Raw genomic sequence first — 115,343 nt, forward strand, 5'->3', positions numbered from 1 at the left:
CCTTGGGCGGGTGGCCGCCGGTCCACAGCAGGGCCAGCACCAGCGAGGTGAACTCGTGGCCCAGGGGCAGGCCGGCAAAGCGCAAGGCGGTGTCGGCGCCTTCACGGCGCAGGGTGAACGAAGGCTTGCGGGCATCCTTGCCGTCGGTCTTCAGGGTGATCTTGTCGGCGCGCAGACCCTGGATGGTCTGCAGCAGATCGAGCATGTCACGCGAGCTCTCGGAGTCACTCAGGGATGCCACGATCTCGAAGGGTTGTTGCACGCGCTCCAGGTAAGCGCCAAGTTGAGCCTTGAGGGTATCGTCCAGCATGGTGGGCATCCTTTTAGTAATGAGACAAAAGTGACTTCGAGAACCGGCCTCCTCTGGGTATCAGCGCGATGAGGCGGCCAGGGTCATCCACCGGCAGGCCTTGTGGGCCTGCTCGGTAGACAGTTTCAACAGTGTGGTGAGGGGCTGCCTCAACACAGGTCAAACCAGGGTTGGATTTAGATCTTGCCGACCAGATCCAGGGAAGGGGTCAGGGCAGCAGCGCCTTCCTTCCACTTGGCGGGGCAGACTTGACCAGGGTTGGCGGCGGTGAACTGGGCAGCCTTCAGCTTGCGCAGGGTTTCCGACACGTCACGAGCGATCTCGTTGGAGTGGATTTCAGCCGTCTTGATGACGCCTTCGGGGTTGATGATGAAGGTGCCACGCAGTGCCAGGCCTTCTTCTTCGATGTGCACATCGAAAGCGCGGGTCAGCTTGTGGGTGGGGTCACCGATCAGGGGGAACTTGGCCTTGCCCACAGCGGCGGAGGTTTCGTGCCACACCTTGTGCGAGAAGTGGGTGTCGGTGGTCACGATGTAGACCTCGGCACCAGCCTTTTCGAATTCGGCGTAGCTGTTCGCAGCGTCTTCGATTTCGGTGGGGCAGTTGAAGGTGAAGGCTGCTGGCATGAAGATCAGCACGGACCACTTGCCCTTCAGGCTTTCTTCCGTCACGGTGATGAACTCACCCTTGCCGCCGCGGTTGACGAAGGCTTCGGTCTTGAATGGCTGTACTTGCGTGTTGATCAGAGACATTTTTCGTTCCTGTTTGGTTAGGTTGTGAAGACAACGGAATGAATCTTAGGCCAGGCAGAGCAATTTGGCGAATTGATTGATCGTATCCATGCAATTACCTTACGCTATTGACCCTCATCGTCGCACATAAGAATGTGAGTGCTCACTTTCACTATAGGCATTGAAAAAGGCGCATGCCTTTCAGCATGCGCCTTGAGTGATCGATTCGAGTCAACTTACTGAATGTAGAACTTGGTGCCGTTGATCGGGGTGTTCGACAAAGGGTTGACCGAGAAGGTGCCCGTCGCTGGCGTCACGGTCTTGCCTGTCGCGACCGGGGTCACTGTGACCGAGGTCACACTGGCTGGCACCGTGCAGACATACAGCCCGGTGGTACCGGTGGTGCATTGCACCGAGGTGTTGGTGGCCGTCACCGTCACACCGCCAGCGGTGTAGGCAGCGCCTGCACTGTTCACCAGCCAGCCAGCCACAACGGTCGAACCGTTGATGCCCAGCGACGTGGTGGTGGACTTGCCCAGCGCCGCCGCAATCGACTTGGTTTGCAACATGCTGGCCACGGTGTTCTCGGTGGTCGAACCACACAGGGCACCGGCACTGGTGCAGGTCAGCACAGGCGAAGAGAACTTCGCCACACGAGGCCGGACATACGACATGACCGTGCCATACGAGCCCGTCACACCCTTGCCGTAACTGTACGAGAAGACGCCCGGTACGGTGGTGTTGGCCGTGTCATGCACATTCCCCAGGGTGTGCCCCAGTTCGTGCGCGAAACTCAGCGACTCGCAGTAGTAGCCACCGTTTTGGCCGTCATTCAAGACCGCGTACATCTGCGATGCAGCAGCAATCTTGTAAGTCGACAGTCCCCTGGCGCCAGCGCCTGGAATGTAGGCCAAACCGCAGGTATTGGTCGAGCCCGTCACGCTGTTATAAGGCGTAAAGAGCACCGTGATCGCTGCACCGGAAGCGGCCTTGGCGGTTTGCACGGCAGCGAAGACGCCCGAACCGCTGCGCAACGCAGGCAGGTTGGTCTGAGGCGTGGTGTCAGCCTGATTCACCAGACTCCACCCCACCACCTTGAACTGGATGCCGGTGCCGCTGTTGGCGTAGGCCGCATTGGCCACCGCCACCAGGTTGGACAGGCGTGTCCGCGCCACCGTTTCGGTGCCCCATTGGTTCACGAACGTGTTGGTGTAGGCCATCTGCAGCGGAATGACGGTGTCCACAGTGCCAGCCGCCAGCGGGGTGGGTACGGAAGTGGTCGTTGTGGTGGTGGTCGTCGTGGTCGTGGCCGTTGCAGCCCCTGTCACGGCGGTGGTGCGTGCTGCCCCCACCACGGCGTCGTCGATCATCTGGTCTTCACCGTTGACGTGTTTCCAGCCGGCAGCCTTGGGGTCCACCAGTTGCGTGCGGCCATTGCGCGTGACGATCTGGTATTCGCCCTGTGCGGTCAGCACCGTCCCGAACACAGCGTCCTTGCTGACGGTGATCAGGCTGGGGTAGGTATTGCCGTCCTGACGGCTGACGCCCGAGACTTGATAGAAGCCCTGCTCATCGGCCTTGGACTTGGTCACCACCACCACTTCGGTCTTGCCATTGGGCAAGGGGAGGGAGATTTCGCTGCCTTCAGGCAGTTGGGCAATCGAGGCAAAGTTGCCGCTGATCTGATAGGCCCCCTTGTCGACCGCAGCCCCCAGCGTGTACGCCTGCCCCGCCACCGAAGCCAGGCTGGCTTCCATGGTTTGACGTGTCAGACCACCCTGATTGCTTTGGCTGAATGCCACTTGACGACCCGCCATCCGGACACCACCCACAAATCCGGCTGCCGTCTGCTTGATGAACACCCGATCGAGCGGGCGGCCATCCACACGGGCATGCCAGTAGGTGTACCCGTCAGCGCCGCGCATGGTGGTTTCCAGCACGATGGTCTGACGACCGAACACCGGGAAGGTGACGGGCATCTTCTCACCGGCCTTCATGGCCATCAGGCGAGCTGAGTCGAGTTGCAGACCGGCATCAGAAGCGGAAACCGCGGGGGCTGCAGTCATGCCGGAGGACTGGGCAGCAGGGTTGATCGCGGCTTGCGCGGAAGTCATCAGCAACACGGAGATGGCTGCTGAGATGCCAGACATACATACGACGGAGCGGGTCATTTTGGGGTCCTCAATCAGGAACAGTGGTGCCTGGTTTTCGGACCGTCCCCAGCTGATTCGGAGTGAATAGTGGGCAACTGAAGCAGACCTGACAAACGCTTACAAAACGCCCGTTTTGAAACAAGTGAAGGGCTGAAAAGTGCGACTTTTGTCAGGCAATTTCCTACACGCGATGTAGCCGCTTCCCGACCTTTCTTACATCTGTTTGCCTATCAAGAAAATTGGCAGGTATTTGCACAATGACTCCATCGACAACGCAAGCGACATCCCGATTAGGAGCACAACATGCAAAACGAACAGATCCTCGCTGAAATCCGCGAAATCAACCTGTCCTACCTGATGCTGGCCCAAAGCCTGATTCGCAGTGACCGTGACCAGGCCCTGTTCCGCCTGGGTCTGTCGGAAGAAGCTGCCGACCGTCTGGCCGCCCTGTCGCCCGCTCAGGTGCTCAAGATTGCATCGAGCAACACCCTGATCTGCCGCATGCGTGTGGACGACGACCTGGTCTGGACCCTGCTGACCAACCACGGCAAGGGCACCGCCGGCAACGACGCCGCCAGCCGCCTGCACGCCTCGATCCTGATGGCCGGCCGCCACCAGGAAGCCGCGTAAGCCGCCCGCACCGCACACCAAACAGACCACCGGAGAGACCATCATGCGCACCAAGAGCCTGTTGACCGAAGCCAAGCAAATCGACCGCGCCATCACCCTCATCAACCTGGGTGCCCGCCTGCAAGTGCTGGAATCGGAAACCGACATGTCTTACGAGCGCCTGCTGCGCCTCTACAAGGAAGTCTCCGGCAAGTCCCCCTCCAAGGGCCAACTGCCCTTCTCGACCGACTGGTTCATGACCTGGCAGCCCAACATCCATGCCAGCCTGTTCATGAACATCCATGAATACCTGAACAAGGCCGCCGAGATGGACGAGATCGACATCGTCATCAAGGCCTACCAGCTTTACCTGGAACAAACCCAGACCCAAGGTCTGGAGCCCCTGCTGTCGGTGACCCGCGCCTGGCGCCTGGTCAAGTTTGTCGACACCGGCATGCTGGCCATGACCAAGTGCAACAAGTGCGGCGGCCACTTCATCACCCACCCGCACGAAATCGCCCGTCATTTCACCTGCGGCCTGTGCAATCCACCCGCCCGCGCTGGCAAGGGCAAGGCCTCCGGCGCCATTCAGATGCACTGATCTTCCTGTTTTCGCTTGCTTGTCTCCTCTCAGGCCCTTCGGGGCCTGTTTTTTTTACAAAAAGATCACGCGCCATCCTGGTGCGACCGCTACGACCGGTCTGCCCGGCACCACAATCCATAGGCACGTTCCGAATTTCCCTGCCCATACCCGTTGAAGATTGGGTTACCTCACATGCCACGCGCGGACCGCCCCGCAGACAGCCGACAGCGCTCACACAGCGGGCTCACCTTGCTGGAATTGCTGATCAGCGTGGCCCTGATCGCGCTCCTGCTCGCCTTGGCGATCCCTGGATATACGCAGTACCGCAACCGCGTCCGCACCGCGCAAGCGGCCAGTGACATTGGCAGCCTGACAAACAGCATCGACCAGTACTACGCCGACCACCATCAGTTACCCGGCACCCTGAGTGACCTGCCATCTGCGCCGACCGCTGACCCCTGGGGCCAGGCTTACGTCTATTACAACGTGTCGGACAACGGCAAAGGCGGTGCCCGCAAAGACAAGGCGCTCAATCCGATCAACAGCGACTACGACCTCTACAGCAAGGGGCCGGACGGCGTGAGCAAGCCCCAGATCAGCCAAAAGGACAGCCTGGACGACATCATCCGGGCAAGCAATGGCCGCTTCATCGGCGTGGCAGCAGATTTCTAGGCACGCATGACATCCCGTGACGGTCGCCTCACCCGACAGCTTTTCACGCTGTTTCTGGCCGTTGCCCTGGTGCCCTTGCTGGTGTCAGGTCTGCTGTCCACCACCGCCATCTCGCAACTGGCCGAGCGACTGCAGCGCGAGCACCTGAACCACACCACCAAGCAGGTCAGCCACCAGGTACTGGATCGCCTGCTGCTGGCCCGCGCAGAACTGGAGGCCGTGCGCCAGACTGGCCGTCCGCCCGCCCAACTACCCCGTGCCTTTGCGCGGCTCAGCTCGACACACCCATCTCTGGCACAGACCTGGCAAGAGGCCGAGCAGGCGCCTGCGCCACGAACGGGCCCCGGCACCAGTCCGATCGCGCACGTGCGGCTGGTTCATGCGCGTCCCGACGGCAACAGTCAGGTCTTGATGGCACTGGGCAATCCCGAGCAGCCCGATCTCATCGGAGAAGTGGATGCTCACTTCCTCTGGGAACCCGTTGCGCTGGAAGAAGACAACGGGCGCTGGCATGTCGAGGATCATGCGCATCATCCCTTGCGAGACAACCCAGGTCCCGTCAACGCCGTCACGTCCGAAAGCCGCCTGTTTCTGGATGCCGAACTCGGCGCAGGGGAATGGACATTCCGCCAGAGCACGGCACTCGCCCCCGCCAACTGGCAAGGCATGTCGCTCCCGGTCTGGCTGACCCTGATTGGCGCCTTGACCCTGCTGGGCATCGCCTTCATCAGCCATGTCCAGATTCGACGCACCCTGGCACCGCTGGCGCAACTGACGGCAGACACCCGGCGCTTGGCTGATGGCGGCCACACCTCGGTCGTACAAGTCAACGATCACAATGAAATCGGTGATCTGGCCGATGCCTTCAATGACATGGCCGCGCGCATCCGAGAGCAATTCCGTGCCCTCAATGGCCTGGCTGCGGTCGACCGAGGCATCCTGGCCGGCAAATCCCCGCATGAGCTTGCACAAGAGGTGCTGACCCACCTCTCGCACTACTACCCAGGCGTCCGCATGATGACGAGCTGGGTGGAAGGGGGCAACACCCTCCTGCACATGCTGGGCCGTGCCAGCTCGAACGACCTGCATTGGCAAGCCCGACAGGTCGCGCTCACACCCGAGCAATGGCGTCGCTACGTCCAAAGTCCGATGCGCGATGAAGACGGCCAAGGCCTGGTCCCGCCTCACCCCTGGCTGGCGTTCGCGCAAGAGCAGCTCTGGCCACACTGCCGGAGTTTTCCTGTGCAGGACGGCGACAAAATCATCGGCCGGATCACCGTGTGCACCGGCGATATCCAGACCACCCCAAACTGGCAACACCTGGAAGGACTGCGCGACCGCCTGTCCGTCGCCTTTGCGACCCGCCGGCGCGAACAAGAGTTGGCATACCGAGCGGTACACGATGGCTTGACGGGTCTGGCCAACCGATATGGCCTGCATGACCATCTGGATCACCAACTGAACCAGCTCGGCAATGGCCATCTGGCCGTGCTCTTCGTCGATCTGGATCACTTCAAGGATGTCAACGACAGTCTGGGCCACGAGGCGGGCGACGAGCTGCTTTGTCTGGCCAGCGAACGGCTGCAAAGCTGCCTGGAGCCTGGCGCCTTGCTCGCCCGGCGCGGGGGGGACGAGTTCGTGCTGGTGCAGCCCGGGGCCGACGAAGCCCACGCCATCCAGCTTGCCGCTCAGGCCGTGACCCTGCTGGCCGCCCCGTTCAACGTCCGGGGACGCTCACTGGTGCTCGGCGGCAGTGTGGGCGTGGCGGTGGCCCCTCAGCACGGTCGCAGCCGGGCAGAACTTCTGCGTTGCGCCGACGTGGCGATGTACCAGGCCAAAGCGCATGGGCGGGGCTGCCACGCGCTGTATGCACAAGACCTTGACGCGCAGTCCCAGGCACGCGTGCGCCTGCAAGCCGAGCTGCGCCAGGCCCTGATCCACCACGAATTGCGCGCCCACTACCAACCACGCGTGAGCAGCCAAGACGGGCAGGTTTACTCGGCGGAAGCACTGGTCCGCTGGCAGCACCCCACGCGTGGCCTGCTGTTACCCGGTCACTTCATCCCGCTGGCAGAAGAAAGCCATCTGATCGAAGACATCGGTTTGTGGATGCTTGATGCCGCATGCCAACAAATGGCCGACTGGCGCGCACAGGGTGTGCCCATGGCCCGGGTTTCTGTCAACGTGTCACCTCGTCAATTGGCAACAGGACAACTGGTCGAACAAGTCCAGGCAGCCCTGCAACGTCATCAGCTGCCAGCCACGTCGCTGGAGCTGGAAGTCACCGAGAGCTTGCTGGTGGGTGACGCCCGTCAGGCCTGCCAACAACTGGCCGCATTGCGCAGCCTGGGCGTGATGATTGCCCTTGACGACTTCGGGACCGGCTATTCTTCACTGGCGATTCTGCGGCAACTGCCGGTCGACATCATGAAGGTTGACCGTGCCTTCGTGAAAGACCTCGACCAGGATGAAGGCGCCCTGGCCGTCACCCAGGCCATCGTCGGGATGGCGCAATCGCTGGGCCTGAACATCGTCGCCGAAGGCATGGAAACAGCAGAGCAGGCTCGGATCCTGATCAAGCTCGGATGCCATGAACTGCAGGGCTTCTACTTCAGTCGTCCGGTCACCAGCGAGACCTTGACCCAAGCGATGCAACACCCTTACACCCTGCCCTGATCGATCACAGCCGGTTCTGCACCCAGCGCTCGATGAGTTGAATGTTGGGGCCGCCTGCCTCCAGGAACGACACCCCCACTTTGAACACGCATTCCGAGGCCACCAAAAAAGCGACCTTGGCTTGCAACACCACCCCTTGGGTCTTGGTGCGGTCGTCCGGATCCGGGACGGCCAGTGCGAGGGTCAAGCGTGTCCCAATGGCAAAGGCATGATCCAGGCGAAGGCAGGCCCCCTGAACCGACACATTCAGGACCCGACCTTCCAGAAAGCTATCGCCCTCGATCAGCACACGGGCGCGCCAAGCCACATTGATGCGCGGCACCAACCGCACATCCTGCTCCATGCCCCACCCTGATGGCGACGACTGCGCCGCACCACTTCCGTACAACTTTTATCCTCAAACGACTCAAAGGCCAGCGTCCTCACACGTGGCCCAGGCACCTTCAAAACCAGATCGATTTCTGTGTAGGGGTCCTGAATGACTCAGATCGGCAGCATCGGGCCATCCTGGCCGGCCACCGCCACGGCGCCACAGCCGCGGGTCTCGTACAGGTCCACACGGTCCACTTGCGGCAGCGTCTTGCGCGCTTCCTTCAGGATCCAGTGCGCCAGCGAGGCCGCATCGCAATCGGCCAGCCCCGGCAACTCGTGCAAGGGGTGGTGATCCAGTGCCTTGAAGATGGGGTTGAAGCGGTCCTTCACATCCCCGAAGTCCACCGTCCAGCCCATCACGGTGTCCAGCGGTGCCGACAGGTGCAGGCGCAAGGTGTAGGTGTGGCCATGGATGTGGCTCAGCGGATCATCGGACGGGGCCTCGCGCAAGAAGAGGGCGCTGTCGAGCGTCAGCTCCTTCCAGATGCGGTAATCGGTGCCATTGAAATTGGCCCCACAGGAACCGGTTTCGTACACCGTCACCCATGACAGTTCGGGCAACACCCCCTTGAGGCGCTGCCACAGCCAGCCCGCCAGCACTTCGCTGGTGGGGTTCTCCAGGCCCTCGATGGCGTTGAGGAACTTGTGGTGCAACTGATAGTGAAAGGGCGCCCAGATGGCATCCAGGTGGTCGTAATCGATGCTGATGTCGCGGCCCCCGGCGTCCTGGTTGGCATGCAGGATCACCTCGAAGCCATGGCCATGCAGGCGGCCACATTTGTGCCCCATGGGCACATTGGGCAGCTTGTGGGCCGACTCGAAGCGGTAACGGCGCCACACATGCGCCTGATCGTGTCGATCCAGGTCCACCCCCTGGTCGGCCGTGCTCTGGATGCCGATCTGCTCCAGCCCGGGCACCTGCAACTGGTCGCGCAACCAGCGCGCCAGGTTTTCATCGGTGGGCAAGGGCAGGACATCGTTGAGCAAACGGTAGTCCAATTGCGCCGTGCACGCCTGCAATTGCGCGGTCAGCGTCTTGACCTCGGCACCGGGATACGGACCCCAGTTGGCGGGCAGGTCGGCCCGGATGCGGGCCATGAAACTGTGGCCGTGCAGACGACGCGCGCGGTGCGCATCGGGCAGCACGCCGACCTGACGGGCGGCCTCAAAGCCGCTGGAAGCAGTGTGCAGGGTGGAAAGGCTCATAGGGCGATATTGGATCACTGATTGCGGCGCATCAGGCGTTCACGTCCACCACCACACGGCCGCGCACCTGCCCCGCCAGCACCTGCGCCCCCGCATCGAGCGCCTGCGACAGCCCGATCGTGTGCGTGATGGCCGCCAGCTTGGTCGGATCCAGATCTTTGGCCAGACGCTGCCAGGCCAGCAGGCGCTCGGCACGCGGGCACATCACGCTGTCGATGCCGGCCAGCGTCACGCCACGCAGGATGAACGGCGCCACCGTGGACGGAAAGTCCATCCCGCCCGCCAGACCGCAGGCGGCCACGGTGCCGCGGTACTTCGTCTGGGCGCACACATTGGCCAGCGTGTGGCTGCCCACCGTGTCCACCGCACCTGCCCACCGCTCCTTGCCCAAGGGCTTGCCGGGGGCCGACAACTCGGCCCGGTCCAGCACAGTGCTGGCCCCCAGCCCCTTCAGGTAATCCGACTCTTGAGGACGGCCGGTCACGGCAGCCACGGTGTAGCCCAGCTTGGCCAGCAAGGCCACGGCCACGCTGCCTACGCCACCGGCCGCACCGGTCACCACCACCTCGCCCTGGTCGGGGCGCACGCCATGGCGCTCCAGCGCCATCACGCACAGCATGGCGGTGTAGCCCGCCGTGCCGATGGCCATCGCCTGCTCAGGGGTAAAGGCCTCCGGCAACGGCACCAGCCACTCGCCTTTCAGGCGGGCACGCTGCGCCAGCCCGCCCCAGTGGGTCTCGCCCACACCCCAGCCATTGAGCACCACCTGGTCGCCCACGCGCCAATCTGGGTCAGACGAGTCCTCAACGGTGCCCACCAGGTCCACCCCGGGCACCATCGGGAACTTGCGCACCACCGGGGACTTGCCGGTGATCGCCAGCCCGTCCTTGTAGTTCAGGGTCGAATACGCCACACGAACGGTCACATTACCTTCGGGCAAGGCGCTGTCATCCAGGTTCTGGAGACCCGCGCGATAGCCTTGGTCGTCTTTCTCAATGAGGATGGCGCGAAAAGTCATGTCCGAATTTCCTTGCATGCAATCGGTGGCACAGATCCTGCGATTCTGGGGCATTCCAGAAATTCGCGCCGATTCCTTGCGATCAAGCAATACCCCCAATCCCCAACACCCCTAGATTTTCAGACTGCCTCGTCTTCACCGACAATGCACGGCTTTCCGAACGTTTCGCCATTTCATAAGATGACAAATCACACCGCGCTCCCCCCTCAAGAAGCCTCTGTTGACGTTCTGCTCGAGAAGTACGCTGAGCCCGGTGAAACCTCCGTCGATGACGTCCGTCGCCGTGTGGCGCGCGGTCTGTCCAAGATGGAAAAGACCCCCGCCGAACAACAGAAGTGGGAAGACGTGTTCTACCAGGCCCAGACCGATCTGGGCGTGGTGATGGGCGGCCGCATCAATGCTGCCGCAGGCCTTGAAGGCACCGCAGCCACCCTGATCAACTGCTTCGTGCAGCCGGTTGGCGACGCCATGATCGGCACCGACGAGGCCATCGGCATCATGGATGCCGCCTCGCAAGCCGCCGAAACCATGCGCCGCGGTGGTGGCGTGGGCTACAACTTCAGCCGCATCCGCCCCAAGGGTGGCTGGGTCAAGAAGACCAACTCCCGCGCTTCCGGCCCTGTGAGCTTCATGAAGGTGTTCGATCAGGTCTGCCAGACCGTCGAATCCGCCGGTGCCCGCCGTGGTGCCCAGATGGGTGTGCTCAATGTGTCGCACCCTGACATCGAAGACTTCATCGTGGCCAAGCGCACGCCCGGCACGCTCAACAACTTCAACGTCTCCGTGGGCGTGGTCAAGGGCTTCATGGACGCCCTGGCCGCTGACGGCGACTGGGAACTGGTCCACGAAGCCCAGCCCCACCCCGAAGTGCCCAACACCTACCAGCGTGACGATGGCATGTGGGTCTACAAGGTGGTGAAGGCCCGCTACCTGTGGGACATCATCATGAAGTCGACCTACGACTTCGCCGAACCCGGTGTGTTGTTCCTCGACCGCATCAACGAAGAAAACAACCTCGGCTATTGCGAAATCATCGAGGCCACCAACCCCTGCGGTGAGCAAGCGCTGCCCGCCTACGGTTGCTGCGACCTGGGTTCGATCAACCTGGTCAGCCACGTTCGCAACGCCTTCGAGCCCAACGCCCGCTTTGACTTTGCCTCGTTCGAGCAAGGCATTGCCGTCGCCGTGCGCATGCTCGACAACGTGCTCGACGCCACCGTATGGCCGCTGAAAGAGCAGGGCACCGAATCGGCCGCCAAGCGCCGCATTGGTCTGGGCTTCCTGGGCCTGGGCGATGCCCTGGTCATGCTGGGTCTTCGCTATGACAGCCCCGAAGGCCGCGAAATGGCCTCGAAGATTTCGGCCACCCTGCGCGATGCGTCTTACACCGCGTCGATCGAGCTGGCCAAAGAGCGTGGTCCCTTCCCGCTGTTCGATGCCGACAAGTACCTGAACACCGGCGCGTTCGCCAAGCGCCTGCCCGAGAAGCTGCGCAAGGAAATACGCAAGCACGGCCTGCGCAACTCGCACCTGCTGTCGATCGCCCCCACCGGCACCATCACCCTGGCCTTCGCCGACAACGCGACCAACGGCATCGAGCCCGCTTTCTCGTGGACCTACAACCGCAAGAAGCGCATGCCCGACGGCGGCCACCGCATCTATGCCGTGGAAGACCACGCCTACCGCGTCTACCTGAGCCGTGGCGGTGACCCCAAGAACCTGCCCGAAGCCTTCGTGTCGGCGCAGGACATGAGCGCCATCGCCCACGTGGAAATGGTGGCGGCCGTGGCCCCGTTCATCGACGCGGCCATCTCCAAGACCATCAACGTCCCGGCCGACTACCCGTTCGAGGACTTTGCCGACCTGTACCTGCAGGCGCACCGCATGGGCCTGAAGGGCATCACCACCTACCGCCCCAACGCCACCCTGGGTGCCGTGCTGTCGGTGGACACGCCCGCTCCGGCCCCTGCCGCAGCGCCCGCAGCCGGTACCGGCCGCAACGACGACGATCCGCTGCGCAAGCAATTCGATTCGCGCCCCATGGGCGACCTCGAAGGCATCACCTCCAAGGTCGAGTACATGACCTTTGAAGGCAAGCAGTCGATCTACGTGACCGTGAACTTCCTGCGCGTGCAAGGCACCATCGATGGCAAGGAAGTCACCATCGAGCGTCCGATCGAGTTCTTCATCCCTGGCGGTCAGACCTCTGACGGCCAACAGTGGATCACGTCGAGCATGCGTCTGCTGTCCATGGTCGGTCAGTCCGGTGGCTCGGTCGCCAAGGCCGTGGGTTCGATGCGCAAGGTGGTGTGGGACAAGGGCCCCGTCCGCTTCGGCGTCGTCGAGCGAGCCGACGGCACCGTGGCACCGCGCTTCCACGACTCCGACGTGGCGGCCATCGGCTTCGCGCTGCAGCAGATCCTGGCCAAGCGTGGCTTCCTGGACGGCGAAGGCAACCAGGTTCCGGCCCTGCAACTGGCCGCCCGCCTGGCTCGCCGTGACGCCGAACTCGGCGGCGCTCACCCTGTGAGCAACGGCGACGAGGCCCCCGCAGCCCCTGCCCCCACCAACGGCAGCAACCCGGTGCCCAACTCGGGCAAGAAGTGCCCTGAGTGTGGCGCCCACGAAATGCACAAAGTAGACGGCTGCATGAAGTGCGCCAACTGCGGTGCCATCGGTAGCTGCGGTTAATCCGTGAAGCCGTGTAAAGCGCACGGCACACGGTGATGCAAAGAGCCGGGAAGGACGTAACATTTGTTTCTTCCCCGCTCTGCGCCAGAGCTTCGCGCTCACCCACGATGACATCCGCCGCATCCCGGAAGCCCCATTGGGCTGTCCAGATGAATCACCTGAACCGATCCGTCTCATGGATCGCGGCGTTCATCGTCATCGGCATCCATTTCCACGAAAAGGGCTACGGCCCCGTGTACTGGATCTGTCTGGCCCTTCACTTCTTGGTCTACCCGCATCTGGTCTACTGGCGCGCACGCCGGGCGGAGCACCAGCTCAAGGCCGAAATCCAGAACCTGCTGTGTGACAACGTGCTCTTTGGCATGTGGGCCATGGCGCTGGGTTTCCCGCTGTGGATCTGCCACACCCTGATCTCGGCCGGCGCACTGAACCTGGCCATTTACCGGGGCGCCAAAGGTGTGTTGCAGGCCTTGCTGGCCGTGTTGGGCGGCGCCGCATTCATCTATGTCATCGGCGCGGCAGGCCCCTTGTCGCTGGACACCTCACCGCTGGTCAGCACCCTGTGCATGTCAGCCATGCTGTTCTACTTGCTGCTGTTTGCACGCAGCATGTATGGGCGCACCGTGCTGTTGAGCGAAACCCGCGTCAAGTTGCGGCGCAGCGAACAAGCACTGCAACGCCAGTTGGAAGCCGTGCAAGCCCTGCAACTGCAGCTGACGGATCAGGCCAATCACGACGCGCTCACCGGGCTCTACAACCGACGCTATCTGGACGACACCCTGCCACGCGAACTGGATCGCTGCGCGCGCGCAGGCAGCCCCATCAGCGTGTTGCTGATCGACCTGGATCACTTCAAATCCATCAACGACACCCATGGCCACGCGGTGGGCGACGAAGTGCTCAAACGTGCTGCCGCCATCCTGCAGCAGCAACTGCGGGCCAGCGACATCTGCTGTCGCTACGGTGGCGAAGAGTTCCTCATGGTTCTGCCCGGCATGGACCTGGACGCCGCACTGACTCGCGCAGAACACTGCCGCCAACTGATGGCCCACCACGCCTGGGATCAAGAGCTGCCTTCGGTGATCCGCGTGACCCTGTCCGTCGGCGTCGCCTGCGCGATGGATGGCGACACCACCCAGGATGCGCTCATCCACCGGGCCGACATGGCGCTTTACCAGGCCAAAGCGGGCGGACGCAATCGCGTGGTGCTGGACACCTCAGGCGCTGACTGAGTGCCAGGCCTGCGCCACCCGCGCATGGGGCGGATGCCGGTCCAGCCACTTCACCAGCGCCACGCAGCCCACAGCCGACAGCACCGCGCCCAGGCCAAACGCCCAGACGTAACCCAGGTGGTCTCCCACCAGCCCGCCGGCCAGCGTGCCAAGGCTCCCCACGGCCACCACCACACTGGCCAGGATGGTGTAGTCCGTGCCGGCATGGTCCGGGTCCGACGCATCCATCATCAAGGCGAACAAGGCCACCGTGGCCATGGTGCCCACCACGCCCTCGATCACCGTGGCTGCCCACAACCAGGGCAGGCCGTCGCCGCCCAGGGCCACGACGATGTACAGGCCAAAAAACAGCGATTGCGCCAGCCCCGTCCACAGCAAGGCGTCACGCCGAGGCACCCGCATCATCCACCAGCCGGACACCGCGGCACCCGCCAGGCAGGCCATCGACCCGACGCCACCTTTCATCAGAGCCAGCGAGGCCTTGTCCACGCCCTGATCTCTCAGGAAGGGGATGACCACGCCACTGACCATCTGGTCCCCAAAACGAAAGCAAAAGATCAGGGCCGCGCAACTGAGCATGCCCGGCGTCATCGCACGATGCAGCCAGCCCCAGGCCAGATGCAGACGCGAGGCACCGGCCGTCGGCGCGACGGGCGCTGGCGAAACAGGGGGGCGCCCGGGCTCTGCCATGCGCCACACCGGCAGCGTGGTGAGTACCAACAACCCCGCCATCACCGTGAACACCACGGGCCAGCTGGTTTGCGCATACAGCCACAGCAGCCCGCCACCGCCCACCACCATGCCCAAGCGGTACGCCCCCACCTGAATGGCATTGGCCAGACCGCGCTCACGCGCCGCCAGCCAGCGCACAGCCAGGCCATCTGTCACGATGTCTTGCGTGGCAGCCAAGGCATTGAACAGCAGCACCGCCGCCAGCAGGGCCACGCTGCCGGGCGCCAGATCGGCCCATGCCAAAGCCAGCGCCAGCCCGATCGACACGCCCTGCAAGCCCAGCAACCAGGTCCGGCGTGCGCCGCGCTGGTCCACCACTGGTGCCCACAAAAACTTCAGCGCCCACGGCAAGGCCAGAAAGTGCAACAGGCTCAAGGCCGTGAGCGACCACCCGGACTCCCGCAACACCGCCGGCAAGACCAGGGTGAAAAAGCCATACGGCAAGCCTTGTGCGGCATACAGGCTGGTCAACAAGGCGAAGCGGTGACGCGGCATGGGCAATCCGAAAATGGCAAACCCGCATGTTGACAGATGTGCGACACCACGCGCATCCGGCTGGAAAGCGCCACTATTGCGCAGTCTGATCACACCCTGACATTGCACATGCCGCAAACAAGGTGGCAAGCTACGCCTTAACGCGCCCCCTGCGGTGCGTCAGCAGGAGGCTCCCATGCGGTGCTCATCGGCGTTCATCCAGACCAGCGCGGCCATCGTGCTGGCCAGTGTGTGCAGCTTGACGCAAGCTGCGATGGTGTCGAACCCAAGCACTCCGCCGCCTCAAACCGCCCGTGTGCAGGCCTTTGCACTGGGACAGCCGCTTTGCGATGCGGCCGCCGTGCCCCATGCGGCACAACTCATCTTCCAGCAGGACGACACCGATGCTGCTCAGGCCCTGGCCCAGCGGTGCAACCGTGAAGGTCAACTCGAAGGGCAAGCGCTCAAGCGCATGGTGGCTGTGCGCATTCAGGCCTTGCTGGCCATGCAATGGCGCGATCTGGAAGCCCTGCAAGAGATGGGGCGCGCCTTGATCGATCAACGGGTGGTGCCAGAGTATGTGGCCGATGGTCACATGAGTCTGGCTTTCGTCTGTCTGGCCAACGGGGATGCCCTGTGCGCACGCCCCCACCTTGAACAGGCCCGCCAGATCTTTTCCAGTCTGGACGTGCCTCACGCGCTGGATCAACTGGTGACCCTGGAGCAAGCGCTGCTGCCGCTGGAAGCGGGTGAATCGCCTCCTTGATCCCCGTGCACTCAGAGCTGGGTCAGTTGCCCGCGCGTATCGAGCAGCAGGCGATGAATCGCCTCGGCCGTGATCGGTCGCGAGAAGAGATAGCCCTGGAACTCATCACAGCCCTGGAAGCGCAAGAAGTCGAACTGGGCGGGATTCTCCACCCCCTCGGCCACCACCGTCTTGCGCAAACTTTTGCCCAGAGACACCACGGCGCGCGCAATCATCGCGGCATCTTCCCGGGTCTCGATGTCCACCACCAAAGAGCGGTCGATCTTGATCGTGTCCAAGGGATAGTGACGCAGGTAGGACAGCGCGGAATAGCCCGTGCCAAAGTCATCCATCGCCAATGACACGCCCAGCTCTTTGAACGCCTTGAGGATGTACTGCGCGCGCTGCTGGTCGTGCAGGAAGATGCTCTCGGTGATCTCCAGCTCCACCTGCTCGGGCAAGACACCTTCGGTGTCGATCCAGCTGTGCACCCGGTCCACGATCTGACGATCCATGAACAGCTTGGGCGACAGGTTGACGGCCACCGGCAGCACGCGCCCACGCACACGAGGCCACGTGGCGGCGGCGGCAAAGGCTTGCCGTGCAATCACCTCGGTGAGTTGCATGATCAGCCCGCTTTCCTCCGCCACCGGAATGAAGCGGTCGGGCGAGATGGCGCCCATCTCCGGATGCTGCCAGCGCGCCAGCGCTTCGACCCCGACGATGCGGCGCAAGTGGTCCACCTTGGGCTGGAAGTTGACGCTGAATTCGCCTTGCTCCAGCCCCAGTCGCATGGCGGCTTCCAAGTGCATGCGCTCGCTGGCCACCGCATTGAACTCGGGGGTGAAAAACTTGTAGTTGTTCTTGCCATGCCCCTTGGCGGCATACATGGCCACGTCGGCGTGCTTGAGCAGGGTCTCGGCATCGCGCCCGTCTTGCGGGTACAGCGCCACGCCCATGCTGGCGCCCACCTGCAGTTCGCGTCCGCCCAGCATGATGGGCTGCCCGATGAGGTCCACCATGCGCTCCAACAGCGAAATCACCGTGTCTGGCGTCTGGTGTTCGTTGAGCACCAGCACGAACTCATCGCCCCCCTGGCGCGCCACCGTGTCGGCGCTGCGCAAATGGGTGCTCAGGCGGCGCCCCATTTCGACCAGCAACTCATCGCCCGCAGCGTGGCCCAGGGTGTCGTTGATGAACTTGAAGTTGTCCAGATCGATGAACACCACGGCCATCATCTGCTCGTGGCGGTCCGCGTGGAAGATGGCCTGACTGAGGCGATCGTTGAGCAGGTTGCGGTTGGGCAAGCCCGTCAACTGATCGTGATTGGCCTGACGCTCCAGCTCTTCCTGGTAGCGCTTGCGCTCGGTGATGTCGTGCACCGTGCCTTCGTAGCAAATGATGCGCCCTTGCGCATCGCGCACGGCCCGGGCGTTTTCTGAAATCCAGATGCGCGAACCATCACGGCGGTACACCTCAGACTCGAAGTCTTCGACCTTGCCCTGCGTTTCCATCAACTCGACGAACAGCGTGCGCTGCGCGGGGTCCACATACAGGCCATGCCCGATGTCGGACAGGTTGCTGATCAGGGCTTCCGGGCTTTCAAAACCATACATTCGAGCCAGCGCCAGGTTGGCAGCCAGATAGCCTTCTTCCTTGGACGACTGGAAGATGCCTTCCGAAGCGTGCTCAAAAATGTGGCGATAGCGCTGCTCGGCCTGTGCCAGCGCCATGATGGTGGCGCGGCGCTCGGTCACGTCCTCCACGAAGCCTTCGATCACCGGCCGCCCACGCTCGTCAGCCACCACGATGCCGCGCTCGGCCACCCAACGCACCTGTCCGGTGCGTGTCACGATGCGGTACTGCACGTCAAAGCGCCGCCCCACCGCAAAGTGGGCCGTGATGCGGGTGCGGACCGGTCCCCGGTCATCCGGGTGCGTCATGCGCTCCCAGGTGATCGAGCCCCCGGGCAACAACTCTTCAGGGTAGTAACCCGTCAGGTCATGACAGCCCTGACTCACAAAAATCATCGACCACTCGCTGTCGTTGAGGCAGCGGTAGGCCATGCCCTGCAGGTTGTGCACCAGGTTGTCCAGAATGCGGGCCTGATCTACCTGCGAGGCCGAGGTATTCAGGCCGGCGCCACGGGCTGCCAGCAATTCACTCATATCCATCGAACCAGTCACATACAACAAGCAGGGCGCCAGTAGCTTTCGCTAACAGGCGCCCTGCTTGCATCATTTTGGTGCACTCACCCGCAGGCAAGCGCGCTATGGTGGGATGGGAAGCAAATGCAATGCCAGCGCTCGACTCACTTCGCCAAAGGCAAGGTGTATGCCGTCAAGGCTTGCGGGAACTTCAGCAGCCAGATCCGTGTGTGACGATCAATTTCATTGCCACGGGCGACGCGCACGCCGGTCACGCCAGTTGGGCAATCGGTGCTGCTCCCGGCATTGGTGATGACGCCGCTGGCACTGACTTCACACTTGGTCGGGTCACCGGCCACTTCCTTGCCATCGGCATCGGTCAGGATGGTGCGCAAGCCAAAGTCGTTGTCATTGATGATGGCCAGCGTGTTGGCATCCACCAAGGCCAGACCTTCGGCCTTCTCGGCCTTCCAGCCTGCGGCATTGAGGTCCAGCAACAAGGTCTTCTTCAGCTTGACCACATTGGCCCAGGTGGTGCCCACGGTGGTTGTCCCGTCGATGCTGTTTTGCTCCAGCTCGTAGCCCAGCGAAGCAATGTTGGTCGCATCTGCGGGGATCTCCACCAGCATCAGGAAGTTGCGCACGGCGCCGGTGCTGTCCGCCCCTTGCTCGATGACGATGAACTTGCCATTGCTCAGCGCCAGGACATCACCCAACTTGGCGCTGCCCGTGCGATTGCGGTCCCAGGTCTGGCCCGCCACCGCATAGTTGAGCGGGTAGGCGTAGAGCTTGGAGGTTTCAGCACTGGGGTCGAACTCGATCCAGCGGGTGAACTGGGCGTAGTCCTTCACGTTGACCTTGTCCGTCTTGCTGCCATCGCCGTTGAGGTCATTGGCATCGGTGGCCTTGACGCTCTTGCCCTTGACCATGGGGTCGATCGGACTTTGCAGGAAGCCATGCAACTTGCCATCGGCCGCCAGGGTCAGGCCCTCCATGCCACGGTTGGCGCGTCGGTACTTGAGCACGTCAGGCAGATCGGCTGCGCCCGTGCCGGGCTGGTAGCGCTTGTCGATCACACCCGTGGTGGCGTTGATCTTGACGATGAAGGGGCCGTACTCGTCGGACGACCAGAACAAATTGCGGGTCTTGTCAAACACCAGGCTCTCGGTGTCGAGGCCATTGGGGTCCAGTGCGCCCTTGGTGGCGTCATACGCCAGGGTGTCGCTCAGCGGCGTTTCCAGGCTGCTGCCGACGCTGGTGAACGGCAGCGGACGACCGCTGATGCGCGTGTTGGCATCCGACTTCAAAGGCATCAGCGACGTGAGCACCGCGCCCTTGGCATTGATGCGGATGACACCGATCGACGGCGTGAAGCTGGGCGCGGGGAACATCTTGGTCAAGCCCACCACGCTGTTGACCGGATCGGGTGCATTGGGGCTGTCGCCATTGGGGCCGCGGTCGGTGATGCCCCAGAACTCCAGGCTACCATCTGCCGCCACGCCCTTGAAAGCCAGGCCCGACCCCACTGCCGGGAAGAAGCCATTGGGGAAGTCCTTTTTGGCCGCCGCGTTGCTGCCTTCATACGGCACATAAAACGAGGGATCAGCCTGCAACTGGTACTTGGTGATGGCCACCGTGCCGCCGGTGCTGTCGGTGCCGCTGGCCGTGCTGCCCTTGCCCAGCAAGCTGGCCAGGGTGGACTCATAGTGCTCCACCGCACCAGCGCGGCGATCTTCATTGATCTCGCGCGCCTTGTAAGACTGGTCGTACGCATCCTTCACATCCGGCAGCAAGGCCGTGAAGGTGGTGGCAAAAGTGGCGGTGTCGGCCGCAAAGTCAATGCTCTTGCCTTGCAACGCCGCCACGACATCGGCCTTGATGCGGATGCCGTTGGTGGGATCGTCGTCGTCGTCCAGGGTCTGCAAGAAAACCAGACGGTTTTGCACATCGGCTGCAGCCAACGTGTTGGTGCCCGCCAGATCCGACACGCTGATGAGGCCATTGCAGCGAACCTTGCCCAGGTTGACGCCACCCACGGTGAATGTGATGGTGTCCCCGGCTTTGCACTGCAAGGAACCGTCGGCGCCGGTTGTGCCGCTCAGGCCTGAGGGGCTGGCCGCGTACTTGACGCCCTCGACCGCACTGTCAAGCAAACGGGCATTGGTCACAGGGGTGTCGCTGTCGCCACCACCGCAGGCAGCCAGCACCAAGGGCAAGGTGCCCAACATCCAGAAGCGCTTGTCACTCATCTCGGTACATCCTTGGAACGCCCAACTTGGGCAAACCGCAGCACCTTAGAAACGGATCGTGACAAGGTTGTGAAGACGCGTGAAGCGCTACCGCGCCAGACGCCGCTCAGGTCCGCTGCTTCACCATCTGGATGGCATCAAACGGACACGCCTGCACGCATTGCACACACACCGTGCAGCCCTGCGGGGTATGCAGCACCGACTGCTTCGGCCCCCAGGCGTGAGGCCCCTCGACCGCCAGCCACAGCACCTTGGGCTCACACACCGCCACGCAACGTCCACAGCCCGTACAGCGGGCCGGGTCGATGACGGGAAGGGCTGGTGGCCAAGGCATGCCCGTCACCCCGATGTCAGGCGCCCTCGGCCTTGGTGGCGTTGCCCCGCGCCTGCTCGACAGGGTACTTGCGGGCGTTGATGACCATCTTGCGCTGGGCCGCGGCCACCAGGTCCACGTCCAGCGCGTTGCCCAGTTGCACGAGGTACAGCAGCACGTCGGCCATTTCCATGGCGACGGCTTCCTTCGTGTCAGCGGGCAAGTGGCGGCTTTGGTCTTCGGTCAGCCACTGAAAGGGCTCGAGCAACTCCCCGGCTTCGACCACCAGTGCCGAGGCCAGGTTTTTGGGTGAATGAAAGGGCCCCCATTCACGCGCATCGGCAAACTGCTGCAGCGCCTGGGCCAATTGGTCAAGAGAGTCACTCATAGGCGCATCCTAGCGCCTCATTTGATAAGGTGTCGCCCTTCTCAGCAAAGGCCTCTCTCCATGACCCAAGCCCACACCGACACCCCGCGGCGCAATTCGCCCGGCCAGGTGTTGTTTGCCAGCCTGATTGGCACCACCGTCGAGTTCTTCGACTTCTACATCTACGCCACCGCCGCCGTGCTGGTGTTCCCCAAGGCGTTCTTCCCCTCGTCGGACCCCACGGCTGCCATGCTGCAGTCGCTCATCACCTTTGCGCTGGCCTTCTTTGCCCGCCCGGTGGGGTCGGCCGTGTTTGGCCACTTTGGTGACCGCATTGGCCGCAAGGCCACGCTGGTGGGCGCACTGCTGACCATGGGTCTGTCGACCGTGGCCATCGGCCTGCTGCCCACGTACGAAACGCTGGGCACCACCGCGGCACTGCTGCTGGCCCTGTGCCGCTTTGGTCAGGGCTTTGGCCTGGGCGGTGAATGGGGCGGGGCCGTGTTGCTCGCCACCGAAAACGCGCCCCCCGGCAAGCGCGCCTGGTACGGCATGTTCCCGCAGTTGGGTGCCCCCATCGGCTTTTTCATGTCGGGCGGCATCTTCCTGCTGTTGGGCAAGACGCTGAGCGAGGCCGAGTTCTTCAGCTGGGGCTGGCGCGTGCCCTTCCTGGCCAGCGCCGTGCTGGTGTTTGTGGGCCTGTATGTGCGCCTGAACATCACGGAAACACCCGTCTTCCAGAAGACGCTGGAAGAAGACAAGCGGGTCAAGGTGCCCGTGCTGACCGTGTTCCGCGACCACACCCGTGCGCTGATTCTGGGCACGCTGGGCGCCATGGCCACCTTCGTGCTGTTCTACCTGATGACCGTGTTCGCACTGGGTTGGGGGACCACGGCGCTGAAGTTCGTGCGGACCGACTTCCTGTACATCCAGCTGTTTGCGGTGCTGTTCTTCGGGCTGGGCATTCCGCTGTCGGCGGTGCTGGCGGACCGTCATGGCCGTCGCATCACCCTGATCCTGGTCTCGGCGGCCATTGCGCTGGCCGGTTTCCTGATGGCGCCCATGTTCGGCTCGGGCAGCACGGTGCTGGTCACGGCTTACCTGTCGCTGGGCATGTTCCTGATGGGCATGACCTACGGCCCGCTGGGCACGCTGCTGTCGGAAATGTTCCCGACCGCCGTGCGCTACACCGGCTCGTCCATGACCTTCAACTTTGCCGGGATTCTGGGTGCCTCGCTGGCCCCCTATCTGGCCACCACCCTGGCCACCAAGTTTGGCCTGGCCTCGGTCGGCTGGTACCTGACCCTGGCGGCCAGCATCACGCTGGTGGCACTGGTGCTGTCACGCCCGGTGCATGACAGTGCGTTTGAGCACTGAACACGCAGTGCATGATGAGAGCCCGGGAGGGCTCTCATCTGTATGAACCTCGCTTACTGCGCGCCATGCACTGGTCTTTCAGAATTGCACAAGGCAGGGAAAGTAGTTCGCCACCCGGGTGATGCTGTACAAAAACACAGCAACTAGTTTTTTAGAGGCAAAATCTACAGGGCGTGCCTGAGCCCCCTCACAACTGGTGAGTTTCACCAGTTGATTGGTCTTTCCTCTAAAATGGCTTTATGAAATCCACAACAAAACTCAGCGGAAGACCGCCCGCCCACTTCTCTGGGCACGAGACTTTTCCCTTGCGTCAAATGTGGCTCAAGAAGGTCTACAACAGCGGGCAAGACGGACTGATCCCCAAAAAGACTTTTACTGATGAAACTGCTATCGCCGAGTTTGGCGTCGGTAAAAACATGGTCTCATCGATCCGGCATTGGGCCTTGGCTTGTGGCGTTATCCGAGAGACCGATGAGGGATTCCGCATAGGCAGCCTAGCCACGGAAATCTTGGACGATGGCGGGCTTGATCCGTACGCAGAGAGCCCATCAACTGCATGGCTTGCCCATTGGCAGCTTGCAGGCCACTGCTTCAGGTCAACCACGTGGTATTGGCTGTTCAACCACGTCACCGCTCCGACCTTCACGCGTCAAGAGCTTGAAGATCCCTTGGTGCAATACGCGCGAACACTCGATCCCAAGCACAGACTTTCGCAAGCAACGATTTCACGCGATCTCGAGACATGCCTGAGAAGCTACGCCCCTCGCGCTGCCGGCGGATCACCGGAAGATTTTGCTGAGCCACTGCTCGGCGAATTGGGCCTGCTACAGGAAGTTCACAAGGGGCAATACGCGTTTCGTCGTGGACCAAAGACATCCTTACACGACGGTGTCTTTACATACGCACTCGTCGATTTTTGGAACCAAACCGCTGCAGGGCAAAGTTCATTGGCATTCGAGACGATCGCCTATGCGGAAGGTTCGCCGGGCCGAGTATTCAAGCTCGACGAAGAGTCCATCGCCCAACGCCTCATTGGCTTATCGGACTTCACTAAGCGCAAGCTTGAATGGACCGACTCTGCCGGTCTGAGACAGGTCCATCGAAAAGAGCTATCGAAAGAAGACCTCAAGAACATGATCAGGCGCGCGTATGACTGACAAGAAGCAACCGGCACTGTCGGACATCGTTCACATTTCCCGTCAATATCAACGCTCTATACGCGTCGATGCTGACATCGGCCGTGCAGACGCTCTGGCTGGCTACATCTGCCACGCCACCGCAACTGCCGTCGTTGATGGCATGAGCAAGCAGCTGGCGGAGACAAACCAACGTTGCTTCACCTGGACCGGGCCTTTTGGAGGCGGCAAGAGCTCGCTAGCTGTCGCTCTAGCAAGTGCACTGCACCCGGACAAGAAGCTCCGAGCAAAGGCACGCGAGGCGCTGCACCTTGACGCAAAGCCCGCTTTCGACAAAGCGTTCCCTGTTCGAAACGGCTGGCTGATCGTGCCTGCTGTAGGCAGGCGAGGCAGTGTCGTCACTGATTTACATGCCTCACTTAGGCGAGCGCAAGACCGTAACGTCGATGGCCGCAGCAAGCCTAACGCCCAATCCCTGATCGCCGAGTTATTGGATGAGGCCAATGGCCGCCCTCACGATGGTGTCCTCATCGTCATCGACGAAATGGGCAAGTTCCTGGAAGCCTCAGCTTTGGGTTCCGGGGATGATGTGTACTTCTTCCAAGAGTTGGCAGAGGCTGCTGCCCGATCAAAAGGTCGCTTGGTGGTTGTAGGGGTATTGCACCAATCATTTTCGCAATACGCCGCGAGACTGGGCATTGACACAAGAGACGACTGGGCGAAGGTTCAAGGTCGCTATGTCGACATGCCATTCGTCGCAGCGAGCGATGAGGTCGTCGAGCTCATTGGCCGAGCCATTGAGGCAAGGGAACGTCCTCACTGGATGAAAGACGCATCTGCCTGTGTAGCAGACGCCATCCGCGCTCGCCGCCCTGCGGTCGGCAAAACTTTTGCTGAGGCCCTGGAGCGCTGCTGGCCCCTTCATCCGGCCATGGCTGCCTTGTTGGGCCCGATTTCCAAGCGACAGTTCGGTCAGAACGAGCGCAGCACGTTTGGTTTTCTCTCATCCGTTGAGCCCCACGGCTTCCGCTCTTATCTCAACTCAACGCTGAAATCCGAGGCTAGTTGGTATCGCCCAAGTGACTATTGGGACTACCTGAGATCCAACCTGGAACCAGCCATTCTGGCGTCGCCTGATGGTCACCGATGGTCTCAGGCAGTCGAAGCGGTCGAGCGTGCAGAGGCGAAAACGGGCGATGCGCTTCTCATTGCGCTGATCAAAAACATTGCGATCATCGACTTGTTCCGCAATGGATCGGGGCTTGCAGCTGATGCCAAAGTCATTGGGACACTCTTCTACGACAGAAGCGAAGAAGAACTCAGCGCAGCCCTACAAAAGCTCAGCTCGCTCAAAATTGCCATTTTCAAGAGCTATACAGGAGCTTGGTCAGTATTTGAAGGCAGCGACTTCGACATCGATTCAGCCATTTCACAAGCCTTGGCATCTTCCCCAGGCATCGATTTTTCTCATCTAGCGCAGCTAATGGGTCTACATCCCGTCGTGGCGAAGCGCCATTACCACGACACCGGCACATTGCGCTGGATGGAAATGTCTCTATGCGGGATCGAGCAAGCTGAGAAGATGGCCTCGAACTTTTCCCCAAAGAAGGGAGAATTCGGCGCTTTCATCCTGGCTCTACCTAGCCAAGGTATGAGCGCCAGGATAGCCCGCCTGCGAGCACAGGAATGCTCGAAACTTCGCCCGTGGCCCGTCATGGTGGGGATCCCCGACAACCATGCACGCATAACTGATCTCGCGGCAGAGCTTGTGGCATTGGAGCAAGTCAAGGACCGGCACGAACTCGCTGGAGATGCCGTTGCGCGTCGCGAGGTCTATGCACGCTTGGCAGCCACCCGCGCCAGTCTAGAAGATCAGTTGCATGCGGCAGTTTCGCTTGCAAAGTGGCATGACGGCAGTGATCAGGTCGTAAATCGCGGCGCGAAGTTGTCACGGGTGGCATCCAGCCTCGCTGACGATTTATTCAGCCACGCTCCACACGTTTGGAGTGAGCTGATCAACAGAGACAGCGTTTCCAGCAATAGCGTGAAGGCACGGCGGGATCTGCTGCATGCCATGATCAATGCAGAGACACACGAAGCCCTTGGCTTCGAAGGTTTCCCTGCGGAGCGCGGACTCTACGAAACCCTGCTTCGAAGGACCGGCTTACACCGTCAAGATGTATCGGGTGCGTGGCGTCTCATGCCCCCCGGCGATAACGATGACGCACACTTTTCGTCACTATGGGCAGCCACTCGCGATCTGTTCGCTGATGCAAGCATACGTGTAGGAGCTCATGAGATTTATGCTTTGTGGAGTGCCTCGCCTTTCGGTGTAAAGCAGGGCATCCAGCCGGTCATCCTCACCGCTTTTTTGCTGGCCCACAAAGCCAATATCGCTGTCTACAAAGACGGGATGTTTGTTCCCCGATTGACCGACTTCGATATTGATGAATGTCTGCAAGACCCTAAGCGCTTTGCTCTACGGTGGGTTGCGATTGACGAGGATAAGACCCATATTCTCGAAGGCATCTCAAAGCTTTTGGCCGAGGTGGGTGAAAGTGCTGGCGCAGCCGATCCGCTGGAAGCTGCTCGCGGCTTGGTGTCCATGGTTTTCAATCTGCCCGAGTGGACGCGTCGAAGTGCGCGCCTAAGTAAGATCGCCAAGGACATGCGTGACATGCTCCTGAAAGCCAGCGACCCACATAAGGTTCTGTTCGTCGACTTGCCTGCACTACTTGGTGCAGATGATGGCAAAGCTTATGTGCAGGCCCTGCGCGCGCCCTTGCACGAGTTGGTTGGCGCCTACGGCACGATGCTGACGGAGGTCGAAGCAAAGATGTTGGCGGCGCTAGATGCTAGCCGGGAAGAGCTTCGAACCTTGCGTGATCGCGCTCGCGCGGTATCCGGCATCTCGGGTGACCTGCAAATGGACGGCTTCGCAACGCGTCTAGCCAACTTCGATGGCTCACGTGCATCACTAGAGGGAATACTGAGTATGGCGGCCGAGAGGCCCCCGCGCGACTGGGTCGACCGACACATTGACGTGGCCATCTTGGAACTGGCTAAGTTTGCGCGGCGCTTCCGGGAAGCGGAGGCCTTCGTCACCGTGCAGGGACGTCAGGCACACAGTGAAGCCATAGCTGTCGTGATCGGGTCTGGCGCAGAGACCAAAACAATCTCTCGTTCATTTGCCATCTCAGATCGTCAACGTATAACCGTTGAGGCCAAAGCGCAAGAGATTGCATCTTTACTTGAAGGCCAGGGATTAGACACCGACGTACTGCTGGCAATCCTTGCCAAAGCGGGGATGAAGCTGGCGTCCATCGACAAGGAGACTGCCAATGGCTGAGCGACACGTTCTAGGAATCTCGGGTGGCAAAGACAGCGCCGCGCTCGCGGTTTACATGCGTGAGCACCACCCCGAGCTCGACATTGAGTACTTCTACACAGACACTGGTGAAGAGCTACCCGAGGTGTACGAGTTTCTCGGCAAGCTTGAAGGTAAGTTGGGCAAGCCCATCTTGCGCCTGAACCCTGATCGTGACTTCCAGTTCTGGCTGCGCCAGTACAACCACTTTCTGCCCAACCCCAACACGCGTTGGTGCACTCGACAGTTGAAGCTCGCCCCCTTTGAAAAGTGGGTTCGCCCGATGCTTGCCGCAGGTGACAAGGTCACATCTTATGTGGCCATTCGTGCAGACGAAGACTATCGCGAAGGTTATGCGGCCAAAGCTGACAACTTGTTCGTGAAGCTGCCATTCCGTGAGGCAGGCATCGACAAGGTTGGCGTGATCGACATCTTGGAAAATTCTGGCGTTGGCTATCCCAAGTACTACGAGTGGCGCTCACGCAGCGGCTGTACCTTCTGCTTTTTCCAACAGAAGATCGAGTGGGTTCGACTGCGAGAGCGTCACCCAGAGGCTTATGCCGCAGCTAAGGCCTTGGAGAAGGATGCCTTGGAGCACGGCTCACCCTTCACGTGGTCAAAAGGGGAATCGCTTGCGGAAATGGAGCAGCCGCAACGCGTTGCCGCAATCGAAGCCGAATACGAGATTCGTCGCGCTCGCACGCGTAAGGCTATCCCGATCAACCCGCTGCGACCGGTAAAGGCATGCTCCGAAGACATCGATGACATCTACGGGGCAGATGAAGGCAACGGTTCTTGCGCCGTTTGCCACAAGTAGAAGTCAAGTCAGCTACTGGGCTTAACAGCAAGCAAATTGATCCATGCAATGGATTCACGGCCTTTGAGTGAATCAGCAGTGATCCATTGATCGATCAAGTTCAGTCCACTAGCGACGACTAGCTCCCTTAGCTCCTGGTTCGAATAGCGCGCATAGAACCGCCCGTCCTCTTCGACAGAGGAACCATGCCCCTCTTGCATAGAGAGAAACAGTACGCCATTGCTGCGTAACGCGTTCCGCAGGCGAGTCAGCGTCGCAGGCATCTCCACCTTCGGCAAATGAAGCAGTGACGCACAGGCCCAGATCCCATCGAATGCATCGACAAAGCTCAATTCCTGAGCTTTGCTAACAAGCACCTCACAGCCAGACGTTTCGGCAGAAATCTTAGCCAAACGAGCCGATGGATCCACACCGATACAGTCAAAACCGCGTGTCTTAAACGCGCGCAGATCTCGCCCACCGCCACAACCAAGGTCTAGGACACGCGCCCCTGGTTGCAAGCGGGCCGCAAACTGACTGTAGAGTTGACTTAAATCCGCTTGTGCGGTCTCAAGAGCGTAGGAGACAGCATTTTCGTTATAGAACGACAACGTTCCTTCTTCTGTGTATTGCTGAGGCCGCGCCACTGGAGTACTTGCTTGTTGATTGACTGGAATCCATTGTCAACCAACTGCTGAAGGCGAACAGGAAAGACCGCCTGCTCCTCCACGGCATTGAGATGGATAGCGTCCCCCTTCTTCACCCTCTCGTGCAATCTCTTAAGGACCAGATAGTGAGCGAGGTACTCACCCATCACGTCAATCAGTTCTTCATCCTCCTGGCGTGCCAGACCAGCCCTTTCCCGGATCAGCTCAGCTAATCTTGCGCCAACGTCAACCACGTCGTCAAAGTACGGCTCGACTCCGTATGACTTGCCATAGACCTCTGTTAGATGCTGAACGGTTCGAAATCGCGTCCAATGTTCTGCAATTCGAATCTGAAACTCTTTGTCGTCAAAGTCTTGGCCAGCTATCAACTGGAACCGCGTGCCGTCTGCCGCAACTAGGGCCTTGTTCATCTGGCGATAAATCGCGTTCGATTGCCCCAGCAGGGCTCGAACGGGTCCATATAGCTCAGATAGCTGCTTAAGCTGCCACTCGATATAGCTGTTGGCAACCTTTGCCTCAGTATCAGCTCTATGAATCTTGCGCTGATGACGCATCAGGAAAGATTGAGCGAACAAGCTAAGCGTTGCTGTCAACAGTGCCGTCAAAACAACTGTATACAGCGAATACAGAGACGTCCTACGTGCAACCTGATCGGCACGTTCAGCAGACTTGGCGATCGCACCTTCCACGGACTGAAGCCTACTTGCTGCGTTAGCCAACTCCCATTGGAGCCGGTCATCGTTGCGGGTATCAGGGCTAGACGCACCGGCCACTGAGGGCACGACTGCTGCAGGTGAGTGCTTCGCCCCCCCTTCGGCACGGCACGGGGAAGTTACGGCCATGACCGTGATCATGGTGCACGTCGCCACCCTCCATCGAGCGCCAATCATGCGTTGTCCCTCCGAATGGAATCCACAGCAGCTTCAATGTCTTGATCAGACAGGAATGGAGCTTGCGCGAATACGAGCCCTTGCTCACCGTTAAGCTTGGCGGCCAGATGCCCACGGCCCAACAGAAGCTCAGCGCCAGGACGATCGAGCGCGATCTTTGAGGTCGCTTCGCTGGACACCTTCAAGATAAGGCGATTTCCCAGATTTTCGCGAAGCTGCATTGGCATCACGTCCTTGTCGGGGCGCTGCGCAGCGAAAATCAGATGGATGCCGGCTGCGCGGGCCTTCACGCCCAAGCGCTGCACCGCTGCACCCACCGCCGCCTTATAAGCGTCGTCCAGCATCCAGTCCGCGAACTCATCGTGGACCAAGAAGACCATGGGCAAACGCTCTTCAGCGGGCACTTTGGCGTTGTAAGTCGGCAAGTCGCGCGTTCTGGCCTTGGCAAAGGCGCGATATCGGTCTTCCATTTCTTGAACCAACGCCTCAAGCACCTCGCTGGCCTTTTCCTTTGTCGTGACGATTTCGTCACGCATGTGCGGCAAGTCAGCCAACGGGGCGTAATCGACCCCCATCTTCGGGTCGATCAAAATGATCTGAGCCAACTCCTTGGGATTCGTCGCTGCGATGTCCAAGAGCAAAGCTTGAATCAGCACCGACTTGCCACTGCCGGTTGCTCCTGCCACCAGGGAATGCGGCTCATGAGAGGAGAGCCCCCCAAACTCCGCGCCAAGGTTCAGATACAGCAACGCCCCGTTGATTTCTTGCAAGCCCAAGAGGAAGGACGTGTTGATGCCCGCGACATTGCGATTGAGATCACGACGCGCCCAAAGCTCCCAGAGCGACACAGCTTGGCGCTTTGTGCCAGCAATGGTGACCACGATCTCACCCGGCTTCGGTTGAACCGTCACGAGGTTGATCGCATGGGTGGTTAGCAGTTGGGTTCGCTTGTTCTCAATGTCTTCGACGCGCAACCGATCGGAGCCCGCCAACCGAACCAAGCAACCATTAGGCGTCAAACGGGTGCCCAAAATAGCTGCCTGTAGCCCGTAGCTATTGAGCGCCGTTTTCAGCTTCTTGGTGACATCCTGCGCCCATTCTTCGCGCTCGACATCGGACTGCGCGACGCCCGCGCATTTGGAGGCAACCAGTGCAGCGAGTGCGCTACCCTGATGAGAGACTGGAGTGTCACTCGACATCAAAGGAGACGTAGCAGCAACAACGTCACTTGGCCCGTTTGCCGAAGCTGCCGACTCCTCGGCCGGTTTGCTCGTCTCCTGGGCCTCTGCCAAAACCTCGATAGGCGTAAGCGCATCTTGCCGCGGTGTGGTGACATCTACGCTGGAGAGCTGCCCCATCGCAGAGAGCCAAGGGACGCGAGGCGCGGGCGCCTTATAGGTATGGTCAGCCCAAGGCTGATGCGCCCCCAGACCGGCGCGAGCTTCGCGACCACCTGCACCCTTCGCATATGACTCAACAAGTTTGCGTAGATCAGGGCGATCGAAGACTTCCTGCCAAGCCTTCACGCCAGCGGATTCCTCCAAGAGCTCTTGATCCGAAGCCGATGCAGATCCGGCATCTGACGTGTGAACATACACATGCGAGTAGCCTCGCAGCGAAATCTCAACGTCACCTTCACGAAGCTTCGCGCGAGCACGCTCCATCAATCCAGTCATCCCTGGAGGGATGTCTGCATCGATGAGCATGTCCGCCAATCGGGCCAACCAGACATCGCGATCCAAACGCCCAGGATCCCCAAAGAGCGCCTCCCGGAACATGCCGAGCGTGGCCAACAACTGATCTTTCGAGTCTCTGCGCGCTTTAGCTAAACCATCTGTCGCGACATACTTCGATTCGACAATGGAAATGACAACGCGTATTGACTCGTCACGCTCTTCGACATTGAGCGCGAGAACATCGGCGATTCGACTCTCTGGCTGAGACAGCCAACTCGCGTAGTCATCAAGCAGGAAGTAGGCGGTCAAGACCTGCCCACTAGCCGCCGAAGCCTTGAACTCCTCAGCCAAAAGATAGCGACTGAGCACCAAGCCGATCATCTCACCAGCAGACACACCGCGTTTAGCTGCACGGAGCACGATATCGCCCGAAACCGAAAGTGCATCCCGCTTGATCTGATCGACGACCCCTGTCAGTTCGGCGTCATCGAGTTGAATGTTCAGTTCATCCAAGCGGCGTCGCACCAGCACACTCAACAGTCGCAGCTCTGAGGTCGAGCTGACAATCATGTTTCGTCCATTGGTAGAGCCTCGGCGATAACGCACGACAGTGATGTCGTTGTGCTGGAGCTGGCGCTTGTCGAGCAACTCGTCGTAGGTCGCCACCCATTCAGCGAGGTTGTGCGCGTCAGTGATCATCTCAGCCAAAGCGGGGCTTTGCAACGAGATGCGTCGAGCAGGCAAATAGCGCTCGTCAGGCAAGGCATCGGTCTGTCGGCAAACAGCTGCTACGGCAGACACATAAGCCCAGCCCGAGGCAGTTTGCCAAGGGCAGGTCAAGAAGGTGGTGGACTTCAGCTCGTTCTCGCCAGAGACACTGCGGTAAGACCAACGCGAAGGAGCATGCTCAAGGTTCGGTCGATCATTCGTCCAGGGCACCGGCAACCATTCTGATTGCGCAGCACGCGACACCACATCATGCAGGAACGCCACATCGAAGGCTTTGAAACCTTGCGCACTTTCACTGGGCGTGGCCGAGATCGGCGTCACTGCGATGCGCAGCTTCGAGATGAAGTTGTCACTGGTCTCACTCACCACGGGCAAGTCAGGATCGTCCCCAGCCTTGTTAACCAGCTCCCCATAAACACTACGAAGCTTCGCAGCATCTGCATGCCTCACCGAAACACTGCATTGAAGATTGCCCGCCTCCTGGATAGACGACAGCTCCCGCACAGTCGCAAGAGGCAACTCTGCTGCATCTGCGTTATATAGAACCACGCTGAGATTAGAGGCCTCATGCGGCTGCAAGCCCACATAGCGCTCCAACAGATCCCTCGCCTGCTTAGCCGCGGCGGCGGGGTCAACGTCCGTCATGGCATCGTCGACGCACCGAGTGGGCGCCTCCAACAGGCTGTACCCGTTGACCGAGCTACTCACGGACACCAACGTCGGTACGCCAGCTCGATTGAGTAGTGCGATCTCCGGATAAAACGGGTGAGCAATCTCGTCTGATAGCTCCCGCATAAAGATCTCACGATCACCGTAGAGCACACTGTTACTCGACAGTAGATGCGTCGCAAAACTAGCTACACGTCTTGACTTCACAGCCAGAGCCTTCATCCGCTCTGGATGCCAGGGCGGAATGATCACGGCCGGATTGTCCCCTGCGACACGCACCGTACCGACAGAGAGAACCTCTGCGACCAAGCGCGATCGGCATACATCCCCGCGGGCTTGAGCCAACAAAGTATTCATCAATGCTGCAAAGGAGTCGGCTTGCCGCATCACGGCTTCGCCATGCAAGCCTACAGCGACGAAGTCCTCCATCGCTTTGGCATAGTCCGCTTCGAACTTCTCCCAGGACGCTTTAATCTCATCCCGTTGAACCGAGGTCAAACGCCCTTCGTCTGCCAAATCCTTGATGCGTGACTTGATGTCATGGCGAAGGCTTCTAAGTTTGTTGGCCGCGGGGACAAGTGATCCTGCATCAGTAGAGTACGTGGCTTCTAGCGTCCCCGTGTCCAGCAAAGACACGTTCTGCACACCACCTTTCTTACTGACCAAGCGCCGAGGCACTTCAGTGCATCCCACAGCGCCCTTTTCAAGTAAGCGGCGCATATCCGCAACCATCGATAAGCCAATGGCAGTGGGCTTATAGCTCCACAAAAGCTGGGTTTTGGCGAGTACGGCCTCCCGCTCCTTGTGAACCTGGATCAATGCAACATCGAACTTAATCTGAAGTGCAACGCGAGACAGCGAGGAGTTCGGTTTGACCTTGTTTTTTTTGTCATCCCGAAGTTCCTTCTCTTTTGCGAAAAAGGCTTCGTACTCGAACAATGGATCTGGCAAAGCTGCATTGCCCAGGCGCTCAACACGCCAGTCAACCTTAGGGCCCATGAGCTCCTTCAAGCCGCGATACATCGCCGAGAAGTAGCTTCCCGCGTCATAGTTGAATCGCTCTCGCCACTCCTTTCGACCCTTTGTGACGGTGAATCGCAAGAAGCGCTCACCGTGAATATCCCGAACCCCTGCATGAAGACTGTTCACGACACGGGCAAAGCCATCGAAGAAGTCATTACATTCAATCGGCTTGCCATAAAGCGCCTTCTCCCAACGGGCGCAAAGCTTGGCGTCTTGCTCCAGCAAGCGCCGATATTTGGCAAAGAACGCTTCGTCTTCTTCTGTGAAGTCAGAACGCTTCTCGCGAGACTTCAAGTCTTCGAGATGCTTACGATCATCTACATCGAGCGCGTTTTCTGGTTCGCAGTCGTGATCGAAGAAGCGCACAGTTGCATCGGTTAAGCCGAGCTGTTTTTCCTTTGGCTTGTCAAACGCCAAGTAGACGCCATCGGCCTCCCACTCAAATTGGGCCAGCGCAGCAGCAGCATCGGGATCGCCGACTGGTGCGGCCACGAATGCATCGAGTGCAAGACGCGCCACCTCTGCAATCTCTGCTGAGTTTGCATTAATGCGCTCAACCAGTTCGTCTGGATCAAGCGGCTGGCCGTTTTGTCGTAACTTCTTCAGCAATGGAGCGCGCTGAGCAAAAAGCTTGGCAAATGCGTTTTGCCACGGCTTACGCAATGTGCTGAAACTCTTCGCATTAGAAAAGACGGTGGTGTCACGGGGCAGCCCGGCGCACGGCAAAGCAAAACCGATGGCATCACGAACTGGCAGCCCCCGCGTCGACATCGCGAGAATGAATTCTGAACAGAAATCTCCAAGCTGTACCAAGGAAAGTTCTGACGAAGCGAGCAGACCGCCCATGGCTGCCAAAAGCACCGCACGATCATCTGGCACGGGAGAGAGTCCCCCAGCATGCAAAGTGGCCTCGACCCAAGGCTCTGGGTCTGCGCGCATTTCCTTGGCTCCGATGGCCATGACATGCCCCAGCGTATCAGCCAAGTTGTGCTCATTGCCGTTAGCGGTGAGGATGGCCGCTTTAGCGGTCGTCGCGTTATTTCGGACGTAGCCAGCGTTATGTGGGATCAGAATTGCAGCAGGTAACCCTTGTCCATCAACCAGCGCCTCAGGGATCATGAGATCTACTTGCGCCAGCAAATCTGGATTCGCAAGAATAGATCGAGCGACCGCAGCGATTTGATTGGACGAGAGTTTGTCGAGTCGGAACAGTGCTGCGGTATCCCCCGGTTGGCCAGAGCTAGATACGCGCTTGGCGAGAATGTCCGCGCCGACACGCCCGATGATGCGATCGGTCAGCATGCAGCGTCTCCCTTAAACGCAAACGGATTTTCAACAAAGGAACATGAATCTGAAAGTCGGCGAACTAAGCCCAATGCAGCGAGCCGTGCCTCCAAGTTGGCGCGGTTCTCACTAAGCTCTTCTTGGTCGACCAACTTGGCATTGATCAGACGGGCACCTTCTGCATCTCCCAAGATCAAGCCATAGCGCCTATTAGCCTCAGCCAGAAATTCATCGAATTGCATGCGATCGTCAACGATCGCCACCACGACCGATTTCAAAAGACGATCATTGGGTGCATAACGTGTTCGTCGTGACAGCCGGCGCGAACTCAGGCCAATTGCCCGAGACCAGGATGCGTGAATCTTGCCGACATGCTGCTCGTGACGAGCAAGAGCAAGCCTCACCAACTCATCCACCAGTACATCAGGGCCTTGCCCTGAGTAATCTTCATCGTCATCTGCATCACCCGGCGGCCACTGGAAATGCGTCCGCATCAGGGTCAACTGCGCAGCATCAGGAAAATCGCTTTCAGAAGCCTTTGACCACGCCTCATGGGAGCGAATCGACTCGACATGCGCTCTCACCGCTTTTGATGGCAACCCTTGATTGAATTGGTAGCTATCACCGGAGAGTGCACGCACTTTCGTGCGCTCCTTGGAAACAATCTCACAAACGATTTCTACCGGTTCATCGTCACCTGCAACTTTCTTCGCTCTCTCGAGAAAGTAAAGCAGCATATTGAGTCCGGTGATCGCAATCAAATGCTCTAGAGCGTCGTAAATCGGCATATCCTTCGCCAAGACAGACAGCCAGTCTTCACAGATTTGATCAAACCGGGGATTACTGATCTCCGGTAGATAGCCAGATTGACGCGCATCTTCCGCACGTTGCGGTGCACCTTGCATGGCTCGGGCAAGCCGATTCATTGGCGCATCCCTGTCAAACAGGCGCCTAGCTAATAGGTCCCCTAACTCCGCGCCACGTTTAGCACGTGTAAGCATCATGTAGAGCAACTCCCCCGTGCGTGCGAAGAAACGCCGGTCGTTGCTCATCTTTCCTTTCGCGTCGATCTGCAGATCTTCATACAGCGCGTCAGGACCGAATGGGAAAACAAATTTTGAGCTCCACCGCTTGTTGCTGCGCGCCTCAAAGGAGGACGAACGAAGCAACTCAACCGCCTTAGCGAAATCGTTAAAGCTGGCGAAGGATCGCCGCAAATACGCCAAATCAGCAGCACCGTCGCCATTGCCAGTTGCACCTTGCTCAAACCGCACAAACCACTGACGCCACTTTTCTTCGTCAGGTAGCTTGCTCTCTGCAATCGACTCAACATAGGGGTTGTTGAACAAAAGACCACGCAGCCGAATTTGCCTCTGTGGCAGCAACCGGAAGGCCCCGCCGAGATTGTCGTGCGGCCGTAGTGGTCGGTCCAAGTTTGAACCCAACGCCCCCAAGAACTCAAGAACAGTCAAATGCGGCAACTGCTCGTCGTACAGACGGTGCCCCCAAATGTTTTCATCAACGCAGAAATCAACCGACTTGATCTCAGGACGCTTGAAAATTTCGCTCATTCTTGAATCCTCACCGTCACGGGACGAGTGAAGCCGCCTCCACTTGGCTCGATGTCAATGAAACTCAAGGTCAGCGACGCATCCTCTCCTGGCTCATCGTCATCACTGTCGCCAAAGCCTGCCCGCCGTACGTTCTCAGCCTTACGCAAGAGCTTGGCTTTGAACGCCAAAAGGTCCTCAAGACATTCGTTTGAAAAGCTGACTGGCAACGCGCCCTCTGCGACACGCGCGAGAAACTCGTAGCGAGTAGGTGTCAACTCAAAGGTCACAGAATTTCCTGGAACCGGCGAAAGCGACAAATCAAGTTGTGGCCGCCCCGTTTGTTCGTGAATCTTAAAAGTCATACCTACGCCACCTTGCCGACGCGCAGGAATATCCCGATCGCACAAAACACTCACCCGGCTTTGAGTAAAGCCTCCAGAGCTCGCGACGAAAATGCGATCGACGTTCTCCAAAAGGAGTCCCGTTAACACTCGATTGAGTCCTCGCACGACTCGTCCACGGGCTACTTCGCTGACCTGCCTTTTCGCTTTCAACGCATCGAGGAGCTCCAAATATTCACCACCAAAGCGGAACGCTGTCATTTCCCATCTTGGATATCCGGGATCAGGCTCAGGCAATGTGAAGTAGAGGCGCCGTCGCTGGGACTCGAGCATCGTCAGGAATTCGGTTGCGCCCCCCTCCAAGCGAGCGCCTTCATATCCCTCTAGATACGCATCTTGGGCGGCACAAAAATCTGGCGTGCCACCGTAAGTGGAATCCACTGCCACAAGACGCTCAAAATCAGTCCGCAATCGACCATCATCCTTGCCATAGACCAAGAGGCCGTCTGCGGCGTTAGTAGTCTCCTCGCCAACGCCAAAACTAGCCATAGCTCGGAAGACAGGACGATCGTAGGCCCGACGTTTAGGCAAATTCGCACCAAATGCATTTGCGTAAAGACTCGCCTTGCTGATCTGCCCAGACTCCTGAATCTTGGGCACATCAGCGCACGTCATCAAATTTTCTTTAGCGAGCTTCGCATCGGCATACCCAAGGATCATGTTGGTGCAAAGCGCCAAGAGATCTCGAATAGGTAGATGAAGCCCGTTGAGTCGTGCGATCTCAACCAAATCCCCCAAGCGGCGTGCCACTTGACCATCATCCGCATCTCCCAGCAACCGCCGGCGGTTCTCATCAATGGGGCAGACTTTGTCAGCCTGCCTCAAGTTGCACTGCTCACAGTTTGACCATTCGGGATGACTCGAAACCGTACGAGCAATCTCTTCAAGTGTCTTGCGGCCAGTTGTCCTGCTAAGGTCAAAAACCGCCAGTCGGCTAGGTGCAGCAGCTGCCTGCAGGAATGTGTCCTGCAATGGCTTGCGCAAAGGATGGTCTCGCCCCTGCCGCTTGCCAAGATCACGCAGCCGGTCAAGCACTTGACCATGGTTGGCGGCAAGAATCACGATCTCAGAATCATCGCCACCAAGAACAGACTGCTCTAACCTCTGTAGCGGCAAATCACTTTCTTCGCCGTTGAACTCGGAAAGATCCTTGATGAAAACGGCTAAGCGCCCATCACTCAAGCGATGCTCTTTGATATTTCCTTTTGCCGACCAAGCTTTTGGATCTCCGCCAATGCTTTGCCACAACGCACGGCAATGGTATGTCTTGCCATCCCCTGCAGTTCCAGCAATCAATATCGACCCCGCAGCGCCAGAGGACAGGTGCCGGACCATGTCGTCTAGCAGCGGGGTGGAAAGTTGAATCGGCTGAACTTTGGCTCGCCCCAACGCACTCGCGACGTACTCATCGAACATCGTCAAATTGTTAGAGGTTGGCCCGTAGCTACGGAGAAACCTAACCCAATGGCTGCCAGGCATAGACATGTCGGCAGACTTCGTCTGTTCTTGCGCTGTCACGCTCCCGCTCCCGTTTGAACCCGTTTTTACTTATGCAATCGGCGTCCACCATGCTCTTGCTTCGGCGTTAGTTCCACGGAAAGCGCTGTTCCAGCACCCTCACTGTGAGCAAGCCTGACAAAGGCATGCGCGCACTAAGCTGCGCAACCTGAGAACTAAGATGTAGACCGACGCTTACAAGCGTAACGGAATTCAACACAGAGATAGGGGCATTACCCGTAGGCGGGTGAAAACACTGGCTTGGCAAACCAACATTTGCGGACAGATGTAATCAAAAACCCACATCACTCGAACCTCACGGCGTCAAGCAAGTGATTGAGGGCGCATCACGCCAACACATTCACCTTCGTCCCCACGGATCCCTCCGTGGCCAGTGGCAGCGGACCGGTCAAGCCTTGCAACATCGCGGCGGCGCTCGACTTTTGAATGTCCAACGCTTTTTTCAGCACGGTCATCTGCACGTTTTGCGTGGTTTGAACCTGCCGCATGGCAGAGACGGCATCTGCGGCACCCGCAGGGGACACACCGGACAGTTCCATCATCAGCCTCCAAGTGCTTGGGATGAATGGATTATCGGACGCAGGCCGGACGCTGTCATCCACATGCCCCCATGGCGTACGTGCCCAATTCACGCATTGCGCCGGCCTTGACCATCCCGGTGCACACCCGATGCCGTCGCGCACAGCCCGAGTGCAGCGCTGCCCGTTGCCGGCGCAAGAACGCTGGTTTGAGTCCGCCAAAGCCTTGGCACGGTTGATGCATCACTCGTTTCGGTATTACCAATTTCTCCAACCGTAATAACCGAGGATGGGCGTGATCATGTCGTACAAGGCAGTGGCAAAGCGTGTGGTGGTAGGGGTCAAGGCGGTGGCAGTGGCTGCTGCGCTGGCTGCGGGGTCGTCCAACAGTTGGGCGGGCCAACCCCTGAAGATTGGTTACAGCGACTGGCCGGGCTGGGTGGCCTGGCAGGTCGCCATCGAAAAGGGCTGGTTCAAGCAGGCGGGTGTCGATGTCAAGTTCGAGTGGTTTGACTACTCGGCCTCGATGGAAGCCTTTGCTGCCGGCAAGATCGACGCGGTGACCATGACCAATGGCGATGCGCTGGTCACAGGCGCCTCGGGTGGCCGCAACGTGATGATCATGCTGACCGACTACTCCAACGGCAACGACATGATCATCGGCAAGCCCGGCATCAAGTCGCTCAAGGACCTGAAGGGCAAAAAGGTAGCGGTGGAAAGCGGCCTGGTCGAACACCTGTTGCTGCTCAATGGCTTGAAGAAGGCCGGACTGAAAGAGTCGGACGTCACCCTGGTCAATGCCAAGACCAACGAGATGCCGCAGGTGCTGGCTTCGGGCGATGTGGCGGCCGTGGGCGCGTGGCAGCCCATTGCAGGTCAGGCCATCAAAGGCTCGCCGGGCGCCAAGCCTTTGTACACCTCGGCCGATGAGCCGGGCCTGATCTATGACGTGCTGGCCGTGAGCCCCGGCAGCCTGACCAGCCGCAAGGCCGAGTGGCAAAAGGTGGTGGGCGTGTGGGACAAGGTGGTCAGCTACATCGAAGATCCCAAGACCCAGCCCGATGCGCTGAAGATCATGTCGGCTCGCGTGGGCATTGCGCCCGAGGCGTATGCCAAGTTCCTCAAGGGCACGAAGCTGCTGTCGCTGAAAGCGGGCAAAGAGGTGATGGTCAAGGCAGAAGGCTTCAAGTCGCTGCATGGCTCCAGCAAGATCGCGGATGCGTTCAATGTGGCCAACGACGTTTACAAGAAGCCTCAGCCCATCGACAGCTACATCGATGCGTCCCTGACCAACGCTGCCGCCAAGTAAGGAGCAGCCCATGAGTGCCACCGGCTGGTTCGCTGTGCGTGCGCCGCTGTCTCCGCGGCGCAAGCTGATCCTCGGCGTCGTGTCGTTTGTGCTGCCACTGCTGTTGTGGTGCGGCGTGAGCTATCTGCCTTTCGTCTGGCACCCGCAGGTGCTGGTGACGCAGGCAGGCGATGTCGAGTACTTTGAACCAGGCATGCGGATGGACCGCGCAGTGTTTGACGAGGAAGTGGTGGCCATGAAGGAAGCGGGACAGATCCCGCCCGCCGGTGAGCCTGCCAACCCCGTTTACCTGCCGGCCCCGCATGAGGTGGCACGCGCGTTTTACACGGCGTTCACGACCGAGCCTGAACAGAAGGATGCCCCGTGGCTGCATGAAAGCCTGTGGCATTCGATGAAGATCATCTTCTGGGGTTTTCTGGCGTCGTCGCTGATCGGGGTGCCGCTGGGCATTTTGTGCGGCACCTACAGCGCCATTGCCCGCGTGAACGAGCCCTTCATCGAGTTCTTTCGCTATCTGCCCGCGCCGGCTTTTGGTGCGCTGGCCGTGGCCATTCTGGGCATTCACGATGGGCCCAAGATCGCCATCATCTTCATTGGCACCTTTTTCCAGCAGGTGCTGGTGATCTCGAACACCACCCGCAAGCTGGACTTCGGTTTGCTGGAAGCGGCGCTGACCTTGGGCACCAAGCGGCTGCGCCTGATCACCCGGGTGGTCATCCCCGGCATCTTGCCAGACTTGTATCGCGATCAGCGTGTGCTGCTGGGCTGGGCCTGGACCTACCTGATCGTGGCCGAGCTGATCGGCACCAGTTCGGGCATCACCTTCTTCATCACACAGCAAGCGCGTTATCAGCACTTCGACAACGTGTATGCGGCCATCGCCATGATCGGTGTCATCGGCTTGGGCATTGACCTCTTGCTGGCCTGGTTGGGTCGCCACCTCTTTCCCTGGGATCGCTCTCAGGGCAAGCATTGAGCACAAGGAAAGCCCATCATGAGTGTGTCGTACCTCGATCAGACCGATGCCGTGCGCGAGCGCTTCGAGCGGCTCAAGCAGCGTGAGGTCATCCTGGAAGTCAAGGGCGTGGGCAAGACCTACGACTCGCACCAGGGCCCCGTCACCGCGCTGAAAGACATTCACTTCAAGACGCACCGCCGCGAGCTGGTGTGCGTCATTGGCCCCTCGGGCTGCGGCAAATCCACGCTGATCCGCATCCTGGCGGGGCTGGAAGCCCACACCACCGGCGAGGTGCTGATTGATGGCCAGCCCGTCAATGGGCCCGGGCGAGATCGGGGCATGGTGTTTCAGGGCTACACCCTGTTCCCGTGGCTGACGGTGAAGAAGAACGTGATGTTCGGCCTGGAGATGAACGACACCGGCAAGAACGAGGCCGAGTCGCAAGCGCGGCAATGGCTGGAGCTGGTGGGACTGACCAAGTTTGCCGATGCCTACCCCCATCAGTTGTCGGGCGGGATGAAGCAGCGTGTGGCGATTGCGCGCGCGCTGGCCAACCAGCCCCGTATCCTGTTGATGGACGAGCCGTTTGGTGCGCTGGACGCGCAGACCCGCGCCAAGATGCAGGCGCACCTGCTGGAGATCTGGCGCAACATCGACATCACCATCCTGTTCATCACCCACGATCTGGACGAGGCCGTGTACCTGGCCGACCGCATCCTGGTGTTGAAGGCGCATCCGGGTGAAGTGCAGGAATTGATCGAGGTGCCGGTGCCACGGCCCCGCAGCCCGGAGCAGTTCAACAGCCCCGAGTTCCGCGCCACGAAGGCGCACATCGAAGCGCTGATTCATCCGCCGCACGAGACCTCGGACGAAGACCCCGAACCCGATGTGGTGCCACAGGTCATCCGCATGACCGACGTCAGCGACAACGTGGAATGAAGGCAGTGGGGACACCATGTTCTGGTCTCATCTCACCTGGGCCGAATTGCCCGAACATCTCAAGGCGGTCGCGCAATCGGCCATCCTGCCGGTAGGCGCCACCGAGCAGCACGGCCCGCACATGGGCTGCGGCATGGACACCGAGATCGCCGACAAGCTGTGCCGTGCCGTGTCACAGCGCACGGGCGTGCCCATGCTGCCGCCGCTGCCTTACGGCTGCTCGCTGGGACACAGCCGCCGCTGGCCGGGCACCATCGCGGTTCAGCCCATCACGCTGATCGAGCTGGTCAAGCAGATTGGCGACGGGGCGTATCACAGCGGGGTGCGCCGCCTGTTCATCGTCAACACGCATGTGACCAATGCCGCACCCTTGCGCTGTGCGCTGGAGATGCTGCGCGCCGAGCACGATGACCTGATGGTGGCCGTGATCAATTCGCCAGACATCAGTGCGCGCGTGCGTCAGTTTCACTTTGCCGATGCCACCGACTGGCATGCCAACGACGCAGAAACCTCGCTGATGCTGGCGGTGTCGCCGGAGATGGTGCGGCCTGATTTGCTCGCTGCCGCCGATGACCCCGACCGCACCGAGGGCCAAGTGTTCGCCCACCCGGTCAACCGCACCAGCGCCAATGGCGTCACGGGCTACCCCAGTCGCGCCACGCGCGAGAAAGGCCAGGAAGCCTTTGGCTGGATGGTGGAAGACCTGTCGGCCCTGATCACGACAGGGCAGGCACAGACCCCGCCCTTGCCGCACTCGTACTTCGAGTCCTGCTTCGATTTTCCGCCTCGGCCACAAGCCTGAGGCCCCCTTCGTTGTCCGCTCTCATACCCGGAGTCCGTCCATGTCGTCCCCTGTGCATTCCCCTGAAGAGATTTCCGCGATTCAGCAGTCCCTCAAGGCCAAAGGCGTGAAGTACTGCATTGGCGCCTACGTTGACATCCACGGCGTGCAAAAGGCCAAGGTGGTGCCCATTGATCACCTGCCGCACATGGCGGCCGGATCCGAGCGCTACACCGGCTATGCGCTCGATGGCCTGGGCCAGGCGCCCAATGATGACGAGCTGACCTCGGTGCCCGACCTGCGCCACATCGTGCAGCTGCCGTGGGAACCCAAGGTGGCCTGGATGCCCGCCGACAACCACTTTCAAGGCAAGCCCTACCCCTTGAGCACCCGCGTGGCGCTGCAGAACGTGCTGGCGCAAGCGGCCGAGATGGGCTTTGGCATGAACCTGGGCATCGAGTGCGAGATCTACCTGCTCAAGAAGGAAGCCGATGGCAGCCTGAGCGTGCCCAACCCGAATGACAAGCTGGTCAAGCCTTGCTACGACGTGCAGGGCTTTCTGGACAGCTTCAGCTGGCTGGACAAGGTGGCCACCTGCATCAACGACCTGGGCTGGGATCTGTACTCGTTCGACCACGAAGATGCCAATGGCCAGTTCGAGTTCGACTTCAACTACAGCGATGCCCTGACCACGTGTGACCGCCTGACCTTCTTCCGCATGATGGCCAAGCACTATGCCGAGGAAGAGGGTCTGATTGCCACGATGATGCCCAAGCCCTTTGCCAACAAGACGGGCAATGGGGCGCACTTCAACATGTCGCTCTACGACCTGAAAACGGGCAAGAACCTGTTTGCCTGTGACCCGAAGGACGACCCGCGCGGCATTGGCCTGACCCCGCTGGGTTATCAGTTTGTGGGCGGCATCCTCAAGCATGGCCGGGCGCTGTGCGCGGCCTTTGCCCCCACGGTCAACAGCTACAAGCGCCTGGTGCGCCGCGGCGCGATGAGCTACTTCTCGTGGGCGCCGGTGTTCAACTCGTATGGGTCCAACAACCGGACCAACTCGGTGCGCATCCCGGCCGGTGGCGGCCGCTGCGAATCCCGCAATGCCGATGGTGCGGTGAACCCGTATCTGGCGGCCACCCTGGCGCTGGCCGCCGGGCTGGAAGGCATCCGCGAGGGCATCGACCCGGGCGCGCCCAATGAAGACAACCTCTACGCGATGAGCGAAGCCGAGCGTCGGGACCGGGGCATCGAGTTCCTGCCCCAGACGCTGCAGGAAGCCGTGCAGGCCTTCGCCGCCGACCCCTTGGTCGAGCAGGTGCTGGGCAAGGGCCTGCGCGATGAGTTCATCACCTACAAAACCCAGGAATGGGAGGCTTACCACCTGTCTGTCAGCCAGTGGGAAGTCGACCGTTACAGCCACATGTTCTGATCGCATCCATGGCCCAAACCTCACCCGACAACCGATCCGGGTCGGTGACCCGCATCAGCATCTCCATGCCGGAGGAGCTGCTGCAGGAACTCGACCACATGGTCACCGGACAAGGCTATGAAAGCCGCTCGCAGGCCATTGGCGCCATGATCAATGCCCAACTGCTGGAACACAAACGGCAGTTGGGCAACGATGTGATGGTGGGCACGATCACGCTGCTGTATGACCGCTCGGTGCGCGGTCTGCAAAAGCAGCTGGCCGATCTGCAGTGCGCGCACATCGACGAAGTCATCAGCTCGCTGCACGTGCACCTGATGGGGCAGCAGATGATGGAGGTGATCCTGGTGCAGGGACCGGCCACCACGCTTCAGGGCATTGCCAATGCCATGAGCACGCTGCGCGGCGTCATCACCGGACGCCTGCAGTTGATGGCCGCCACGATGCCGCCCTTGCATCCGGGCGGCCCCTTCTGACTACCTGCGTCACACGGCCTGGCTGGCCAGCCACGCACGCCAGCCGCCGTGGGCCGTGATGTCGGTGGCGCCCACGGTGCCCAGTTCCTCGCACACGAAGCCGGGGACCACGCGACCGTCTTGCAGCACCACCTTGCCAATGCCCAGTGGCGACGGGATGCCGGCCACGAAGCTGCCGAATTCGGAAGCGGGCAGCTCCCACACCTCCAGTGCAATGGCCGCGCCGCCTTCGGCCACCCGCACCATGCCGGGCCGGGCCACCGGTCCGCCGGGCAGGGCGTACAAACGATAGTGGGGGGCCGACGCGGTGGTGGCCACCAGACGGGCCCCACGCGAGGTGAGCTGGGGATTCAAGGGCAAGCCACTGAGGTGGGCCCCGCACACGGCCACTTCCACCGTGCCGGTGAGGGCGGGCGCCGCCGCATGCAGGCCCGAGGACGGCGCCACCGCCGACCACGACAGGCCGGTGGCACCCAGCGTGTAGCCAGCGTTTTCTTCGGCCATGTGCTGATGCACCCGGTCAGCCAGTCTCAACACACACAGGTCGCGATGTGCCGGGGCCGCCAGCGTCACCCCCCAGGGCAAGCCGGCCGCATCGCCTGCTTGCTGGAAGCCAGCTGGCACCGCGACCGCGCAATAGTCCAGCAGGTTCATGAAGTTGGTGTAGTAGCCAAGGTTGGCGTTCAGACGGATCGGGTCGGCCTGCATGTCGGCGATGCGGTAAATCGTGCCCGCCGTGGGCGTGAGCAGGCAGTCGATCTGCGACCACACGGCATCACACGTGCGTTTGAGCATCTTCAGCCGGTACTGAGCGGCGAAGGCTTGTGCGGCCGTGCGGGTGCGCCCGCCTTCGATGATGGTGCGCACGGGCGGGAAAACCGCTTCGGGTTGCTGCGTGATGAAGTCCTCGATGGCCACATAGCGTTCGGCCACCCACGGGCCTTCGTACAGCAGGCGTGCGGTTTCAAGGAAGGGGGTGAGGTCCACCTCGACCGGGGTGCCGCCCAAGGCCACCAGGCGCTGTACCGAGACCTGGAACAGGCGCGCGGCCTCGTCGTTGCCGAAGAATTGCAGGTCTTGCGCACGCGGCACGCCAAACCGGAAGGGGCCGTTTGAAAAGTCCACCCCGGCGGGCGCCACGGCACGGCTGTACGGGTCCTCGGCATCGAACACCGCGGCCGATTGCAGCACGGCATGGGCATCGGCAGCGGTCAAGGCAAACACGGTGACCGTGTCCAGCGAGCGGCAGGCTGGCACCACGCCCGAGGTCGACAACAGGCCACACGTGGGCTTGAGGCCGATGAGGTTGTTGAACGAAGCCGGCACGCGGCCCGACCCGGCGGTGTCGGTGCCCAGCGCAAAGCTGACCCAGCCTTTGGCCACCGACACCGACGAGCCTGAGCTGGAGCCCCCCGACACAAACTTGGGATCGAAGGCGTTGGCACAGGCGCCATAAGGTGAGCGCGTGCCATTGAGGCCGGTGGCGAACTGATCGAGGTTGGTCTTGCCAATGGGCACGGCGCCTGCCGCAATCAGCTGCGCCACCACGAAGGCACTGTGCTCGGGGGTGTAGGCGTACTCCGGGCAGGCCGCCGTGGTGGGCACCCCCGCCAGATCGATGTTGTCCTTGATGGCAAACGGCACGCCATACAGCGGCAGGCTGCTCGGGTCCAGCCCTTCCAGGCGGGCCACATAGGGCTCGATGTCGGCCGGGGTGAGGCGGTAGATGAAGGCATGGTGCGCATCGGTGGCCACGCGGCGCATGGCCTCGTCCACCACGTCACGCACGCCAATGCCCTGGCGGTAAGCCGCTTGCAGGCTGCTGAGGTCAAAACTGAGTGTTTGAATCGTCATGAGAATGCACTCCGGCAAAGCCAAATGTCGGGGGGATGCCAACGGGTCAGGCAGACTGGTCAATGAGGATGAGCACATCCTGTCCCGCCGCCACCGGGGCGCCTTCGCGACACAGCAGCTTGTGGACGATGGCATCGTGGGGGGCCGTGATGCTGAACTCCATCTTCATGGACTCGACCACGATGAGGGTGTCGCCCGCCTTGACGGTTTGCCCTTCGCTGACCGCCACGTGCCAGACGTTGCCCGGGACGCTGGTGGCCACCGCACGGCCGCCTTCAGGCAGATCCAGCTCGCTGTCGGGGCCGGCGGCGGCGACGTCGGCATCGCTGGCGTAGTCCGCCTGTCCGTTCGCAGCCCAGCGCTCGCGCTCGGCCTCAAAAGCCGCTTGCTGACGGGCCTTGAAAGCGCCGATGCTGTCGGCCTCTTGCGCCAGAAAGCGGCGGTAATCACCCAGGTTGAAGGTGGATGACTCGATGCGCAGGGGATAGCCACCGTGCGGGAACTCGGCCCGGATGCGCAGCAGCTCGTCGGCCCCAACGGGGTAGAAGCGAATCTGGTCAAAGAAACGCAGCAGCCATGGCTGGCTGAAGGTGTCGCGCACGGCGCTGTCTTCCCCGTGGTGCCAGCGGTTCCACATCTGCAGGGTGCGGCCCACGAACTGGTAGCCCCCGGGGCCTTCCATGCCGTACACGCACATGTAGGCGCCGCCAATGCCCACGGCGTTTTCGGGCGTCCAGGTGCGAGCGGGGTTGTACTTGGTGGTCACCAGTCGGTGGCGGGGGTCGACCGGCGTCGCCACCGGCGCACCCAGGTAGACATCGCCCAGGCCCAGCACGAGGTAGCTGGCATCAAACACCACCTTGTAGACGTCATCGATGCTGTCGAGCCCGTTGATGCGTCGAATGAACTCGATGTTGCTGGGGCACCAGGGCGCGTCCGGACGCACCGACTGCATGTATTTGTCGATGGCCAGTCGGGTTTGCGCGTCGTCCCACGACAAGGGCAGGTGGACGATGCGGGTCGGCACCGTGATGTCGTTCAGTGGGGGCAGCTTGTCTTCGGTGTCCAGCAAGACACGCAGCAGTTCGTCACGCGGCAGGCGGGCCGGGTCGAAGTGGATCTGCAGCGAGCGGATGCCAGGTGTCATGTCGACGATGCCGGGCAGGCCTTGCCCCGCGTTCAGTGCCTTGATGGCTTCCATCAGCGCGTGCACGCGGAAGCGCAGTTCCAGATCCAGCACCAGATCGCCAAACTCCATCAGGATGTAGCGATCACCGGCCTGACGCACCACCACGTGGGGCTTTTCACCATCGACCGGCACATCGGCCAGGATGGGCGACAGACCCGCCTCGCGGGCATCCACCGGGGCCTCGGGCAGTGGGGCTTGCAGCGTGCGGATGCAGTGCTCGAGGGCCGCCTCACGTTGTGCGGCCTGCGCCGCCGTGATGCGGTGAAAACGCACGGTGTCACCCGGGCGCAGTTGCCCCAGCTTCCACAGCTCGGCGTTCACCACCACAGCGGGGCAGACGAAGCCGCCCAGGCTGGGACCATCCGGCCCCAGGATCACCGGCATGTCGCCCGTGAAGTCGATGGCGCCGATGGCGTAAGCGTTGTCGTGGATGTTGGACGGATGCAGGCCGGCTTCACCGCCATCGGTCCGCGCCCATTGAGGTCGCGGCCCCACCAGACGCACGCCGGTCCGGCTGGAGTTGTAGTGGATCTCCCAGTCTGTGTCGAAGAAGACGGCAATGTCCTCGTCCTGAAAGAAGTCCGGGGCGCCATGGGGGCCATAGAGCACACCGATGTCCCAATGGCGACCCACGGTGGGCACGGCCTCCGCAGACACGGCCCGGCCTGGGGTCCCCGCACCGGGCTGGGCCAGATGCAGCACGTCCCCCACACGCAGGTTGCGCCCACCATGGCCACCAAACTGACCCAAGGTGAATGTGGCCCGGCTGCCCAGGTAGAGCGGGGTGTCCAACCCGCCCCCGACGGCCAGGTAAATGCGGCAGCCTACTTCGGCTCGCCCGATGGCCAGGGTGCTGCCCGCCGGGATCGCGTGGCTTTGCCACAAGGCCAGCGGCTGGCCATCCAGCATCACGCTGACCGGCGCACCGGTCACGGCAATCACTGCGGCGGTGTTGAACTTGAGCGTGGGCCCTTGCAAGGTGCATTCCAGCGTGGCGGCGTCGGCCGCATTGCCCACCAACTGGTTGGCCACGCGGTGCGCATAAGCATCCATCGGGCCAGATGGGGGCACGCCCACATCCCAATAGCCCTGGCGACCCGGCCAGTCCTGCACGGCCGTCTGCACGCCCGCCGCCATCACTTCGATGGTGTCGGGCTGGTAGCTCAGTTCACTCAGGAAGCGGGTGACCTGGCGGCCTTCGCGAAACACCGGATGCCGCACCACATGACGCAAGTAGCCCAGATTGGTTTCGATGCCGGCCACACGCGTGTCGGCCAGGGCCGCATCCAGCTTGCGCAAGGCGGCATCACGGTTCTCGGCGGTGACGATGATCTTGGCCAGCATGGGGTCGTACCAGGCGGGGACATCGGTGCCGCGCTCGACCCAGCTGTCCACCCGGGCCTCGGCGGGAAAGTGCACGTCGGTCAGCAAGCCCGCGCTGGGCTGGAAGGCGCGGGCCGGATCTTCGGCATAGAGGCGAACCTGAATGGAGGCGCCTTGGGGTGTCGTCACCAGTGAGGACAACGGAGGCAGGCCCCCCGAGGCCAGTTGCACCATCCACGCCACCAGATCGACGCCAAACACCTGCTCGGTGACACCGTGCTCGACCTGCAAGCGGGTGTTCACCTCCAGGAAATAGAAGTCGCCCGTGTCGGCGTCGTAGACGAACTCGACCGTGCCGGCCGAGCGATAGGACACGGCCTGAGCCAGGCGAACCGCGGTCTCGTGCAAAGACTGCCGCTGGCCCTCGGTCAAGCCGGGTGCGGGGGTTTCTTCGATGACCTTCTGGTTGCGGCGCTGGACCGAGCAATCGCGCTCGCCCAGGGCCAGCACCTGCCCTTGGCCATCGCCGAACACCTGCACCTCGATGTGGCGGGCGCGTTCGACAAACTTCTCCATGAACAGGCCGGCGTCTTTGAAGTTGGCCGAGGCCAGTCGCTGGACCGAAGCGAAGGCCTCGGCCACGTCATCCGCACTGCGCAGCAGGCGCATGCCAATGCCCCCGCCACCGGCCGTGCTCTTGAGCATGACGGGGTAGCCGATGCGCGCGGCTTCCTGCAGGGCATGGTCCACATCGTTCAGCAAGCCCGAGCCGGGCAACAAGGGCACCGCATTGGCCTGGGCCAGTTCGCGCGCCGTGTGCTTGAGACCGAAAGCCCGCATTTGCGCAGCAGTGGGGCCGATGAAGGCGATACCAGCGGCCTCACACGCCTCGGCAAAGCCCGGGTTCTCGGAGAGAAAGCCGTAGCCGGGGTGCACGGCTTGCGCCCCGCTTTCGCGTGCGATGCGCAGGATCTCGTCGGCGCGCAGGTAGCTGTCTGCGGCCGGGGCCGGTCCGACGCAATAGGCCTCGTCGGCCTCGCGCACATGACGGGCACTCGCGTCGGCCTCGGAGTAGACCGCCACGCTCTGGATGCCCAGCTTTTTCAGCGTGCGGATGATGCGGCAGGCAATGGCGCCCCGGTTGGCGATGAGTACCTTGGTGAACATGCTGTCCTGGTGCGGGCCGTCCCGCAATGAGGTGTCGCGCGGCGGGTCGTCCTGCCGGCCATGTGCCCTCAAGGGCTCAGACGGGATCCCACACCAGCAGCTGGATGGGCGTGGGGTTGTAGGCGTTGCACGGGTTGTTGAGCTGGGGGCAGTTCGAAATCAGCACCCACACATCCATCTCGGCCCGCATCTCGACGTACTTGCCGGGGCCGGAGACCCCATCGTCAAACTTCAGGCCCCCGTCGGCCGTGACGGGCACGTTCATGAAGAAGTTGATGTTGGGCACCAGATCGGCCTTGCCCAGCCCGATGTCGGCATGCTGCAAGGCGATCAGGTAGTTGTCGCGGCAGCTGTGCATGAACTTCTTTTGCAGGGCGTAGCGCACGGTGTTGCTCTCGGCCGCGCACGCGCCACCGAGCGTGTCGTGACGCCCGCAGGTGTCGGCCACGATGGTGAGCATGGCGCGCCCCTCGCTGCTGTAGAGCACCGACCCGGTGGTCAGGTAGATGCCGCCCTGGCGCAGCATGGTGTCGGTGGCACTGTAGTGCTCGGCCAAGTCGTCGCTGCTGTAGAAGATGACGTCGGCGGCCTGATTGCCCTCAAGGTCCACGATGCGCAGGGTCTGGCCTTGCCGAACCTGAAACAGAATGGGCTCGCCGGCCGGGTGGCGCTGATTGAGCACGGCCTGAGCCGGGTCCAGGGCGCTTTCTTGAATGCGGATGGCTGTCGCGGTCATGGCGCCTCCTTCACAGGTAGAACTGATCGGTGTTGTGGTGCGCCCGGGCGTTTTCACCACGGAACAGACGGCAGTGGTCATCGGCCGGCGCCGGGCCGCTGCGCCAGGCCACGACCCCGACCTTGCCGGGGACATAGCGCGTGGCCGGATCCAGGGGATGCGGGGCCGCGGACACCGCCACGATCAGATCCATGTCGCAACGCAATTCCACGCTGTCACCGGGCTGAACATGGTCGGGCGCAAAGTGGAACCGGCCTTCGTCATCGACCGAGACCTTGCTGAACAGATTGACCGGTGCGATCAAATCGCGACGGCTCAGGCCATGCTTGCCGATTTCGATGAGCAGGCCATCCTTGCCCGATCGGTACATGGCATTGCGGTATTGCTCAAAGCGGTGCTCGCCGTATTGCGAGGCCATGCGCTCGTTGTCGAGCAAGGCACCCAGCGGGTCATGCCACCCTACGCTGTCATGCGTGAAGCTGGCCATGGCGCGGCCCATGTCGCTCATGAGCACATGGCCTCGTGTGTAGTGCGCCGTATGCTGGGCCTTGAGCGAGTCGGGCATGTTGTAGCGCTCCAGCGGACTGTGGGCGGCATACAGCACCACGCTGACATTGGCACCGGCGTCCAGCGCGACAAAGCGCAAGCGGGTGCCACGGCGCACGCGCCAAGACCAATGACCACCACCCGGCATGCGTTCAGACCACAGGATGGCATCAGCGGGCACACCCGCCAGGGCGTTCACAGGGAACTGCTGCCAGTGCGCCAGCGCATCCACCGGCGCAGAAGCGGGGGGGTTGGCGGCAGCCGTTGTGAGGGAATCGGCAACGTCAGAGGACACAGTCAGGCTCCTTGGAGGTGGACAAAGTGCGAGAGACACCTGTGCGGATGCACAAGATCTCCCGGGCTTTTGTCCCTCCGTGGAGCTGCGTCGCCGCAGCCGACCGCTCTCGGACCAGACCATCAGGCTGGCGACCACGCCTGACACGGAACCCTAGCGGTCATTCAGCGATGCACCACCAACGGGCACAAGGCTGCTCTCACCTTCAATCATGCAAAAACGGTGCCAACACTACTCCACCTCCTCGTCCCAGCTCACCACTTCCAGGGCCGCCGCCACGTGGATGCGCTGCTCGGCCAGCGGTCGGGGCAACAGCTCTTCGGCCTTGGCCAGACGCCGCAGCAGCGTGTTGCGGTGTGTGTGGAGCAGATCGGCCGCCTCCGTCACATTGCACCCGCAGCGCAGATAGGTGAGCAGGGCGCGCCGCAAGGGGGCCGGCGCCGTGGCCAGATCGCCCAAGGTGTCGCCCACGAACCGACGGGTGGCATCGGCGTCGTGCATCATCAGCGACACCAGTCGCACCATGTCAAAGCTCACCACCCGCTCGGACGTGTGCAAGCGCCCCAACAGACGTTGTGTCGTCAAGGCCTGTAAGTGACTTCGCCGAAATCCGTCCACGCCCTGACCGCGCGCCCCGATCGCCACACGCACCCCCGGCAAGGGACGAATCGCCTGGCGCAGTTGCGCGAGATCGGGCTCGTGGTCTGCCGTCATCCACACCCACAAGGTCCCGGCATTGGCCAGCACGGTGAGCCGATCACGACTCGCCCCGCACCGCGCCAAGGCCTCGGCCGCCGCTTCGAGCGTTTGCAGCTCGGTCCCGGCCTCCTCGCTCCACAGCACCGCAGCATGGTGGGTCTGTCCCAGCACATAGGCCAGCCGCTGACTGGCCTGCTGGGCATCCACCGCACGGCCTTCCAGGATGCGGGTCACCAGCTCGCGGCGATCCACGTGTGTGCCACGCATCAGCGCCTCGCGCTCGGCCTGCATGAAGGCCGCAATCTGCATCATCGTGCCGTCAATGAAGCCCGCGATCGACCGCGCCGACACCACCAGCAACTCTTGCAACTCCGTGGGGTCAGCGGTCAGTGAGAACGCAATGTTCATCCACAGCTGCCAGGCCGTGTTCTGCACCGAGCGAGAGCTGTTGAACGCCAGATCCGTAGCCCCTCGCCGCACCAGCTCCCGCGCGTTGTCGAGCATGTCGGGAGACACATGGGGAGCCACCGGCACCCCAGGCTGATCGATGTTGGACACCGCCCAGTGCATGAGACTGGCGCGCGTGGCACGGCGCGTGGCCGCCATCAGCACCGGGTCTTCGTCAATCGGGCGACGACCTTCCGCCGCCAGGCTCGCCTGCTCGATTTCCTCCAGCCAATCCGGCGGCGCATTGAGGGCGATCTCGGCACCCTTGCTCAACAAGGCCCGCACACGGGGCGAAGGGGTCTCCCACTGCGCAGCGGTGGCCGCAAACGGATTGATGGCATTCATGGCAAACGACCGGCTCCCCGGGAAAGTCCCAGGGCACGCCATCGTGCGGGCGCCCCAGGAGAGTGGTGCATATCGCCTCACTCAGTCAACAGATCGGTGCACTTTATACCTTGCCGCACTTGATGTCGCTCAACATCATCCGGTTTTCATTAGCCCAGGCTTTGTTGTCGAAGGAGTCGCCCTTGTCCGTCCATCCCTTTCCCAGCGTGGAACACGTCGATGTGCTGATCATCGGTGCCGGTCTGTCCGGCATCGGACTGGCGTATTACCTCCAGCGCGACCAGCCGGGCAAGACCTTCGCGCTCCTCGAATCCCGCGCCACCTCCGGGGGCACCTGGGACCTGTTTCGCTACCCCGGCATCCGCTCCGACTCGGATCTGCACACCTTTGGCTACGAGTTCAAGCCTTGGGTGAACGAGAAGTCGATCGCCGATGGCCACGACATCCTGGCCTACCTGCGCGAGACCGCCACCGAAAACGGCATCGACCGCAAGATCCGCTATCAGCACAAGGTCGTCCGTGCCGCGTGGTCCACGCCCGAGGCCCGCTGGACCGTCGACATCGAACGCACTGACACCGGCGACCGCCACACCATGACCTGCAAGTGGCTGTTCTCGTGCGCGGGCTACTACCGCTACGACCAGGGTTTCACGCCCCGCTTTGACGGCATCGAGCGCTTTCAGGGCCAGGTCATCCACCCGCAACACTGGCCAGAGAACCTGGACTACCGCGGCAAGCGCGTGGTGGTCATCGGCTCGGGCGCCACGGCGGTCACCCTCATCCCGTCCATGGCCAAAGACGCCGGCCACGTGACCATGCTGCAGCGCACGCCCACCTATGTGATGAGCTTGCCCTCCAAGGACCCCATTGCCTTGCTGCTGCGCAAGGTGTTCTCGGACGAGCGGGCCTACGCCCTGACGCGCCGCAAGAACATCGCCCTGCAGCGCGGCATCTGGCGCTTCTGTCAGAAGTACCCCCGTGCAGCGCGGCGCATCATCCGCTTCGCCAACGCCCGGGCGCTGCCCGCCGGCTATCCGGTGGACACCCACTTCAATCCGCCCTACAGCCCGTGGGAGCAGCGCCTGTGCGCCGTGCCCGATGGCGATCTGTTCAAGACCATCAAGCAAGGCAAGGCCTCGGTGGTCACCGACCACATCGACACCTTCACCGCCCAGGGCATCCAGTTGAAGTCGGGGCAGCACCTGCAAGCCGACATCATCGTCACGGCCACCGGACTGAATCTGCAGTTGTTCGGTGGCATCGAGCTGACGGTGGACGGCCAGCCAGTGGACCTGTCCACCAAGGTGGCCTTCAAGGGAATGATGCTCAGCGACCTGCCCAACTTCGGTTTCATCGTGGGCTACACCAACTCGTCATGGACGCTCAAGGTCGGCCTGCTGAGTGAACACTTCTGTCGCGTGCTGGCCTACATGGACCGCCACGGCCATGCCATCTGCCGCCCCCGCCTGCCTCAGCCCGACATGCCCACGCGGCCCTTGCTCGACTTTGGCGCAGGCTACGTGCAACGCGCCATGAAGTGGCTGCCCCGACAGGGCACCACCGGCCCCTGGGTCATGGCCATGGACGTCCAGCACGATGCCGAGGTCCTGCGCCAAGGCCCGGTCGAAGATCCCTGCCTGCGCTTTGAACGCGCCGCGACGTCGTCCACGCAGACCCCCGCCATGAAGGCGGCCGCCAACGCCTGATCCCCGCGCCCACATCACAAGAGGAGACTGCCATCATGTCCCACCCCTCCGAGCACAACCCGCACATCGTGCCCCGTGAAAAGCTGGACTTCGGACTGGACCAGGCCATCCCGAAGTACTGGCTGGGCGGCGATGCATTCAAGACCCGTCTGTTCGACGCGATGTCGACCATCTTCCCAGAAGGCGAGCGCTTCTTCATCTCGTGCGTGCGGGACTTCCGCGACCAGGTCACCGACCCGCACCTGAAACGTGAGATCAAGGACTTCATCCGTCAGGAAGGCCAGCACGGCATCATCCACAACCAGTTCAACGACCACCTGCGCCAGCAAGGCATCAATGTTGACCGACTGGAACGCGCCACCCGCGACTGGCTGTTCGACTTCCTGCGCAAGCACCTGCCACGCAAGCACACACTGGCCATCACTGCCGCCTCCGAGCACCTGACGGCCATCATGGCCGAGGCCATGTTCGAGCGCCGCGATGTCATGGGCGCCGCCGACCCACGCATGTTCGCCATGTATGCCTGGCACGCCATGGAAGAGATGGAGCACAAGGCCGTCGCCTATGACGTGATGCAGAAAGTGGCCGGTGTGGGCTACCTGCGCCGCGTCATCACCCTGCTGGAGGTCACCTTCTTCTTCAACCTGCGCATGCTCAGCTACACCAACTACATGCTCCGAAAGGACCGCTTCAGCCGCTGGGAACGCGCCAAGCTGTTCGCCAAGGGCATGTGGTGGCTGTACGGCTACCAAGGTCTGTTCAGCAGCTGCTGGCGCGCCTACCTGCGTTACTACAAGCCCGGCTACCACCCGTGGCAAGAGCCTCCCGTGGCGAGCTACGGCGTCTGGCTCGACACCTTCAATCGCACCGGCGATCCGGTCGAGGCAGGCCGCGTGGTGTACAAATCGGCACTCGTTTAACTGATCAAATTACAAAATACGGGGCAACCCCGCATCAGCGGGGGGCGCGTTCTGTCAAAACTGACGGTTTATCACCCCCGCCCGCACAAAGTGTGCACTTTGTCTCAGTAGATACCAGCAACCCAAACGGGTGTTTGAATTTCAGACTGGTTGGCACAACAACGTGAAGGAGCCAACCATGTCCCTGAGATCTCTCGTGCTGGCCGCCGCCAAAACCCTCGGTGCCAGCCTGTTGTTCAGCGCTGCCGCCGCTCAGGCTGCCTACTTCCAGTGGGAAACCATCGAGCTGCCGGCCTCGTCCGGCGCCACCTGCGGCAACGGCACGCCCTACCGCTTCTTCGTGAATCGGACGCCCTTCACCAGCAAAACCGTGGTGATGTTCGAAGGGGGCGGCGCCTGCTGGGATCAAGGGGCCTGCAAAGGCGGCACGCTGCTGGATGCCGTCAACCCGGATGGCATCCCTGCCAACTACATGACGGACTTCAACCGTCAGGCACACTGGGGTCTGGTTACCCCGTTCACGACCCGCATCAACCCCTTCCAGGCGGCTCAGACACAAAGCTGGAACATCGTCTACCTGACCTACTGCACCGGTGACGTCCACACCGGCAACAAGTCGGTCATCTATGACAACGTCGATCCGACCAAGCCCATGGTGTATTCGCACAAGGGCATGGTCAACGCTCAGGCCGTGGCCAAGTGGATGGCCACCAACCTGCCACGCCCTGCGCACCTGCTGCTGACCGGCTTCTCGGCCGGAGGCGTCGGCTCGACCGCGCTGTATCCGTCTTTCCGTGAAGCCATCAACCCCAAGAAGATGGCGCTGCTGGCCGATGCCGGCCCGCTGTTTGACGTGCCGCGCAACGCCACCCCCGAGCAAGCGCCCTCCGTGCTGCTGCACAACAAGATCCGCGACGTCTGGGGCCTGGACGGTGCCAATGGCCTGGTCACACAGCTGATCAGCAAGTACCCCGGTGCAGGCTCGATCGACAACCTGGGCTCCATCACCAGTGGCCTGGGCAAGCTGTACCCCAATGACCGGATTGGCTACGCCGTGGCACAGGAAGATGCCATCTTCTCGGCCTTCTCGTACCAGAAGTTCTTCCCCGAGATTGCCAATGCCAGCAGCGACGATCAGCGTCTGTCCCTGCTCAATGCCAAGTGGCGCCAGGAAATCACCGGCTGGCTCAACATGATGGCGCCCTACAGCAACGTGGGCTACTACGTGCCCAACTGGCGTGAGCTGAACCACGCCCACTGTCTGACCATCGTGACCTTTGGTGGCACCAGCATTGCCGAGAAGAACCTCAACTCGGTGGGCACCTTCCTCGACAACCTGCTCGATGGCAGCGGCCCGGTCATGCGCGCATTTGAAAACAACCGCTCGCACGCCCGCGTGCTGCTCAGCGACATGCTGGCGGACCTGCTGGCCAAGATCCTGCCGATCTGATCCAGCAACCTGACACGCAAGCCCTCTGCCTGCCGCACGCACAGAGGGCTTGCGTCATGCAAAAGCGCACATTTCTGATCTGCCCCCCACCGCCCATGACATGCCAACTCATAGAATGAAGACGCACTGATCGATTGACGGACCGCGGACAAGACGTCTACAGCGTCGGATCGACAAAGTCGCCGCATCGCTCATGGACATCGTCTTTCTTTTCTATGGACTGGCCTTCTTGTTGCTGGGTGTGGTGCTCGTCATCTGGCCCCGACAAGACAGTCGTTTTGCCCTGGCCCGACTCCTGCCCTGGCTGACCGCCTTTGCGTTTGCCCACGGCATCCTTGAGTGGACCGATCTGTGGCGGGTGGTGCGTGGCGATCCGGCGTGGCTCACCCTGGCGCGTCCCTATCTGCTGCTGGGTTCTTACGTCGCGCTGTACGAGTTCGGGCGTCGCCTGCTGAAAGAAGCCCTGCCCAGCCCGTCCGCGGTGGTGCGCGGCGCCCTGTCCCCCTGGATGCACCTGCTGCTCTTGTCCGCCGTGGTCGTCGGACCCGCATGGGGCAGCGTGCACGCGCGTGATCTGGCCATCTGGTCACGCTATGTCTATGGCAGCACCGCCTCGCTCATCACGGGCGTGGGCTTTCTGACCTACTGCCACCATCGCATCCAGCCCTCACTGGAATCCGAGGACTTCCGCATCATCTGGCGAGGCTGTGTGTCCGCTGGCCTCGCCTTTGTGGCCTACGCCCTGTTGGGTGGATGGATCGTCCCTGCCGCCGACTGGGGCTTGCCCGCTCACGTCAATCAAGACACCTTCCAGGCCGCCACAGGGGTGCCCGTGCAGTGGTTCCGCGCTGGCTGCGCCGTGATCATTGCCGTGGCGGTGACTTTCATCTTGCGCGTGTTCCATGTTGAGCGCGCAGAGCACCTGAACAACGCGCTGGACAAGACCGAAGCCGCCCGGGCTCGCCTGGAGCAACTGGGTCGGCACAACCGCCTGCTGCTGGAATCGGTGGCCGAAGGCATTTTTGGGGTGGACCAACACGGGCTGGTGACCTTCATCAATCCTGCTGCCTTGTCCATGTTCCGTTGCGATGCGGCCGATCTGCTGGGCCAGCCCATGCACGGACTGACCCACTATGCGCATGCCGACGGCAGCCCCTTCCCCGTAGAGGGCTGCCCCACCCACCTCACGCTGCACGACGGTCAGCCCCGCCATGTGCCCGACGACTGCTTCTGGCGCCGGGATGGCACCGCCTTCCCCGTGTCCTACTACACCGCACGCGTGCAAGAGGGCGGAGACGTGGTCGGTGCCGTGGTGGTGTTCGAAGACATTTCCGCGCGCAAGCTGGCCGAAGCCGAACTGGCCCAGCATCGCGAGCATCTCGAAAAGCTGGTGACCCAGCGCACCGCCGAGCTCCAGGCTGCCGAGGCCTACAGCCGCTTGTTGCTCGACGCCTCGGCCAGCGGCCTGTACGGCATCGACACCGATGGGTGCCTCACCTTCATCAACGATGCAGCCTGCCAGATGCTGGGTTACACCAAAACCCAACTGATCGGCCGCCCCGTGCATGCCACGCTGCACCACACGCACGCCGATGGCACCCACTTCCCGGCCGAGTCCTGTCCCATGCTGCTGGCCCTGCACCGCGGCGCGGCAGTGAGCAATGACGACGACACCTTCTGGTGTGCCGATGGCAGCCCCTTGCCTGTCGCGTCGGCCACACGCCCCATGGTGCGAGATGGCGAGATCGTCGGCGCGGTGGTCAGCTTTGTCGACACCCGTCAGCGCAAGCTGGCCGACGAGGCGCGCAGCCGCGCCCTAGCCGAGGCCGAGCGCCTGGTCCGCGTCAAGAGCGAGTTCCTCGCCAACATGTCGCACGAGATCCGCACCCCGCTCAACGCCATCCTGGGCATGGCCTATCTGGTGCGACGCTCGGGTGTCACACCGGAACAAGCCGAACGCCTGAGCAAGATCGACATCGCGGGTCAACACCTGCTCGAAATCATCAATGCCATCCTCGATCTGGCCAAGATCGAGGCGGGCAAGTTCGAACTGGCAGACACCGATGTGAATGTGGCCAGCATCGTGGCCAATGTGGCCTCCATACTGGTGGACCGGGCTCAGGCCAAGCACGTCGATCTGGTCGTGGAAACACGCCCCATGCCGCACCCGCTGCGCGGGGACCCCGGCCGACTGCAACAGGCCTTACTCAACTTCGCCACCAACGCGGTCAAGTTCACGCATCAGGGCCGGGTCACCCTGCGCGCGCACGTGCAAAGCGAAACAGCCACCGACGTACTGGTTCACCTGGAAGTCGAGGACACCGGCATCGGCATCGCCCCCGAGGTACTGCCCAACCTGTTCTCGGCCTTCGTGCAGGCCGACGGCACCAGCACCCGGCAGTACGGCGGCACAGGCCTGGGTCTGGCCATCTCCAAGAGCTTTGCTGAAATGATGGGGGGCGACGTCGGCGTGCGCAGCACGGTCGGCCAGGGCAGCAACTTCTGGATGAACGTGCGACTGAAAAAGGGCGCCGCACGCGTGCACCCTGGTCTCGCCGGGCAGTCCAGCACATCCCCTGAACGGATGCTGGCCACCCAGCACCGCGATCGCCCCATCCTGCTGGTGGAAGACGAGCCCATCAACCGGGAGATGACCCTGGACTTGCTGGCCGACACGGGCCTGCGCATCGACGTGGCCGAAAACGGTCAAAAGGCCGTCGAGCGGGCCAGCCAGACACGCTATGACGCCATCCTGATGGACGTTCAGATGCCGGTGCTGGACGGCTACGAGGCCACGCGCCAGATCCGGGCACTCCCCGGCGGCCACGCGGTGCCCATCATCGCCATGACGGCCAACGCCTTCGTGGAAGACAAGACCCATTGTCTGGATGCGGGCATGGACGACTTCATCGCCAAGCCCGTGGATCCCGACATGCTTTACCGCACCTTGCTCAACTGGCTGTCACGCTGATCACGGCGCCATCGACGGACGCTCGGCCAAGCGTGCGCGCCAGCGCATCAGGTTCGGGTGGGCCTCGGTCAGTTTGACCTTGACCACCCGGGCGAAGTCCACGGCCACCACAGCGGTGACATCGGCCACCGTCAGGCGGTCCGTGGCGATGTAGTCTCGCCCCGCCAGGCGGGCATCCAGATCATCGAAGAAAGTCTGCACACGTTGCAGACCCCGCTCCGCCAGCGCCGGAATCTGCGGGTAGTTCACCGGACCGGGCAGGGCACGGTTGGCCATCGCGGGGTTGCCATTACGAAACGCTTCGGCCACCGCCAGCAAGCCCTCGAACTCCATCTTCCAAGACCAATAGGCCACTTCGGCCTTTTCCAGCGGGGTCACGCCCATCAGCGGCGGCTCGGGAAACTGTGCGTCCAGGTAGGCGGCAATCGAGGCGTTGTCGGTCAGCACCACGCCCTCGTCCGTGCGCAAGGCCGGCACGGTGCATTGCGGGTTGATGGCCCGAAACGCGTCGCTCATCTGCTCGCCCGTGCGCAGGTCCACCTGCACCGTCTCATAAGGCACGCCCTTTTCGGCCAGCAGGATGCGGGCGCGGCGGGGGCTGGGCGCGGTCGCGCAGTCATACAGCGTGATGGTCATGCGAGCTTGTCCTGTGTGCGGGTGTCAAAGTCGGAAGCGTCATGCCGCTCGAGCAACTGGCTGGCCGGATCGCCCCAAGCCCGATTGACCTTGCGTCCCCGCTTGACCGCCGGGCGCTGGGCAATCTCGTCTGCCCAGCGGATGACGTGGGTGTAGTCCTGCACCTGCAGAAACTCGCCGGCCTCGTACAACTGGCCTTTGGCCAGGGCCCCGTACCAAGGCCAGATGGCCATGTCGGCAATCGTGTAGTCGTCGCCCACCATGTAGCGGCGCTCGGCCAGATGGCGGTTGAGCACGTCCATCTGACGCTTCACCTCCATGGCATAGCGGTCGATGGCGTACTCGATCTTGACGGGTGCATAGGCATAGAAGTGCCCGAAGCCCCCGCCCAGAAAAGGCGCACTGCCCATCTGCCAGAACAACCACGACAGGCACTCGGCCCGCTGGGCCGGCGCCGTGGGCAAGAACGCCCCGAACTTTTCGGCCAGGTAGGTGAGGATGGCGCCCGACTCGAACACCCGGATGGGCTCGGGTCCGCTGCGGTCCATCAGCGCCGGAATCTTGGAGTTGGGATTGACCTCGACAAAGCCCGAACCGAACTGGGCGCCTTCGTTGATCGGAATGATCCAGGCGTCGTACTCGGCCCCGCTGTGGCCCAAGGCCAGCAACTCTTCCAGCATCACCGTCACTTTCACGCCATTGGGCGTGCCCAGCGAGTACAGCTGCAAAGGGTGCCGCCCCACCGGCAAGGCCTTCTCGTGCGTCGGCCCGGCCACCGGGCGATTGATGTTGGCAAACTTGCCGCCGCTGCCTGGCGTCCAGGTCCAGACGGCGGGTGGGGTGTAGTCTTGCGGGTCGCTCATGTGTGCTCCTTCAAGGCGGCGCATGCTGCGCCCATTTTTTTCGTACTCAGTATCAGACATTCGCATGTTTCAAGCCCTGCTCGACGCCATTGCCCACATGACGCTGTCCACCGATGCGCAGCGGGTGTTCCATGGTCGGGGCGGCCGCCATCCGGGTTGCGAGCAATGGACCCTCGACCTGTACCCCCCGGTCTGCCTGCTCACGAGCTACCAGGCGGTGAGCCCCGACGAACTGGCGCCCATCGAAGCCGCGCTGCAGGCACGCTGGGCACAGTTGTGCCCCGGTGAGCCGCTGAACCTGGTCTTCCAGCACCGCGACGAGGTGCGCGCCCACACCGAACTGCGCCAGGGCACCGTCCCCGAACCGCACACCATGACCGAGCACGGCAGCCGGTTCAACGTTCACCTGCTGCGTGGCTTCAATCACGGGCTGTTTCTCGACATGGCCGAGGGCCGCCGCTGGGTGCGTGAACACGTGGCGGCCCACCGCACGACCGCGTCGTCGTTCAAGGTGCTCAACCTGTTTGCCTACACCTGTGCCTTTTCGGTGGCCGCCCTGCAAGGTGGCGCCAGCCAGGTCATCAATGTCGACATGGCCAGCGGGCCCCTGTCGATCGGGCGTCAGAACCACCAACTCAACGGCGTGCAAGACGGGGCCACCTTTCTGGCACACGACATCTTCAACTCCTGGGGCAAGATCAACCGCCTCGGCCCGTATGACCTCGTCATCATGGACCCACCGGCCTATCAAAAAGGCAGCTTCATCGCCGAGAAGGACTATGCCCGGCTGATGCGCCGCCTGCCGGACCTGCTCGCCCCAGGCGGCCACGCCCTGCTGTGCCTGAACTCACCCAAGCTGGGCCCCGACTTTCTGATGGACCAGATGGCCATCGAAGCGCCCAACCTGCGCTACGTGACCCGCCTGCGCAACCCCGAGGCCTTTGCCGATGCCACCCCGGATCGGGCCCTGAAGGTGCTGGTCTATCAGGCCGTCACGGCGCCACCTTGCGCTTGAGCGCCCGCGCAATCGGCTGCGGCAAGCTGGCCAGCGAGCTCAGCACATGCGGCAGCAATTTGAGCTTGAGCCCGGCAAAGGCATTGGGCACCACGGCTTCGATGAGGTGCGGACCGGGGGTGCGCAAGGCGTACTCCAGGGCCGCCACAAACTCTTCGGTGGTGGTGGCGCGCACCGAATGCACCCCCATGCTGTTGCCCATCTGAACGAAGTCCAGCCCCGGACTGCCCAAGTCCAGTTGTGAACGCGCCTTGTCCCCCTTGCCTGCGGCCCCCACGCGCTGCAGTTCCACATTCAGAATGGCGTAGGACTTGTTGTTGAAGATGATGTTGGTCACATTCAACTTTTCACGCGCCATGGTCCACAGCGCCTGAATCGTGTACATCGCCGAGCCATCCCCGCTCAAGGCCACCACAGGTCGATCCGGGCAGGCAATGGCCGCGCCCACCGCCGTCGGCAAGCCCTGACCAATGGCCCCACCTGTCAGGGTCAACACATCATGGCGAGGCGCCCCCCGCGTGAAGCTCGGCAGCATCACACCCGAGGTTTGCGCTTCATCCACGATGATGGCGTGCTCGGGCAACAGGGCCCCCACCGCCTTGCACACCTTTTCAGCCGTCAGCTTGCCGCGCGGACGATCCGGGCGCACCGCCTCTTGCAAGGCCGGCGACAAGGACGCTGCGCCCAGGTGCTGTACCAGCTTGCGCAAGCTGCCTTCGGCATCGTCCTGGAAGCCCGCCAGGGTGTGAACCTGGCAGCCGTCAGGCACCAGGTAGCTCTTCTTGCCGGGGTAGGCGAAAAAGGACACCGGCGCCTTGGCATCGACCAGAATCAGGTGATCCAGCCCCGCCAACTGCACCGAGGCCAGCTCGGCCAGATAGGCAATGCGCTCCACATGCGGCAAGCCTGCTCCCCGCTCGATGCGGGTCGGAAACACCTCGGCATACAGCTTGGTCCCGGTCTTGGCCGCGATGCGGCCTGCGGCCATCAGCGCAGGCTCACGCAATGAGCGTCCACCCAGCAAGATGGCGGTCTTTCCTCCACTTTGCAAGGCGCGCGCAATGGCGGCCACCGTGTCGTCACTCGCCTTGGGTGGCGAGGGCAAGACCGGCAACTTGGCCGGCATCCCACCTTCGCCCCATGACACATCGGCCGGCAGGATCAAGGTCGCCACCTGGCCCTCGGGCCCCATGGCCGCCACCACGGCATCGACGGCATCGCGGCACAGCGTGTCGGTGCTCTGCGACGTTTTCACCCACTTCGACACATTGCGCGCCACGGTTTCGATGTCGGACTGCAGTTGCGCGTCGTACTGAACATGGTAGGTCGCATGGTCGCCCACGATGTTGACGATGGGCACCTTGCCCTTGCGTGCGTTGTGCAGGTTGGCCAGGCCATTGCCCAACCCGCAGCCCAGGTGCAGCAGGGTCGCCGCCGGCTTGTCGGCCATGCGGGCATAGCCATCGGCCGCCCCGGTGGCGACGCCTTCAAACAAAGTCAGCACCGCACGCATGCTGGGCTCGTTGTCCAGCGCGGCCACAAAGTGCATCTCCGAGGTGCCGGGGTTGCTGAAACACACACGGATCCCGGCATCCACCAGGGTCTTCATCAAAGCTTGTGCACCGTTCATGGTGAGTTCCTCGTTTCCAAGTGAGAAGGCTGGATGTCGGCCACAGACCGCACCCCCGCCAAAGTCATGGCCAGCAGCAGCTCGCGCTGCCAGCGTGTCAACAGGTCCTGCACGCCGGCTTCCCCGGCGGCGGCCAGCGCCCAGATCCAGGGACGCCCAATCAGTACGCCCTTGGCGCCCAGCGCCAGCGCACGAAACACATCCACGCCGCTGCGAATGCCGCCATCGACCAGCACCTCGGTCTGTGCGCCCACCGCCTGCACGATGGCGGGCAGCTTGGCCGCGGTCGACATCACGCCATCCAGCTGGCGGCCGCCATGGTTGGACACGATCAGCCCTTGCACGCCTGCGCGAACGGCAGCCTGCGCATCGGCCACATCCAGAATGCCTTTGAGCAGCAAGGTGCCCGGCCACCGATCTCGCAGCCAGGCGATGTCATCCCACGTCACGCGGGGATCAAACTGGCTGTCTACCCACGCCTTGAAGGCGTCCATGTCGCGTGCACCGGGTACCTGATCGGTCAGGTTGCCGAAGCTCAGGGGCTGGCCCCGCATCGCCACATCCCATAACCAGTGCGGATGTGACAGCACGCCGTGGGCCTTGATGAGGGCGGCCTTCATCCCTCCGGCGGACAAACCGTTGCGCGTATCGCGGTGACGCATGCCCGTCAAAGGCAGGTCCACGGTGAACACCAGCGTGCGGCAGCCCGCCTCCCAAGCGCGCTGCAACAGGGTCTGGACGATGCCCCGGTCTCGGATCATGTAGAGCTGAAACCACACGGGCTGGCTCGTGGCAGTGACCACTTCGTGCAAGGGACAGATGCCCACGGTGGACAAGGTGAAGGGCACGCCGACAGACTGCGCCGCACGGGCAGCCTGCACTTCGCCGCGCCGCGCCATCATCCCGGCCAGGCCCACGGGAGCCAACGCCACAGGCAGTCGGCACGCTTGCCCCGCCAAGGTCGATGAGGTGTCCACACCGTCCACATTGACCAGCACACGTTGACGCAAGGGCACTTGGGCCCAGTCGGCCACATTGGCCTGGAGGGTCTGTTCGTCGGTGGCACCGCCATCGATGTAATCGAACAGGAAGCCCGGCAAGCGCCGCTGGGCCAGCACGCGGTAGTCACCGGCTGTGGCGGGATACGACAAGGTGCGCATCATCACGCGCTCACCGCGTCGACCCGATGTCGCGGGCGGCGGCACGGGCGGTCAGGATGCAGCCAGGCAGGAAGGTCCCCTCCAGCGAACGCTTGCCGCTGGCCCCGCCGCCCCCGAAGCCGGCCGCTTCGCCCACGCAATACAGCCCCGACACCGGCTGCCCCGCACGGTCGAGCACGCGGCTTTGCAGGTCGGTCTGCAAACCACCCAGGCTCTTGCGCGTGATCAGCTGCATGTGGATGGCGATGTAGGGGCCTGCCCCCTTCATCTGCAAAGGCGCAGGATCACAGGTCCGCAACTTGTCCGGCCCCCATTGACGCGCATGCAGGATGCGACGGATCTGATCGTCGTTGTGAAGCTTGCTGCCGTTGGCAAAGTTGGCGTCAAAGGCATCGGCTGTGGCTTGCAGCACCGTCGGGTGCACATCCTGGGTGCCGTACAGAGACTGTGTCAGGGCATTCATCTGGCGCGCCAGCCCTTCCAGCGTGTCATCCACCAGGAAGTGCTTGCTCTCACGCTGCATCTGCCGCACCAGGCGATCATGGCTGGTCAACATCTCGTAAACAAAGCGCACGAACTGCTTGTCACGCACACGTGGGTTGTGCTCCGCCCCCGAGATGGCGAACTCCTTGGACGCAATCCGCCAGTTCATCAATTGCCAGGTGTAAGGCTTGTCCTGCGCGGCCACACGCTGGCACAACTCATGGGTGTCAAAGCCCGTGACCAAGGGCTCAGGCCCGATTCGACGACCGGCATGATCCAACCACAGCGCGGACTTGCACGGAATCAGCGACAGGCCATGCCCGTCAAAGTGCGGATGTGGATGAGGGATGCCTGCGGCATAGTTCCACATCTCGCCAGCATGGGTGATCTGCCCGCCCAACTCGTCTTCCACCAGGTGGTGCAGGGCGCCATCGGCAAAGGGGTGCGCGCCATTGAGCATGGCCGATGGGCGAGGGCGATGGACAGGCCAGTTCGCCACGGTTTCAGCGTGCGAGCCATTGATGCCCCCCATGGCCAGCACCACCACGGGTGCATCGATGCGGACTTCGGCCCCTGTCGCCTCGTTGCGGGCCACGGCGCCCGACAAGGCCCCCGCCGTGCGGGTCAACTCCGTCACACGGTGCCCGCTCAAGACTTGCAATCGCCCGCCCCGATCAGCGCCCTTCATGGCCGCGATCATGCAGCGCGTCAGCTCGCGTGAGGTCCCCCAGACGATGTGATAGCGCGGCACGCTGTTGCCGTTGCCGAACCGCCCGCGCTCCACCCAGTTCACCGCCGGCATGAACTTGAGTCCGTGGGACACCAGCCAGTCGTACACCTCGGTGCGCGAGTGCTGCACGTAATACTCGGCCCAGCGGCGTGGCCACGTGTCGTCGGCCGCCAACTCGCCAAAACGCAGCCAGTCCTGCAGGGCACGCTCAGGCGTGTCTGGAATCTTCATGCGGGCCTGCAAGGGCGTCCCCACCAGGGCCATGCCCCCGAAGGCCCACAGCGCCAGCCCGCCCAGACGCTCGGGGGTGTCTCGGTCCACCACCGTCACATGCTGCCCGGCACGCAGGCACTCCAGGGCCGTGACGATGCCCGCCAAGCCCCCGCCCACCACCAGCACATCTGTCCGCAAACTCGAAGCCATGAGACGCCTTCCTCACTCAGCAAAGTGGCTGCCACGTTATCGATTTATCATCCCCAACCATTGACCAACAAGGACAACGCAATTGACTTTGCAGGCCACCGTTTCAATGAGTTGGGTGCAGACCGTCTTGGGCGAGGCTCGCCGACAAGGTCTGGATGACGCCACGGTACTGGCAGCAGCCGGCATCCGACAAGAGGAGTTAACGAGGGAACGATGGCCGATTGACCACATCACGCGGCTGTGGCGGGCGGCCGCCCGCTTGTCCCATGACCCTGGCTTTGGCCTGAAAGCCGGCTCCTTGGTCGGTCCGGCCAGTTTCAACGTTGTCAGCTTCATCCTGCAGTCGGCGGCATCACTGCGACAGGCGCTCACGGTCATCCAGAAGTACCAGTCCCTCGTGTCCGACGGCGGTCGCTTCCAGCTGCTCGCCGGGGCCGATGCCAGCTGGCTGGTCTATCACCCGCGACAAGGCAATCTGGCCTTCAGCCCCCATCAACTCGAGGCCGTGCTGGCCGCCGTGGTGAGCGCCACGCAGTGGATCACCCATCAGCCCATCCGCCCCAGCCTCGTCCGCTTCAGCCATGAGCGCATTGGCCCCCTGGCGGGCTACCGGCAGGTGTTTGCCTGCCCCATTGAATTCAGCCAGGCCTACAGCGGCCTGCTCATTCCCAACCGGGTTCTGGACCACCCATTGCCGCAGGCCAACGCTCAATTGGCCCAGGTGCACGAGCAATACGCGGCCGCGCAGCTCCACAGCCTGTCCCAGGGGCAAACCTTCGACCAGGCCGTCTACCAATGGATCAGCACGCACATGGGGCCACCGCCGCCCACACGCGTCGACGTGGCGCAGGCCTTCGGCCTCACCGAACGCACGCTGGCGCGACGCCTGCAAGCCTGCCAGACCAGCTACGTTGACCTCCTCGATCAAGTGCGACGCGACTGGGCGCTGCAACAGCTCAGCGGCACCGACCGCCCCATGCTCGACGTTGCGCACAGCCTGGGCTTTGCCGAACTCAGTCCGTTTTACCGAGCCTTCCAGCGCTGGACTGGCATGACACCCGGGCAGTGGCGTCAACAGGGGTGACACACGCACCACTGCAGTGCAAAGCCGAATCACCAGAGGTGGCACAGAAGCTGCGAGAGAGGAAGCCACAAGTTTTCCTTCCTCTCTGTTTTTGTCACTTCCTGGAGTTATTCATGAATATCAAGGCTGTCGTACTGGCTGTGCTGTCCCTGGGCTCGATCGGCGTGGCATGCGCCGAAGAAGCCAAGTCCGACTGGACGTTTACCGGTAACGCGGGTTTGTTCTCTGACTACCGCTTCCGTGGCTTCACCCAAACCAACTATCGCCCAGCTTTCCAAGGCGGCTTCGATCTGGCCCACTCGTCCGGCCTGTACGCTGGCAACTGGAACTCCAACGTCGAGCAAGCGCTCTACCGTGGCGCCAGTCTGGAAATGGACTTCTACGGTGGCTATAAGTACGCCGTTGGCGATGTGAACCTGGACGTAGGCGGTATCTACTACGCCTATCCTTCAGGCAACACCGCCAGCTACGGCTCTGACAAGCAAAACCACCAAACCGAGTTGTACTTCGGCGCGTCCTATGGCGCTTTTGCGGCCAAGTTCTCCTACGGTTTGTCCAACTTCTTCGGCGCCGGCGATGGCACCAGTGTCAAGACTGACGGTAACTACTACGTTGATCTGGGCTACACCCAGGATCTGGGCAACGGCCTGAGTGTCAACGCGCACTATGGCTATCAGTACGTGAAGAATGGCACCGACCTGGGCTTCGTGTCGAACAGCGTGTCTGACTACCGCGTTGGCGTGACCCAAGACGTGAAGGGCTGGCTGGTGGGTGCATCCCTGATCGGCACCAGCAAAAAGGACTTTGCCCTGACCGGTAGCGGTAAAGACGCCGGCAAAACCTCCGTCGTGCTGTCTGTGACGAAGGGCTTCTAAGCCCGGCACGACATCGGCCTCTGGCACACAGGGGGTTGATCAAGCAAAAAGCCACCTGGCCATGCCGGGTGGCTTTTTTGTTTGCGAGCGAGCCAGCATACAAGGCTTTCAAGGCGCGTGCATGACTGTTGTGCACAAACCCCGCGGCCAGAGTGTTTCGTGAAATCCCCACGCCCAAACTGGCCCAATTTCTGCATGATGGTGACATGAGCCTGTGCTGCAGGTGCTCTACCGGAGGATGACGTATGAACTGGTTCGGCAACCTCTCTTCAGACTGCGAACAGCTGGTCGCCCCTGTCCAGCTGGTCGAAGGCCACTGGCGGCATCCTTTGCACGCTTATGGTGTGCCCGTGTTGCTGCGCGTCGTGATGGACGTGGCAGAGCCCCGCGTCGTGGCGGCGCAAGTCATCGAACATGGCACCCCGCTGGATGTCGACAGCAGCGTGCTGGAATCTCTGGCGCAGTCGCTGTTTTCACAAGACGTGCATCACCAGCCCAAGGCTTGGGGCTTCGTGTCCTGCACCATGCTGCCCGACTGGGCCAAGCCCACCTTCTCGGAAAGCCAGATCGAAGAATTGCAGCGCATTGAGGGCTACCTCATCGAGGCCTCCGACGACAACATCGACTCGGTTCTGCAACTGCGCGACGAGTTCCTCAAGGGCATCGGCGTGACGGACAAGCACATGTACCGTGCCGTGCGTCAGACACCGCAGTTCGGTCACAAGCACGGTCGCAGCCGGGTGAGCTGAGCGCCGTGCGCTGGTGCTCGAAGGCCTCGCCCAGGCAGGGCTGAGCGTGCCGGTGCTGCCCGATGGCGCCTTCTACGTCTACATCGACGTCAGCACCACCGGCATGGACGCCATGCGCTTTTGCCAACGCGCGCTGCAAGAGGCTCATGTGGCACTGCCCCCCGGGCACGACTTTGGCCCCCACGCCGGCGCCACGCATGTTCGTTTGTCGTATGCCGCTTCACGTGACGACCTGAAAGAGGGCATGACAAGGCTCTCACGTTTCATGCAAAGCCTGACATAGCGTCACTTTTGCACGTTCATGGTGCGCGACACTGGTGACACCACGCGTTGTGAGGGCGTGTCCGAAAACTTAAGATGCCTTGATGGATTCCGATTTCCTTCAAGATCAGGCACTTGCTGCTGCCGCGACCCCGGCCACAGAGCTGGCACAACTGCGTGCACAAGTGGCCCGCTACCGGGCTGCCTTCACGCTGTCAGCACCTGGCCAGGCCCTGATCGATCTCCATGGCCATTTCATGGAGGTCAACGACAGTCTGTGCCGCACCCTCGGCTACCCCGCCCACACCTTGCTCACCCTGCGTGCGCTAGACATCACGCACCCTGACGACATCACCGGAGACACCTGCGCCACCGCCGACCTGCTGTCCGGCAAGCGCCAGCAATACCGTCGCGAGAAACGCTACAAGCGTCCGGATGGCACCACCGTCTGGGCGCAGGTGACCACTGCCCTGGCCCGCGACGAACTGGGCAACCCGCTGTATTTCGTCGCCACCGTCGAAGACATCACCGAGCGCAAGGCCGCTGAACACGCGCTGCGCGAACGCGAGGCCCTGCTCAGCAGCATGGGCAAGTTCGTACCCGGCCTCATCCACAAAATCGGGTTCGATGTCCATGGCCGCGCCCGTTTCCAGTACATCAGCGACCGCGCCATCGAAATGTTCGAGCTGCCACACGAGCTGATGGAGCGCGATTACTACGCCCACCACAGCCGCGTGCACCCCGACGATCTGGCCTACGCCCAGCGACTGGCTCAAGCCCCCAAGCCTGGTGCCAAGCTGCGTCCGGTGGACTTTGAGTACCGGGTGATCCTGCCCAGCAAAGGCCTACGTGTCTACGGCGGACACGCCATCCCGGTGACCGAGGAAGACGGCAGCGTGGTCTGGTACGGCCACACCGCCGACCTCACCGACAAGAAGGCTTTGCTCGAAGCCCGCATGGCCGCCCAAGTGGCCGAAGATGCCAACCGAGCCAAGAACGAATTTCTCTCACGCGTCAGCCACGAGTTGCGGACGCCCCTCAATGCCGTCATCGGCTTTGCCCAGTTGCTGCGCTTGAGCTCGGCCGGTCACCTCAATGCCGACCAGCTTCAAAACGTCAAGCTCATCGAAAACGCGGGCTCACACCTGCTGGGCATCATCAGTGACGTGCTTGACCTGTCTCGCATCGAGGCTGGCAACCTGCCACTGTCCACCGACACGTGTCGTCCGTCCACCCTGCTGTCCGAGGCCTGTCATCTGGTGGGCCCTCTGGCCAGCAAGAGCGGCATCGCCATTTGCCCGGCACAAATCAGCAGCGATGCGGCCATTCGCATCGACCCGATGCGCTTGCGTCAGGTGCTGGTCAATTTGCTGAGCAACGCCATCAAGTACAACCGCCCCAAGGGCCATGTCATCCCGCGCATCTGGCGCGATGGCGATCAGGTGGCCATCGCCATCGAAGACACCGGCCCCGGCTTGACGGCCGAGCAACAGGCCCACCTGTTCGAGCCCTTCAACCGACTGGGTGCGGAGCGCTCGGGCGTGGAAGGCACCGGCATTGGTCTGGTCATCGTGCGCAAGTTGATGGAGGCCATGAATGGCCGCCTCGAAGTCCGCAGCCCACCCGGCCGTGGGGCCACCTTCATTGCCTGGGCGCCCGCTGCAGCGATGGCTGAACAGACCGCCGCGGCCACGGCATCCCCAGCGATCCGCTCACAGGACAGCGAACCACATGGCGAAGCTGAACTGACCGTGCTCTATGCAGAAGACAACGAGGTCAACATCGAACTCGTCCGACAGGTATTGCGCCTGCGGCCCAAGGCCAAGCTGCACATTGCCTCGAACGGCGCCGATGCGCTCGCGATGGCTCGGGCCATCCGACCCGACTTGTTCCTGCTCGACATGCACCTGGGTGACATGACCGGCTTCGAACTGGCAGCCCTGCTGCAACAGGATCCCCAGTTGAGCCACATCCCTCGCGTGGCGTTTTCAGCGGATGCCATGCCGGACCAGATCCACAAGGCGCGGGAAAGCGGCTTCGTCGGTTACCTGACCAAGCCCCTGAATGTCGATGCGCTGCTCGCTTGCATCGACACCCACACCGAACGGGTGCAGCAAAGCGGCATCAAAGCCTGAAGAACGCCATTTCCTCGTTCAGGCGCAAGGCGTTGTCGTTCAAAGAGGCCGCTGCGGCAGCCGTCTGCTCGACCAGGGTGGCGTTTTGCTGCGTCATGGCATCCAGTTGCGAGACCGCCTGACCCACCGCGCTCACACGGCTGGCCTGCGTGCGTGTGCCATCGCCAATCTCGGTGATCAATTGCCGGACCTGGGTCGCATGCGCCACGATCTGACGGATGGTGGCGCCCGCCTGGCCCACCACCGTGGCGCCATCCTCCACATGGTCCACGCTGTTGCCAATCAGGCCCTTGATCTCGCGCGCGGCCTCGGCCGAGCGCTGCGCCAGGGCGCGAACTTCGCTGGCCACCACGGCAAAGCCCCGGCCTTGCTCCCCCGCACGGGCGGCTTCCACCGCCGCATTGAGCGCGAGGATGTTGGTCTGGAACGCAATGCTGTCAATGGTGCCAATGATCTCGCCGATGCGCGCCGATGAACTGCGGATCTGCGCCATGGTGCTGACCACTTGCTCGACTTCGGCACCGCCTCGCTCGGCCACTTGTGCATTGAGCACCACGATGTCCGAAGCGCCCGATGCTCTCTGGGCCGACTGCTGCACCGTCTCCCCAATGTGCGTCATGGCCGCCGAGGTCCGTTGCAGCTGGGCGGCCGTCTCATCGGTGCGACGAGACAGGTCCATCGATGCCATGGCCACTTCCTGGCTGGCCGTCTGGATTTCATCGGCGCTGTCACGCACCTGGTGGACGATGCGACGCAAAGCACCCAAGGTGGCAGCCAGGGTGTTCATCAACTCGGCCACCTCGTCTCGCCCCCACGGACGCGGATCCAGCGTGAGGTTGCCCTGCGAAATCTCGGTGAGCTGACGCGCCACCTCAGCAATGCCGCCTTGGGTCACGCGGTAGAAGGCCACCAGCATGTAGATGGCCAGCGTGATGCCCGCCAACGCAATGCCCACTTGTGTCCACAAGGTGTGCTGCAACTGGCTCACCCGTGCCGCCAGCCGCTTGTCCAGCGCCGACAGGATGCGATCAATGCTTTGGTAGTGCAGGGCGATCGCCTCGTTGCCTGCGGCCACAAAGGCTTTGGCATCACCCGACGGCACGGGTGCCAGCACCTGCTGGAGCACCCTCGCCAGAAAACGCTGACTGGCTTCCTGGGTCCCGCCGACGTTCACTTCCTGCGCAATGCTGGGATCGGCCTCGATGGCACGCTTGAGCGCCTGTTCAGCCCCTTCTTGATGGGCCATGGCAAAAGCGTAAGCACGCGACACCAGATCATGCTGGGTCATGCTCTTCTCGCCCGATGCAATGAGCTTGTTGCCCAGGCCTCGCATCTTGCCCATCTGTTCAATCAATCGAGGTTGCTTGAACAGCGCGGAGTCCATCAGATAGTAAGTGTCGACGTCCGGATCCAGCGTGAGGTTTGAGTGGTCCGTCACGTCCTGCAGCAGAGCCAGCACGGCATCGATGAAGGCCGTGTGCGCAGCAAAGGTCTGGTTGGCATCGCCCTTGACCGGCTGTGCCAGCAATTCCGCATGCAACCGCTGAACCTCTTGCAAGGCCTTGAGGGTAGCCGGCAAGTCCCGAATCAAGGCTTGCTGCACACTCGACACCGACTGGAGCGCCGTCTGAACACGCGTCTGCGCCTCTGCCAGATCCGCTGCCTGTGCCGTGGCCGCACGACGCCGGTTCTGCGCCGCATCCAGCACGACCATCAGGGTACGGCCATAAACCACCCCCAGGCGCTCCTTGGCCGAGAACGCGATGTTCTGCGTGGCCGACAGCCACAGCGACGCCATCAACACCACGATGGGCAGCATGAAAGCCAGCGACACCCACATGGACTTGGCCGGGAACCCCATGCGCCGAAACGCCCGAATGCCCGGCGCCATCACGCCATGGTGTTGAAAGAAGGAGGGGAGGTGTTCTCCCCTGTTTTTGTGCGAACCTGTCCAAGCCATCTGCGATCCCGTTACTGCTTGAGCGCAGCCAGATTGCGCTCAGGACCCACAGCGCACCTTAGGGGTGCCTGTTACTTCTTTGTCGCAACGGTTCGCAAGATTCAAGCCACAAGGGCCTGTCCGTGCGTGACGGGGTTCAGCCGACCTTCCCGAACTGAGCCAACACATGGCGACTCATGCCACGGGCCAACCAAACAAGGTCGTCGCAGCATAGGCAATACTCAAGGCAGCCGCCACCAGGGCCAGGCCCAGACCAGAAGCAATCGTCGAGATCAGCGGCACACTTTGGGTCATCCGGAACATCCTTTCAAAGAGGGGCACTCAGGATGAGTCGATGGACGAGGCACGAGTTCCACCCGACCGCCAGATTGCTGAAATTCAGGTCATCCCAACAACTTCGCCAACCCATAAATCGCACACCCCGCCGACAGCGCGGCCGTCACGGTGCGCAAGCCCTTGTGGGTAGACAACATGCCCAGCGTACTGCTGGCCAAAATCACAATGAACAGGTAGGTCAACTTCATGACCCGCATCTTAGTGCGCCCAGATTGACGACGCCCACACCGCCGGTCGGCTTCGCTTCAAAATGGCACATCGCACCGTGTTGGAGAAGCCATGTCACGCGCCCAAATCCGCAAGGTCATCAGCGGGTTGATCATCCTCTTGTCCCTGTCCGCATGCGGAGGGGGCGGGGGAGGCGATGCGCCAGCCACCCCCACGGTCAACACGGCCCACGGCTCCAACAGCAGCACCGACATCAGCGGCTTCACCGTGCAGGATGTCAGCGAGTGCGCGGCCACCAACGCGGCTTCACCCAACGTCGTCCCCATTTGCGTCGACAACGGGCCGGACCCCTCACAAGTCAACGTCGTCAACGAGCCTTACGTCACGGTCACCTTGTGTGTGCCGGGCAGCACCACCCAATGCGTGACCGTCGACCATGTGCTGGTCGACACCGGCTCGACGGGTTTGCGGGTCGCCGTCGAAGCGCTCGGCAACCAAAGCTTGCCCCTGCCCGCCGTCAAGACCAGTGCAGGCAGCAAACCCGTCGCCGAGTGCTATCAATACGTATCGGGATGGACGTGGGGGTCACTCAACAAGGCCGATGTCTATGTGGGAGGCCTGGTGGCCCGCAGCGTCCCCATCCACATGCTGGGCTACTCTTCTGCCAACCCCTCACTGGGCGGGGCAGGTGGCGGGGCCTTCCCGCACGTTCCCGCATCCTGCTCTGGTAGCAACGCCAACGGCAACATGAACAGCGTCAGCGAGATGGGCGCCAATGCCATCCTGGGCTTGTCCACCTTCGATCGTGATTGCGATGGCTGTGACACCGTTGCGGCCAACAACCAGTATTTCAGCTGCACGAGCCTTGGGACTTGCACGTCCGTGGCCGTGCCGCTTACGGACCAACCCGGTCATCTGGGTTTGTATTTCAGCAGCGACTATGCAAACGGCGTGAGCATCACCATGCCGACGGTCACAGGGGTCACCGCCTCCAAGCTGCAAGGCACCTTGACCTTTGGCGTCCCGAGCCTGCCCGAAGCAGCCACCCAACTGGTTCTGAACCCATACGGGCAGTTCACCATCAGCTACAACGGCCAGACCTACAGTTCTGGTTTCATTGACAGCGGCTCCAACGCCCTGTTCTTCGACTCCACAGCCGGCATTGGCAACTGCTCGTACAACACTGGTTTTTATTGCCCCACGTCGGCCGTCACGATCACCGCCAAGAATACCGATGGCAGTGGCCACAGCAACACCTTCAGCATGCCGCTCAACAACATCGATGCGCTGATGGGCCAGCTTGGCTCCACCGCCGTCATCGTCGGACTGGCTGGGCCCGTCACAGGCAGCACCACCGCTGTGGACCCCACCTTCGACCTCGGCTTCCCCTTCTTCATCGGGCGCACCGTGTATGTGGTGCGCCAGGGCACAGCCATGGGATCGGCTTATGGGGTGGTGGCGTACACGCCTTAAACAACCCACTCGTACCCAAACAAAAAAGCAGGGCAATGCCCTGCTTTTTTATCGAAAAACGTAGGGCGACACAGTTTACGCGACAGACGCTGCCCCTAAATCAACGACTTAGCTGCGCCCGCGACACAATCCCCTCGGGGATCGCGACAAAGTTCTCGCGACTGACCTACAACGCGCCAAAGTTAGCGCGACAAGTTCTTAGCTGGACACAGGTCGGCCACAGGGCCAAGCAGCGCTGCAGTCAGAATGGGCCGATTGAGGCGAAGAGTGGCCTCGAGTGAAACTCTGGCGACCACTATGCGTTAAGACTGCGGCGCTTGTCGGCCAGCCTGCGCATCTTCCCTAACCGTCGACACCAAATTGGCAGCGAGCCCTTCGACCTTGCGGCGCTGCTCGACTTCCTTTAGTCGGGCACTAAGTCGCTCTACCGCTGCGTAGAGTGACTCGACGTCTACAGAGAACTCATCTGGGCTCGGTAATGGCGGCGGAGCCTCGTCCCCGCCGTCATGGGTGAAGAACGAACAGCGAGTCATGCCTTGGTACACCGCAGAGACGTCCTCGTCATTGACGACTACAGCTTTTAGCTTGAGGGTATCCACGGAGCGGCGGAATCGCTTCACAGCACCATTGAACAGGAGATCCTCGACAAGCAGTTCCCACGTGTCTCTCATCCGCCGGTAGGCCTGCCGCACCATGTCGTTGTATCCGTCATGGTCCTGTTCTTTTTCTAAGGTCTTACGGGCTCGGCTGACTACACCGCGCAAGTCGTTGACACGTGCCGGGAGCTTCTGCCCCTCGAATGGCAGGTGCTCCCTGCTGTGCCCCTTACTGGCACCAGCCGCGAAGACATGGCGCTCAGCGTGCTTTGCACCATGGCTCTCAGCGGCAGTCTTCAGCGAGAAGGCGAAGGCCAGGTCATGCGTGAACACAACGACCTGACGGACCTTTGCCTCCAAGGCAAGGCGTTGGGCGATACGTTCCCGTCGTACGTGGTCAAGCGAAGAAACGGGGTCGTCAAAAACAATGCCGGAGCGGGCGCGTTCGATGCTGATTTCAGCTAGGAAAGAAGCCAAGGCAATTGCTCGCTGCTCCCCCTCGCTAAGCACGCCGGAAGGTTTCAGCTTTGCGAACTGGTCGTCTGCCGAGAGACGCAGTTGCTGCATACGAGCTCCTCGCTGGCCAGACATCTCGAGTCCTACGAGCGTTGGGTTTAGACCGAAGCCTTCAAACTCTCGGACGAGGGCTGTCTGCAGTTCTGCCGTGACCACCTTCTCGTAAAGCTCATTCATCTTCTTCGTGACACCCGCAGTATTGCAGGCCTTTGCCATGTCGGCATAGGTCTTCTGGCGCTTGGCTGCAGCGATGGCTTCATGCACCGCCGCTAGGTGCTCCCTCAGCTTCTGTCTCGCTTCAAGGTCATTCAGGCGCTCTGTCTTGGCCTTGCGTTCTTCGGGGGTTAGCGACTTCTCCAGTTTCGCTGCGAGCTCAATCTTTCCCTCTCGATACAACTTGAGCTCCGCGAGAGGGGCGGACGGTAGTAACTCGACTTCTCCCACAGTCCTTCCGGGCGCAGCTGCAACGATGGCTGACTTACGCGCAACCAGGGCCTGAAGATATGTGGTGATGGCCTCCGCAAGGGCAGGGACTTGGTCTTTCAGCTCCTCATGGAGGACTTGGTCCGAAGGAACGGCGTCGATGTCGGCATCCGCAATCGTCTTATAGAGACGACCAGCGGTTGTACGGCGCTCCGAGAAAGACTTCTGGGTGTCGGCTTGCAGGAACGCAATGAAGTTCTTCAGTCGCTTATGCGCTTCCGGTGACAGAGGCTGTTGGCAGAGCACGCATTTCGATCCGTCAGAAGGGCCAGGGAAGGGGTGCTCTGGGTAGGCTTGCTGGGCCGCAAATGCCACGGCGCTTTCTACGAGAACTTGCCAGGGGTCCGTCCCGGTGCCTGTAAGGGCAGCACCGCCTTCTTGTAGTGCTTGCGACGCAAGCCTCATCGCTCCGTCTGCAGCATTGAGTTGCTCAAATGCGAGCGTCAATTTGGCCACTTGCTCGTCACCGAGTGCACTAGCAAGACTGGCAAGCTCCATCTCCAGTCCTTGGACACGGGTTGCGAATCGTCGCAGACTGGTAGCCTGCTTCGCTGGATCGTCTTCCCGCAGGAGCTTGACCAGGCCCTTGTACTCCTCTTGCTCGGCTTCAGTCAGTACCGCAAGTGCATCGGCTCGCATAGGGTCGGTTGAAGGTTTCAGCGCGCTGACGAACTGACCGACAACATGACTGCCTTGAAGGGGGGCCAACTTCGCGAAGTTGAACTGCGCGCCCTGTGCCTCTGCTTCAAGCGCTCGTTGGACTCGTTGCATACCGCCCGCCAACTGTCGAAGAACGTCAAGGCCGTACGGCACAAAGGCGACCTCAGCTTGATCGTCGATGAAGACCCGAGCACATAGGCTATCGAAGACCGCTATACGAGAAAGGGGCGCTGGGGTGGGCTGACCGTTGTCGACCCAGTCGGCGGCCTCTTTCTCATCACCGACCTGCCACTCCAGCCGGGCGCTGGCAGGCCCTGTTGGTCGCTGGCCAGAGAACACGTTCGGATGAATTCCCTCCGTGTTGCGTGCGCGGCAAGCCTTCTTGAGTGCTCGGGCATAGCCAGACTTGCCTGCCCCGTTGTATCCGTAGACGATGGTGAGACCTTCGGCTTCAAAAGTGAGGCCGTCTCCATGGCCAATGGCATTCAGATTCTGGGGCGCGCGCAGTGCAAGTAGGCTGACAGCCGGGGAGTCGACAACTGCCGTGGGGAGCGTTGCCGGGTCAAGCCGCACTGGCGCTCGCCCCTGCGGATCCGGTAGCCCAAAGGCGGCCTTTAAAAGGGCGGCCAGATCGGCGATATCTCCATCGTCCAGGCGACCATTGACAAACGCGCGGCGTACGGCATCCGAAATCCAGTCGGGTTGCCCTTCCGTCCAACCGGCAATTTCGCTAACCACTGACATGGCTTCCCCTGGGCTTTGTACTCTTAGAGATGCAATGTTGCCACGAAGCCTGAGCACCCTACTACGGGTGTCCCATTTCACAAGAGCACACCGTAATGTTCTTGTGAAAGGGCGGGCGTGGTTCGAATCTAAGATGGGCCAACATCAATTGTGGATTCAGCCACGAGCGTCACCTGAGCTTTGTTCTGGGAACTGAAATCGATTTATGACTCAGGTCTAAAAGTTCATTCGACTTGATGTGAATTTACTTCTGCCTGTGCATCGTCCGACCTTGGCAAGTGCATAGGAAAGAGAGCTCCATGCACAAACGCGATGGCTTCATAGAGAGCGGCTAGCATCTGCTCAATCTCAGTCGCCACAATTCGTACTTCGCGCCCATGACGTTCTGCCGCCTTCGCCCGCTCCAAGTACTTGCGATCAACCACACCTAAATTGTGCGTGATCGGATGACGCTTCTCGAAGGCAGTCGCCAGGACGCCCCAGACCCCATACTCAGGTACGGTTACAGCAAAAAGCTCTGCCATCTGGTGCCGAGTTCGGCCAATATTCTGGAACGCATTACCGAGCTTCGTAAGCTGACGTTCGACATCCTCAGCAGCCCCGCCTCTTTCGATCAGGGCTCGGCGCACCAAAGCCCGCATAGCGGCCTCGAAGAGGGATACCCCATCCTCAAGGCAGTTCTCCAAGTCCTTTGCGGCCACGCGCTTGCCCAACATCTCAGTGCGCCGCTGCACATCTCCTAGCATCTGCCGAGTGACCGAAACCTCTGCATTGATATGGCTCATAAAGATGTCTGTCCCACAGTCGGCGCACCATACCGCCAAGCCAAAGACGGTCTGATCGAGCGAGCAATGAGGACAAATCACATCCCGGCGCACATCGTCTTCGAAGGGCCTTCGCACATGGGGTAACGGTGACTCTTTCAGACTCATCTCCATCGAGATGAGTCCACCACCAAATTTCCTCTTGCCATTGGCGCCTAACCCAAGAGCGTCTTTGATAACGCCATTCAGATTCTTTTGAACCTCGCGCATAACAAGGTCCTTCGCATACCGCTGCTGCTCCTGCGTCGTGAAGTTGTTCGGCTCGGCTGAATGGCGGCAGTAGGGACAATAGGCTTGCAAGTGGTTTTCTGTAATACATGTGCCCGGCGTCACCTTGAAATAGCCCGGCGAACATTCGTGATCTGGGCACTCCCGGGCCATCCGGCCATCCGAATCCCGCGGGACCGAAATATTCATTTCATAGCGATCACCGCCCAGATCTTGGACACCAAGTTCGCCGCCGGATTGAAAAAGCTTCCGCATGAATGCCATCCTCACATGAAGTAGACCAGAGTCACTGCTGTACGCCTCAGAAAAAAAGCGACTTCAACACACTGATGACGGTTGAGACATTAGACCAAACCGATGTCTTCTTTTCCAGGGCTTCAAGATCGTTAATTGCCGAAGCATCACCAGGATGCTTCATGCTGACATGATTGATATTGACCGTTGTAACCGAGGGCACTTGCGCCCGGTCTGTACTAGGCCGCTCAACGTCACTTGGCGATTGGTATCTTGCTTTTGATACGAGTAGAACATCCGGAGCCAATCCTGCGTAGGCTTGCATTCCTCCGAGCTCCAACGCACGTCTTAAGCGTTTCAATTCGCCATCAATGCGAATCGCTATTGAGGCATAAATCGTATGATCGATTTTTTTGGCCAGGACGTGAGATCTCCAGTTATATAAGTCAACCGGGTTATCGAAGGGATAGAGCACGTCCAATCCTATGTAGAGAAGCCTATCCCTCGCCTCCTTCCCCAATGCGATGGCGCACGCATGAACCTCCGTTGCCAGCTCACATAGCTCGGGAGGGCCAAAAGCTGCAAATGTATGGGTGTCATCCCGATTAGCTGACGGATAGTTCTCCATCAGTATTTTGAAGTAGCCGTTATGCGCTGCTTGAAGCAAATCCACGACTTCGATTGACATTTTCATTGCACAGCTCCGGCATTGCTTGCCAACTTTGCTCGTAATCAGATATCGCTTACGCCCCAACTAGCGGTAATGATTTCGGGGTGGTTGCGTCCAATGCCAGATGAATCAAATAGGCTGAAATAGCGATCATGCCCAAGCCTCTCAGGAATTTTTCTGACGAACTTTCAGCCTCCCACTTGTGTAGTTTCACAAGCCCACCCACAAGTACGCCAGCAAACAGCAGGCTATGAAAAAACTGTCGATGGTTCGGGGATGTGGCAGGCTCCAACACGTCGGGAAGGCAAGTGAAAGCAGCGCCAGCGAGCCCCCCCACAACTGGGCGGAAACTCTGTTTCCCCGTCTTCTCTTCCTCGTTCGCCATGAATAGGCCAATCGAGACGCCCGCAACCAAGCGATGAGCCCCACCGTTCATTTTCGTGGCTCCTTGCGTACGCCTTTGAAGGGCTCACCGTCCTTCTTCTGGTCAATGAAACGGCCACTATCGCTATCGCGCTTGGTCCAGTTTTCTGTCACCGGGTTGTAAACCTGGGAACGATCACGCACGGCGCCTCGGCGAGCGTTGTCGCCAACTGGTGCATTCTTTGCCATATCAAATTTCTCCCATACGCAATGAGTCAGACATCCAATTGATGAGTCCAAGCTGGAACACCACGCTTTGAAAGATAGTCGACCAGAGAGGGGCTACCAAAGAACTGCAATCGGCCGCCAGACCTGAACGCCAGCGCCGCTTGCTCAACATTCAATGAGTTTCTACGGGCCTGGGCGACAAGCTGTGCGAGTAGCATTGAGTTATCGCTGGCAGAACCTGAATTCGAACGTGCGTCGAAGACAGCAAAACTGATCCATCCACCGCTCTGGGCGCGTTCTCGCAGGTGTGCAAGATTGATCTTCATCATCCACTCCTCGCCCGCAGTTGTCCCGAGCGTGAGTGCATTGTTGCGACCTCAGTGGCTCACAGAGTGAGCCACTACAGTGCGTCTGGAGAATATTTTCTTGCTGCATCGCACAAGGCCTCGAAGACCCTGCTCCGCAACTCAGGAGGCTCCAACACCTCGACCTCGGCCCCATGACGCAGAAGATCCATCACGAGCTCTTGATCGCTTGAATAGGGAACCTCCAGTACATAGCTCCCGTCGGCCAACCAAGAGCTGGCTTGGTCCGGGTGCCACGTTTCCGAAGCGATCCATTGAGCCCGCTTGGGCGTGAACTTCAGCTTGGCCCGCTGCGTAGCCTTCCCCGCAAAAATCCCGTATCCGCTCTGGAAATGTGCTGCCAGCGCGGCTTCGTCAACTTCGACCGCAGGCACATTGAGAATCTCAACATGCTGCATTGCCTCCAATGAAAACGAGCGCAATGCCTCCTGTTTGTGACACCAAGCGTCAAGAAGCCAGTTCTCCCGGTAGTGCACCAACTGAAGTGGCGACACGAGTCGCTCACTTACCTCCTGCCTCTGCCGGTTCCAATATTTGAGACGAATCCGCTTCCGATCAAGCACCGCACTCGCAACCGATTGGAAGTGGTGAACCTCAATCTTGCGGGATCCAAAATGAATCAGCTTGACTCGACGTTCAATTGATGTTGCCGAGTGAGCCCCCTGGCCCAATAACTGCCGAAGGCGGCTTTTTAATGGACTAAGGTGCTCCTCCAATAAGCCAGGCTGCACACCCTGAAGCAGATGAAGCATTGTCAACAAGGCATGGACTTCCGACGAGTCAAACCATAGCCCGGGCAGCTCGAAGGGACCTCCGCCGGGAAGCTGGTCGTCTCGAATGACATAGCCTCGCTTGGTTCGGTCCCACGCAAGTGGGCATCCAAGCCTAGAGCGCAGCAGCTCAAAATCTCTCTTGATCGACGCCCTGGAAACCTCGAAGTCCGCCATCAATTGATCGATGGTTACAAAACCTCGCTTGCGGATCAAGTTGACGATCTTGCGTATGCGTTCAACGTTTTCTTTTGACATCACACCCCCTCCCTGGTTGGTCCCGTCTTTCAACTTTTTGCCCATTCTGAGGCGTTCCGCGCACAAAACAACTTGAACCGCGACGGCGAGCTCTTTGATGGTGGTGGCACCAAAGCCACGCACTATTCTTCAGGCGGATACCGATCTAGGGGCGTTCCACATCCTTGGTGAGGCCCTCTCGAAAATTGCCCGGCTGCAGGCTCGTCCCATCCTCGCCCAACCCAAACAAGCTGCCCTGACGGCAATTCATCGAAAGATCGCCTACTCAACACCCCTCTCGCCAAAAACGGCGCAAAGTCCTTCTCAACCGCACAAATCCGATCAAAGAGTGACGGCTGTTGGCGAATCCAAGCAGCACATCTCTGGATACGACCTCTTAGCGTTTCCGTCACCACCTTGAGGTGATCGGCCAAGTCGTCCATGTCCCACGTGAACCGCTCCAGCAAGATCAAATAGGCTGCCGCCTGCGAATAGCTGTGTTTGATCACGGCCATGCGCCCCTCCTGCTCTTGTGCCAACTCATGTGCAACGGCTGGATCAAACGCCTCCGGCGCGATCAGAAACCGGGAAAGTGCTTCCACTGCAGCCCCAGCATCTTCCTGATCCCAATCCTTGTCCAAGCGAACGGCGTACCGAGTCTGTTTGTCTGCAAAGCGAACCAACTCGTTGAACAGCCACGCCAACACGATTTCCTGATCCTGCGCGTTGCGGAAATCAACATCAAACCCACGCTTGCGACCTATGCGCTCCGCAATGAGCCAAGCCTCACCCATCACATCGTCCACTGTGTGCTCGCCACATGTGCTGGACGCGATGTATCTCAACTTGGCGCGCTTCAATTGAACAAACGCCAAAAATGCATCCGCTGGGTTCGCCATGTTCCACCTCCCGATGGTTGACATGCGCAATAGACGCCACAAACAGGTGGATGTCAAGAAATGGCGCTTGCCTTTAACATCCACTTTCAATATTCAAAATCAGCGGTTCACCATGGGAGTCATCGTGACGGCGCCGACTGTTTTCTTTCAAGGTCCGCGCGAGCATTTCTTCAGACCCCTGAACTGGCAGGACAGAGAGGCCTGCGCCGCCGTCTTGCGCCAGTTGCACGAGCGCGTCCATGGACCGGATGCCGACTATGCCGAAGCGCTGACTCGGGAGTTGGTGCTGGACATCATCCAGCAGGTGATCGCCCAGCCAAGCTATCGGTCTGGCGCATTGCCAGACAGCGTGACCGCATCCGGTCTGGTCCAACCCCAAGCGGAACGCGACTACGCGCTGAACCTGCTGCGTGCACTCAAAGAACACGGCTGGCTGGAAGACTACAAAGACCCGATCAACCTGCAGCCCACGCTCAAGCTGACGCGTGCAGGCAAGGCATTTGCCGAGGTATTCGCCGAGCTGGACAACGCCCGCCACAAAACCCGCCAGCGCAACATGCGCTCCGCACGCAAGGCCTTGCAGGCATTTCTCGAAAGCCGGGACGAAGATGAGTTGCTCGACGCCTACGACTTCGCCAGCCGGGTGGTGCAAGACCTGCAGGATGACATCGAGTACTTCCGTCTGCTGATGCAGACCCTCACGCGCGAAGCCTTGACGCAGAAGCTGGCCTGGGACGAGTTCAATGACTTCCTGGAGCGGCGGTTCGGCAAAGAGATGTCGGTTCGCCTGGTGGCCGACTCTGTGGACCGCCACCGCAGCCAGATCATCGAATTGCTGGACATGGTCCGGGCCTGGCCAGAGGCCCAGCGTGTGGCGATTGACGGTGCCTTGCGCCAGCGTGCGACCTGGCTGGAAGGGGTGCTCGAAGGGCGCAGCGCAACCGTGTGGTTGTGCCGACGCATCGAAGACCTGATCGACGCGGCTTGCCAGGTCAAGCTCCCCATGCTGCGCAGTGAAATGCACAACTATGTGCGGCGCTTCACCAGCTTGCTGCGCCAGGCGCTGTCACTGGACTATGGCGCTGAGTCCCCCATGGGCCGTACGCTCGCTGGCCTCAAATCCAGCCACAGCGCCGACCGCCACGTCTGGCTGGACGCCCTGGCACAGCGCCTGTCCACCGCCGAAATCCGCTTGCCCACCACCGGCCTGCGCTGGACGCAGCGCGATCGACAAGAGGTCGAAGGCAGCGACATCGACTGGCGCATCCTGCCCCACAGCCGGTTGGAAGCCGCCATGCGGCGCGCCGAGGCAGAGGCCTTTGTCATCAGCGAAGACCTGCTGCTCACGCAGCTGCAACAGCTCGCCAAAGCGCGCGGCACGGCTCGCCCCTTGCGGCTGTCAGACCTCACCGTGGCCGATGCGCCCGATGTGCTGACCGCACTGCACGCTGTGGGCGCCGCACGTTCGTCGCAAGGCAAAGCGGCCTGGCGCACCGTAAAGCTGCCCTCGAAGTTCGAGACTGCGGCCTTCACCGCCGATGACTTTGAGCTGCAGCTCCAAGCCACAGGCCAGGCGCAGCCCCCGCAGGCAGAATGACCCATCCATGAGCTTGCCCACTTCTTTTCACACCCTTCTGGAAGCCCGCCTGACCGAACGCACCGCAGGTGCGGTCTCACGCAAGCGCTTCGCCGAAATCTGCAACCGCATGCTCGCCAGCGGCATCATCTGGCGTGAACACTCCAAGCCCGAGCAAGCGCTGTATGACGACGCCTCGATGGTGGAAGAGTTGCTGCGCGAATGGTTCGACGTGCTGGGCTTCTCCCTGGTGCACGATGTCGACGCCAATCTGTTTCGGCTCTACCCGCCGGGCGATGACCAGGAAGACGAAGAGGGCGTCAAGCGCCTCCGCGCCCGGCTGTCGCGTGACGTGGTGGCCGCCGCATTGGGCTTGCGCTTTCTGTACACCGAAGGGCTCACTGGCAAGCGCGAGCTGGTGAACCAGGAGCTGGCCATCAGCCTGGAAGAGTTGTCGCAGACCCTGGTGTCGTTGGTGGGCATGACCTTGCCTTCGTCCATGGCCGAGCGCGGTCAGCTCTTACGTGAACTGCGCAAGCTGCGCCTGATCCGCTTCAAGGACGCGGATGGCCTGGGCCAGATGGACACCCTGGTCAGCGTGCTGAGGCCCATCCTGTCTTTCGTCAGCGACGAAGCCTTGCAAGACGTGCTCCGCATGATGCAAGCGCGCCAGGACGCAGCAGCAGCAGGCACCAACGCCGCAGGGGAAGGCTGACATGCGGATTGCCAAGCTGATCACCCTGAATTGGGGCACGATTGACGCCCGCGATTGGCCGCTGGCCGACGCCACCTTGCTGACCGGCGAGTCGGGCTCGGGCAAATCAACGCTGCTCGATGCCATGCAAGCGGTGCTGACCGCTGCCCGCCAAGGCGTCTTCCATTTCAATGCGGGGCAAAACGAATCCACCCAAAGTCGAAGGGGTGGCAAGGAGCCGCGCACGCTGCACGCCTATGCCTTGGGCCAATGCGGTGGTGATGTGTTCTTGCGCACACGCTGCACCAGCTATGTCGGCCTGGTGTTCGAGCCTTCCACAGGCGAGAACACCGAAGGCTTCACGGCGCTACTGGGCATCGACGCCCACGCCGAGAATGGGCGCGCAGATGGCGGCCGCCCGCAGTTCTTCTTGGTTCGCGCGGCGGTGTCCATCGAGCACCTAGTGGCCACACCGAGCGCTACCAGCGCCACAAGTACAACTGGCATCACGGCCACTCCTCGCCCGCTGAGTCTCAAAGAGCTGTTGCCCCAACTGCAAGTGCGCCTGGGTCTGAACCCCGATCAGCTCAGCCGCCATGAAGGCAAAGACAGCTACCTGCAACACCTTTATGGCCAATTGTTGGGCAAGAAATTCGTGCCTGAAGGCGACGCCACCCGATGTGCCCGAGCCATCGTCAAGGCCATGGCCTACCGCGAAATTGGCAACGTCAACGATCTGGTGCGTGACGAGATCCTTGATGAGAAGGACTTCTCGCAAGAGGTGGGCAAGCTCCGCCAACTGATGCAGGAGATCGCCCGCCTCAAGGCCGACGCCGAGCGCCTCAAGCTCAACATCGACCGCCTGCAGCTGGTCGACGAAGCCGCCACAGACGTGGTCGACCTGCTGCGCAAACATGTTGTGGCGCTGAACGCCCATGCGCTGCGCCTTCACCGCGAATGCGATGCAGAACGGCTGAACGTGACGCGGCAACAGCAACGTCTGCTCAAGCAGGCCAGCGAATCGCAAAACACGCTGGAAGCCATCACCCTGCAACGTGAACGCGTGACCACTGAGCTGGCAGTGGTTCAGGGTGAGCTGAACCTCAGCAGCGTGAACCAGGAAAAGCAACGCCTGGATGCACGCGCAGCCCACCTGGCCCAGCAGTTCCACAAAGAGTGGGCGCGGGTGCAACAGGCGGCCGAGCAGATGAACCAAGTTCTGGGGCATGTCGGCCAGCTGTTAAAATTGGACGTTTCAACGTTGCCCGAGCTGCAAGAAGCCGTCGACCGGCTCAAGCCCATCGCCCACTTGGCCCAGAAGCAATGGGGGCCCGCACGCGAACCGCTGATCGCCCCAGCCCGTCTGGACGATGACCTGGCCGCGTTCGAACTGGAGCCTCTGGACCACGCCCTGAAGGCCCTGGAAGACGCCCTGGTGGGCACCGACCAGTCTGTCATGACCGCCTTGATGGCGGCACGCAGCCAGTTGCTTCAGCAACAACGCAATTTGAAAGACGAGCAAGCGTCTTTGCGCGCCGAACAAAAGCTCTTGGTGCAAGGGCGCTCACCTGCGCCACCTGATGTCCAGCAGGCCTTGACACTACTGGAAAGCGAACTGCCCGCCGCCCGGGCGCGCATGCTGGCCGCCCTGATCGAACCCAAGCCCAGCAGTGCCTGGCAACCGGCCATCGAAGGCTATATGGGCCGCGACCGCTTTGCCATCATCGTCGAGCCCGAGCTCGAAGAAGATGCCATCAAGCTCATCAAGCGCCACTTCGCACGCCGCTCCCCCAAGATCGTGCAAGGCAGCAAGGCCATCGAAGACACGCGCGATGCGAGTCTGCTGCCTCAGGCTGTCCTCCATGAGGTGGTCTGTCACCACCCGGTCGCGCATGCCTATTTGCTGGCCCTTTACCGCCGCGTGCTCAAGGTCAGCTCCGAAGCCGAATTGCGCAAGACCCCTCAAGGGCTGATGCAACAAGGTCTGGGCAGCCGCGCCTACGGCATGTTCGCTTGCCTGGCCAGCGATCAGGAACTGGCCTTTGGTACGGAAAGCCGCAAACGGCGCCTGGCCTGGGTCAGCCAACGCCTGGATGCGCTCGTGCCCGAATTGAACAACTTGGGCAACCTTGATCGCTCATTGCAGTTGGTGATGGGCTGGTTCCAACGCGTGGGCGCAGATTCCTTGTCGCAGGCGCTCGGCGAGGCACTGGACACCCGCTTGCACCACGTGAGCGTGCAACTAGACCTAAGTCGCCTGGACACGTCCAGCATCGAGGGCCTCATGCAGCGCAAGGCCGATCTACAAGCCAGCTTGGACACCTATGCACAGGAATGGGATGTAGAGCAGCAAAAGGTGGGGGTGCAAAACAAGGAACTGGCCAACACGACCAGGAAACTCACCGAACTGGATGCACGCTTGCCAGAGCTGACGCTTCAAGTCACCAACGCCAGCGTGTGGATCAGCCGGTTTGCATCGGCAGCCCCAGGGGTGGTCACCGAGGTGCAGTTGCAAACCGAGGCCCAAGAACTGGGCGAAGCCGATGAGCCCGTCACTGGCACCCTGGCCAATTGGGTACACAACACGGCCGACAACCTGCCTGACCGGCTCAAGACCCTGCGCAACCACATCGCCACCTACCTTGCCGGGGCCCGCACCGACGAAGAACGTTTCACCTGGGCAGAACCGCCACGCTTCATCGAGCACATCGAGGCCATCTTGCAGGCCGTGCAGAACGTTCAACAGGCAGCGCGCGAGCAAATCCGACGGCAAGACAACATCGGCCTAGCCGAGAACGTGGCCCGCCTTGAAAAGGCTGAAGGCACCTTCAACCACGTCTTCACCAGCGATTTTTGCTTCCAGGTGCGCCGGGACGTGAAGGATGGCTCGGCCGCCCTGCGCAAGCTCAGCAGTGAACTCAAGGCCATCCAGTTCGGCGTGGACACCTACGACGTGATGCAAGACTGGGTGCCGCGCTTCAAGGCTTACTACGACTTCTTTGAAGCGCTGGATGCCGTCGTCGATCAGCTTGACAAAGACAAAGGCTCCATCTTCGACGCGCCTCAGCTTTCGCAAGATCACCGCGAAACCGCACAAGACATCAAACGGCTGCTGCTGTCGCAAGACCAGATCGCCGCAGAGCGCTCGCTCAAGGAGTTGGCTGACTACCGCAACTACCGCCGCTACGACATCCACCGGATTGTGGGTGGGCACGCCACGCCGCTGTCCACCTGGGGCACAGGCTCGGGCGGTGAGTTGGAAACCCCCTTCTACGTGATCCGCGCCGCTGTGCTGGCCCACGCGCTGGGGCACTTCGGGCGGGCGGCCAACGCTCCCGCGTTGCGCGTGATGCTGTCCGACGAAGCGTTTTCCAAAATGGACGAAAGCCGCTCACGTGCCGTGCTGCGCTTCTTGTCGCAGAACATGGGCCTGCAGTTGATCGTGGCCATGCCGACGTCCAAGTCCGGCGCCATCAAGCCCGAGTTCGACAAGGAGTACACCTTCTCCAAGCTTCAGGCCCAAGCCGATGGGCAGACGGTCTACCTCAGCGAGGTACAAGAAAAGGACTTCAAGCGAGAGGCCATGGCGCAACTGTGGGCCGACCATGCCCAAGCCGCGCGTGAGCAGGCTCGGCAAGCATTCGAGGCCCAGAAATGAGTTCGCCTTCACCTCACCCCATGCTGCTCAGGCTCGCCCATGCTTTGTTGAGCAAAGCAGATCGCAGCCTGGGTCATCGCAGCGTCACATTGAAGCTGGATGCCAAGGTACTGCCCGAACTGCATGCCACGCAGACACCCGATGGGCTTGCAAGCATCGATGCACTCTTGCAGTCACTGGTGCAAACAGGCTGGGTCTCGCTGCGGACCAAGAAGCCTGAGGCCTTTCAGACGCTTGCCGATCAAGACCCCACGCTGGCACTGAAGGATGCAGATGCCTTGGCGTTGTGGTCTGGCCATCAACCAGCAGGACCGAAGTGGAGCCGCGACCTGGTTCAGCAGCTCAGCGCTCCAGGGGTGCTGGACGTGCCCGATGCACCGGCCTTGCTGGACTACCTGCAGCGCAACCCCTTGCCCTGGTTTCAAGGCCTGGCCGCTGCTGAATGCGCGCGCACGCTCAACGGGCTGGCGCAAGCCTGCCGCTCGGGGCCATCGGGCTACTTGCGCCAACTGTCGGCCAGGCATTTCAGGGGCCACAGCAAGGTGCTGGATAGCCGCGAAGAAATGCTGCGACTGCTGGGTGCTCGTGAGGGGCAGTTCCTGGAGGCCCCCATTCAACTGCTAGTGAGCCTGCCACCTGGCGGCGGTCAGACTCAAGCCCAAGCGGCCGCACCAAGTGTGCTTTTCATCGAGAACCTGGTGAGCTTCGAGTACATGGCGGATGCACGCCTGCTGACTTGGGCAGACGCCACGCTGGTCTACGCCTCAGGGTTCAAAGGTGCCGCAAGGCGCTTGCGTACACCGCAAGGCAGCACACTCTACTGGCGACATGCAGCCACCGATGCCGGCCGCCTTGCGTTCGCTGATTGGCTCTATGCACACGACTCGGTCAGGCAAGAAACCACATCCGTCCACTTCTACGGCGACCTGGATTGGGCTGGCATGCAGATCCTGGCCCATCTGCGCCAAAGCTTTCCGAACTGTGAGGCTTGGCAGCCTGGCTATGCGGGCCTGTTGTCCTTGATGGCTGCAACAGGTGGACACCGCCCAGAAATTGCCGCCAAAGAAGGCCAGGCGGACCCAGGTTTCACAGGGTGTGCCTATGCCGATGCCGTGCTGTTGCCAGCATTGCGGCAAACCGGACTTTGTGTGGATCAAGAAGCCTGGCCTTGATGGTCAATCGCGCTTGTGGCGCTTGAGCCCGTGATAAACACGTTTGAGCAAATGCTCCAGTGCCAACCTTCGGAAATCACCGTCGCTCATCAACTTGCCAAAGATGTCTTCGTTGCCCTCCATGCGCTCAATCACCAGGCCCTCAAAGGCCTGCTCAAACACATAGCGGAAGTCTTCTTCTGAATTGTTTTCGGCGGCCTTCTGCAAGGCCTCGCTTTCCATCGCCTCTTCCTGAATCTGATCGAAAAACAACTGGTCGGCTTGGGTGAAGTCGGTGCCAAAGCGCTCGTTGAGGATGTCGATCAGCTCTGACAAGCGCACCATTTGGTCGGGCTGACCTGTGCCCACATCGCCTGGCCCTTTCAGGGCCTGAGCCTGACCTGAGTTCAAGTCAATGCGGCCTTCGTTGATTTTTTGAAGCCTGTAGAACTGCAGCTCAACTTCGTCCTCAACCTGAACCACATTGCCGCCCTGACGCTTGGGCAACTTGGTCAGCAAGAAGCGCAAGTAGGTATACAGCTGCTCCAGATCACTGTCTTGATACGGGATCACCTGCGACAAGAAACCATACAGATTGCGGAAGTTGATCAGCAAGGCCTTGATCTCATCGCCCTCGACTTCATCAAGCTCTTTGAAACGCTCGACCGCCGGATCAAGAATCCCGTTCATGGTGGCGTGGTCACGCACCGATATCTTGCGCTCTGGCTTGAAGTAAACCCCGCAAAACGCCTTGACCTCCTCCGCATGGATCAGTCCTGTCTCTTCGATCTGGTGGTGCAAACGATAGAGATGGTGGGCATCCGTCAAAGGCTCGGTGGGCGTGTCTTCGTAGTAGGGTTTGAAGGCCTTGAAGATGTCTTCGGGCTTGTTGCGGAAGTCCAGAACAAAGGTGTCTTCCTTGCCTGCGCAAGTGCGGTTCAAGCGAGACAGCGTCTGCACGGCTTGCAAGCCCGTGAGCGTGCGGTCCACGTACATGGTGTGCAGCAAGGGCTGGTCAAAGCCGGTCTGGTACTTCTCGGCCACGAGCAACACCTGGTACTGATTGGTGTCGAACGCTTCTGGCAGTTCTGTTTCCTTGATGCCACCATTCATACCGACTTCCGTCCAGCTCTTGCTAGGTGCATCCGGGTCTTCCACCGCGCCTGAAAATGCCACCAAGGTTTTCACATCGGTATAGCCCTTCTCTGCGATGTACTTGTCGAACGCCAGCTTGTAGCGCACCGCGTGCAGGCGCCCATCCGTCACCACCATGGCTTTGGCACGGCCCCCGATCTTGTGGCGCACATGGGTGCGAAAGTGCTCCACCATCACTTCGGTCTTGGTGCGCAGGTTCACCTCATGGAAGGTGAGGGTGCGGGCCAGCGCGCGCGCGGCCTTCTTGCGCTCCACATGGGGATCTTCATCGCCCACCTGCACCAGGTGGTAGTAGGCCTCGTAGGTGATGTAGTGCCTGAGCACATCAAGGATGAACCGCTCTTCGATGGCCTGGCGCATCGTGTAGAGGTGAAAGGGCGCTTCGCCCGTCAACCCAGGTTCGTCAAACACCTTCTTGGTCTTGTACTTGGGCGTGGCCGTGAACGCAAAGAAGCTCAGGTTGGGTTGCTTACCACGCCGAAGCATCTCGCGCACCACGCCTTCAAGCTGGTCGGCCTCGTCATCGCCCTCCACGCCCTGCTCGGCCACATACTGCGTGGCCGCTTCTTGCACGCCATGGGCATTGAGCACGCCCTTGAGCTGCATGGCACTCTCGCCTGACTGCGAGCTGTGGGCCTCGTCCACGATCACGGCAAAGCGCTTGCCTTGGGTGGAGATGCCCAGCCGCTCACGCTCATGGGGGGGCAGCTCTTCGCGCAGCTTGTCCAGCGTCTCGGCCACGAAGGGAAATTTCTGCAGCGTGGTGATGACGATGGGCGTGCCCGTGGCCAAGGCTTGCACCAGCTGGCGCGTGTCCTCATCGATCTTTTGCACCACGCCTTGTTTGTGCTCGAACTGGTAGATGGTGTTTTGCAGCTGCTGGTCCAGCACACGGCGATCGGTCACAACGATCACCGTGTCGAACACCTTGGCATCGTGCTCGTCGTGCAGGCTCGACAAGCGATGCGCCAGCCAGGCAATCGAATTCGATTTGCCCGATCCCGCCGAGTGCTGCACCAGGTAATTGCGCCCAGGCCCGAACTGCCGCGCATGCGCCACCAGGCGGCGCACCACATCCAGTTGGTGGTAGCGCGGGAAGACCATCGTTTCCTTGGTGATCCTCTTGATGCCGGCGTCGGTAACGATGCGCTTGTCCTCCGACTGCAGGTGCATGAAGCGGCCCAGGATGTCCAGCAGGCTATCGCGCTGCCACACTTCGCGCCACAGGTAGGCCGTGCGATGGCCGCCATCGGCTGCGGGCGGGTTGCCTGCGTGCCCGCCATTGCCCAGGTTGAAGGGCAGGAAGTGCGTTTTGTCGCCCGACAGGCGCGTGGTCATGAAAGCCTGATCGGTGTCCACCGCAAAGTGCACCAAGGCGCGCTTCTTGAACTCGAACAGCAATTCGCGCGCGTCGCGGTCTTTGCGGTATTGGGCTTGCGCGTCCAACACCGTCTGGCCCGACATGGCGTTCTTCAACTCCGCCGTGACCACAGGCAGGCCATTGAGAAACAGCACCACATCCAGGCTCTTGCTGTGCGCCTCGCTGTAGTAAAGCTGGCGCGTGACCGTGAGCTGGTTGAGCGCATACAGCGCCTGTGTTTGCGGGTTCAGGCCATTGCTGGGCGCGAACACCGCCACCCGCAGCGTTTTGCCGTAGCACTTGAAGCCTTGGCGAAGCACTTTGAGCAGGCCCTTGGTGTCCAGCTCCTTGGCGAGGTGGTCGAGCGCCACGGCACCCGTTTCATCGCCATGGATGTTGACCAGGCTTTGCCACAGCTTGGGCTGCGCGGCCTGGATGAAGCCCAGCACCAGCACAGGGTCCAGGGCCCGCACCTTGTCATAACGGCCCTGTGCGGGGCCGTGGCGGTAGTCGATGAACTGGTAGCCGCCATGCTCACACAGGTGGGCGACGATGGCATCTTCCAGGCGGGCCTCTGTGTGTTTTTTCATGGCGGTGATCAAGGAGGATCAGGCTGGATCGGGGATGGTGATGTGGCGCACGTCGATCTGGCCGGTGACGGCGGCGGTGATGAGGGCGGTGCGATATTCGGTGAGGTGAGCGATTGCAGCCGCCGCTGCTTTCACCAATGTCTCGACTTTTGCCACCTCAATATCAAGCCAATCGGCAATGTCTCGTTGCTCTGTCATTGGTGGCTGAGGGAAGTGGTAACGCCTGAGCTGATCAGCCGTGAGATGCGCGATGGTTGATGCACCTTCGACAGCAAACACCCCAGTGTTGACGGCCCAAAGCATCGTGTAATAAATGAACCTCGGAATCTCGAGCAACTGATCACCCCTCAACCTGTGCACAGCCTTCTGATACCCGACCACGTCCTGAACCTGACCGACGACCGCTGATCGACCGACCTCGCCACCTTCGCACACCAGGACGTCGTTCTCCTGGATTGTGTAGCGCGGCAACTCATCCGCCATGATGTCCATTTCAGGCAAATTATCAAAGTTGATCTGGTCCCATTGCACATCGACATTCCGAAGATAGGGAAGCAAATGCTGCCCTTTGATGCGCTTCTCATCCAGCATCTTCCCCAGCTCCACGCTGTAACGCATCTTCAACGCCGGGGTCAACCAATGCGACGGAACATCACCCAACCATGCAATGCCGGAGGGTCGCAAGGGCGCATCGGGATCAAGCCCCTTGGTCACCGCATGGGTGATGACCGCCAGCCTCTTTTCCTTCAGCTTCTCAATCAGGTCTTGCTTCTTGACGATCAGTGCGTCGATCTGGGCGGTTTTCCAGTCTAGAAAAGCAGCAATTTGCTCTTGCTCGGGCAACGACGGGTAAGGCAACAGGTTGTTCAAATACTCGCCAGCGTCCAGGTTCTGAATCCCTGTGGTTTGCTTAATGGCTGGCTCATTCAACCGGCCTGCGTAAAGCGCCGCGTGCGCATATGCCCAAAATCTCGATGACTGCCCCTCGGCTACCGGCATGCGCGCCACAAAGTTCGAACACACAGCGGCGAACTCATGGTCAAAGTGAACCACGCAACCCACCAGTTGTTTGTCGCCACCGCCTGATTTTTCAATCAGCAAATCGCCCTTTTGGATTTGACGCGAAGCTCTCTGCTTCGCTTCAACAGAGCGAATCGTCAAGCGTTCGGTGTCTACACGAAAGCTCGTACGGTCAAAGTCTGCCACCCGCAGACACACGATGTCATCCTCTGATCCGTCAGGCTCTTCGCCCCAAATGCCGTTCTCGCAAGCAATGACAGACCATTTCAGTCGATGTTCTTCCCAGTCTTGCGGAATCTCGCGAAGCCAAGAAGTCCTGCTTGGTTTGTACGCTGGGTAACGGGGGTACTTCACGTCTTCGTCCCCTTGACCCGCTTCTCCACCGCCTCCAACGCTTTCATGTCCTCCGCATCAGCGGCCAGTGCGTCAGCCTGCCGACGTTGCGCATCAAAGCGCTCATAGCGTTCGTACGCCACCTGCTTCATGCGCTCGTTGCTCACCGAGCCTGCGCCTTGCAAAATGGCGCGGTCGTTGAAGGCCAGCAGCTTGTCCACGTTCTGGCGCCAGTAGTCAAGAGTGAGCTGCTGGCGGTCTTTGGCACGCAACTCGGCTTGTTCCAGAAAGATCACAACCAGGCGGTTGAGCGTGTCCACCTCGTCGGCGCTCAGGTAGTTCTTGGCCACGATCACATCGGCCTTGCGCACGCGGCTGCCATCCCAGGTGTTCAGCGCCATGTTGGGTGCATCGGCATTGGCGCGCGCCACGATCAGCTCGGCGGCCGTTTTGTGTGTCACGGCGTACAGCAGCTTGTTTTGCACCTCGGCAAAGAACAGGTGCGCAGCGGCATCACTGGCTTGGTAGTCGGCGCTGAGCGCAAACAGATCCCGCACCTTCTGGTAGAAGCGCTTTTCAGACGCCCGGATCTCGCGGATGCGGGCCAGCAGTTCGTCAAAGTAATCCCAGCCACTGGGGTTCTTGAGGCGTTCGTCGTCCATGACGAAGCCCTTGACCAGGTATTCGGCCAGGTGCGCCGTGGCCCATTGGCGGAACTGCGTGCCACGGGGTGAGCGCACCCGAAAGCCCAAAGCCAAGATCATGTCCAGCCGGTACAGCTTGGTGCGGTAGCGCTTGCCATCGGCGGCAGTTATTAAGTCTTCTTTAATAACTGAATCGGCCAGCAGTTCGCCCTCTTTCAAGATGTTGCGGATGTGGATGTTGACGTTGGCCACCGTGCCGCCAAACAGCTCGGCCATCTCCATCTGAGTCAGCCACAGGCTTCCATCCACGGCCCTGAACTGCACGCGGGCCAAGCCATCGTCCGTCTGGTAGATGATCAGCTCGCTCATGCGGTCACCTGCTTGAGCATGGCGATGATGTCGCGCTCCAGGTTTTCGATGTCGCGCTCAATGGCATCCAGCGGGCGAGGGGGCTCGTACTCGTAGAAGTGCCGGTTGAACGGGAGCTCGTAACCCACCTTGGTCTTGCTGTGATCGATCCAAGCGTCGTGCCGGTAGGGCAGCACTTCGGCCTTCAGGTAGGCCTCGCAGTGGTCTTGCACCAAGGCCAGCAAGGGTGCCAAGTCCAGCTTGCCTTTGTTCTTTTTGTTCTCATAGCCCAAAGGCAATGGCAGGGCGATGCCGGGCGGCAGCGGCACGTTTTCGATGTCGCGCAAATCAGGGTCGGGCTCTGACTCGCCTTTCTTGTTCCAGCACACCTCGGCCTTGGGGTCTTTCTCGCCCAATGCACCGTGGGCCAGCAAAGCGGCTTTCAAGGCAGTGTCCAAGTTGATGTCGGCAGCCTTGAACGCTTCGCTCAACTGCTCATCGAACTCGGCGCGGTCCATCACCAGCTCACCCTTGGCAAAGGCAGGCTTGAGGCTGCCCAGCACTTTCAAGATGGCCTCCTGCGCAGCCTGACCAACCAGGATTTCTTCTTCGATCTTGGCCTTGTTCTTGCGCTTGCGCGAAATGGCCAGGTTCTCAAACGCGCCGGTGCGCTGCACGCGCTCGATGCGCTCATCGGTCACGGCAAAGTTCAAGCGCAAGGGGCGCTCTACGGTGATCTTCAAATAACCAAATTCCTGGTTGTCAAAGATCTTGCTGACAAACAGGGATTTGGTTTGGTCGCGCTTGGTGTCGATGTTGGTTTGAATCTCGCCCAAGCTCATGCGCACGTCGTGCTTGAAATCGGCATACAGCCTAGTCAGCGTGGCGATGTGGTTGGGTGAGCCATCTGGCGTGTCGCTGCTGCCATCGGTGCCGTCGCCCAGGCGCTTGCGTTTGTCGCCCAGGCTCTTCTTCATCTTGCGCGCAAACTCGACGCCGTTGATCAACTGCACCTTGCCAGCACGCTCAGGCGGCTTGCGGTTGGTCACGATCCACACATAGGTGGAGATGCCCGTGTTGTAGAACAACTGGTCGGGCAAGCCGATCACCGCTTCTAGCATGTCGTGCTCGATGATCCAGCGGCGGATGTTGCTTTCGCCACTGCCTGCATCGCCCGTGAACAGGGGCGAGCCATTGAACACCACCGCGATGCGTGCGCCTTCTCCGCCTTCTGCGGGTGCGGGCTCCATCTTCGAGATCATGTGCAGCAAGAACAGCAAGGCGCCGTCGTTGATGCGAGGCAGGCCTGGGCCAAAGCGGCCGCGTTCACCGAACTCGTTGTGCTCTTTGGTGACGTTGTCTTTTTCGGGCTTCCATTCCACGCCAAAGGGCGGGTTGGCCAGCATGTAGTGAAAGCGCTCACGGGGGTGGCCGTCGCCATCCACAAAGCCATCTTTGGCTTTGCCGGTGCCCAAGGTATTGCCAAAGACGATGAACGAGGTGTCTTCGCCCTTGATCATCAAGTCAGAGCCACAAATGGCGAATGACTCAGGGTTGTACTCTTGGCCAAACAGCCTGACTTTGGCGCTCGGGTTCAAGCCGGTATCCGGGTCGGCAATCAGTTTTTCTGATTCCGACAACATGCCGCCGGTGCCACAGGTGGGGTCATAGATGCGAATGACCTTGCTCTCTCTGTAGACCAGATCATCATGGGTGAACAAGATGTTCACCATGAGCTTGATGACCTCACGCGGCGTGAAGTGGTCACCAGCCTCTTCATTGGCTTGCTCGTTGAAGCGCCTGACCAGGTCTTCAAACAGGTAGCCCATCTCGATGTTCGAAATGCGGTCAGGGTGCAGATCAACGGCGGCCACTTCCTTCACCACCTCAAACAGGCGGTTGGCCTCATCGAGCTTCTCGATCTCTTCTTCGAACTTGAACTTCTCGATGATCTTGCGGGCCTTGCCTGAGAACCCTGCGATGTAGTGGTTCAAGTTGGCAGCGAGCTTGTCGGCATCGCCCAGCAGCTTCTGAAACGTGAAGTCGCTGGTGTTGTGGAAAGCCAGTTTGAACTTGTTGTTGATCAGTTTCTCGATGAGGTCAGCATCGTGTTTGCCCTGTGCCTTCAAGGCCTTGTGATACTTGATCACATCGTCTTTGGTGGCTTCAAGCACGCAATCCAGGCGGCGTAGCACCGTCAACGGGATCATCACGCGGCGGTACTGGGGCGGCCGGTAGGGCCCCCGCAACAAGTTGGCGATGTTCCAAATGACATCGCCTTGTTGCTTGAGTGCCTCGTAGTTCTTCATCCCTTAAACCTACACAATTCAAATGCAAGAGGCCTGTTCAAGTTGTTTCGCAATGATTGCGAACAAACTAAAACAGGCCTCTCAGATACTTGGCGTCAAGCCAAGCAAACATCACGCATCAATGTTCGTTGCCCGCAGCGCGTTCGTCTCGATGAAGTCGCGGCGCGGCTCCACTTCGTCGCCCATCAGCATGGTGAACACACGGTCGGCTTCGATGGCGTCTTCGATCTGCACGCGCAGCAAGCGGCGCACGTTCGGATCCATCGTGGTTTCCCACAGCTGCTCGGGGTTCATTTCGCCCAAGCCCTTGTAGCGCTGGCGACCCACCGAGCTTTCGGCTTGTTGCAGCAACCAGGCCATGGCAGCGCGGAAGTCGCCCACCTTGGCTTCCTTGGCCTTTTCTCCCTCACCGCGACGCACCAAGGCTTCACCGGTCAGCAGCCCCTTGAAGGTCGTGCCAGCCTGAGCCAGTGCTTCGTAGTCGGCGCCGTGCACAAAGTCGGCATTGATGATGCTGTACTTGGTGTTGCCGTGGAAGATGCGGCTGATGCGCAGCACCTGCTTGTCGGTGCGCACATCCAGCTCAGCCGTGACTTCGGCGTTGTGCAGCGCGGCCTTCAAGGCAGCGGCACTGGCTTGCGCCGTTTCGGCCGAATCCAGATCCAGGGTCAGGCCGTTGGCAATGGCACGCAGGGCTTCCACGTCCATCCAGTTGCCCAGGCGTTCCACCACGCTGTTGGCCTTCACGTAGGCATGGGCCAGGCTTTGCAGGGCTTCGCCGCTGATGGCCGGCTTGCCCTCACCAGGGTCCACTGTGGCGCCGTCCAGCGCGACCTTCATCAGGTACTCGTCCAGGGCGCCTGCGTCCTTCAGGTATTGCTCCTGCTTGCCGTGCTTGACCTTGTAGAGCGGTGGCTGTGCGATGTAGATGTGACCACGCTCGACCAGTTCCGGCATCTGACGGAAGAAGAAGGTCAGCAGCAGGGTCCGGATGTGCGCACCGTCCACGTCCGCATCGGTCATGATGATGATGCGGTGGTAGCGCAGCTTGTCCGGGTTGAAATCGTCGTTGCCCGCGCCACGACCAATACCGGTGCCCAGCGCCGTGATCAGCGTGAGGATTTCATTGCTGGTCAGCAGCTTTTCGTAGCGGGCCTTCTCCACGTTCAGGATCTTGCCGCGCAGGGGCAGGATGGCCTGGAACTTCCGGTCGCGGCCTTGCTTGGCCGAGCCGCCGGCGGAGTCACCCTCCACGATGTAGATTTCGCACAGCGCGGGGTCTTTTTCCTGGCAGTCGGCCAATTTGCCGGGCAGGCCCAGGCCGTCGAGCACGCCCTTGCGACGCGTCATTTCGCGGGCCTTGCGTGCGGCTTCACGGGCACGCGCGGCTTCCACGATCTTGCCGCAAATGATCTTGGCGTCGGTCGGGTTCTCCAGCAACCAGTCGGTCAGCAGGCGCGAGACGATCTCTTCCACCGGCGCACGCACTTCCGACGACACCAGCTTGTCCTTGGTCTGGCTCGAGAACTTGGGCTCGGGCACCTTCACCGACACAACGCAGGCCAGGCCTTCGCGCATGTCATCGCCACCGACTTCGACCTTGGCCTTCTTGGCCAACTCGTTGTCTTCGATGTACTTGTTGATGACGCGGGTCATGGCCGCACGCAAGCCGGTCAGGTGGGTGCCACCGTCACGCTGCGGGATGTTGTTGGTGAAACAGAGCACGTTCTCGTTGTAGCTCTCGTTCCACTGCATGGCCACTTCGACACCCACGTTGGTGCCGTTCTCAGACACCTTGTCGCCCTGCGCATGGAAGATGCTCGGGTTCAGGATGTTCTTGCCCTTGTTGATGAACTCCACAAAGCCCTTGACGCCACCGGCGTAGGCAAAGTTGTCTTCCTTGTTGTGGCGCTCGTCGATCAATCGAATCTTGACGCCATTGTTCAGGAAGCTGAGTTCACGCAGGCGCTTGGCCAAAATGTCGTAGTGATACTCGTTGTTCTCTTTGAAGATCTCGGTATCCGGCAGGAAGTGCACCTCGGTGCCACGCTTGTCGGTTTCGCCGATGACCTTCATCGGACTGACTTCGACGCCGTCGCGAACCTCGATCAGGCGGTCTTGCGGCACGCCCTGCTTGAACTCGATGTAATGCACTTGGCCGTCTCGGCGCACCGTCAGGCGCAGCCACTTCGACAGACCATTCACGCACGACACGCCCACGCCGTGCAAACCGCCCGACACCTTGTAGCTGTTCTGGTTGAACTTGCCACCGGCGTGCAACTCGGTCAGGGCGATTTCAGCAGCCGAGCGCTTGGGCTCGTGCTTGTCGTCCATCTTGACACCGGTCGGGATCCCACGGCCGTTGTCGCTGACGGAAATCGAGTTGTCGGTATGGATGGTGACGACGATGTCATCACAGTGCCCCGCCAGCGCTTCGTCGATGGAGTTGTCCACCACTTCGAAGACCAGGTGGTGCAGACCCGTGCCGTCGGACGTGTCACCGATGTACATGCCCGGGCGCTTGCGAACCGCCTCCAGGCCTTCCAGGATCTGGATGCTGCCTTCGCCATAGCCCGTGTCAGCGGGTGCCGCGACGGGAATTTGTGGCTGCTGATCAGGTTGGATGGCGTCGGTCATGGGTACAAGCGCTTGGTAAAGGATGGACCAGCGATGTGGTTCCAGAAATGGAAAAGGGATCCCCGATTTGACAATGGGGGACCCCTATTCTAGCCCGTGCCCGTCAGGGCACGATTGGGAGAGCTGTCGCGGGCATGCCTCAGATGCGCATCGGCATCACGACGTACTTGAAACCCTCGAACTCGGGGTTGGTGATCAGGGCCGAGCTGTTGGCATCCTGCAGCGACACGGTCACCATGTCCTGGCTCATGTTGGCCAGCACGTCCATCAGGTAGCTGACGTTGAAACCGATCTCGAAGCTGTCGCCACCGTAATCGATTTCAATTTCTTCCTTGGCCTCTTCCTGCTCGGCGTTGCTCGAGGCAATGCCCAGCAAACCGGGCTGGAAGTTCAGGCGCACGCCCTTGAACTTGTCCGAGGTCAGGATGGCTGCACGTTGCAGCGAGGCCAGCAAGGCCGCGCGACCCAGCGTGATGTGGTGCTTGTGGTTCTTGGGGATGACGCGGTTGTAGTCGGGGAACTTGCCCTCGACCAGCTTGGTCACGAACTCCAGGCCCCCGAAGCTGAACTTCGCCTGGTTGCCGGCAAAGCGCATTTCGATCATCTGCTCTTCGCCATCCTTGCTCTTGCCTTCGTCCTTGAGCAGACGTTGCAACTCCAGCACGGTCTTGCGCGGCAAGATGACTTCCTGCTTGGGCATGTCCACATCCAGATTGGCCTGGGCAAGCGCCAGACGGTGGCCGTCGGTGGCAACCAGGGTCAGGCTGTTGCCTTCGGCCACGAACAGGATCCCGTTGAGGTAGTAGCGGATGTCATGCACTGCCATGGCGAAGTGCACTTGCCCAATCAAGGACTTCAGCGTCTTTTGCGGCACGCTGAAAGCAGGACCGAAATCAGCAGCTTCCTGCACCAGCGGAAAATCTTCAGCAGGCAGTGTTTGCAAGGTGAAACGGCTCTTGCCACCTTGCAGGGTGAGCTTGTTTTGTGCAGCCGTCAGCGACACGATCTGATCAGCAGGCAGGCTCTTGAGGATGTCGCCCAGCTTCTTGGCACCGACCGTGGTGGCGTAGTCCCCTTCATCGCCATCCAGTTGGGCGGTGGTCCGAATCTGGATTTCCAGATCGCTGGTGATCAATTCTAGCGAAGGACCCTGCTTGCGCAACAGGACATTGGCCAAGATGGGCAAAGTGTGGCGGCGTTCCACGATCCCGGCCACGGATTGCAGGGCGGCAAGAACTTTTTCCTGGGCTGCTTTCAACACAATCATCTTAGTCTTTCAAATTGGTCGTTGTAGTAGAGGGCGACCTTTTCTGTGAACAACGCTATTTTGTCCTGATCCTTCAAGGATTTAGCCGCAGGACAAGCTTGTGGATCCTACCCCGGTTCGCAATGGGGACAAGAGACAACAACTCTGGAAAAACCCGGCCCCCTGTGGACAAGCGGGAACTTGTTCAATTTTTATCCACAACCTTGTTGGCTTGACAGCCTATCAGCTCATTTGGCAGGGGGCTTTAAACGCGTCAAAACGGGCGCAGAGTGCTGTGAACAAGCCTGTTCATCAAAAAAGGATAACCGCCTGGTTTTCCACACGCACAAGCCGTTTTGACAAGTTGTTGTGCAACTGTCCCTGTCTTCCGAGCCTTGAACTCCACAGACTTTGAGCGCATGCAACTGCTTGACTTGACTGAGGAAAAGTGACTTGTCCACACAAAAAGCACGCCTCTACTACAACCACCAAGGAGATATTGAAGAGATAGTGTTGTGGAGAAAAAAAGGAGGCCGAAGCCTCCTTGTGTCTGTGTCGCAATGCGATCAGCCTTTGAGCGTTTGCTCCAGCACGTGGAGTTGTTGGTTCAGCTCGGTGTCCTTGCTGCGCTCACTGGCGATCTTGCGCACGGCATGCAGCACCGTGGTGTGATCCCGGCCGCCGAACAGTTCGCCAATCTCGGGCAAGCTCTTTTGCGTCAGTTCCTTGGCCAGGTACATGGCAATCTGACGTGGCTTTGCGATCGAAGCCGGACGTTTCTTCGAGTACATGTCCGCGACCTTGATCTTGTAAAAATCGGCCACGGTTTTCTGGATGTTTTCAACCGAGATCTGGCGGTTCTGGATGGACAGCAGGTCCTTCAGGGCTTCGCGCGCCAGATTGATCGTGATTTCCTTGTGGCTGAACTTCGCAAAAGCCAGCACTTTGCGCAGGGCGCCTTCGAGTTCACGCACGTTGGCGCGCACGTTCTTGGCCACGAAGAACGCCACGTCTTCCGGCAGGTCCACGGCTTCCTGACGGGCTTTCTTGATCAGAATCGCCACGCGCATTTCCAGCTCGGGCGGCTCGATTGCCACGGTCAAGCCGGAATCAAAACGTGAAGTCAGTCGCTCATCGATGTTCGCCAGCCCCTTGGGGTAGGTGTCCGACGTCATGATGATGTGGGCCTTCTTGGCCAGCAGCGCTTCGAAGGCGTTGAAGAACTCTTCCTGCGTGCGATCTTTGCCGGCGAAGAACTGCACATCGTCGATCAGCAGCAGATCGAGGTTGTGGTACTTGGCCTTGAGTTCGTCAAAGGTCTTGCGCTGGTAGTTCTTCACCACATCCGAGATGAACTGTTCGGCGTGCAGGTACAGGATGCGCGCGTCGGGCTTGTCGGCCAGCAAGGCGTTGCCGACGGCGTTCATCAAGTGGGTTTTGCCCAGACCGACACCGCCGTAGATGAACAGCGGGTTGTACATCTGGCCAGGCGCGCCAGCCACGTGCAAGGCGGCGGTGCGTGCCATCTGGTTGGCACGACCGGGCACGAGGTTGTCAAACGTCAGGGCCGGGTTGAGGCCCATGACCTGAGGTTGGCTACGCGGCGCACGGCTCGACTCTTGAGCCTGTGGATAGTTGGGGGCAACGGGCGATGCTGCGGGTTGCGCCATTTGGGGCGGCATGGCCGGGGCGTACTGCGCATTGGGCGGCAGCATGCGACCCGGCATGGCCATCGGAGGGCGGGCACCCGTGGCCGCAGGCATCGCAGCGCGTGGCGCCAGGCTGATGTCCATGCGCAGTTCGCCTCCATGCAGCTCGTGGAGAATGGCTTCGAGGCGAGCGCTGTACTGGGTACGGATCCAGTCGAGCATGAAGCGATTGGGCACGCGCACGTTCACCACCGTCAGCCCATCGTCTTGCAGGCTGACATCCGCAGCAGGCAGAGGGCGGATCCAGGTGTTGAACTGCTGTTCAGGCAGTTCGGTGGCCAGGCGTTCGCAAGTACGTTGCCACAGGGTGGCAGGATCGTCTTGGATCTGGCCAGCAGACAATTCGGCGGCGCTCATGTTGTGGACAAGTCCTTCTTCGGGAGGCGAATTCTAGCCGCGCTCCGCTTAGAAATCGACAGGTTATCCACAGTTTTTTGAACATGGTGTTGTGGTACAAGTTCACTGCAACGCATGAGTTCTGATGCAGTCTTGTTCGAAAGGGCATTGACCAGACATAAAAAACCTGCTGTAATCGCGGGTTCGTCCGGTTAGCTGATTGAATGGCTTGCCGGGTGTACCCCGGGTGGCAATTGCATCGCCTGAGGGACATCACAAGACAAAAAAGGCTGCGCCCTGATGGGGCGGCCGCCATGAAGGACCATCATGAAGCGTACTTACCAACCTTCCAAGACCCGCCGCGCCCGTACCCACGGTTTCCTGGTGCGCATGAAGACCAAGGGTGGCCGCAAGGTCATCAATGCTCGCCGCGCCAAGGGCCGCAAGCGTCTGGGCCTGTAATTTCTGGATTCAAGGCGGGTCTGGCTCATGCCAGGTCGCTTGCCGTCCCAGTCTGGTTGGTATCTTGTCGATCCAGCCAGTACAGGCATGAACAAGGCCGGGTCTATGCCCGGCTTTGTCACGACTTGATCTCCATTTTTTACCGTGCGTCCCCCTAGTCTGAAATCAGCCGATTTCCACAGGGCGTTGGGCTCACGTCCGGTTTCGCGCACGACGCATTTTGTCTTGCATGCGCTGTGGCGTCCGCAAGAGAATGCGGTGCCCGTGCCGGGTTCCGACGGCGTCTCTGAGGCGCAAGCCCCAAAGTTGTCAACATCTGACGCACTGGTCGAGCCTGTGTGTGTGGATGACTGCACCGTTGAGGTGCCTGGCGCAGGTCCACGTGGCTGGCGCCTGGGCTTGGTGCTGCCTAAAAAGCAGGCACGCCGCTCGGTGACCCGTTCCCTGATTCGACACCAGAGCCGTGAGGCTTTGCGTCGGCACGCACCGCAGGTGTGGGCCAAAGGCCGTTTCACCGCAGAGGTGGAAGGCTGGGTCGTGCGTTTGCGTGCCCCTTTTGACCGTCAATTGTTCCCCAGCGCCGCTTCCGAAGCATTGAATGCAGCCGTTCGCGCGGAACTTGATGAACTCTGGTCCCGTCTGAGCAGAGGTCAGGCATGATGTCGGCTGCTCGGTCAGTCTGGCGTGCGCTGTCATCGTGGCTGTGTGCTGCGGTTAACGCCGTGCTGATCGGGGTGGTGCGCGGATACCGTTTTTTCCTCAGCCCCTGGCTGGGGTCGGCGTGTCGGTTCACCCCTACTTGTTCTCAATATGCGCTGCAAGCGCTGGAGCGTCACGGGCCGGTTGCCGGATCCTATCTGGCGGGCCGTCGCTTGTTGCGTTGCCACCCTGCCTGCGCAGGTGGCCATGATCCGGTGCCCGATCAGGCGCCGGGCCTGTTGTCCCGTTTTTGTAACCCTTCGTCGGATTCACCTCGCTCATGAATGATCTGCGTCGCACCCTGCTGTGGTCGGTATTTGCCGTCTCACTGCTGATGTTGTGGGATGGCTGGCTGCGTCACACCGGTCAAGCATCTCTGTTTGCTCCAGCTCCGACCGTGGCAGAGGCTCCGGCTTCGGCGGCCAGCGTCACCGGGGTCCCTTCGGCGCCGGTGGCCGCTCAGGCGGCTGCACCCGCTGTGGCCTTGTCGGCCTCTGCGCCGGCAGTACCGCATGAGCTGATCACTGTCACGACCGATGTGGTCAAGGCCACGGTCGATTCCGACGGCGGTAGTCTGGTGAAGGTCGAACTGCTCAAGCACAAGTCCCAACAGGCTGACCAGAACATGGTCGTGCTCGACAAGACGGCCACCCACACCTATGTGGCGGAAACCGGCCTGATCGGCAGCGCAGCAGGGCAGACCCTGCCCAATCACACCACGCCGTTTGTGGTGGTGAGCAAGGACCGCGAATTGGCACCCGGTGCCGAGTCTCTGGTCCTGACGCTGGAATCTGCGCCGGTCAATGGCATCAAGCTGGTCAAGACTTACACCTTCAAGCGCGGGGATTACGCCATCGCGGTGAAGCAGGATGTGGTGAACGCCTCTGGTTCGGCCATTCGTCCAACTTTGTACTTGCAACTGACCCGCGACGGCACCACCGCCGAAGCCAACAGCAACCCGGCCTCCTTCATGGGGGGTCCGGTGGCGTACACCGGCATGGCCGTTTACAACGCCAAGGGCAAGTACCAGAAGCTGGATTTTGACAAGCTGGCCGAAGGCAAGGTCGAGTTCGAGAAGGCCGATGACAACGGCTGGGTGGCCATGGTGCAGCACCACTTCGCCTCGGCTTGGTTGCAAAACGACTCGGTTCAGCGCGAGTTCTACGGCAAGAAGCTGGCCACCAACCTGTATGCAACCGGTATGCTGTTCGGTCTGGGCGACATCGGTGCCGGCCAGTCCAAGTCTTTCGAGTCGACCCTGTTTGTCGGCCCTCAGGAAGAAAACAAGCTGAAGGCCCTGGCGCCCGGTTTGGAGTACACCAAGGACTACGGCTGGACGCACATCATGGCGGCCCCGCTGTTCTGGCTGCTCGACAAGTTGCACGGTGCCATCGGCAACTGGGGTTGGGCGATCGTGGCGCTGGTGGTGCTGTTGAAGGCGGCGTTCTACTGGTTGAACGCCAGCGCTTACCGCTCGATGGCCAAGATGAAGGCCCTGAATCCTCGCATTCAGCAGTTGCGTGAAAACATGAAGGACAACCCGCAGCAGATGCAGCAGGAAATGCTGAAGATCTACCGCGAGGAGAAGGTCAATCCGATCGGTGGCTGTCTGCCCATCCTGATCCAGATTCCGGTGTTCATTGCGCTGTACTCGGTGTTGTCGTCGTCGGTGGAAATCCGCAACGCACCCTGGATTGGCTGGATTGTGGACTTGTCGGTCAAGGATCCGTTCTATGTGTTGCCCGCGCTGATGACCTTGTCGACGCTGTTGCAGACCTGGTTGAACCCGACGCCACCGGATCCGGTTCAGGCCAAGATGATGTGGATCATGCCCCTGCTGTTCTCGGTGATGTTCTTCTTCTTCCCGGCTGGCCTGGTGTTGTACTGGCTGACGAACAACATCCTGTCGATTGCCCAGCAGTGGTTCATCAACAAGCAACTGGGTGTGACTCAGTAAGCTGTGTGAACTGCACCTTGGAAACGAGGTGCCCAAATCAAAACCGCCCTCCTCAAGAGGGCGGTTTTTTTATGCGCGCTGACGGCGGCGAGCGCAGCAGGTGGCCAGCAGGCCCGTGCCCATCAAGGCCCAACTCGCGGGTTCCGGTACGGGGGTGGTGGCGCTCAGGTTGCTGGTCTGCATGATGACCCGGTCGTTGAGGTTCAGGCTGCTGGCAAGGACCACGATGTTGAGGGCCTGCAGTGCCACGGTCGACAAGGACAGGGTGCCGCTGGCTTCGAGGGTCAGGTTGTTGCTGGCAGTGAGGTAGCCATCCCGGATGAGGAGATTGCCCGTGCAGCTGTACAGGATGTCTGCACCGAACTGTGCGTTGCTGGGGCCATCGCACGAGATGAAGGCGGGCTGATCGGGGATCAGGCTGAAGTCAAATGGTGCGGGGGCTGGCAGCACGCCCTCACTGCTTTGCGCTGCAGCGTGAGCCGAAGCGAGCACGGTCAAGGCCACAAGCAGAAGCTGGCGCATGAAGAGTCCCTGAGATGATGATTTGCGATCAGTTTAACGATGATCGTGTGTCTGATGCGTGAACACCCCGATCTTGGGGGCATCGGTAGAATTGCGGCCATGTCCTGGCTCGATCGTCATACTCCCATCGTTGCGGTTGCAACCGCGTCCGGCCGAGGGGCCGTTGGCATCGTGCGAGTGTCTGGTAAAGGCTTGATGCCTTTGGCTCAGGCGCTGTGTGGTCGCACTTTGCAACCACGCGTCGCCACCTATGGTCCGTTCAAGGATGCCAAAGGGGAAGCCATTGACCATGGGCTGGCGCTTTACTTTCCTGCGCCGCACAGCTACACCGGCGAAGATGTCCTGGAGTTGCAAGGTCACGGCGGCCCGGTGGTGATGCAGTTGTTGCTGGCACGTTGCCTGGAAGCGGCTGCCACCAAAGATCCTGTGACCGACCAGGCTGTGCTGCCCGGCCTGCGTTTGGCCGAGCCGGGTGAGTTCACCCAGCGGGCGTTTTTGAACGACAAGATCGACCTGGCGCAGGCCGAGGCGATTGCCGACTTGATCGATGCCAGCACCGAGGCGGCTGCGCGGTCGGCCAGTCGTTCGCTCGGCGGGGCGTTCAGTCAGGAAATCGATGCCTTGCGCGACAAGCTGATCAACCTGCGCATGCTGGTCGAAGCCACGCTCGACTTTCCCGAAGAAGAAATCGACTTCCTTGAAAAGGCCGATGCCCGCGGCAAGCTCAACCGGGTGGCGGAGACGCTGGACGGGGTGTTGCGTCAGGCCCGTCAGGGGGCTTTGCTGCGTGAGGGCTTGCAGGTGGTGTTGGCCGGGCAGCCCAACGCGGGCAAGAGTTCCTTGCTCAATGCCCTGGCTGGGGCCGAACTGGCCATCGTCACGCCCATCGCGGGCACCACGCGCGACAAGGTCAGCGAAACCATCCAGATCGAAGGTGTGCCCTTGCACGTGATCGACACAGCAGGTTTGCGGGCCGATCACGAGGCGTCCGACGAAGTCGAGCGCATTGGCATGGCGCGCAGCTGGGAGGCCATTGGCCAGGCCGATGCCGTGCTGTTTCTGCACGACCTGACCCGCGTGGACCACGTGGCCTATGCCCAGGCCGATGCTGACATCGCGGCCAAGTTGCCTGATGGCGTGCCGGTGGTGCATGTTTTCAACAAGGCGGATGCCAGCAGCTTGTCACCCGCCGTGCAGGCCGGGGTGTTGCCCGCCGGGCCGGTGCTGGCCTTGTCGGCCAAGACCGGCGAGGGCTTGCAAGCCTTGCGGCACACCTTGCTGGAGATGGCCGGCTGGCAGGCGGCGCCAGAAGGGGTGTTCATTGCCCGTCAGCGGCATGTGCAGGCCTTGCGGATGGCCCGTGAGCATCTGGAGATGGCGCAGGCGCATGCGGCCTTGAGCGATGGGGCGCTGGATTTGCTGGCAGAAGAACTGCGTCTGGCGCACAACGCGCTGGGCACGATCACTGGCGCGTTTTCGGCGGACGACCTGCTGGGCGAGATCTTCACGCGCTTTTGCATCGGGAAATAGTCGGTTTCTTGCAAAAGGTTCCCTCGATTACCCCCTTGTTCCAGGCAAATCGAGGACAGTGCGGCGACTACTCATTCACCGTTGAGCCATGATCGTTTAAATTAAGTAACTTGTGCGCATCACTGCACGGGTTCTTGATAAACGAGGCGACGATGGATTCGACGGAACTGATTCAGGCGATTCAAACCCTCAACACGGAGGATTCCTTCCGTCCTCGCCTGGACCCTCAGCAATGGCGGACCTTCTGCCAGTACCTGACACGTCATGAGTTGCGTTCGGGCGATCTGCTGGTCAAGCAAGGCGACCGTGACCGCACGGTGTACTTTTTGGGGCAGGGCTCTCTGCAGGTGTTCGTCACGGGTGCTGCGCCCGGGGCTTCGCGGATCGCCATCTTGCGTCCGGGGGCCATGTGCGGTGAGCCGGGCTTGTTCAGCGATGGGCAACGTACCGCCAATGTCGAGGCCATGACCCCGTGTGTGATCTATGCCTTGCGTTTGCCCCGTTTTGAAGAGCTGTGTGCCCGCGTGCCCGTGGTGGCCGTGGAGGTGTTGAAGGCCGCTGGTGCCGTGATGGCCATCCGGATGCGCGCCAACATGAGCCGCCAAATTCCTGCGGCTTGACGAGGTCCCATGTCCGCTGCGCTCGGTCCCCGTCGCCCGACCATTCTGGTTGCCGATGATTCGCCCCAGAACATCGAACTGCTGTCTCACATCCTGAGCAGCGAGTACCGGATCAAGGTTGCAACTTCTGGTGAAAAAGCTCTGAAGATTGTTTATTCCGACGAGCCACCAGATCTGATCCTGCTCGACATCATGATGCCCGACATCAGCGGGCATGAGGTCTGCCAGCGGATCAAGTCCAACCCGGATCGCCGCCGCATTCCCATCATTTTTGTGACGGCCATGAGCACGGTCGAAGACGAAAGTCTGGGGCTGTCACTGGGCGCGGTGGACTACATCACCAAGCCCATCAGCCCGGCGCTGGTGCAGGCACGGGTGCGTACCCATCTGGCCTTGTATGACCAGTCGCGCGAACTCGAGCGCATGGTGGCGCAGCGCACCGGAGAGCTGGTGGCGTCGCGTCAGCAACTGATCCGACGTTTGGGGCGGGCGGCCGAATACAAGGACAACGCCACGGGCAACCATGTGGTGCGCATGGCGCACGTGACCAGACTGGTGGCGCAGGAAGCGGGCTTGGGGCCCGAAGCGGTGCAGCTCTTGTTCCAGACTGCTCCCATGCACGATGTGGGCAAGATCGGTATTCCGGACAGCATTTTGCTCAAGCCGGGTCCTTTGACACCGGATGAGATGAAAGTGGTGCGCCAGCATCCTCAGATTGGCGCCGAGATCATTGGCAAGCATGACAACGAGTTGTTGTCGATGGCCCGCACGATCGCCCTGACGCACCATGAGCGATGGGATGGACAAGGCTATCCGCAGGGCTTGCAAGGGGAGCAAATCCCGCTGCCGGGGCGCATCGTGGCGATCGCAGATGTGTTCGATGCCTTGGTCAGTCGCCGTCCCTACAAAGAGCCTTTCCCGGCCGAGCAGGCGATTGCCATGATGGTGGAGGAGCGGGGTAAGGCGTTTGATCCAGCGTTGATCGATGCCTTCCTGGCCCAGCGCCACGAGATCCTGCGCATCATTGCCTTGTATGCCGACGAGCGCGGATCCATGGTGGATCATCCGGTCTGATGACCGGTGATCCCTGACAGGTAGCGCATCGCAGCGTCAAAGTCATACAGGCCAAGTGCCTGGTTGAGCTTGACGATGTCACTGTGTCGACCCAGTGCAGGCCAGGTTTCCAGCAGTTCGACGAGCAGTTCGCGTGCGTGGGCGTCGTTGTCCTCAATGAGGTGATGCAGGCGTTGCCAGTGGCCTTGCAGACGCTCGTCTTGCAGGGACATGGGCGATGTTTCGGCGGAGGTGGCAGACGGGGTGTTCAGGCTGGCAATGTCGGCGATCACCTGTTGCAGGGTGTCCAGGGTGTGGGCCAGTGCGGTGTCCAGGGGCGCGGAATCGGGCGGTGCCGTGGTGCTGCCTTGTTCGGTGGACTGTGCAGCGGTCAGCAACACGTGTTCCAGGGTGCTGGCTGCTTCATAAAGGGATTTGGCACCGATGTTGCCCGCCAGACCCTTGAGCGTGTGGGTGTGTTGCACGGCCGCTTCCAGGTCATGACCATCGGCCTGAATGCGGGTTGCAAAGTCTTGCTGGGTGCGGGCAAAGCCCCGCAGCAGACGTCGATACAACTCGACATTGCCCATGCAGCGCTCCAAGCCGTCCACGGTGTCGATGGACTGAAGTTGGGCGAGTGCAGCCGTTTCGGTGCCCGGTTCTGGTTGCATCGCCACCGGATGGGCCGGCTGGATCCACCTGGCCATGATGGTGAACATCTGACCCAGGTCCAGCGGCTTGGTGATGTGGTCGTTCATGCCAGCCTGCAGCACCCGCTCACGGTCGGATGCCAGGGCGCTGGCGGTCATGGCGATCACGGGCAAGGTTTGCCACTCGGTGCGTGCGCGAATGCGTTCGGTGGCGGTGTAGCCGTCCATCACGGGCATTTGGCAGTCCATGAGCACGCCGTCGAAGGGGCCGGCGGTTTCAAGTTTTTCCAGCGCTTCCTGACCATTGGCTGCCGTGATGACGGTCAGGCCGGCGCGCTGCAGCAGATCACAGGCCAGTTCCTGATTGACGGGTTGGTCTTCAACCAGGAGTACGCGCGCCCCGGCCAGTTGACGTTGGGCATGGAGCAGGACCCGGTTGCCGGCGCGTGGGGTGTCGTCGATCTGAGTGGTGTGGCCCAAGGCACGTGTGAGGCTGTCCAGCAAGGTGGACGGTGTGACCGGTTTGTGAAGGATGCCGGCGAAGTCCACCCCATCGGCGGCCTTGAGGGCCTCGTCTCGTGAGAAGGCGGTGACCAGCAGCACACAGGGGCGACGCTCGGGTGGTAGCGCCAAGGCCTGACGGGCAAAGGTGATGCCATCCATGTCGGGCATCTGCCAGTCGGTCAACAGCACGTCATGGTGGACGCCGGACTGAGCAGCTTCTTGCATCTTGGCCAGGGCTTGTTCGCCGCTGTCGCACACGTCGACGTGCAAACCCAAGCGAGCGGCCATGTGCCCCAATACATCGCGGGCGCAGGCGTTGTCGTCGACCAGCAGCAGACGCTTGCCTTGCAATTCGCTCGCCAGCAAGGCTCGACGAGGAACGGCTTGGTCTTGCAGTCCGAAGCGGGCCGTGAAGTGGAAGGTCGAGCCTTTGCCCGGGGCACTGTTGACCCAGATGCGCCCGTTCATCATCTCGACCAGTTGGCGCGAAATGGTCAGGCCCAAACCGGTGCCGCCGTATTGGCGTGTGGTCGAGCTGTCGAGCTGAGTAAAGGGTTGGAACAGTCGGTCAATTTGCTCCGGTGGCATGCCGATGCCGCTGTCCTGTACCCAGAAGTGCAGCACGACGGCATCGGCTTGACGCTGTTGCACTTCACACCCGATCACCACTTCGCCTTGGGCCGTGAACTTGATGGCGTTGGTCCCCAGGTTGATGAGGATTTGGCCGAGTCGGATGGGGTCACCGATCAGGGCCGTCGGCAGATCGGGGGGCGCCGCAAACAGCAATTCCAGCCCCTTTTCTTCGGCGCGCATGCCCAGGACGTCGGCCATGTTGTGGACAACGCTTTCAAGCTGGAAGTCGGTGTATTCCAGCTCCAGTTTGCCGGACTCGATCTTGGACACATCGAGCACGTCATTGAGGATGTCGAGCAGGTTGCTGGCCGCGCGGTGTGCTTTTTCGATGTAGTTGCGTGCCTTGGCGGGCAAGTCATCGAGCAGGGCCAGGTGCGTCATGCCCATGATGGCGTTCATGGGCGTGCGGATTTCATGGGACATGTTGGCCAGGAACTGGCTCTTGGTTTTGGTGGCGGCCTCTGCTTCCTTGCGGGCTTGTTGCAGCGCCTCGGCAGCTTGGTTGCGTGCGGTGATGTCCTGCACGATGGCGCAGTACTGCACACGGCCTTCATGCTCGAAGGGCAGCACCACCACTTCGGCATCGAAAGGGGTACCGTCCAGACGAGTGTGTCGCCATGTGACGGTCTCCGCCCGCATGGTTTGGCCCATCTGACGAATGTGAGCGACCACTTCGTTGATGCGTTCGACCGAGTTGTCTACGGGGGACAAGGGTGGCAGGTAAGGCATCAAGCCCATCAAATCGGACTCGTTGGCGCAGCCAAACAAGCGAACGGCTTCCGGGTTGCAACGCACGATGCCGTGGTCGAGGGTGTAGAAAAGGAAAGCCAGCGGGGCGTGCTGGAACACGGCCTGGGTGCGCGCCTCGACTTGTTTGATGGTGCTGATATCAGACCAGTAGCCGTTGTAGATGCGCGTGCCGTCACGGCGCTCGCTCAGGCGGCTTTCACATCGGATCCAGACGGGCTTGTCGAGTTTGGGACTTCGCAGCAGGAAGTCGGTCATGGTGGTGGGGGGCAGGCATTGCCCTTTGCCCATCATTTCCCAGATCTGAGTCGGATGGTGTGCCAGTTGTTCGCTGGTGTAGCCCAAGGTGGCTTCCACCTGTTCGCCAATGAAGCTGAAACGCCCGGGCCCGTGAGGCGGCTGTTCCCAGCAAAACACGGTCAGTGGCAAGGCATGGGCCATTTGTGACAGGCTCTGCTGCGCATGTGTGACTTGTTTCAGGCGGCGCTGACGCTGTAGCAGGGCGCTCAACAACCAGTAACCACTGATGAGCAACAGGCCCCCCCCGGTGCTCCACTTGAGGATGAGGGCGCCTTCGGCTTCGCGGGGCACCATGGCCCAAAGCGTGAGGTCTCCCCAGTTGATGGATTTGGACAGGGCCAGATAGGGCTGCCCGGTCTCGTCCACGACGAAATCGGCTTGTCGCTCGCCGCGTTCCAGCCGGTCGTGTTGCCAGGGGAGCATTTGAGGCATGCGTTGGTACACCCGTTCGGCGGTGGCTTCGTCAGGCGGTGCCGCGGTGGTCATGGGGATGCGTTGAAGCAGGTCGCCGGGTCGATTGCCCATCAGGACCACGCCCCGACCATCGGTGACGAACAGGCGATGCTTGGCGTCGTCAAACAGATGCTGAAACGCATGGGACTCTTGCACCACCACGATCACCCCTTCAGGCTGACTGGCCTCGCCCAATCGTGCCGAGAAAAAGAAGGAGGGGG

The 115,343-nt window shown here is 61.1% G+C and carries 83 protein-coding genes, 1 pseudogene and 1 riboswitch (1 of these 85 running past the window's edge); of the genes and pseudogenes, 39 read left to right on the forward strand and 45 right to left on the reverse strand.

What is annotated here, in order from left to right:
* The 3 genes and pseudogenes from ACOYNB_RS00005 to ACOYNB_RS00015 all read right to left on the reverse strand — a co-directional run.
* Positions 1-310, reverse strand: a pseudogene (locus tag ACOYNB_RS00005) (alkyl hydroperoxide reductase subunit F); the annotation flags it as partial.
* 176 nt (positions 311-486) lie between these two features.
* Positions 487-1,062: an alkyl hydroperoxide reductase subunit C gene (gene ahpC, locus ACOYNB_RS00010; RefSeq protein ID WP_422837059.1), complete on the reverse strand. Its 576-nt coding sequence runs from the start codon at positions 1,060-1,062 to the stop codon at positions 487-489.
* Positions 1,063-1,277: 215 nt separating this feature from the next.
* Positions 1,278-3,191: a reprolysin-like metallopeptidase gene (locus tag ACOYNB_RS00015; RefSeq protein ID WP_422837060.1), complete on the reverse strand. Its 1,914-nt coding sequence runs from the start codon at positions 3,189-3,191 to the stop codon at positions 1,278-1,280.
* A gap of 306 nt (positions 3,192-3,497) precedes the next feature.
* Between ACOYNB_RS00015 and flhD the strand changes: the two genes are divergently transcribed.
* The 4 genes from flhD (at position 3,498) to ACOYNB_RS00035 (ending at position 7,734) form a co-directional block, all read left to right on the forward strand.
* Positions 3,498-3,824 (forward strand): flagellar transcriptional regulator FlhD, encoded by a 327-nt coding sequence (gene flhD, locus ACOYNB_RS00020; protein WP_422837061.1) that lies wholly within the window; start codon positions 3,498-3,500, stop codon positions 3,822-3,824.
* Between the two features lie 43 nt (positions 3,825-3,867).
* The gene (gene flhC / locus ACOYNB_RS00025; RefSeq protein WP_374256644.1) at positions 3,868-4,404 is read left to right on the forward strand and encodes a flagellar transcriptional regulator FlhC; all 537 of its coding nucleotides are present in this window, start codon (positions 3,868-3,870) and stop codon (positions 4,402-4,404) included.
* A gap of 174 nt (positions 4,405-4,578) precedes the next feature.
* On the forward strand, positions 4,579-5,058 hold the full coding sequence (locus ACOYNB_RS00030) for a type IV pilin protein (RefSeq protein WP_422837062.1): 480 nt from the start codon (positions 4,579-4,581) through the stop codon (positions 5,056-5,058).
* 6 nt (positions 5,059-5,064) lie between these two features.
* Positions 5,065-7,734 (forward strand): putative bifunctional diguanylate cyclase/phosphodiesterase, encoded by a 2,670-nt coding sequence (locus ACOYNB_RS00035; RefSeq protein WP_422837063.1) that lies wholly within the window; start codon positions 5,065-5,067, stop codon positions 7,732-7,734.
* Between the two features lie 4 nt (positions 7,735-7,738).
* On the opposite strand, the gene ACOYNB_RS00040 is transcribed toward ACOYNB_RS00035, so the two are convergent.
* From ACOYNB_RS00040 to ACOYNB_RS00050, 3 genes are all read right to left on the reverse strand, one after another.
* Positions 7,739-8,122 (reverse strand): PilZ domain-containing protein, encoded by a 384-nt coding sequence (locus ACOYNB_RS00040; RefSeq protein ID WP_422837064.1) that lies wholly within the window; start codon positions 8,120-8,122, stop codon positions 7,739-7,741.
* Positions 8,123-8,217: 95 nt separating this feature from the next.
* The gene (locus ACOYNB_RS00045; protein ID WP_422837065.1) at positions 8,218-9,312 is read right to left on the reverse strand and encodes a 6-carboxytetrahydropterin synthase; all 1,095 of its coding nucleotides are present in this window, start codon (positions 9,310-9,312) and stop codon (positions 8,218-8,220) included.
* A gap of 31 nt (positions 9,313-9,343) precedes the next feature.
* On the reverse strand, positions 9,344-10,330 hold the full coding sequence (locus tag ACOYNB_RS00050) for an MDR family oxidoreductase (protein ID WP_422837066.1): 987 nt from the start codon (positions 10,328-10,330) through the stop codon (positions 9,344-9,346).
* A 180-nt stretch (positions 10,331-10,510) separates the two neighbouring features.
* On the opposite strand from ACOYNB_RS00050, the gene ACOYNB_RS00055 reads away from it, so the two are divergent.
* The gene (locus ACOYNB_RS00055) at positions 10,511-13,021 is read left to right on the forward strand and encodes an adenosylcobalamin-dependent ribonucleoside-diphosphate reductase (RefSeq protein ID WP_422837067.1); all 2,511 of its coding nucleotides are present in this window, start codon (positions 10,511-10,513) and stop codon (positions 13,019-13,021) included.
* 149 nt (positions 13,022-13,170) lie between these two features.
* Positions 13,171-14,253, forward strand: a complete 1,083-nt coding sequence (locus tag ACOYNB_RS00060; RefSeq protein WP_422837068.1) for a diguanylate cyclase — start codon at positions 13,171-13,173, stop codon at positions 14,251-14,253.
* Here ACOYNB_RS00060 and ACOYNB_RS00065 read toward each other — a convergent pair.
* Positions 14,239-15,480 carry an MFS transporter gene (locus tag ACOYNB_RS00065; RefSeq protein WP_422837069.1) on the reverse strand — a complete coding sequence of 414 codons (1,242 nt, stop codon included), beginning with the start codon at positions 15,478-15,480 and terminating at the stop codon, positions 14,239-14,241. The two genes, ACOYNB_RS00060 and ACOYNB_RS00065, sit on opposite strands and share 15 nt — an antisense overlap.
* 175 nt (positions 15,481-15,655) lie before the next feature.
* Here ACOYNB_RS00065 and ACOYNB_RS00070 point away from each other — a divergent pair, with 175 nt between their 5' ends.
* Positions 15,656-16,225, forward strand: coding sequence for a hypothetical protein (locus ACOYNB_RS00070; RefSeq protein ID WP_422837070.1), 570 nt, complete (start codon positions 15,656-15,658; stop codon positions 16,223-16,225).
* 11 nt (positions 16,226-16,236) lie between these two features.
* Here ACOYNB_RS00070 and ACOYNB_RS00075 read toward each other — a convergent pair whose 3' ends face one another.
* The 4 genes from ACOYNB_RS00075 to ACOYNB_RS00090 all read right to left on the reverse strand — a co-directional run bounded on the left by ACOYNB_RS00075 (position 16,237) and on the right by ACOYNB_RS00090 (position 21,301).
* Positions 16,237-18,372, reverse strand: a complete 2,136-nt coding sequence (locus ACOYNB_RS00075; RefSeq protein WP_422837071.1) for a putative bifunctional diguanylate cyclase/phosphodiesterase — start codon at positions 18,370-18,372, stop codon at positions 16,237-16,239.
* Between the two features lie 143 nt (positions 18,373-18,515).
* Positions 18,516-20,600 carry an esterase-like activity of phytase family protein gene (locus ACOYNB_RS00080; protein ID WP_422837072.1) on the reverse strand — a complete coding sequence of 695 codons (2,085 nt, stop codon included), beginning with the start codon at positions 20,598-20,600 and terminating at the stop codon, positions 18,516-18,518.
* A gap of 106 nt (positions 20,601-20,706) precedes the next feature.
* Complete coding sequence (locus ACOYNB_RS00085; protein WP_422837073.1) at positions 20,707-20,934, reverse strand: ATP-binding protein; 228 nt, start codon at positions 20,932-20,934, stop codon at positions 20,707-20,709.
* 16 nt (positions 20,935-20,950) lie between these two features.
* A complete protein-coding gene (locus tag ACOYNB_RS00090) occupies positions 20,951-21,301 on the reverse strand; it encodes a nucleotide pyrophosphohydrolase (protein WP_422837074.1) in 351 nt (116 codons plus the stop codon).
* Between the two features lie 60 nt (positions 21,302-21,361).
* Between ACOYNB_RS00090 and ACOYNB_RS00095 the strand changes: the two genes are divergently transcribed.
* The 4 genes from ACOYNB_RS00095 to ACOYNB_RS00110 all read left to right on the forward strand — a co-directional run bounded on the left by ACOYNB_RS00095 (position 21,362) and on the right by ACOYNB_RS00110 (position 27,977).
* Positions 21,362-22,657: an MFS transporter gene (locus ACOYNB_RS00095; protein ID WP_420817590.1), complete on the forward strand. Its 1,296-nt coding sequence runs from the start codon at positions 21,362-21,364 to the stop codon at positions 22,655-22,657.
* Between the two features lie 239 nt (positions 22,658-22,896).
* Complete coding sequence (locus ACOYNB_RS00100) at positions 22,897-23,814, forward strand: DUF4007 family protein (protein WP_422837075.1); 918 nt, start codon at positions 22,897-22,899, stop codon at positions 23,812-23,814.
* Positions 23,807-27,142 carry an ATP-binding protein gene (locus tag ACOYNB_RS00105; protein ID WP_422837076.1) on the forward strand — a complete coding sequence of 1,112 codons (3,336 nt, stop codon included), beginning with the start codon at positions 23,807-23,809 and terminating at the stop codon, positions 27,140-27,142. Before ACOYNB_RS00100 ends, ACOYNB_RS00105 begins: the two co-directional genes overlap by 8 nt.
* On the forward strand, positions 27,135-27,977 hold the full coding sequence (locus tag ACOYNB_RS00110; protein ID WP_422837077.1) for a phosphoadenosine phosphosulfate reductase family protein: 843 nt from the start codon (positions 27,135-27,137) through the stop codon (positions 27,975-27,977). The genes ACOYNB_RS00105 and ACOYNB_RS00110 overlap by 8 nt, the downstream gene beginning before the upstream one ends.
* A gap of 8 nt (positions 27,978-27,985) precedes the next feature.
* On the opposite strand, the gene ACOYNB_RS00115 is transcribed toward ACOYNB_RS00110, so the two are convergent.
* From ACOYNB_RS00115 to ACOYNB_RS00140, 6 genes are all read right to left on the reverse strand, one after another.
* Positions 27,986-28,567, reverse strand: coding sequence for a class I SAM-dependent methyltransferase (locus ACOYNB_RS00115; protein ID WP_422837078.1), 582 nt, complete (start codon positions 28,565-28,567; stop codon positions 27,986-27,988).
* Positions 28,507-29,313 carry a hypothetical protein gene (locus ACOYNB_RS00120; RefSeq protein ID WP_422837079.1) on the reverse strand — a complete coding sequence of 269 codons (807 nt, stop codon included), beginning with the start codon at positions 29,311-29,313 and terminating at the stop codon, positions 28,507-28,509. The genes ACOYNB_RS00115 and ACOYNB_RS00120 overlap by 61 nt, the downstream gene beginning before the upstream one ends.
* A 197-nt stretch (positions 29,314-29,510) precedes the next feature.
* On the reverse strand, positions 29,511-34,913 hold the full coding sequence (locus tag ACOYNB_RS00125; RefSeq protein ID WP_422837080.1) for an FtsK/SpoIIIE domain-containing protein: 5,403 nt from the start codon (positions 34,911-34,913) through the stop codon (positions 29,511-29,513).
* Positions 34,907-36,466, reverse strand: coding sequence for a hypothetical protein (locus ACOYNB_RS00130; protein ID WP_422837081.1), 1,560 nt, complete (start codon positions 36,464-36,466; stop codon positions 34,907-34,909). Before ACOYNB_RS00130 ends, ACOYNB_RS00125 begins: the two co-directional genes overlap by 7 nt.
* The gene (locus ACOYNB_RS00135) at positions 36,463-38,265 is read right to left on the reverse strand and encodes a hypothetical protein (RefSeq protein ID WP_422837082.1); all 1,803 of its coding nucleotides are present in this window, start codon (positions 38,263-38,265) and stop codon (positions 36,463-36,465) included. The genes ACOYNB_RS00130 and ACOYNB_RS00135 overlap by 4 nt, the downstream gene beginning before the upstream one ends.
* A gap of 428 nt (positions 38,266-38,693) precedes the next feature.
* On the reverse strand, positions 38,694-38,906 hold the full coding sequence (locus tag ACOYNB_RS00140) for a YjfB family protein (protein ID WP_422837083.1): 213 nt from the start codon (positions 38,904-38,906) through the stop codon (positions 38,694-38,696).
* 280 nt (positions 38,907-39,186) lie between these two features.
* Between ACOYNB_RS00140 and ACOYNB_RS00145 the strand changes: the two genes are divergently transcribed.
* From ACOYNB_RS00145 to nikR, 6 genes are read left to right on the forward strand one after another with little or no spacing between them, the layout of a single operon-like run.
* On the forward strand, positions 39,187-40,194 hold the full coding sequence (locus ACOYNB_RS00145; RefSeq protein ID WP_422837084.1) for an ABC transporter substrate-binding protein: 1,008 nt from the start codon (positions 39,187-39,189) through the stop codon (positions 40,192-40,194).
* A gap of 10 nt (positions 40,195-40,204) precedes the next feature.
* Positions 40,205-41,170, forward strand: a complete 966-nt coding sequence (locus ACOYNB_RS00150) for an ABC transporter permease (RefSeq protein WP_422837085.1) — start codon at positions 40,205-40,207, stop codon at positions 41,168-41,170.
* Positions 41,171-41,188: 18 nt separating this feature from the next.
* Positions 41,189-42,091: an ABC transporter ATP-binding protein gene (locus tag ACOYNB_RS00155; RefSeq protein ID WP_422837086.1), complete on the forward strand. Its 903-nt coding sequence runs from the start codon at positions 41,189-41,191 to the stop codon at positions 42,089-42,091.
* 16 nt (positions 42,092-42,107) lie between these two features.
* Positions 42,108-42,893, forward strand: a complete 786-nt coding sequence (locus ACOYNB_RS00160) for a creatininase family protein (RefSeq protein ID WP_422837087.1) — start codon at positions 42,108-42,110, stop codon at positions 42,891-42,893.
* Positions 42,894-42,933: 40 nt separating this feature from the next.
* Positions 42,934-44,307 carry a type III glutamate--ammonia ligase gene (glnT, locus tag ACOYNB_RS00165; protein WP_422837088.1) on the forward strand — a complete coding sequence of 458 codons (1,374 nt, stop codon included), beginning with the start codon at positions 42,934-42,936 and terminating at the stop codon, positions 44,305-44,307.
* Positions 44,308-44,315: 8 nt separating this feature from the next.
* On the forward strand, positions 44,316-44,780 hold the full coding sequence (gene nikR / locus ACOYNB_RS00170) for a nickel-responsive transcriptional regulator NikR (protein ID WP_422837089.1): 465 nt from the start codon (positions 44,316-44,318) through the stop codon (positions 44,778-44,780).
* Positions 44,781-44,789: 9 nt separating this feature from the next.
* Here nikR and atzF read toward each other — a convergent pair whose 3' ends face one another.
* The 5 genes from atzF to ACOYNB_RS00195 all read right to left on the reverse strand — a co-directional run bounded on the left by atzF (position 44,790) and on the right by ACOYNB_RS00195 (position 53,381).
* The gene (gene atzF, locus ACOYNB_RS00175) at positions 44,790-46,634 is read right to left on the reverse strand and encodes an allophanate hydrolase (protein ID WP_422837090.1); all 1,845 of its coding nucleotides are present in this window, start codon (positions 46,632-46,634) and stop codon (positions 44,790-44,792) included.
* Between the two features lie 46 nt (positions 46,635-46,680).
* On the reverse strand, positions 46,681-50,313 hold the full coding sequence (gene uca / locus ACOYNB_RS00180; RefSeq protein WP_422837092.1) for an urea carboxylase: 3,633 nt from the start codon (positions 50,311-50,313) through the stop codon (positions 46,681-46,683).
* Positions 50,314-50,389: 76 nt separating this feature from the next.
* On the reverse strand, positions 50,390-51,049 hold the full coding sequence (locus tag ACOYNB_RS00185; RefSeq protein WP_422837093.1) for an urea amidolyase associated protein UAAP2: 660 nt from the start codon (positions 51,047-51,049) through the stop codon (positions 50,390-50,392).
* Positions 51,050-51,059: 10 nt separating this feature from the next.
* The gene (locus ACOYNB_RS00190; RefSeq protein ID WP_422837095.1) at positions 51,060-51,890 is read right to left on the reverse strand and encodes an urea amidolyase associated protein UAAP1; all 831 of its coding nucleotides are present in this window, start codon (positions 51,888-51,890) and stop codon (positions 51,060-51,062) included.
* A gap of 56 nt (positions 51,891-51,946) precedes the next feature.
* Positions 51,947-52,058: riboswitch (guanidine-I (ykkC/yxkD leader) on the reverse strand.
* 63 nt (positions 52,059-52,121) lie between these two features.
* The gene (locus ACOYNB_RS00195) at positions 52,122-53,381 is read right to left on the reverse strand and encodes a PucR family transcriptional regulator (protein ID WP_422837096.1); all 1,260 of its coding nucleotides are present in this window, start codon (positions 53,379-53,381) and stop codon (positions 52,122-52,124) included.
* Positions 53,382-53,563: 182 nt separating this feature from the next.
* Between ACOYNB_RS00195 and ACOYNB_RS00200 the strand changes: the two genes are divergently transcribed.
* The 4 genes from ACOYNB_RS00200 to ACOYNB_RS00215 all read left to right on the forward strand — a co-directional run bounded on the left by ACOYNB_RS00200 (position 53,564) and on the right by ACOYNB_RS00215 (position 60,428).
* The gene (locus ACOYNB_RS00200; protein ID WP_422837097.1) at positions 53,564-55,087 is read left to right on the forward strand and encodes a flavin-containing monooxygenase; all 1,524 of its coding nucleotides are present in this window, start codon (positions 53,564-53,566) and stop codon (positions 55,085-55,087) included.
* A 35-nt stretch (positions 55,088-55,122) separates the two neighbouring features.
* Positions 55,123-56,007 (forward strand): metal-dependent hydrolase, encoded by an 885-nt coding sequence (locus ACOYNB_RS00205; protein WP_422837098.1) that lies wholly within the window; start codon positions 55,123-55,125, stop codon positions 56,005-56,007.
* A 178-nt stretch (positions 56,008-56,185) separates the two neighbouring features.
* Positions 56,186-57,457 (forward strand): pectin acetylesterase-family hydrolase, encoded by a 1,272-nt coding sequence (locus tag ACOYNB_RS00210; protein WP_422837099.1) that lies wholly within the window; start codon positions 56,186-56,188, stop codon positions 57,455-57,457.
* Positions 57,458-57,650: 193 nt separating this feature from the next.
* Positions 57,651-60,428 carry a response regulator gene (locus tag ACOYNB_RS00215; RefSeq protein WP_422837100.1) on the forward strand — a complete coding sequence of 926 codons (2,778 nt, stop codon included), beginning with the start codon at positions 57,651-57,653 and terminating at the stop codon, positions 60,426-60,428.
* Here ACOYNB_RS00215 and ACOYNB_RS00220 read toward each other — a convergent pair whose 3' ends face one another.
* Positions 60,429-61,064: a glutathione S-transferase family protein gene (locus tag ACOYNB_RS00220; protein ID WP_422837101.1), complete on the reverse strand. Its 636-nt coding sequence runs from the start codon at positions 61,062-61,064 to the stop codon at positions 60,429-60,431.
* Positions 61,061-61,927: a glutathione-dependent disulfide-bond oxidoreductase gene (gene yghU, locus ACOYNB_RS00225; protein WP_422837103.1), complete on the reverse strand. Its 867-nt coding sequence runs from the start codon at positions 61,925-61,927 to the stop codon at positions 61,061-61,063. The genes ACOYNB_RS00220 and yghU overlap by 4 nt, the downstream gene beginning before the upstream one ends.
* A 64-nt stretch (positions 61,928-61,991) precedes the next feature.
* On the opposite strand from yghU, the gene ACOYNB_RS00230 reads away from it, so the two are divergent.
* A complete protein-coding gene (locus tag ACOYNB_RS00230; protein WP_422837104.1) occupies positions 61,992-62,942 on the forward strand; it encodes a class I SAM-dependent methyltransferase in 951 nt (316 codons plus the stop codon).
* Here the strand turns inward: ACOYNB_RS00230 and ACOYNB_RS00235 are convergent.
* From ACOYNB_RS00235 to ACOYNB_RS00245, 3 genes are read right to left on the reverse strand one after another with little or no spacing between them, the layout of a single operon-like run.
* Positions 62,920-64,572 (reverse strand): acetolactate synthase large subunit, encoded by a 1,653-nt coding sequence (locus ACOYNB_RS00235; protein ID WP_422837106.1) that lies wholly within the window; start codon positions 64,570-64,572, stop codon positions 62,920-62,922. The two genes, ACOYNB_RS00230 and ACOYNB_RS00235, sit on opposite strands and share 23 nt — an antisense overlap.
* Complete coding sequence (locus ACOYNB_RS00240; RefSeq protein WP_422837436.1) at positions 64,569-65,735, reverse strand: L-lactate dehydrogenase; 1,167 nt, start codon at positions 65,733-65,735, stop codon at positions 64,569-64,571. Before ACOYNB_RS00240 ends, ACOYNB_RS00235 begins: the two co-directional genes overlap by 4 nt.
* Before the next feature lie 7 nt (positions 65,736-65,742).
* Positions 65,743-67,368 (reverse strand): FAD-dependent oxidoreductase, encoded by a 1,626-nt coding sequence (locus ACOYNB_RS00245; protein WP_422837107.1) that lies wholly within the window; start codon positions 67,366-67,368, stop codon positions 65,743-65,745.
* Between the two features lie 106 nt (positions 67,369-67,474).
* On the opposite strand from ACOYNB_RS00245, the gene ACOYNB_RS00250 reads away from it, so the two are divergent.
* The 5 genes from ACOYNB_RS00250 to ACOYNB_RS00270 all read left to right on the forward strand — a co-directional run bounded on the left by ACOYNB_RS00250 (position 67,475) and on the right by ACOYNB_RS00270 (position 72,472).
* On the forward strand, positions 67,475-68,452 hold the full coding sequence (locus tag ACOYNB_RS00250; protein ID WP_422837108.1) for an AraC family transcriptional regulator: 978 nt from the start codon (positions 67,475-67,477) through the stop codon (positions 68,450-68,452).
* A gap of 113 nt (positions 68,453-68,565) precedes the next feature.
* Positions 68,566-69,327 carry a TorF family putative porin gene (locus ACOYNB_RS00255; protein ID WP_422837109.1) on the forward strand — a complete coding sequence of 254 codons (762 nt, stop codon included), beginning with the start codon at positions 68,566-68,568 and terminating at the stop codon, positions 69,325-69,327.
* Between the two features lie 245 nt (positions 69,328-69,572).
* On the forward strand, positions 69,573-70,076 hold the full coding sequence (locus ACOYNB_RS00260) for a hypothetical protein (protein ID WP_422837110.1): 504 nt from the start codon (positions 69,573-69,575) through the stop codon (positions 70,074-70,076).
* A gap of 10 nt (positions 70,077-70,086) precedes the next feature.
* Entirely contained in the window at positions 70,087-70,359 is a 273-nt protein-coding gene (locus ACOYNB_RS00265) for an aminotransferase class I/II-fold pyridoxal phosphate-dependent enzyme (protein ID WP_422837437.1), read from the forward strand.
* Positions 70,360-70,441: 82 nt separating this feature from the next.
* Positions 70,442-72,472: an ATP-binding protein gene (locus ACOYNB_RS00270; protein ID WP_422837111.1), complete on the forward strand. Its 2,031-nt coding sequence runs from the start codon at positions 70,442-70,444 to the stop codon at positions 72,470-72,472.
* On the opposite strand, the gene ACOYNB_RS00275 is transcribed toward ACOYNB_RS00270, so the two are convergent.
* Together ACOYNB_RS00275 and ACOYNB_RS00280 are read right to left on the reverse strand one after the other, a co-directional pair.
* Entirely contained in the window at positions 72,462-74,432 is a 1,971-nt protein-coding gene (locus ACOYNB_RS00275; protein WP_422837112.1) for a methyl-accepting chemotaxis protein, read from the reverse strand. The genes ACOYNB_RS00270 and ACOYNB_RS00275 overlap by 11 nt on opposite strands.
* 383 nt (positions 74,433-74,815) lie before the next feature.
* Positions 74,816-74,956: a hypothetical protein gene (locus ACOYNB_RS00280; protein ID WP_422837113.1), complete on the reverse strand. Its 141-nt coding sequence runs from the start codon at positions 74,954-74,956 to the stop codon at positions 74,816-74,818.
* A gap of 91 nt (positions 74,957-75,047) precedes the next feature.
* Between ACOYNB_RS00280 and ACOYNB_RS00285 the strand changes: the two genes are divergently transcribed.
* Positions 75,048-76,409 (forward strand): DUF3443 family protein, encoded by a 1,362-nt coding sequence (locus ACOYNB_RS00285; protein WP_422837114.1) that lies wholly within the window; start codon positions 75,048-75,050, stop codon positions 76,407-76,409.
* A 302-nt stretch (positions 76,410-76,711) separates the two neighbouring features.
* Here ACOYNB_RS00285 and ACOYNB_RS00290 read toward each other — a convergent pair whose 3' ends face one another.
* From ACOYNB_RS00290 to ACOYNB_RS00320, 7 genes are all read right to left on the reverse strand, one after another.
* On the reverse strand, positions 76,712-79,408 hold the full coding sequence (locus ACOYNB_RS00290) for an AAA family ATPase (protein ID WP_422837115.1): 2,697 nt from the start codon (positions 79,406-79,408) through the stop codon (positions 76,712-76,714).
* A 224-nt stretch (positions 79,409-79,632) separates the two neighbouring features.
* The gene (locus tag ACOYNB_RS00295) at positions 79,633-80,715 is read right to left on the reverse strand and encodes a hypothetical protein (RefSeq protein WP_422837116.1); all 1,083 of its coding nucleotides are present in this window, start codon (positions 80,713-80,715) and stop codon (positions 79,633-79,635) included.
* Between the two features lie 46 nt (positions 80,716-80,761).
* A complete protein-coding gene (locus ACOYNB_RS00300) occupies positions 80,762-81,388 on the reverse strand; it encodes a hypothetical protein (protein WP_422837117.1) in 627 nt (208 codons plus the stop codon).
* Positions 81,389-81,437: 49 nt separating this feature from the next.
* Positions 81,438-81,800, reverse strand: a complete 363-nt coding sequence (locus tag ACOYNB_RS00305; protein ID WP_422837118.1) for a metal-dependent hydrolase — start codon at positions 81,798-81,800, stop codon at positions 81,438-81,440.
* Positions 81,801-82,002: 202 nt separating this feature from the next.
* Positions 82,003-82,284 (reverse strand): hypothetical protein, encoded by a 282-nt coding sequence (locus ACOYNB_RS00310; RefSeq protein ID WP_422837119.1) that lies wholly within the window; start codon positions 82,282-82,284, stop codon positions 82,003-82,005.
* Positions 82,285-82,355: 71 nt separating this feature from the next.
* Positions 82,356-83,471, reverse strand: a complete 1,116-nt coding sequence (locus ACOYNB_RS00315; protein ID WP_422837120.1) for a helix-turn-helix transcriptional regulator — start codon at positions 83,469-83,471, stop codon at positions 82,356-82,358.
* Positions 83,471-84,226: a hypothetical protein gene (locus tag ACOYNB_RS00320; protein ID WP_422837121.1), complete on the reverse strand. Its 756-nt coding sequence runs from the start codon at positions 84,224-84,226 to the stop codon at positions 83,471-83,473. Before ACOYNB_RS00320 ends, ACOYNB_RS00315 begins: the two co-directional genes overlap by 1 nt.
* Positions 84,227-84,350: 124 nt before the next feature.
* On the opposite strand from ACOYNB_RS00320, the gene ACOYNB_RS00325 reads away from it, so the two are divergent.
* The 4 genes from ACOYNB_RS00325 to ACOYNB_RS00340 are packed head-to-tail and all read left to right on the forward strand — an operon-like array spanning position 84,351 to position 91,326.
* Entirely contained in the window at positions 84,351-85,823 is a 1,473-nt protein-coding gene (locus ACOYNB_RS00325) for a Wadjet anti-phage system protein JetA family protein (protein ID WP_422837122.1), read from the forward strand.
* A gap of 7 nt (positions 85,824-85,830) precedes the next feature.
* On the forward strand, positions 85,831-86,517 hold the full coding sequence (locus tag ACOYNB_RS00330; RefSeq protein ID WP_422837123.1) for a DUF4194 domain-containing protein: 687 nt from the start codon (positions 85,831-85,833) through the stop codon (positions 86,515-86,517).
* A gap of 1 nt (position 86,518) precedes the next feature.
* Complete coding sequence (locus ACOYNB_RS00335) at positions 86,519-90,154, forward strand: ATP-binding protein (protein ID WP_422837124.1); 3,636 nt, start codon at positions 86,519-86,521, stop codon at positions 90,152-90,154.
* Entirely contained in the window at positions 90,151-91,326 is a 1,176-nt protein-coding gene (locus tag ACOYNB_RS00340) for a Wadjet anti-phage system protein JetD domain-containing protein (protein ID WP_422837125.1), read from the forward strand. Before ACOYNB_RS00335 ends, ACOYNB_RS00340 begins: the two co-directional genes overlap by 4 nt.
* Positions 91,327-91,329: 3 nt before the next feature.
* Here ACOYNB_RS00340 and ACOYNB_RS00345 read toward each other — a convergent pair whose 3' ends face one another.
* The 7 genes from ACOYNB_RS00345 to dnaA all read right to left on the reverse strand — a co-directional run bounded on the left by ACOYNB_RS00345 (position 91,330) and on the right by dnaA (position 105,013).
* On the reverse strand, positions 91,330-94,410 hold the full coding sequence (locus ACOYNB_RS00345; RefSeq protein WP_422837127.1) for a type I restriction endonuclease subunit R: 3,081 nt from the start codon (positions 94,408-94,410) through the stop codon (positions 91,330-91,332).
* A gap of 18 nt (positions 94,411-94,428) precedes the next feature.
* Positions 94,429-95,784, reverse strand: coding sequence for a restriction endonuclease subunit S (locus ACOYNB_RS00350; RefSeq protein WP_422837128.1), 1,356 nt, complete (start codon positions 95,782-95,784; stop codon positions 94,429-94,431).
* The gene (locus ACOYNB_RS00355) at positions 95,781-96,776 is read right to left on the reverse strand and encodes a virulence RhuM family protein (RefSeq protein ID WP_422837129.1); all 996 of its coding nucleotides are present in this window, start codon (positions 96,774-96,776) and stop codon (positions 95,781-95,783) included. Before ACOYNB_RS00355 ends, ACOYNB_RS00350 begins: the two co-directional genes overlap by 4 nt.
* A complete protein-coding gene (locus ACOYNB_RS00360) occupies positions 96,773-99,064 on the reverse strand; it encodes a type I restriction-modification system subunit M (RefSeq protein WP_422837130.1) in 2,292 nt (763 codons plus the stop codon). Before ACOYNB_RS00360 ends, ACOYNB_RS00355 begins: the two co-directional genes overlap by 4 nt.
* Positions 99,065-99,175: 111 nt before the next feature.
* Complete coding sequence (gene gyrB, locus ACOYNB_RS00365) at positions 99,176-101,701, reverse strand: DNA topoisomerase (ATP-hydrolyzing) subunit B (protein WP_422837131.1); 2,526 nt, start codon at positions 101,699-101,701, stop codon at positions 99,176-99,178.
* A gap of 139 nt (positions 101,702-101,840) precedes the next feature.
* Positions 101,841-102,968 carry a DNA polymerase III subunit beta gene (gene dnaN, locus ACOYNB_RS00370; RefSeq protein WP_374258880.1) on the reverse strand — a complete coding sequence of 376 codons (1,128 nt, stop codon included), beginning with the start codon at positions 102,966-102,968 and terminating at the stop codon, positions 101,841-101,843.
* A 545-nt stretch (positions 102,969-103,513) separates the two neighbouring features.
* On the reverse strand, positions 103,514-105,013 hold the full coding sequence (dnaA, locus tag ACOYNB_RS00375; protein ID WP_422837132.1) for a chromosomal replication initiator protein DnaA: 1,500 nt from the start codon (positions 105,011-105,013) through the stop codon (positions 103,514-103,516).
* A 306-nt stretch (positions 105,014-105,319) separates the two neighbouring features.
* Between dnaA and rpmH the strand changes: the two genes are divergently transcribed.
* The 4 genes from rpmH to yidC all read left to right on the forward strand — a co-directional run bounded on the left by rpmH (position 105,320) and on the right by yidC (position 108,110).
* Complete coding sequence (rpmH, locus tag ACOYNB_RS00380; protein WP_058086564.1) at positions 105,320-105,454, forward strand: 50S ribosomal protein L34; 135 nt, start codon at positions 105,320-105,322, stop codon at positions 105,452-105,454.
* Between the two features lie 144 nt (positions 105,455-105,598).
* Positions 105,599-106,114, forward strand: a complete 516-nt coding sequence (locus ACOYNB_RS00385) for a ribonuclease P protein component (protein ID WP_422837133.1) — start codon at positions 105,599-105,601, stop codon at positions 106,112-106,114.
* A complete protein-coding gene (gene yidD / locus ACOYNB_RS00390) occupies positions 106,111-106,437 on the forward strand; it encodes a membrane protein insertion efficiency factor YidD (RefSeq protein WP_422837134.1) in 327 nt (108 codons plus the stop codon). The genes ACOYNB_RS00385 and yidD overlap by 4 nt, the downstream gene beginning before the upstream one ends.
* Positions 106,434-108,110, forward strand: a complete 1,677-nt coding sequence (yidC, locus tag ACOYNB_RS00395; protein WP_422837135.1) for a membrane protein insertase YidC — start codon at positions 106,434-106,436, stop codon at positions 108,108-108,110. Before yidD ends, yidC begins: the two co-directional genes overlap by 4 nt.
* A gap of 69 nt (positions 108,111-108,179) precedes the next feature.
* Here the strand turns inward: yidC and ACOYNB_RS00400 are convergent, their stop codons facing one another.
* Positions 108,180-108,632 (reverse strand): PEP-CTERM sorting domain-containing protein, encoded by a 453-nt coding sequence (locus tag ACOYNB_RS00400; RefSeq protein WP_422837136.1) that lies wholly within the window; start codon positions 108,630-108,632, stop codon positions 108,180-108,182.
* Positions 108,633-108,731: 99 nt separating this feature from the next.
* On the opposite strand from ACOYNB_RS00400, the gene mnmE reads away from it, so the two are divergent.
* From mnmE to ACOYNB_RS00415, 3 genes are all read left to right on the forward strand, one after another.
* Positions 108,732-110,162 carry a tRNA uridine-5-carboxymethylaminomethyl(34) synthesis GTPase MnmE gene (mnmE, locus tag ACOYNB_RS00405; RefSeq protein WP_422837137.1) on the forward strand — a complete coding sequence of 477 codons (1,431 nt, stop codon included), beginning with the start codon at positions 108,732-108,734 and terminating at the stop codon, positions 110,160-110,162.
* Between the two features lie 152 nt (positions 110,163-110,314).
* The gene (locus ACOYNB_RS00410) at positions 110,315-110,782 is read left to right on the forward strand and encodes a cyclic nucleotide-binding domain-containing protein (RefSeq protein WP_422837138.1); all 468 of its coding nucleotides are present in this window, start codon (positions 110,315-110,317) and stop codon (positions 110,780-110,782) included.
* 9 nt (positions 110,783-110,791) lie between these two features.
* Positions 110,792-111,856: an HD domain-containing phosphohydrolase gene (locus ACOYNB_RS00415; RefSeq protein WP_422837139.1), complete on the forward strand. Its 1,065-nt coding sequence runs from the start codon at positions 110,792-110,794 to the stop codon at positions 111,854-111,856.
* Here ACOYNB_RS00415 and ACOYNB_RS00420 read toward each other — a convergent pair.
* Positions 111,844-115,343, reverse strand: the 3' portion of a protein-coding gene (locus ACOYNB_RS00420; RefSeq protein WP_422837140.1) for a response regulator. The gene runs 592 nt beyond the window's last position; the window shows 3,500 of its 4,092 coding nt (coding positions 593-4,092); its start codon lies off the right edge, out of view; the stop codon is at positions 111,844-111,846. The genes ACOYNB_RS00415 and ACOYNB_RS00420 overlap by 13 nt on opposite strands.

It is taken from the genome of Aquabacterium sp. (genome assembly GCF_049317225.1).
Taxonomy (GTDB): domain Bacteria; phylum Pseudomonadota; class Gammaproteobacteria; order Burkholderiales; family Burkholderiaceae_C; genus Aquabacterium.

Bases quoted from the DNA above. Each gene is read 5' to 3' on its own strand.
- ACOYNB_RS00195 (WP_422837096.1), bottom strand. From the start codon at position 53,381: ATGAATGCCATCAATCCGTTTGCGGCCACCGCTGCGCAGTGGGAGACC.
- ACOYNB_RS00080 (WP_422837072.1), bottom strand. From the start codon at position 20,600: ATGAGTGACAAGCGCTTCTGGATGTTGGGCACCTTGCCCTTGGTGCTG.
- ACOYNB_RS00275 (WP_422837112.1), bottom strand. From the start codon at position 74,432: ATGGCTTGGACAGGTTCGCACAAAAACAGGGGAGAACACCTCCCCTCC.
- ACOYNB_RS00245 (WP_422837107.1), bottom strand. From the start codon at position 67,368: ATGGCTTCGAGTTTGCGGACAGATGTGCTGGTGGTGGGCGGGGGCTTG.
- ACOYNB_RS00360 (WP_422837130.1), bottom strand. From the start codon at position 99,064: ATGAAGAACTACGAGGCACTCAAGCAACAAGGCGATGTCATTTGGAAC.
- ACOYNB_RS00270 (WP_422837111.1), top strand. From the start codon at position 70,442: ATGGATTCCGATTTCCTTCAAGATCAGGCACTTGCTGCTGCCGCGACC.
- ACOYNB_RS00240 (WP_422837436.1), bottom strand. From the start codon at position 65,735: ATGATGCGCACCTTGTCGTATCCCGCCACAGCCGGTGACTACCGCGTG.
- ACOYNB_RS00160 (WP_422837087.1), top strand. From the start codon at position 42,108: ATGTTCTGGTCTCATCTCACCTGGGCCGAATTGCCCGAACATCTCAAG.
- ACOYNB_RS00130 (WP_422837081.1), bottom strand. From the start codon at position 36,466: ATGAGCGAAATTTTCAAGCGTCCTGAGATCAAGTCGGTTGATTTCTGC.
- ACOYNB_RS00400 (WP_422837136.1), bottom strand. From the start codon at position 108,632: ATGCGCCAGCTTCTGCTTGTGGCCTTGACCGTGCTCGCTTCGGCTCAC.
- ACOYNB_RS00035 (WP_422837063.1), top strand. From the start codon at position 5,065: ATGACATCCCGTGACGGTCGCCTCACCCGACAGCTTTTCACGCTGTTT.
- ACOYNB_RS00085 (WP_422837073.1), bottom strand. From the start codon at position 20,934: ATGCCTTGGCCACCAGCCCTTCCCGTCATCGACCCGGCCCGCTGTACG.
- ACOYNB_RS00185 (WP_422837093.1), bottom strand. From the start codon at position 51,049: ATGACCGCGACAGCCATCCGCATTCAAGAAAGCGCCCTGGACCCGGCT.
- ACOYNB_RS00290 (WP_422837115.1), bottom strand. From the start codon at position 79,408: ATGTCAGTGGTTAGCGAAATTGCCGGTTGGACGGAAGGGCAACCCGAC.
- ACOYNB_RS00330 (WP_422837123.1), top strand. From the start codon at position 85,831: ATGAGCTTGCCCACTTCTTTTCACACCCTTCTGGAAGCCCGCCTGACC.
- yidD (WP_422837134.1), top strand. From the start codon at position 106,111: ATGATGTCGGCTGCTCGGTCAGTCTGGCGTGCGCTGTCATCGTGGCTG.
- ACOYNB_RS00230 (WP_422837104.1), top strand. From the start codon at position 61,992: ATGTTTCAAGCCCTGCTCGACGCCATTGCCCACATGACGCTGTCCACC.
- ACOYNB_RS00255 (WP_422837109.1), top strand. From the start codon at position 68,566: ATGAATATCAAGGCTGTCGTACTGGCTGTGCTGTCCCTGGGCTCGATC.
- ACOYNB_RS00340 (WP_422837125.1), top strand. From the start codon at position 90,151: ATGAGTTCGCCTTCACCTCACCCCATGCTGCTCAGGCTCGCCCATGCT.
- ACOYNB_RS00060 (WP_422837068.1), top strand. From the start codon at position 13,171: ATGAATCACCTGAACCGATCCGTCTCATGGATCGCGGCGTTCATCGTC.
- ACOYNB_RS00155 (WP_422837086.1), top strand. From the start codon at position 41,189: ATGAGTGTGTCGTACCTCGATCAGACCGATGCCGTGCGCGAGCGCTTC.
- ACOYNB_RS00030 (WP_422837062.1), top strand. From the start codon at position 4,579: ATGCCACGCGCGGACCGCCCCGCAGACAGCCGACAGCGCTCACACAGC.
- ACOYNB_RS00045 (WP_422837065.1), bottom strand. From the start codon at position 9,312: ATGAGCCTTTCCACCCTGCACACTGCTTCCAGCGGCTTTGAGGCCGCC.
- ACOYNB_RS00015 (WP_422837060.1), bottom strand. From the start codon at position 3,191: ATGTCTGGCATCTCAGCAGCCATCTCCGTGTTGCTGATGACTTCCGCG.
- ahpC (WP_422837059.1), bottom strand. From the start codon at position 1,062: ATGTCTCTGATCAACACGCAAGTACAGCCATTCAAGACCGAAGCCTTC.
- rpmH (WP_058086564.1), top strand. From the start codon at position 105,320: ATGAAGCGTACTTACCAACCTTCCAAGACCCGCCGCGCCCGTACCCAC.
- ACOYNB_RS00100 (WP_422837075.1), top strand. From the start codon at position 22,897: ATGAAATCCACAACAAAACTCAGCGGAAGACCGCCCGCCCACTTCTCT.
- ACOYNB_RS00305 (WP_422837118.1), bottom strand. From the start codon at position 81,800: ATGAACGGTGGGGCTCATCGCTTGGTTGCGGGCGTCTCGATTGGCCTA.
- flhD (WP_422837061.1), top strand. From the start codon at position 3,498: ATGCAAAACGAACAGATCCTCGCTGAAATCCGCGAAATCAACCTGTCC.
- glnT (WP_422837088.1), top strand. From the start codon at position 42,934: ATGTCGTCCCCTGTGCATTCCCCTGAAGAGATTTCCGCGATTCAGCAG.
- ACOYNB_RS00235 (WP_422837106.1), bottom strand. From the start codon at position 64,572: ATGAACGGTGCACAAGCTTTGATGAAGACCCTGGTGGATGCCGGGATC.
- ACOYNB_RS00300 (WP_422837117.1), bottom strand. From the start codon at position 81,388: ATGAAAATGTCAATCGAAGTCGTGGATTTGCTTCAAGCAGCGCATAAC.
- ACOYNB_RS00145 (WP_422837084.1), top strand. From the start codon at position 39,187: ATGTCGTACAAGGCAGTGGCAAAGCGTGTGGTGGTAGGGGTCAAGGCG.
- ACOYNB_RS00280 (WP_422837113.1), bottom strand. From the start codon at position 74,956: ATGAAGTTGACCTACCTGTTCATTGTGATTTTGGCCAGCAGTACGCTG.
- gyrB (WP_422837131.1), bottom strand. From the start codon at position 101,701: ATGACCGACGCCATCCAACCTGATCAGCAGCCACAAATTCCCGTCGCG.
- ACOYNB_RS00150 (WP_422837085.1), top strand. From the start codon at position 40,205: ATGAGTGCCACCGGCTGGTTCGCTGTGCGTGCGCCGCTGTCTCCGCGG.
- ACOYNB_RS00125 (WP_422837080.1), bottom strand. From the start codon at position 34,913: ATGCTGACCGATCGCATCATCGGGCGTGTCGGCGCGGACATTCTCGCC.
- ACOYNB_RS00090 (WP_422837074.1), bottom strand. From the start codon at position 21,301: ATGAGTGACTCTCTTGACCAATTGGCCCAGGCGCTGCAGCAGTTTGCC.
- ACOYNB_RS00050 (WP_422837066.1), bottom strand. From the start codon at position 10,330: ATGACTTTTCGCGCCATCCTCATTGAGAAAGACGACCAAGGCTATCGC.
- ACOYNB_RS00310 (WP_422837119.1), bottom strand. From the start codon at position 82,284: ATGATGAAGATCAATCTTGCACACCTGCGAGAACGCGCCCAGAGCGGT.
- ACOYNB_RS00070 (WP_422837070.1), top strand. From the start codon at position 15,656: ATGCGGTGCTCATCGGCGTTCATCCAGACCAGCGCGGCCATCGTGCTG.
- ACOYNB_RS00055 (WP_422837067.1), top strand. From the start codon at position 10,511: ATGACAAATCACACCGCGCTCCCCCCTCAAGAAGCCTCTGTTGACGTT.
- ACOYNB_RS00135 (WP_422837082.1), bottom strand. From the start codon at position 38,265: ATGTTCGATGAGTACGTCGCGAGTGCGTTGGGGCGAGCCAAAGTTCAG.
- ACOYNB_RS00260 (WP_422837110.1), top strand. From the start codon at position 69,573: ATGAACTGGTTCGGCAACCTCTCTTCAGACTGCGAACAGCTGGTCGCC.
- flhC (WP_374256644.1), top strand. From the start codon at position 3,868: ATGCGCACCAAGAGCCTGTTGACCGAAGCCAAGCAAATCGACCGCGCC.
- ACOYNB_RS00250 (WP_422837108.1), top strand. From the start codon at position 67,475: ATGAGTTGGGTGCAGACCGTCTTGGGCGAGGCTCGCCGACAAGGTCTG.
- ACOYNB_RS00210 (WP_422837099.1), top strand. From the start codon at position 56,186: ATGTCCCTGAGATCTCTCGTGCTGGCCGCCGCCAAAACCCTCGGTGCC.
- yghU (WP_422837103.1), bottom strand. From the start codon at position 61,927: ATGAGCGACCCGCAAGACTACACCCCACCCGCCGTCTGGACCTGGACG.
- ACOYNB_RS00415 (WP_422837139.1), top strand. From the start codon at position 110,792: ATGTCCGCTGCGCTCGGTCCCCGTCGCCCGACCATTCTGGTTGCCGAT.
- mnmE (WP_422837137.1), top strand. From the start codon at position 108,732: ATGTCCTGGCTCGATCGTCATACTCCCATCGTTGCGGTTGCAACCGCG.
- atzF (WP_422837090.1), bottom strand. From the start codon at position 46,634: ATGACGATTCAAACACTCAGTTTTGACCTCAGCAGCCTGCAAGCGGCT.
- ACOYNB_RS00285 (WP_422837114.1), top strand. From the start codon at position 75,048: ATGTCACGCGCCCAAATCCGCAAGGTCATCAGCGGGTTGATCATCCTC.
- ACOYNB_RS00205 (WP_422837098.1), top strand. From the start codon at position 55,123: ATGTCCCACCCCTCCGAGCACAACCCGCACATCGTGCCCCGTGAAAAG.
- dnaA (WP_422837132.1), bottom strand. From the start codon at position 105,013: ATGAGCGCCGCCGAATTGTCTGCTGGCCAGATCCAAGACGATCCTGCC.
- ACOYNB_RS00110 (WP_422837077.1), top strand. From the start codon at position 27,135: ATGGCTGAGCGACACGTTCTAGGAATCTCGGGTGGCAAAGACAGCGCC.
- ACOYNB_RS00215 (WP_422837100.1), top strand. From the start codon at position 57,651: ATGGACATCGTCTTTCTTTTCTATGGACTGGCCTTCTTGTTGCTGGGT.
- ACOYNB_RS00335 (WP_422837124.1), top strand. From the start codon at position 86,519: ATGCGGATTGCCAAGCTGATCACCCTGAATTGGGGCACGATTGACGCC.
- ACOYNB_RS00065 (WP_422837069.1), bottom strand. From the start codon at position 15,480: ATGCCGCGTCACCGCTTCGCCTTGTTGACCAGCCTGTATGCCGCACAA.
- ACOYNB_RS00320 (WP_422837121.1), bottom strand. From the start codon at position 84,226: ATGGCGAACCCAGCGGATGCATTTTTGGCGTTTGTTCAATTGAAGCGC.
- ACOYNB_RS00345 (WP_422837127.1), bottom strand. From the start codon at position 94,410: ATGAAAAAACACACAGAGGCCCGCCTGGAAGATGCCATCGTCGCCCAC.
- dnaN (WP_374258880.1), bottom strand. From the start codon at position 102,968: ATGATTGTGTTGAAAGCAGCCCAGGAAAAAGTTCTTGCCGCCCTGCAA.
- ACOYNB_RS00295 (WP_422837116.1), bottom strand. From the start codon at position 80,715: ATGCGGAAGCTTTTTCAATCCGGCGGCGAACTTGGTGTCCAAGATCTG.
- ACOYNB_RS00220 (WP_422837101.1), bottom strand. From the start codon at position 61,064: ATGACCATCACGCTGTATGACTGCGCGACCGCGCCCAGCCCCCGCCGC.
- uca (WP_422837092.1), bottom strand. From the start codon at position 50,313: ATGTTCACCAAGGTACTCATCGCCAACCGGGGCGCCATTGCCTGCCGC.
- ACOYNB_RS00355 (WP_422837129.1), bottom strand. From the start codon at position 96,776: ATGAGCGAGCTGATCATCTACCAGACGGACGATGGCTTGGCCCGCGTG.
- ACOYNB_RS00075 (WP_422837071.1), bottom strand. From the start codon at position 18,372: ATGAGTGAATTGCTGGCAGCCCGTGGCGCCGGCCTGAATACCTCGGCC.
- ACOYNB_RS00140 (WP_422837083.1), bottom strand. From the start codon at position 38,906: ATGGAACTGTCCGGTGTGTCCCCTGCGGGTGCCGCAGATGCCGTCTCT.
- nikR (WP_422837089.1), top strand. From the start codon at position 44,316: ATGGCCCAAACCTCACCCGACAACCGATCCGGGTCGGTGACCCGCATC.
- yidC (WP_422837135.1), top strand. From the start codon at position 106,434: ATGAATGATCTGCGTCGCACCCTGCTGTGGTCGGTATTTGCCGTCTCA.
- ACOYNB_RS00410 (WP_422837138.1), top strand. From the start codon at position 110,315: ATGGATTCGACGGAACTGATTCAGGCGATTCAAACCCTCAACACGGAG.
- ACOYNB_RS00095 (WP_420817590.1), top strand. From the start codon at position 21,362: ATGACCCAAGCCCACACCGACACCCCGCGGCGCAATTCGCCCGGCCAG.
- ACOYNB_RS00105 (WP_422837076.1), top strand. From the start codon at position 23,807: ATGACTGACAAGAAGCAACCGGCACTGTCGGACATCGTTCACATTTCC.